A 110,560-nucleotide genomic window follows, 5' to 3' on the forward strand; every position below is an offset into this window, starting at 1 on the left:
GGCATGGTCGAGGAGCGCATCGCCCGCGCCGCGAAGGGGATGGAGAACTACCGCCCCCGCGACTGATATTGCGGTCACAGAATGTGACCGCAAACCCGCGTGGCCCCTCTGTCACGGGGGGGCCGCGTCATGAACCGGTCCCTCCATAAACTGATCTTCGCCGCCTGCCGCCAGCTTGGCCTCGACGATGACGCCCGGCGGGATTTGCAGGTGAGCGTCACCGGCAAGGCGAGTTTGCGCGACATGAGCGATGGCGAGTTGAAGCTGGTGGTTAACCGGCTGAAGGAGGCCGGGTTCGAGGACAAACCCCGCAATCCGCGCCACAAGCCCGCGCCGCGTGCCGATCTGCGGATGATCCATGTGCTGTGGCGCAAGCTCGGGCAATCCGGCGCGCTGCGCGACCCCAGCCGGGCGGGGTTGAACAGGTTCATCCGCGCGCGGTTCGGCAAGGTCTGGGGCTCGGTGCCTGCCGATGTGGACATGCTGCGCGAGTGGAAGCTCATAGACGATGTCATCCAGGCGCTGAAATCGTGGGGCCAGCGCGCCGAAATCGATTTCGACTGGGAGGATCACGCGCGATGACCGAGATACGGAGCAAGACCGAAACGATGCTCATCGCGGCGCTGGTGGAAATCTGCCGCGCGGCACCCGCCCTATCCGAGGAGGCGGAGGAGATCAACGTCGCGGATCCGCATGGCGCGCGCTGCGTATGGCTCATGAAATACCGTGATTTGCAGCGCATCGCCCGCCGCTCCCTGCTAGATCTGGGGATCGAGGAATGAAAAAGCCCCGCCATCCTGTGACCGATCACGCCGTCCTGCGCTATCTGGAGCGGGTGGAGGGCGTCGATATCGAGGCGATCCGCTGCCGCATCGGCCACCTGGCGGATCGTGCCATCGAGATGGGTGCCAATGGCGTGGTGAGCGGGGGGTTCGTCTACCGGATCGACGGGGGTCATGTGGTCACGGTGCTGCGCCAAAGCCGGGCCGAGCGCGGCAAGGGCAAGGGGCGTCGCCGTGGAGCGTGAGCCGTCCTGGGTGGAGGAATTGCGCGCCGAGGTCGAGGCGGCCCCGGTCGAGCGGTTCCTTTTGCGCGCGGGCGGCATGCGGCTTTACGTGCCCCATGCGCCGCGCCCCGGCAGCCCGCTGATGGTGCTCGGGGGGCGGGATATTGCCAGATGGATATCGGCCCGCTACGCTGGCGAATATCTCGACGTGCCGTCGTGCCGGGCGCAGGCGCGCGACGGGCTGCGGCAGGCCCTGAGCGAGGCCTCCGAGACGCCGGTCAACGTGCTGGCCAACCGGTTCGGGGTATCCTGGCGCCGTGTCTTGCAGGTCAAGGCGGAGCTCGTGGCGGAAGAAGAGCCACCGCTTCTGCCCCTCATGCGAAGGGCTTCATCTGAATAAGCCGGGCCGCTCCCTCTATCCTGACCGGGAAAGGGGCCGCCCATGCAATCCGTCACGCAAATCGCCGAAGAGATCGTCGCCCGCGAGGGCGGTTTCGTCGATCACCCGAACGATCCCGGCGGGGCCACGAATTTCGGGGTCACCATCGGGACCATGCGCCGCCTTGGCATCGACCTCGATGGCAATGGCGTGGTGGATGTCCGCGACGTGAAGCGGCTCACGCGCGCGCAGGCGGTGGATATCTTCATCCGTTTCTACTGGGAATTGCCGGGGATCAACCGCCTGCCCGAGGCATTGCAGCCGAGCGTGTTCGACATGCAGGTCAATGCCGGGGCCAATGCCGTGAAAATCCTGCAAAGGCTGGTGACCGAGATGGGCTTTGCCGCGACGGCCGACGGGGCGATCGGCCCCAGCACGCTGCGGGCGGTGCAGGCGGCGCATGACGCGGCCCCCGATCACATCGCCGATGCCTATGCCATCGCGCGGCGCAATTACTACTTCCGGCTGGCCGACCGCAACCCGCGTCTGCGGGTGTTCGCCCGCGCGCGTTCCGGCGGCAAGGGCGGCTGGATCCGGCGCGCCGAGGAGTTCATGAGCCCGCGCTTCCGGATGACCGACGCGCAGTTCAGGGAGAGGGTGGCATCATGGGGTGGCTGAGCACGATTTTCGGGGCGGTCTTCGGCGGCGGGCGCAATGTCATCGCCGAAACGGCTGAAGTGTTTCGCCCCAATGCCGAGGCCGCCGACCGGCGCGGGGCCGAGGCGCAGGCGGCGGCGCTCGCGCAGATGGCCGCCGAGTTCGGCGGGGTGCAGGGGCCTTGGGGGCGGTTCGTCGATGGGCTCAACCGGCTGCCGCGCCCGATGATGGCCTTTGGCTGCATCTTCCTCTTTGCCTCGGCGATGCACGACCCGATCTGGTTCGCCGAGCGGATGCAGGGGCTGGTTTTGGTGCCCGAGCCGCTCTGGGCGCTGATGGGGGCGATTGTCGCCTTCTATTTCGGCGCGCGCGAATTTCACAAGTTTCGCGGGGTGTCGATGAAGAAGGAGGCCGCACGGATCATCGCGCAGGCCCCGGATGTGGCGCGCAATATCGAGACGCTGCGCGCGCTGCGGGCCGACAGCCCCGGTGCGGCCGATCCCGGCCCGGATGCCGAGACCACGCTGGCCGCTCTGGCCCCGACGGATAACCCGGCGATCGAGGACTGGAGGGCACGGGCATGAGGTGGCTAATCCTTTTGGCGGCGCTGAGTGCGCCCGCCCCGGCGCTGGCGCAGGCCTGCCTGCCCCGCGATGATCTGATCGAGATGCTGGAGGAAAGATATGCCGAGCACCTTCGAATGCAGGCACTGACCACGGGCGGGAGGCTCATCGAGATGTATCTGGCACAGTCGGGCAGCTGGACCATCGTGCTGGTGCGGCCCGACGGCATGGCTTGTCCGGTCTTGTCGGGCCAAGGCGTCGAGATGGTGCCGCTGGTCGAGGGTGATCCGGCGTGATCGACTGGGATCTCGTGATAAAGGCCCTGGGCCTGATCCTTCCTGTCGTCGCGGGCATCTACACCTATGTGGCGACCCGCCGAAAGGACGTTGATGCGGCGTTTCTGGCAACCAATGCCCGGATCGACCGGCAGGATGCGCGCATCATGCGGGTCGAGGACACAATTGGCGGGATGCCCGGCAAGGACGACATGCATTCGCTGCAACTGGAGCTGGTCAAGCAGACCGGCGCGATGAACGAAATGCGCGCGGTGATGTCGGGCAATGCCAAGATCATGGAGCGGCTGGAAATCATCGTCAGCCGCCACGAGGCGCATCTTCTGGACGGGAGCAAGAAATGAGCGATTACAAGGAGGCCCGCATCGCGCCGCTGATCCGCGCGCATGTGCTGCGGTTCCTGGAAGGCCGCAAGGATCATGAGAGCACGGCGGATATCCTCGTGACGGTGATCAATGGCACGCGTGACGGGCTCAGCGTCTATTACAGCGATGTGGTGGAGGAGCTGCGCTGGCTGGAGCGCAACGGCCATCTCACGTTGCAGGGGGGCGATTTCCTGATCGTGACGGCGACCGATCGCGGGCTGCGCATCGCGCGTGACGAGGATCGCGATGCAGGGATCGCCTATCCCAGTATGATCAAGGGGGCCTGAGCATGCCCCCGCGCCGCAAGGTCGATCTGCTGCCCGAGGAGCTGCGCGCGCGCATCAAGCAGGCGCTGCGCGAGCGGGGATTTGCAGGCTACGAGGAGCTGACCGCCGAGATCAACGACTGGCTGGAGGCGGCGGGGCTGGAAATCACCCTCGGCAAATCGGCGGTGCATTCCTTCGGGCAGGAATACCAGGAGTCCGTAAAGCTGCAGGACGAGGCCGGGAACTGGGCGCGCGACTGGATGTCCGAGAATGATATCTCGGAAGAGGCCGAGCGCCACCGTGTCCTGTTCAAGATGATGACGTCGGTCGCGTTCAAGGTGCTCAAGTCGCAGGTAATGAAAGACGGCGATAAGATCGACCCGCGCGAGCTGCATTTTCTGGGCCGGATGATGAAGGACGTGATGCAGAGCTCAGGGATCCGCGAGCAGCTCATGGTCAAGGAGCGCGAGCGCATCGCGGCGGAAGAGCGCGTGGCGGCCGTCAATGCGCTTGAGGCGCGGAGTGAAGAGTTGGGCCTGAGCCGCGGTGTTATCGACAAGCTCAGACGCGAATTTCTCGGTGTGCGAAAATGATCCGCGCCATACAGTTCACGGACCCGGAGGCGTTCCGGCGCGCGAGGCTGCCGGGCAGCTTTCATATCGACCTGACGCAGGGCGGGCCAAAATGCGCGACGTTCTGGTTTTTCTGCCCTTGCGGCTGCGCGGGGCCCAACCGGATTTCGGTCGGATTTTGTCACAAGCCCGCGCAGGAACCGTCGTGGTGCTGGAACGGTAAACTGAGCGAGCCGACGCTGACGCCTTCGGTCAATCAGGCCGTCTGCGGCTGGCACGGCTGGCTGCGCGACGGCTATTGGGAGGCCGCGTGATGGCCACCCCGGCTCAGATCGCCAACGACATGGCCGCACATGCCGCATGCTGGGCGAAGCGCGATCGTAACATCGGGCACCTGTGCCGGGATCTGGCGCGGGTGATCCGTGCCTATCTTGCGGGAGAGGCCGTGGATGGCCGGACATATTATGGCATCCAGAGAAGGTGCCTTGCTTATGAAGGACAAGAGAAGGACTTTCTTGTCAAAGGCTATCCCGACATCATCCGCGCGCGATGTGTGATGGAGCGCCTGCGCGCCGAGGCTGGTGTGTGATGGGCGACCGGGTTCCTTGCCTCTGCCCAGGTTGCCGCCGAAAAATCTCGGGCCGGGAGCTTTCAGGCCGTGGGCACAACGAATTCATCTGTGCGCGACACTGGTCGGTAGTGCCGCGCGATTTGAGGAGCAAACTCTCAAAGGTGCGGCGACTGATAAGGCGCGCCGAACGTAAAGGCAAAAACGATCACGTCATATCTGTCCTGCGGCGAGTTGAAGAACGCCGGTGGCAAGTATGCCGCGCCCGCGCCGTCGAAGAAGTCTTTTTCGGTTTGGGTGTGTGATGACCGACAGCACCGCCATTCTTACCCGTGACCCCGACGCCCCTCCCGAAGAGCTACCCCGCGGCTCGGAGATCCCCGAGAGCCTCGATCCGCTGGCCGATGGCATCCTTATGGCGCATCAGCGGTCGTGGCTCGAGGACGAGAGCGACCTGAAGCTTTGCGAGAAGGGCCGACGCACGGGCATCACGTTCGCGGAGATGCTGGACTGTGCGCTTATCGCCGCCGCTGCGCGTGGGGCGGGCGGTCAGAATTGTTTCTACATCGGCGACACAAAGGACAAGGGCCGTGAGGCCATCGGTTATGTGGCGCATTTCGCGCGCGTGATCGCCGGGGCGGCGCATCCCATCGAAGAGTTCCTTTTCGAGGATCAGCAGCCCGACGGCACCACCAAGTTCATCTCGGCCTACCGCGTGCGGTTCGCATCGGGCTTCCGGGTGGAGGCGCTGAGTTCTAACCCCGCCAACATCCGTGGTCTTCAAGGCACTGTGGTGATTGACGAAGCCGCGTTCCACAAGGATGTGCGCGAGGTGATAGACGCCGTCAACGCAATGCTGATCTGGGGAGGCAAGGTGCGGATCATCTCGACCCATAATGGTTATCTCAACCCATTTAATGAGCTCGTCCGCGAGGCGCGGGCGGGCAAGAATGGCTTTAAAGTGCACCGCTACACCTTCGGGGATGCCGTGAAAAATGGCTTGTATGAAAGGGTGTGTTTCATCAGGGGCTGGTCGTTCAGCGAGGAGGGGCAATCAGCGTGGGAAGATCGCATTCGTCTTTCCTATGGCGCGCGCGAGGCCAAGATGCGCCAGGAGCTAGATGCGGAGGCCGCCGAGATGGAGGGCGCGGCGCTGACGCGGGTGCAGATAGAAGCGTGTCAGGCACAGGGCATTCCTTTCCTGCGCTGGACACAGCCCGACAGCTTCAAGAACGCCGAGGAGGTTGTGCGCAAGGCCGCCGCCGTCACCTGGTGTGAAACCCACATTAAACCGGTCATTGAAAAGCTCGATCCCGACCGCATGCATTTCATGGGCGAGGACTTCGCGCGCTCAGGCGATGCCACCGATATAGTGATCATCGAACAGGGCGTCGATCTCGTTCGACGGACAAAGTTCATCGTGGAGTTGCGCAACATCCCGTTCGATCAGCAGCGTGACGTGCTATTTTGGCTGCTCGACAGGATCCCGCGCTTCATGAAGGGAGCGATGGACCGGACCGGCAATGGTGCCTACCTCGCAGAGGTCGCAACGCAGCGCTACGGTGAGCGGATCTGCGAGGTGGCTTTCTCGCGGCAATGGTATGAGATGGAAATGCCTCCGTATATCGAGGCGTTCTCTGATCGCACCATCTTGCTTCCTGCCCACGAAGATGTGCTTCGCGATCACCAGGCGCTGCAATACACCAATGGTGTTATCCGTGTTCCGGAGAACTTCCGCTTCAAGGGTTCAGATGGCCTGGACAGGCATGGAGACAGCGCCATCGCGGGCGCGCTTGCGTATTTTGCCAGCCGACAGGATTTCGGCGTGATCGAGCACCGCGCCACCGGCCCGCGTCCGGGCTTGACGATCGGGGATTTCACGGGCCCGATGGGCGGGCGGCGGATGGGCTTTGGCCGGGGCGGCGGCGGCATGGATTTCGGAGGGTTCGGAGATGGCTAACAAGACATCGACCATGCGGCTCAGATCGGTGCGGCTGCGCAACCCGATGGAGCTTGCCGGGATCGGAGGCGGGCGCGATATTACCCGGCCATGGATTGGCCCGCTACTGGAACCCACGGACCCGATCCTGCGCAGCCGTGGCGGCGGCAGCTTCGACATTTACAAGCCGATCCTGACCGATCCGCAGGTCAAATCGGTGATGACGCAGCGGATATCGGCGGTCACCAGCCGCGAGTGGGAGGTGGTGGCGGGTGATGAGAGCCGGTCGGCGCGGCGCGCGGCTGACTGGCTGCGCGACGAACTGAGTGCCATGAAATTCGACCGGCTGACCGAGAAGATGCTCTGGGGGCTTTTCTACGGCTATTCGGTTGCCGAGCAGATGTTTCGCCGGGACGGGCAGCTCTGGGGCTGGGAGGACATCCGCGTGCGCGACCGTGTTCGGTTCCGATTCGACGAGGAGTGTGGCCTGCGGCTCCTGACCATGTCCAACATGCTGGTGGGCGAGGAAATGCCGGGCGAGAAGTTCTGGGTGTTTTCGACCGGCGCGGATCACGATGACGAGCCTTACGGGCTTGGCCTTGCGCATTGGCTCTACTGGCCGGTTTGGTTCAAGCGCAACGGGTTGAAGCTCTGGCTCATAGCACTCGACAAGTTCGGGATGCCGACGGCGCGGGGCAAGTATCATTCGGGCGCGACCGAAGAGGATCAGAAGAAGCTTCTTGAGGCGGTCGTGGCGATCCGCTCGGAGGCCGGGATCATCATCCCCGAGGGCATGGATATCGAGCTTCTCTCGGCACCCTCGGGGGCCAGCACGCTCGATTACAAGGCGCTGCACGACACGATGGATGCCGCGATCTCCAAGATCGTGCTGTCGCAGACGATGACCACCGATGACGGGTCGAGCCGAAGCCAGGCCGAGGTGCATCAGGACGTGGCCGACGCGGTCAAGAAATCCGATGCCGATCTCGTGTGCCAGAGCTTCAACGAGGGGCCGGTGGCGCGTCTGTCGGAATTCAATTTCCCCGGCGTTGCCCCGCCGATGGTCTGGCGCAAGATGGACGATCCCGAGGACACCTCGGCGGCGGTGGACCGCGACAGCAAGCTGCACGCGATCGGCTGGCAGATGACAGAGGAGCGGGTGAAGGAAACGTATGGCGATGGCTATGAGCGCGTGGCCGCGCCGGTCACCGGGCCGGAGGGCGCGCCGAGCGCGTTTGCCGAGCACCGCCATGACAGCGCGCTCGATGACCTGGTCGATACCATCATCGAGGAAGGACACGCGGAAGAGGCGGCCGCGCCGCTCTTCGCCGATATCGCCGCCCTGCTGGCGGGGCTTGGCCCTGATGACACGCTTGCAGACCTGCGCGCGCGGCTCGATGCGTTGCGCGATCAGCCCGGCGACCCCAAGGCCATGACCGATCTCTTGACCGAGGCGAGCTTTGCCGCGCGGCTGGCAGGCGAGCTGGGCGCGGTGGTCGATGACGAGGAGGTGCCGGACGGACAGGACAGCCTGCCCGGTGCGGTGGCCCCGTGATCGACGCGCTTAAACGCCTGCGCCCCGAGGAGGCGCTCGCCTTTTTCCGCTCCAAGGGGCTCGCACCGCCAGATGCCCGGTTCGATTTCCGCGATATCTGGCGCAACGAACACGCCAGCAACTTCGTCGTGGCCAAGGCGATGCGCGACGAGGTGCTGGAGACGATCCGGGGTGCGCTCGATCGCGCGCTGGAGGGCGGCGGCACGCTGACCACGTTCATGGACGAGCTGGAGCCGGAGCTGAAGCGCCTCGGCTGGTGGGGCCGGGGCATGGAGCGCGATCCTCTGACCGGCGCGCTCAAGAATGTCCAGCTTGGCTCGCCGCGCCGCTTGCGGATCATCTTCGATGCCAACATGCGCGCCGCCCACGCCGCCGGGAAATGGGCACGGATCGAGCGGGTCAAGGATGCCTTCCCGTTCCTGCGCTATGTCCAGGTCCAGCGCGACACCAAGCGGCCCGAGCACGCGCGCTATCACGAGCTGATCCGCCCGGTCGATGATCCGGTGTGGGAGCGCATCTATCCGCCCAATGGCTGGCGTTGTGGATGCACGGTCCAGCAGCTCAGTCAGGCGATGATGGACCGCCGCGGGATGAGCGTGACCGAGGATTTCACACTGGAGGAGCGCGGCGTGCTCAACCGGCGCACCGGGCAGATCGAGCCGACGGCATTGGGTGTCGATCCCGCCTGGGACGGGAATCCCGGCAAGGCCTGGCTCGATCTGAGCGGGCGGCACGCCGATCTAAGCGGGGATGTGCCCGCGCCCCAGGCCGCTGCCGAATTAGGCTTTGCCAACCGCGCGCGGCTGATGGGGCTGGGCGACGGGCGCGCCCATATGGGCATCCTGCTGAGCGGCACAGCGCAGGAGGTTGACTGGCGCATCGCCGATGGCGTGCGCGCCAGCCCCGGCCCCGGCATCCGCCGCGCCGTCGCCTCGGGCGGGCCCGTCGCCATCGTCCAGAACCATCCCGGATCGCGGCCCTTCAGCGGCGGCGATCTGGAACTGGCACTGGCACCGGGCGTGGCGTCGATCCTGGGCGTGGGTCATGACGGATCACTCTTCCGGGTGCGGGCACGGCGCGCGGGCATCTCCGTCGCCGATCTGACGGCTGCGGCCGCCACGGCGCTGGAGCAGATCGGCACGGGCGACATCGCGGCCGGGGATCGCGAGGAGGTTCTGCGCTTGTCGGTTCTGCGCGCGCTCAATGAGGCGGGCGATATCGACTATCGCGAAAGCCTGAACTTGCAGGCACGCCTGCGCCGCGCGCGGCTGGGTGGCCTGCTCGGCGCGGTCACGGCTCGTCTGCGTGATCGTTTTTAGGGTAGTGTCAGGGGCGGTTTTCCAGCGAACAGGCCCGCCGGACGGGCATGCGCCCCACCCCCTGCCACGCAATGCGCCCGGAGAGCGCCATTAAATACCCATTTAATACCCCCCTCGGGTGTTTCGCGACCCTGAGGCCGCGCGAGGCGAGATCTCACTCCACGGGCCGCTCAGCGCCTCTGGGCGATGAAGGCTTGCCCGAGACCGGTGGGCGGGGATAGAGTGGCGGCACCGCACACAGCCCCGCGCCCGCATATCATGTGAAGTCCTTCATCTGACATGGCCCCGGTTCAGGCCCTAATGTCGGGCCATGACACAGCCGCTTCACATCTTCCGCGCCGGTCGCCACACCGCCATGTCGGGCCAGAGCCTTGAGTTCTCCGAGGCGCAGGTGTCGGCCATCGCCGCCGCCTATGACCCGAGCCTGCACGAGGCCCCGATCGTCATCGGCCACCCGAGGGCCGACGCCCCGGCCTATGGCTGGGTCAGGAGCCTGCGCGCCGAGGGGGCCGAACTTTTTGCCGAGCCCGCCCAGGTCGAGCCCGCCTTCGCCGAGATGGTGAGCGCGGGCCGCTTCAAGAAGATCAGCGCCAGCTTCTATCCCCCGAAGGCGGCGTCGAACCCGGCACCCGGCAGCTACTACCTCAAGCATGTCGGCTTCCTCGGTGCGCAGCCCCCGGCGATCAAGGGGCTGAAGGCCGCCGAGTTCGCCGATGACGGCGAGGCCGTGACCCTCGAGCTGGATTTCTCGGAGGCGGAAATCGCCGGAATTGCGTCAGCCGGGTTCGGCGGGCTGCGCAGGGTTGTCGCTGGCCTGCGCGACTGGCTGCTCGCCTCGCAAGGGCAGGAGGTGGCCGACCGGATCGTGCCCGCTCACGAGCTGGAGCACATCCGCACCACCGAAGAGTTCATGCGCAACCAGATCGAGCGGGCTGGCGGAGAGACTTCGGTGCCCGGCTTCGCCGAGACCGACCTCTCGCGCCGCCTCAATGCGCGTCTCGACGCGCGGGCAGAGGATGCCGCCGCGCGCGCGGCCCTGATCGACCGAATGGCCGTGGAGGCCGGGATCGCGCGCGGCACGGTCCTGCAAATCCTGCGCGGCGAGATCGCCACGCCCCCCGAAGAGCGGCTGCGCGGCTTCGCGCGGGTGCTTGGCCTCAACGCAGATGATCTGATCGGCCTCGTCGATCTGGCGGAACCCAAAGAAGGAGAGAGCGACATGTCCGGCACGGACAAACAGACCCTGGAGGAACGGCAGGCCGCGCTGGAGGCGCGCGAGGCCGAGATGGCGGCGAAAGAGGCGGCCTTCGCCGAGACCCGCGCCGCCGCCCGCCGCGCCGAGGATGCGGCGCTGCTCGACGCGCTGGCCAAGGATGGCCGGATCGCGCCGGGCCTCAAGCCCGAGATGGCGGCGTTCATGGAGGCGCTCGATGCCGAGGGCGAGGTGTCCTTCGCCGAAGGCAAGGCCGCAAGCCCGCGCGCCTGGTTCCGCGATCTGCTGTCCCGGCAGACCAAGCCGCTGATCGAGTTCAGCGAGCGCGCGGGCGGCGATACCGTCCCGCAGATCAAGACCCACAGCGACGTGACCGCCGCCGCGAACCTGCTCGTGAAACAGGCCGAGGCCGAGGGCCGCGCGCTCAGCTTCGCGGAAGCGGTGCGCGAGGTCGCAGACACGATGGAGAGCGACAATGCCTAACCCCGGACCTTTCATCAAATCCTACCGCGCCGAGGTGGCCATCACGGGCCGCAGCGTGGTCAAGTTCGGCGCGTCGGGCGGCGTCGTGCCCTCTGTGGCGGCCACCGACCGCGCCATCGGCATCACCGATCAGCTCGACGCGGCCCCCGGCGACATGGTCGACGTGATCATGTCCGGCTCGGCCGAGCTCAAGCTCGGTGGTGCTGTCGCGGCGGGCCAGTCGGTGCGCGGAGGCACGGGCGGCGAGGGCGTCGCGGCCGCCAGCGGCGCGGGCAACGTGGCCGTGGGTTTCGCACTCGCGGGCGGCGTGGCCGGTGACATCATCGACGTGGCCATCGCCCGTCACTCCGTGACCTGATCCTGAAGGAGCCCTTCCATGAGCACCCCCACCCCCTTTGTCGTCGATCCGGTCCTGACCGCGATTGCCGTCAACTACCGCAACCCGGATGTTGCCTTCATCGCCGATCAGGTGATGCCGCGCGTGCCGGTCATGTCGCCTGAGTTCAAGTGGACGTATTTCCCGCCCGATCAGATGTTCACGGTGCCCGACACCGAGGTGGGCCGCAAGGGTGTGGTCCAACAGGTCGAGTTCACCGGCGAGGAGCGGACATCCTCGGTCAAGGATTACGGCCTCGACGATGTTATCCCCCAGCGCGATATCGACACCGCGCGCACCCTTCGCGCCGCGGGCAACTCTGCCTTCGATCCTGAGGCCCGCGCGGTCGAGGGGCTGGCGCATCTCTTGCTGCTCGACCGTGAAAAGCGCGTCGCGGCGATGGCACAGGACGCGGCCAATTACGACGCCGACAAGAGGGTTGTCCTGTCGGGGGTGGGCAAGTTCACCGATCCCGCCTCCGACCCGATCGGCGTGATCTCGGCGGCGCTCGATGCGACCTTCATCATGCGGCCCAACGTGGCGGCGATGGGGCGCACGGCCTGGACGGCGCTCTCGACGCATCCCGATATCATCAAGGCGATCAACCGCACCTCGGGCGACAAGGGCCGCGCCAGCCGCGAGGCGGTGGCGGAGCTCTTCGAGCTGAACGAAATCCTCGTCGGCGACAGCTATGTCAACGCCGCGCGCAAGGGTCAGACGGCCTCGTTCGAGCGGGTCTGGGGCGGCAATATCGCGCTCATCCACCGCAATACGCAGGCCGGGCCGGATGGGGCCTCGCCCGCCTGGGGCTGGACCGCGCAGTTCGACGGCCGCGTCTCGGGGCGGTTCTTCGATCCCAAGGTAGGCCTGAAGGGCGCGACCACGCTGCGCGTCGGCGAGCAGGTCCGCGAGGTCATCGCGGCCCCGGCCACCGGCTATCTGATCGAGGGGGCGGTGTGATGAGCTATCGCATCTTGCGCACGGTGATTGCCGCCGCCCGGCTGGAGGCCGGGACCGAGGCCGGGGCCGAGGAGATCGGCACCCCCGAGGATATCGCCCGGTTGACCGAATTGGGCGCGATCGAGGAGGTGGGCGACGATGCGCCCGCGCCCTCCGATCTGCCCGAACTCGACGACGCTCTGCGCGTGGCGCTGATCGGGGCGATCAATGCCCTGCCCAAAGATGCCTTCGACCAGGGCGGCAAGCCCAAGGTCAAGGCGCTGGAGGCGGCGCTGCCCGAGCACAAGGACCGGATCACCGCCGCTCTGCGCGATCTGATCTGGGACGAGATGAAGGCCGCCGCCGACGCGGCCTCCTGAGAACAACCCTCCGTGCAGGGAGAGCCGCCGCCTATCAGGCGTGACAGCCGGGAGAGACCGGCACCGATTTGCAAGGAGGCCAGACAACATGCCCGACACGATCCCGAGCACCGATGACGCCCGCGTGGCCAACAGCCCCGTCCGCCACGCTTACCGCGTGCTGAGCGAGGCCGAAAAGGCACAGATGGCGGCGATCAAGGATCTGGGAGAAGCCTTTCTCGACGCGCTTGCCCCGCATCAGGGCCGCGAGTTCGCCATCGCGCGCACCAAGATCGAAGAGGCGGTGATGTGGGCGGTCAAGGGGATCACGGCCTGATGCCCTATCTCGTGGCCCAGGACATGATCGACCGGTTTGGCGAGGCGCGGCTGGCCGAGCTGACCACGCGTGACGGCCCTGTCACCGGCATCGACGGCGCGGCGCTGCAAACCGCCATCGACGATGCGATCTCAGAAGTCGAAAGCTACGTCTCGGGGCTCTACGATGTCACGAACCCGCCGCGCGTGCTGACCGTCCATGCCGCCGCCATCGCCTGGTATCGCCTGCTGGGCGACCGCGCGCCAGTGGTCGAGGGGGCCAAGGCCAGCCACGATCACGCGCTCGCCTTTCTGCGCCGCGCCCGTGCGGGCGAGGTGTCGCTGGGCGACGAGACCCCCGCAGATACCGCGCCGGGCCAATCGGTCGCACCACGCGTCGCGGGGCCGGAGGCCACGTTCACGCGCGACAGCCTGAAGGGCTTCTGAGATGGTCACGATGACCCTCTCGCTCGACGATGCGCGCCTGGACGCGGCACTCGGCGAGGCGCTGCGCCTGGCGGGTGACATGACGCCGCTGATGGACCAGATCGGCACGGTGATCGAAACTTCCGTCAACGCGCGGTTCGAGACTTCCACCGGCCCCGGTGGCGAGGCATGGCCCGTTTCGCATCGCGCGCGGGAAAACGGCGGCAGGACACTGGTGGACAGCACCCGGCTGCGAGACAGTATCACGCGCGAGGCCGGGCCGCGCTCGGTCGAGGTGGGCACCAACGTGCCCTATGCCGCCACCCACCAGTTCGGCGCGTTCATCGAGCCGCTGGACAAGAGCGACGCGGCGGCCAAGCTCGCGTTCTTCCTGCCCAACGGCCAGTTCATCATGGTCGATCAGGTCGAGATCCCGGCGCGGCCCTTTCTGGGCTTCGACGCGGGCGACGAGGCCGATATCGCGGCTACGGTCGAGGCCTATTTCGGCGAGGCGTTCCAATGAGCGCGCCGGTCATGCAGCTCGCCCCGATCATCGCCCGGATCGAGGCGGCGGGGCTTTATCGCTCGGTCGCGGGGGCGCGGGACATGGCGCGCGCGGCGCGCGAGGGCGCTGTGGGCAGCCCCATCGCCTTTGTCATGCCCGGATCGGAGGAGCCGCGCCCATCGGGCGTGGCAGGCGGCGTGCAGCACAGCGCGGTCACGGCGCGGTTCATGGTCATCACGCTGGCCGAGGACCTGCGCCGCGATGCGGGCGGGCGGGCGCTGAGCCAGCTCGAGGAGGTCCGCGCGCAGCTTCTGCCGCTGCTGGAAGGCTGGGGGCCGGACTATGCCAGCGGCCCGGTCGCGCATCAGCGCGGCCAGCTTGTCACCGGCCCGCTGCGCGGCGGGTTGATCGGCTGGCAGGACGATTTCACGCTCCGCTTCCGGCGGCGCATCACCACAGGAGCCTGACATGGGTATCGATTTCGACACGCGGTTTCTGATCGCCAAACTGCAAGCCTCGGCGGGCGTCGCCGCCGATTATGCCGGGTCCGACCTGATCCCGGCGCTGGAGCTGACGCATCGCCCGCTGGAGGCGGACCGCCAGAGCCGGGACCTCGTCGACGGCAATCCCGGAGCGACCGGCGCGGATTTCCTTGCGCGCCCGCGCGTCCGGGTGACCGCCGCACTCGAGGCGTCCGCCGCGACCGCCCTTGGTTCTGCGCCGTTCTGGGGTGGCATGGCGCAGGCCTGCGGGCTGGCCCAGACGCTGAGTGCCGGGGCCTCGGCGGCCTACACGCCGCGCCAAGACGACGCCGCCCTCTGGGCCACGCTGGTGGGCGGCTTTGGCGGCAGCCAGGGCGCGCCGGGCTCGGCGCGTGATTTCCTGCAAGAGGCCGTGGACGCCACCGGCACGATCGGCTTTCAGGCCAGCGACGGGGACATTCCGCGCCTCAATTTCGAGATGACCGCGCTTTACGGCGCGCCGGTGGCGCGCGATGCCATCGCCGCCGCCTCGCCGCTCGATATCGGCCCGCTCGGGCAGGCGGGCTATCGCGAGGCCGATCACGTCAGCCACGCCAACACCACCTTCACCTTTGCCGGTCAGCCTCTGGTGCTGCGCGAGATGACGATGCAGGACGAGACGCCGGTCATTCACAACGACCGGCCCAATGACCTGAGCACCCGGCGCGGGCGCAGACGTTATACCGGGCGGATGGTGGTGACCGCGCCCCCGCTTGGATCGCTCGACTATTTCGCGCGCTCCATCGACGGGACCGAGCAGGCGCTGCTCTTCCGCAACGGCCCGGCGGGCAACCGGTTCGAGTTCCGCGCCGACCGGGTGCAGGCCTTCCTCACTGACCTGGGCGAGCAGGATAACGAGGTCACCGCGACCTTCGACCTGCTCTACCTTCGTGATGCCGCCACCAACGAGTTCAGGATGACCGCGCAATGACCACGTTCCGCTTCAACCCCCGACCAACTACCTGGGTGAATGTCAGCCTCAGAGTGCCCACCGAACGCGGTATCGAGGTTCAGAACTTCCGCGCGAAGTTCCTCATCCCGCCCCTGAAGGAACGCGAGGAGATTTTCGCCCTCGGCGATGCGGCGTGGATCGGCAAGGTCTGGCTGGACTGGGAGGGCATTGCGGATGTGGACGGCAAGCCGATCCCGTTCAGCGAGGCGCTGCGCACTGAGCTGGTCGAATTCGAATACATCCTCTTTGCCATCTCGGAGGCATTCTCGAAAGCCATGATCGGGATCGAGGCAAAAAACTGATCAGGGCGGCGCGCGCGATCCTGCAAAGGCCCGCGCGCGCCGCCGGACAGGACAGGTTCCGCGCCGAACTGGACGCGTTCGGTCTGACCAAGTCACAGATCGAGGCGATGCTGGTGCAGGCGGGCAAGGATGACCGGGAGAGGGGTATCGAGGTGTTTGCATGGCTCGCCACGCCGGTTCAATGGTTTCTCGCCATGGGCACGCAGTGGCGTCGCGATGGTGACGGCCGCGTGGCGGGGCTCGATTACGGCGCGGGCAAGGTGACGGCCGAGCTTGCGGGGCTGGATGTCGGCCCCGATGATTTCGCGCATCTCCAGATCATCGAACAGGCGGTGCTCGAAGATCTGCGCAATCGCCGAACGCGTCGACCGGTGGGCTTGCGGGGAATGCGGCCATGATGCAGGTCTCGGCAAAGCTGACCGCCGACGAAAAGGAAATGGTCGCCGCGCTGCGCCGCGCGCGCGACGAGATGGAAAAGGTGCGTGGCAGCACGCGCGCCACCGGGCAGAGCGCGCGCGACGCGGCCACCGGCACGGGTCAGCTGACCCGCGCGCAACAGACCGGCGCAGCGGCCACCGCGCGGGCGCGGATCGAAGCCGAGCGCAGCACCCGCGCGCAGGCAGCATCGACGCAGGCGAGCGACCGGCTGCGCCTGGCGAAGTCGCGGACCCGGACCGAGACGGTCCGCGCCACGGCTGCGACACAGGCGTTTTCAGGCGCCATGTCCAATGCCGCCGCCAGCGCGGCACTGATCAACGGGCCGCTGGGCGGGGTTGCCTCGCGTTTCTCGACCGTCGCCAGCCTGTCGGGGCGCATGAACCTGGCACTTGTCGGATCCGTCGTGGGCGTGAGCGCGCTCAGCCTTGCTGCCACCCGCGCCATTCGCAGCTTTGCCGATTACGAGCGCCAGCAGCTCACGCTCCAGGGGGCGCTGAACGCCACCGGATTTGCCGCCGGCCGCACCGCCGATCAGATCAATGCCACCGCGCGCCGCATCGCGGTGGATACGCTCGCCTCCTCGCGCGAAGTGCGCGCGGCCGCCACCGCCCTGCTGACCTTCCGCTCGGTCGCGGGAGAGACGTTCGACCGAACGCTGGAATTGAGCCAGGACCTTGCCGCAAGCGGTTTCGGCACGCTCGAGGGCAACGCGGTCCAGCTTGGCAAGGCGCTCGAGGATCCGCTGACAGGGCTCACCGCGCTGACGCGCGTCGGCGTCAGTTTCTCGCCGGTGCAGAAGGAGCTGATCCGTAACTTCGCCGAGACCGGGCGGCTGGCGGAAGCGCAGAAAGTCATCCTCGAAGGTGTGGCAGCGCAGGTGGCGGGCACCGGTGCCGCCGCGGGCGGGGGCCTCGCCGGGGGGTTCGACCTGCTCAGCGAGAACATGACCCGCTTCTTCGAGATCATCGGCGAAAATCTGAACAACGGCTCGCGCTTTTCCGAAGTTCTCGCTCTGGTCGGGCAGGGTGTGGGGCAGATCAACGATCTGCTGGATGCCGCGGTCACCGATACCGACCGCAGCCGCGAGATTGTGGGCGAGAATGAGCGGCTCCTTGAATTGCTCAATGAGCGCCAGCGGGTTCTCGACCAGCTTGAGCAGGCGCGGGGCCAGGGGGATGCGGGGCTTGAGCTCAGCCTGTCGAACATCTTGCGCTTTGTCGATCAGCGGGTGGCAACGAGCGAGGCCGCGCTGGAGCGGCTGACAGGTGTCGCGCGCGCCTCTGCCGACGAACAGGCGGATGTCGCGCGCAAATCGGCCGAGGCACAGGCACAGATTGCCAAAGAGCGGGTGGACAGCGTTTTCTCGGAGCTGGACCGCGAGATCGAAGAGGTCAGGCGCAGCGAACTGGCGAACGCGCAGCGCGCGGCGCAGCTCAAGGCGGGTGTTGCCGCCGACAGCGAGGCGGGCGCGGCCATCGCGGCGCGGGTGGCCGAACTGTTCGCCGAAAGGGAGGCATCCGAAGCGGCAGCGCGCGCCACAGACGAGCGCAGACAGGCCGGGGCGCGGGCGCGCGAGGCGGTCGAGGACCTGCTGGGCAGCCTGCGCGGCGAGATCGAGGTGATGCGCTCCGCCGACCCGGTGATGCGCGAGATGATCCGCCTGCGCGGCGAGCTTGCCGGGGCCACCGATGACGAGCGCGCGGCAATCGAGGGCCTGATCGCGGTCAAGCGGGTCGAGGCGGCACTGGGCGACAGCCGCACCGAGATCGACCGGCTGCGCGACCGTGTGGCCGGCGCGCGCGACCGCGCCACCGCCGAGGCGCGGTTTGGCAATGGGCCAGCGCGCGGGGCGGAGCGCGAGGCGTTCCTGCTCGCCGCCTCCGAGGAGCGCCGCCTGCGCGCGGCGGGGCTGGAGGGCGCGGAGCTGCAGGCGGCCGTCTCGCGCATCCGGGCCGAGGCCGAGGCGGCGCTTGCCAGCGCGCCGGATGCGTTTTTCGGCACAGGCGAGCGCGAGCGCGGCGGCGCGGCGGCGGGACGGGTCAGGGAAGAGGTCGATATCGTTTCGAAGGTGTTCGAGGAGTTCGGTCAGCGGTTCGGCGGCACGATGGAATTCCAGCAGCGCCAGATCGAGGACTGGCGCGCCACAACCATCGCGCAGCTTCGGGCGGCCGGTTTCGGGCACGAGCGCTATGCCGAGATGGTCAACGATATCGCGCGCGACAGGCTCAAGGAGGCCTACGAGCAGGATCTGCAAAACCGCGATGACTGGCAGGCCGGGATCGAGCGAGGTCTGAACGATGTCTTCGGCGCGCAGATCACCATGGCCGAGGTCGCCGAGGAAACCGTCAAGGCGACGTTTTCCGGGATGGAGGATGCCTTTGTCAGCCTCGCCAAAACCGGCAAGCTCGAGACCGCCGACATGGTGGATTTTGTTCTGCGCCAGCTCTTCCGGCTCGGGGCCGCCGCCGCGGCGGGGAACCTGTCATCGGCAGGTGGTGGGATATTCGGAAACATTTTCGGCGGGCTGTTCAACGGTCTTTTTTCCGGCCCCGCCCCTGGTTCCACGGCGAGCATTCTGCACGAGGGGGGGATAGCCGGTGTGGATGGGTCAACCCGCCTTGTCAGCCCGACAGTCTTCGCGGGCGCACGGCGGCTGCATATCGGCGGGCTGGCGGGCAATGAGGTGCCCGCCATTCTCGAGGATGACGAGCGGGTGATGACGCTGGCCCAGCAACAGGCAACCGCCGCCACGATCCGGGGTCTGGCGCGGCTTTCCACGGCACCGCGCGGACCGTCGGCGGGTGGCACCGGCCAGGTCGCGCTCAATCTCAGCGTCAACGTGGTCGGGGCGGAGGGCGAGCCGCGCGTCGAGAGCCGTCAGAATGGCGATCAGATTGAGCTCGATATCATCTTCAACGAGGTCGAGGGGCGGCTCGGCCGCAATATCGCGCAGGGTCGCGGCCTGGCCCCCGTGATCGGCCAGCGGTTCAACATCAGAGGGGGACTATAATGGCCCTTCAATGGCCCTTGCCGGACCGGTTCAAACCGCAATTCGACAGCTGGCAGTTCCAGATGCCGTCGGTCACGCGGCGCATCGAGTTCGAGGATGGCGAGGACCGCGTCCGGCGCACGGCGCATTTCCGCCCCATCCGGCAGCGCTTCAATCTTGATATCCACCGTTCTGACCTCGCGGTGCTGCGGCGGTGGTTCTACGAGGATATCGACGGCGGGCGGCTGTGGTTCGAGATGCAGGCCCTGATTGATGATCACTACCAGACTGTCGAGGCGCGCATCATCGATCAGGGCGAGGATGCCTGGACCGGTCGACTGATCGGAGATTTCGAATATCGCATCTCTCTCGACATCGAAATCCGCCGCCTGCCGCGCCTCGATGACGCGCGGTATTTCGCGCGACAGGGAGAGCGCTGATGCCGCATCCGTCGATCATTGCCAGCTATGCCTATGCCACCGACGATATCGAAATCGCGACGGTCGAGGTGCGCCACCCCGAGATCATCGATCCCGGCACCGGACTGGAAGGGGCCATCCGGCTGGCGAGCGTCTTCGCCCCGCCTTCCGCCATCGAGGAGGAGCCGTTTTTCGAGGCACGGCTGGAGGCCGACGCCCCCCTGAACCCCGGCGCGATCGTGTCCTTCAACCGCGCGCCCATCGAGATCGTGCGGCCCGAGAAGACCTCGCTCGGGGTGCCTCTGGCGCGGTTCCGCTTCTCGAATGTCGATGCGCGGATCACGCGCGCCCTCATCACGGCGTCCAAGGGCACGGTCCCGGTGCAGATTACCCTGCGCGCCTTCACCATGGCCACGCGGCTGGCCGGTCAGCCGGAGGTGCTGACGGGTCTCGAATTGGTCGATCCCCGGATAACCGGCTCAGGCGTCGAGGTCACGGCCCGCGCTCCGGATGTGATCAACACGCCCTTTCACATGGAATTCTACGATGCCCGCTTCCCGCTACTCGGTCTCTGATATTGCCGCTCTGATCGGCACGCCCTGGCGGGCGGGAGCGGTCGGCCCCGATGCCTATGACTGCTGGTCAGGCGCGGGCATGGTGCAGGAGCGCTTCTTTGGCCGCTCGCTGCCCGGTCTCGGGCCGGACCGGCGCAAATCCATCACTGGTGCGCGCATGGCATGGCGGCGCGCCGAGCGGCCACGTGACGGCGATCTTATCGAGATGCGGCGGATGGGGCGCGCCAACCATGTCGGCGTCTGGATCGGGGGGTGCGTGCTGCATTGCCAGCGCGGCGCGGGGTTTGTCTATGACCGCCCCGACGCGATCCGGCTGATGGGCTGGCAGATGCGCGTCTGGACGCCGGGTCCCGCCGTGCGGGCCAAGCGCCGCCGCACGGCCGAGTGCGCGCTTTACGTGCCGGGGATCGATCTCTGGATGAGCGACGATGCCAGCCCCGAGGCATTGATTGCCGCACATCGCGCCGTGTCGATCGAGGCGCGAACCGGCGAGACCCTGGCGGATGTGATCGCGCGGGCCGGGCTGTCCGGGGAGTGCATCGCGGTTTTCCTGCGCGATGCGAATGATGCCAGTGCCATCGATTGGCCCGATGGCGATGATCCCGATGAGTTGGATGACGCCCTGCGCGCGCTCGGCGCGGTCCGGCCAGAACACTGGGCCCAGACCAGGATAGGGCGCGGTCAGCGGTTGGTGATCACGCAGGTGCCGCAGGGTGGCGGCGGGTCGAACCCGCTGCGTTTGGTGCTCCAGATCGCGATCCTCGCGGCGGCGGCGTTCGCCGCGCCCCTTCTTGCGCCGGGTCTGGTGTCGGCTTTCGGTCTCACACAGGCAGCGGCGGGCGGTCTCGCGTTCGGTGCTCTCAACTTCGCAGGGAACCTTATCCTCAACACGATCCTGCCGCCGCCCAGCCCGCGCGGCCTGAGCGGCTTTGCCGAGGATGTCTCGCCCACCTTCTCGGCCCGCGCCCAATCCTCGATCGCGCGCCCCGGCGCGCCGATCCCGATCCAGTTCGGACGCCACATTCACCAGCTTGACGATGTCAGCCCACCTTTTGTGCGCTTCGAGAACAATACGCAGATCGTCTATCAGCTTCTGGCGCTTGGTATCGGGCAGCACCTCCTGGAAGAAGTGCGCCTGGGCGAGACCACGGTCTGGCGTGACGGGGCCCTGACCGGCAACCTGCCCGGCGTCTCGGTCGAGCACATCCTTGCCGGTCAGCCGGTCACGCTCATGGACGAGGCCGTGTTCACCCAAGGCGACGTGAGCGGGCTCACGCTTGCGCCCGACGAGGTGCTGGGATGGCACAGCGCCGTGCCCCCCGGCAAGAAGGCGGTGGCGGTCGAGATCGATATCGCCTTCCAGCAGCTTGTGACCATCGACAATCAGGGTAACAACCAGAGCCGCACCGTCGAGCTTCTGGTCGAGGCGCAGATGATCGACGATGACGACACGCCCCTGGGCGGCGAGATCGTGCTCGACACGCTGTCCTTCACCGGGGCCACGCGCTCGGCGCTGAGATCCTCGCATCGGTGGTTCGTGACCGACGGGCGCTGGCGCGTGCGGATCAAGCGCCTGACACCGGCGGGGGATGATCAGACCTTCGACGATGCAATCTGGGCGGGTCTCAAAGGGATCCTGCCCGGCGGGCGGACCTGGGCGGGGCTCGAGCTTCTGGCCGTGCGGGTCGAGGTGGGCGAGGCCTTTGCCGCGCAATCGGCGCGGCAGGTGAGCGCGGTCAAGACACGGATGTTGCCGGTCTGGGATGGCACCGGGTGGAGTGCGCCGCAGCCCACGCGCGAGATTGCCTGGGCGGTGGCCGATATGGCGCGCATGCATGGCCGTCTTGATGATCTGGACATGGACGATCTCCTGGCGCTTCACGCGACATGGGGTGCGCGCGGCGACCGGTTCGATACCGTCATGGATCAGCGCCTGTCCCTCTGGGAGGCGCTTCAGGGCGCGCTGCGTGCCGGGCGCGCCCAACCCGATCAGCTTGGCCGCAGCATCCGCATCTGGCGCGACGCGCCGCAGCCCATTCCCCGTCAGCTCTTCAGCGAACACAATATCCGGCGCGGCAGCCTGACGATCCGGCCGCGCCTGCCGGTGAGCGAACGCCCCGAGCGCCTCGTCGCCGAGTTCATGGACGAGCGCACATGGCGTCCGGCCGAGATCGCGGTCGGTGCCATCTCGGGGCGCGAGCGGCGGGAGCGGTATTTCGGGATGACGAACCGCGACCATATCCTGCGCGAGGTCGGGCATGATTTCCGCGCCTCGCGCTATCGATCCGTCGAGGTCAGTTTCGAGGTCGAGCTGGAAAACCGCCTCCTGCGACGCGGAGATCCGATCGCCCTCTCGCACCGGGAACTGACGGGGGGCGTGTCGGTGCAGATCGAGGAGTGGAACGGGCTTACCCTCCGGCTGGGCCGCGCGGTGGGGCCGTTCGAGGCAGGCGTCCCCTTGCTCATGAGCCTTGCGGCCCCCGATGGCGGCGTTCTGGGGCCATTCGGGATCAACCCGGCCGTTCCGGATGCGCCTTTTGAGGCGGTCAGCGTTACCCAGGCCGAAATGGACCGGCTGATTTCCGATCACGGCGCGGACCCGCGCGACTGGATCGCGCGCTCGCCCGCGCGGGACGAGGCAATCCGCGCGATCATCGGCCCCGGCGCGGAGTTGCAGATGCGGCTGATCGTGCAGGAAGTGGCCGAAGAGCGCGGCGGATTTGCCGCAATCACGGGCGTCGATGACGACTCGCGCGCGCATGACGTGGCCGTTGATCCGACCGGATCGCTGGAAGGGCTGATATCGGTTCTGGCATTCAAGACAGAGGGAGCGCAAGGCGATGCGCTGTTGGTGAAAGTGCGGGGCGATTTGACCTCAGTCTCGGGCGATCCGGAAAATCCCGTTTCCTTTATATACGAGACGAGCACCGATGGCGGGTTGTTGTGGCAGACACAGTCGCAGACTGGCCCGAACCTCTTCGTGCCTTGGCCGAGTGGCCTGACCGATATCCGCGTGGCCATCCGCGTGGGCGACGTGCGCGGTCCCTGGGTGGTGGTTCAGGCCCCCGGCACCGGGACATTGCCTGCCCCGACGGGGTTTGCGGAAGTTGTGCCCGGAACCTTTGCACTGGGGCGGATCCATGTTGAGGCGAATCCGGTTGCGGATGCCTCCAGCTATCGTTTTGAGCTGTTGGATGGCAGCGGCGATCTCATGGCCGTGCTTTTCCGTGCTTCTCCGGAACTCGATCTTGATGCCACAGCCCTCGCCTCTCTCGGGGCGCTCTCGCGTGAGACCGAGATTGCCCTGATGGCGGTGGGCGGCGACGGGAGCAATGGTGCCGCCGCAACGCTTTCGCTGCCGGTCCCGCCGCCACCCGGGGTGGCCACCAATGTGGTCCTTAACGCCGGGCGCTTCATGACATGGCAGGCAACAGCACCCATTCCAACCCGGTGGCGGATCGAGTGGCCAAATGGCAGCCACGAGACCGAGGCGGCCGAGTTTGACCGGGCACTCTCGGCCTTCTCGAACACGCTGGAAATTTTCGGCCTGGATGCGTTCGGTCCGGGCGCCCCTCTCGCCCTTGACTTCACGCCACCGGGCGGAGGTGGCGATAAATGACTGCCCTGCTTCACCTGATTTCACCGCCCCGCAAGGGCTAGACTGTCACCAGAACGCGAGGAGCGCAGATGATCCAGACGGCCACAATAACAGGGGTGTTCTTCGCGCCCGGCGGTGCCCCGGTCACAAACGCGGATGTGTTCATCATCCCCAAGCAGAAGTTCATCACCTCGACCGCGGGCGCACCCTTGGTGCCGCGCCCGTTGGTGGGGTTGGCCACGGATGCAACAGGACAGATCGGTTGGCTGGATGGCACCACCTTCACCCCCGGTGTTGCCCTCTCAATCGGTCAATACTCCCTTTCCGTCCGCAAGGCCGACATCACGCATAACGGGGTGCTGACGATCGACGCTGATATGGTTGCGGCGGGCACGGTTTCTCTCTCCGACGCGCTACAGCCCGCTCCCGAGCCCGAGCTTGTCTCGACGGCGACCCGCGCCCGTGAAGAGGCTGTAGCGGCACTCGCCGCCGTGACGGATGTCGCGGATCAGATCGCCGCCGATGTGCAGACGATAAGCGACTTCCAACCAACCATGGTGGTCATCGTAGACGAAACCCCGACCACCGTGACTTTCGAATTCCAATCGTCGCCGTGACGAGCAAGAGGACGCGACCATGATATCGACCACCCAAATGAGCCTCGGCCCGGCCTGGACCATTCCCAACTCGATCGTTGGCGCGGCGGGCGGGACTGCGGTTCTTGTCACAAATACCGGCTCGGGCCTTGTGTTCTATGTCCTCACTTCGGGCACGGCGCTGCCGGTGGTGCCGGTCGATGCCGGGCACCGCCTGTTCCCGTTCGGGCGCGTCGCGGATCCGACGTTCTCGCTGGAGATCCGCGAGGGCGAGCGCCTGTTTCTCGCCGCAGCCGAAGCCGGGGCGACCGTCACTGTCACGGTCGGGGAGTCGTGATGGCCCTGCACTCCAGCCGCCTCAGCCGAATCAGACTTTCGCGCGCCCTTGTTCCTCGCCGCGCGCCGCTGCCGATGCGCCTGACTATCGATCCGGGGACAGGCGACGTGATCCTGGACTATGGGGCCGATCTGCCACTGACGGTGGATATGTTCGTCACACAGGGTGCCAGCACCGTAACCCTTTCGCTCGAACCGCCGACATTCGTCGGTGACGTTTCCTCTCCCTATCCCTCGACCATCGTGGAGGTGGCATAATGCCCCAAGTCACTCTTTTGAAAGCCGAAGCGGTACCGCAGATCATCGCGGACACCCTTGCTTCCGACGAACTCTCCCGGCGGGTGCTCAGCAGCACTGCCCTTGCCCTCGTCCTCGCCAGCCAGCCCTCCGAGCCGTCCCTTGTGCTGGACTTCGCGCGCGGCGGATATGGCACCGGCTACCGGGCCGGGATCAACGCTGTGGAGACGTTCACCAGTTCCATGACCTTCACCCGTGCCAGCACGGCGACCTATTGGGGCGCGGATGGCCTCCTGAAAACCGCCGCGATTGATGCGCCGCGTCTGGATCACGACCCGGTCACGGGCGCGGCGCGGGGGCTGCTGATCGAGGGGGTGAGCACGAACGAGCTTGCCCGAAGCGCGGATTTTGCGGATTCCGTGTGGTCGAAAACCGGGAGTGGAACCGGCCTGATACCGGTGGTGACTGCGGATCAGGGCATCGCGCCGGATGGGACGATGACGGCAGACCGGGTGCAACTTGCCCTCGCGGGTGGTGTCAGCACGGCTGACAGATCGCAACTGTCACAAACCGCAAGTCCGGCGACGGGGGACACCACGTATACCGCGTCGGTATGGGTCAAAAGTTTCGATGGCGGAACATATGCCGTCTCCCTGACCATAAATGGCGTCGGGGCCGCTGTCACCGGTATCGGCCCGGACTGGACGCGTGTCTGGACCTCGCTTCTTGTTCCGGACGGCACCGCGCCTCAGATGCGACTTACCCTGCGCGGCAATCTGGGCGTCAGCGACAGCGCGGACCTCCTTGTGTGGGGCGCGCAGTTGGAGAAGGGCGCGGTTGCCACCAGTTACATCCCGACCGGGGCCTCCCCTGTCACGCGCGCAGCGGATATTGCGCGGGCGAACAACACATCATGGCTCAACCCGGCGGGCGGCACGATCCTGATCGAGGCGGAAACGCCCGTCATCTCTGCCCTCACCGCCTTTTTCGAACTTCATGATGGGGGCACCACAAACCGTGTGCTGATGCGGAGCGGCGGCGTCGCGACTGCGCAAGTGTTCGCGGGCGGCACCACTTCGGCAAGCCTCGCTGTGCCAAGCGCCACGCCCAATGTGGTCACGAGGCGCGCGATTGCGTGGGCAGAGAATGACTTTGCCGCCACCGCCGATGGTGGGACCGCTTTGACCGACAGCGTCGGGGCCTTGCCGACCGGAATGAACCAGTTGTGGATCGGTATGCGCAACGATGTCGGTCAGTATCCGCTTGGTGGCCACATCCGGCGGCTGATCCATTATCCCGCCCGCCTCACCAACGCCCAGCTACAGGAGATCACGGCATGAGACAGATGATCGACGGCATCATCCATATCGCGGACGTGCCCGCGCTGGTAGCCTTCTTCGCGCAGCACGCGCCCGAGAAGCTCGACGAGGATGGGCAAAGCATCACCGGCTTCACGCGCACGCCCACGGTCGTCAATGGCACGGCGGCGCTCACCTATGTGCGGGTCACGCCCGAGGAGGAAGCGGCATTCCCGGCCATGCCCGGTGTCACGGTGCTGGCGCGGGCGAACTATGCCGGGGCGGGCACGGCGGATGCGGTCTACGGCGCGCTCTCCGCCGACCCGGACGCGCTGGCGCTCTACGATGCGGTCTATGACCGCGCGCCGGTCACGCTGCCGGATGGCGAAACCTACACCCCGCCCGAGCGGTTCGGGTCGATGGCATGAGCGCGGTCGAGATCGCGGTCTGGATCGCCTTTGCCCTCGCGCAGCTTGGCGACGTGCTGAGCACGCGGGCGTTTCTCAAGCGCGGGATCGCCGAGGCGCACCCGCTCTGGCGCTGGATGCAGGAGAGGCTTGGCAGATGGTGGTGGGTGCCACGCATCCTCGCCGCTGTCGGCATCGCGGCATGCCTGCATTGGTGGTCAGGTTCGATCCTGCCCGTTGCCGTTATCGCGGCGGGCATCTGGGGCGTGGTGGGTTGGAACCTGTGGCAGATCAAGAGGGCATTATAGGCGTGTTTAACGCCCCGTTTTGCGAAAATTGGATGCTACAATATAGACTGTAATTTACTTCGGAATAGATCGTCACGCTACAGCCATCCTCGTGTCGGCGTGGTATCGGCAGGTGGATATCAAGCACCTGCGCCGCGCCATGCTCGACGGCGGCATGCAGACCGCCGTGGTCATGCTATTGGTCGCGGCCTCGGTGCTTATGGGCGGGTTTCTGACCCGTGCGCAGATCCCGCAGCAACTGGCCCAAGGCATCCTCAGCATCACAGATCAGCAATGGGCGATCCTGCTGATCCTCAACTTCTTTTTCCTCGTCATCGGCTTTTTCCTGCATTCGGCGGCGGCGATCATCCTCGTGATCCCGATCGTCATGCCGCTGATCACGGCGGCGGGCATCGACCCGGTGCATTTCGGCCTTGTCGTCACGCTGAACCTTGCGATTGGGCAACAGACACCGCCGGTCGCCTCGGTGCTGATCACCGCCTGCGCGGTGGCGCGGGCCAATATCTGGGAAGTGTCCAAGGTCAATATCTGGTTCATCATGGTGCTTCTCGCGGTGCTCATGCTCTGCACCTATGTTCCTGCCGTGCCGCTGTTCCTTGTCGAATATTTCTACCGCTGAAAGGGTGCCGATGACCGAAATCCTGTCGCAGGTCCGGGGCACAACCCTCTGGATCACCTTCAACCGGCCTCAGGCGCGCAATGCGCTGACGTTTGAGATGTATGAGGGGCTGGCGCGTCTGTGTCGTGAGGTGCCCACTGATGGCAGTATCCGCGCGGTGGTTCTCCATGGCGCCGGCGGCAAGGCGTTTGCGGCGGGCACCGACATGACCCAATTCCGCGCCTTTGACAAACCGCAGGACGCACTCGATTACGAGGCGCGGATCGAGCGCGTTCTGGAGGCGGTCGAGCGGTGCCCGCTGCCCACCGTGGCGGCGATAAACGGTGCCTGCACTGGCGGAGGGGCGGCGATTGCCGGGGTCTGCGACATCCGCATTGCCGCCGCCAACCTCAAGTTCGGATTTCCCATTGCCCGCACGCTCGGCAATTGCCTGTCTGCGGCCAATCTGGCGCGGCTCGCGTCGTTGATGGGTGCGGGCCGCGTGCGCGAGATGATCTTTACCGCCCGCCTGATCGGTGCCGACGAGGCGCAGGGCTGCGGCCTTGTCTCCGAGGTGCTGGAGGATGAGACCGCCCTGATGACCCGCGCCGGGGACTTGGCCGAGACGCTGGGCCAGATGGCCCCCCTGACCCTGCGCGCCACCAAGGAGGCGCTGCGCCGCGTCGGTGCCGCCACCCGTGTCGCGGATGCCGACCTGATCGAGATGTGTTACATGAGCCGCGATTTCCGCCACGGGATGGAGGCGTTTCTGGCCAAGCGGAAACCCGAGTGGAGCGGCACATGAGCGGCACCGGCCCCCTTGCCGGACTGAAGGTGATCGAGCTTGCGCATATCATGGCCGGGCCTGTCTGTGGCCTGATGCTGGCCGATATGGGGGCGGATGTGATCAAGGTGGAAAAGCCCGATGGCGATGACAGCCGCCGCTTTGTGCCCCCCGCGATCAAGGGCGAATCCGCCGCCTACATGATGATGAACCGCAACAAGCGGGGCCTCGCGCTCGACCTCAAGAAACCGGAGGCCGTCAAGGCGCTCCATCACCTTCTGGCGACCGCCGATGTCGTGATCGAGAATTACCGCATGGGCACGATGGAGCGGCTCGGCCTGGGCTACGAGACGCTGCGCGCGCTCAATCCCCGCCTGATCTATTGCGAGATATCGGGCTTTGGCCGCACGGGCCCCTATGCCGAACGGGGCGGGTTCGATCTCATCGCGCAGGGCATGTCGGGCCTCATGTCGATCACCGGCGAGGGGCCGGGACGGCCCCCGGTCAAGACCGGCGCGCCGGTCTCGGACATCACTGCCGGGATTCTAGCGGCTATGGGCGTGTCGGCGGCCTATGCGCGGGTGTTGCAGACCGGGGAAGGGCAGAAGGTCGATACCTCGCTTTTCGAGGCGGCGATCACGCAGACCTATTGGCAATCGGCGATTGCCTTCGCCACCGGCGTGGCCCCCGGCCCGATGGGTTCGGCGCATCCCCTCAATGGCCCCTATCAGGCGTTTCAGACGGCGGATGGCTGGATCAATGTGGGGGCTGCCAACCAACGCAACTGGCTGCGCTTCCTCGACGTGATCGGTGCGCCGGACCTGAACGACGACCCGCGCTTTGCCACCAACCACGACCGGATGCTGCACCTGAACGAGCTTGAAGCGATTCTCAACACCTATCTGCGCCAGCAACCCTCGGCGGTCTGGCTGGCGCGGATGGAGGCGGCGAGGCTGCCCGCCGGGCCGGTGCTGGATATATTGGAGATGCAGGCCGACCCGCAGGCCCATGCCCGCGACATGATCCTTGACGTGGATCACCCCGTGGCGGGCCGGGTCCAGACGCTGGGCCATCCGGTCAAGTTCAGCGAAACGCCCGCCCATATCCACCGCCCCGCGCCGATTCTGGGGCAACACAGCCGCGAGGTGCTTCAAGAGGCGGGCTATGCGGCGGCGGAGGTCGAGGCGATGATCGCCTCCGGCGCGGTGATCGCGTCATGATCGATCCGCTCGCCGAGGCGCTGATCACGGCGTGGGGGGGTGGCCCGAAACTGCCGGAAACGGCAGGAGAGGGGCTGACACGGGCGCGCATCCTCGCGGTGCAGGAAGAGGTTGCCGCGCGCCTTGGCCCGGTGGGTGGCTTCAAGGTGGCCTGCCCGCCCGGTGCGCCCATCGTCATCGCCCCGATCATGGTCCGCGACATTCACCAGAGCCCCGCCGTGATCGCCTGTGCGGCGGCCGAGGAGGTCGGCATCGAGCTTGAATACGCCTTCCGCCTGATCGCCGCGCCGCCCGCACCCGACGCCCCGGATTTCGAATCCCGCCTGAAGGACGCGGTCGAGCTTCTGCCCGTGTTCGAACTGGTTCAAAGCCGCCTGGCTGATCCGAAGGGGGCAAGTGCGGGGCTCAGGATGCTTGACAATCAACTCAATGGCGCTGTCGTGCTCGGTGCGCCGCTGCGCGCGTGGCACAGCGTCGATGTCACCCGCGCTGACGCCTGGCTGCGCCTCGGCTCCGAGACGCTGCTTGACGGCGCGGCGCAGGTGCCGGGCGGCGACGCCTTCGCCACGCTCTGCGCGCTTGCGCGCGCGCTGGGCGGGCATTGCGGCGGGCTTCGGGAAGGCCATGTCGTCATCACCGGCTCGCTCAACGGGCTGCCATGGCGGTATCCACCGATGTCGGCCCAAGGCCGCATAGCCGGGCTTGGCGATGTGGCGCTGCGGATCGAGACCTGAGCGAAGCCTTGCACGGGGCTCACTCGCCCGTGCGGAACACCATTTCGCGGCCCGTTTCCGTGGACAGGATCATCACCGGGCCGATCACCTCCACAAGGGTCATGTCGTCAAGCGCGCCGAGGAACAGCGCTTCGGCCTCCAGTTGCGGGCAGGCGCTGTCGCCGACGGTGATCGCTTCGGCATGAAACCACGGATAAGGGGCGGTCTGGCGGGCGGTGAAGCGGTTGCAGGGGGTTTCGCCCGCAATGGTGCCTTCTTCGGGAAACCACAGGCGAACACCCGCGTTGAATGGCACGTCGTCGATCGTGGCGAGGTGCCAGATACCCTCCGCCCCGCCGTGCCCTGTCACGGTTTCGTCCTTGCAATACCCCAGGATCGCCAGAGCCGGGATGAGCAGGAGCACACGCATCCGGCTACCTGAGTGCCAGCACAAGATCGACAAGCGATCCGATGGCGTCGTCGTCGTTGGGGGTCGGCAGGCTCCGAATGCCGATGACGGCGGCGTAGAGAATGCGGGCCATCTCGGGATTGCCGATGCCGCACTCGGCCAGACGGTTCGCCAGATGGGCGAGACGCGCGGCATCCACCGTGCGGATGGTGCTGGCCGCCTGCGCATCGGTCGCGGCCCAGGCGCGGATATGGCGTTCGGGCGGGAGCGGGTTCGCGAAATGCTGGGCGGCGGCCCGTAAACGGGCAGCAGGTGCGCCATCGGCCTCTGCGGTATCGAGATCGGCCAGCGCCAGCGCTTGCCAGCGCGCAAGCAGCGCGGCGGCAAAGGCCGGCACATCTTCGAAATGCCAGTAGAACGAGCCTTTGGTCGTGCCGATGCGCCGTGCGAGCGGTTCGGCCCCGAGCGCGGCGGGCCCCGCCTCGGCAAGCGCCTCCAGTCCGGCGGCAAGCCAGTCATCGGGGGTAAGGCGTGGGCGCGGCACGGGCGGCATGCCGATCACCTAAGCTGCGGGGGACCGGGACGCAAGAGAAGGTGCGGGCGCGGGCGGGGCGACACCGATGTCACAAAAGTTTTGCGATTCTGTCGCATGTCCTTCGCTCTACTCGCCTACGGAACGCGCAAACCATGGGGGTTCTCACGTGCTGAAGATCGAAGCGTTGACCAAGTCATTTGGTCAAAACATCGCGGTGGACAAGGTAACCGTCGCGGTGGAGCGGCCCGCCATGATCGGGATCATCGGGCGGTCGGGCGCGGGCAAATCCACGCTGTTGCGGATGCTGAACCGGCTGACCGATGCGACCTCGGGACAGATCATCTTTGAAGGGCAGGACGTGACCGCGCTCAAGGGCGGTGAGAAGCGCGCCTGGCAGTCGCAATGCGCGATGATCTTTCAGCAGTTCAACCTCGTGCCGCGGATGGATGTGGTCTCGAACGTGCTGCATGGCACGCTCAACCGCCGCTCGACGCTTGCGACGATGTTCAACCTCTATCCCGAAGCGGATATTCACCGCGCCATCGAGATTCTCGACCGTCTGGGCATTGCCGATCATGCGCCGAAACGCGCTGAGGCGCTCAGTGGCGGCCAGCAACAGCGCGTGGCCATCGCCCGCGCACTGATGCAGGACCCGAAGATCATTCTGGCCGACGAGCCGATTGCCAGTCTTGACCCGATGAACGCGCAGATCGTCATGGATACGCTGCGGCGCATCCACGAGGAGGACGGGCGCATGGTGATCGCCAACCTGCACACGCTGGATACCGCGCGGCGCTATTGTGACCGGGTGATCGGGATGCTGGCGGGCCGCGTGGTCTTTGACGGAAGCCCCGAGCAACTGACCACCGGCGTGGCGCGCGATATTTACGGGGCCGATGCGAGCTTTTCCGAAGACGCCACATCGACCGCCATCGAAACGCTGGATCGTGGCAACCAGCGCGCGCTGCGCGAGGCCGAGGCCGCGATCTGACGACCCTGCCCGCCGGGGGATGGCGGGCCATGACCCCAACCGGAGAGAGATCCATGAAGAAACTGATTGCTGCCATCGTGGCGACCACGGCCCTTGTCAGCCCCGTGCTGGCGCAGGAGAAGATCGAAGAATTCCGTATCGGTATCCTGGGTGGAGAGAATGCGCAGGACCGGATGACCTCGAACGAGTGCTACCGCGCCAAGATCGAGACCCTGCTGGGTGTGCCGGTCAAGCTGTTCACCCCAGCCGATTATGATGGCGTGATCCAGGGCCTGCTGGGTGGCACGCTCGACATGGCTTGGTTGGGCGCGTCGGCCTATGCCAAGATCTATCTGACCGACCCCGAAGCAGTTGAGCCGATCATGGTCAAGACCAACATGGATGGCTCTTACGGCTATTATTCCATCGGGTTCGCCCGCAAGGACAGTGGCATTGCCGCGCTTGAGGATGTCAAGGGCAAGTCCTTCGGGTTCGGCGATCCCAACTCGACCTCGGGCTACCTGATCCCGGCGATCGAGATTCCGGCCCTGACCGGTGCCAGCATGGAATCCGGCGATTATTTCGGCGAGGTGAAGTTCACCGGCGGGCACGAGCAGACCATCGTTGCTGTGGCCAATGGCGATGTCGATGCCGGTGTGACCTGGGCCGATGGCATGGGCGCGTGGGAAGATGGCTACAACTCGGGTGCGCTGCGCAAGGCCGCCGATGCGGGCCTTGTGGACATGAACCAGCTTGTCGAGATCTGGCGCTCCAAGCCTATCCCCGAAGGTCCCGTCGTGCTGCGCAAGGCGCTACCCGAGCGCGTCAAGCTGGATGTTACCACGCTCACGGCCTCGCTGCCCTATATGGATGCCGAGTGTGCCTACAACGTCATGGCCGGTGAAGCGCTCGGCTTTCAGCCGATCAACCACGACGCCTACCTCTCGATCATCGAGGCGCGCAAGTCGCAGATGTGATCATGTGACATGATCTTGGGCCGGGCCTTCCGCAGTGGGGGTCCGGCCTTGACGTATCGGGGGACAGGATGAGCGATCTGAGTGCAACGACCCGTATCGGCCAGGTGCAAGCCGCCTATATGGAGATGACCCGGCGCAAGCGCATCTATGGCGGCGTGATGCTGATCGTGTTCATTGCGCTCATGGTGTCGGGGTTTCGCCTGGCCGATGGGCGCAATGCCGGGGGCTTCTGGAACGGGATTGGCAATATATTCCAGTTTCCCGGCGAGGTGCTGGCCGAGGCGGGCGAGAAGGTCGCCAACTTGCCGGGCCTGATGTGGAAATTCCTGCCCTCGCTGATCGAGACGATCAACATCGCCGCCGCCTCGACGCTTTTGGGGGCGATGATTGCCATTGTGCTGTCGCTTCTGTCGACGCGCGGGTTGGCGAAATGGCCGCGTCTGGTAGGGCTCTTCCGGCGCGTCATGGATATCCTGCGCGCCTTCCCCGAGATCGTGATCGCGCTGGTGCTGATCTTTATCCTCGGCGGCGGGCCGGTGCCCGCGATGATCGCCATCGCGCTGCACACGGCCGGGGCGCTGGGCAAGCTCTTCTCGGAGGTGAACGAGAATGCCAGCCTGAAACCGGTCGAGGGGCTGCAATCGGTCGGTGCCACATGGGGCCAGCGGATGTGGCTGGGGGTGATGCCGCAGGTCGCGCCCAATTACCTCAGCTATGCGCTGCTGCGCTTCGAGATCAATATCCGCGCCTCGGCGATCCTCGGTTTCGTCGGATCGGGCGGGATCGGGTATGATCTGAAGAACGCCTTTAGCTGGGGTCAGGGGCGCTATGACGAGGTGGCAGCGATCTTTCTGCTGCTTTTCGGCGCGATTGTGTTCTTCGACCAGATATCGAGCCGCTACCGCAACAAGCTTATCGGGGAGGGCATGGCATGAGCCTGGCCGAGACGACGACCGGCAGCGCGTTCGACGCGATTGGCCATTTGCGGCGCAAGCGGCTCTTCGCGCTGGCGGTGCCGGTGGTGATCATTGCCTATTTCACGTATATCTTTTTCGCTTTCGATATTCCGGGGCTGGCGGATCGGGCACGGATGGACAATGCGCGCATCCTCATCGCCGACAGCTACAGCTACAAGACCCATGTCACGCGCGACAACCGCAATGGTGGCTTTACCGTTGCCGTGGAGGGCGAAGCCAAGGGCACCTGGCCAGCGGGCCAAGGCCCCGATTGGGTGCGCTTCGAGGGCGCGGATGCGGTGCGCGTGGCACTGCGCAACGGGCATGACTTGGTGATCGACGGTCCCAGCCTGCGCTACGACGTGCCGGGTTATGGCCTCATCACGGCAGATGTGTCGCCGCGCGAGGGCGTGGTGCTCGACCTGCCCACCGAGACGGTGCCCGACTGGATCAGCGTCAGTAATGCGCGCGTCGACATCACCACCGAGGGCGGGCGGGTGACGATCACCAAGGCGCGCATCGAGGTCATGCGCTATCAATTCGGCTGGGAGCTGTTCTGGTTCACGCTCGACAGCCCGTTCCACGGCAAGAGCTTTGGCGAGCTTGTGGGCCTCGCGCTCTCGGGCGAGCAGGTGGTGCCGGGGAAAAGCAACCTCGCGGCCATGGTCCACGATGTCTGGACGAACAGCATGTGGCGGCATGGCGATGTGCTCTGGGCGATCTTCGAGACCATCCTGATGGCCTTTCTCGGCACGATGGGCGCGGCCATGGTGGCGCTGACCTTGGCGTTTGCCGCCGCGCGCAATTTCTCGCCGCTGATGGTGGTGCGCGGCGCGGTGCGGCGGGTGTTCGATTTCCTGCGCGGGGTCGATGCGCTGATCTGGACGATCATCCTGTCGCGCGCCTTTGGTCCCGGCCCGCTGACCGGGGCGCTGGCGATCCTGATCACCGATACCGGCACGTTCGGCAAGCTCTTCTCGGAGGCGCTGGAAAACGTCGACGAAAAGCAGATCGAAGGCATCGCCTCGACCGGGGCGAAGCCCCTGCAGCGTTACCGTTTCGGGGTGATACCGCAGATCATGCCGGTGCTGTTGAGCCAGGTGCTCTATTATCTCGAATCCAACACCCGTAGCGCCACGGTGATCGGGGCGATCACCGGTGGGGGCATCGGGCTTCTGCTGACACAGGCGATCATCACCCAGAAGGACTGGGAAGAGGTGAGCTATTACATCGTTCTCATCCTGCTCATGGTGATGATCATGGATACCGTCTCCGGCTGGCTGCGGCGGCGGCTCATCGCCTCGGACGACAGCGGACGCTGAGGCCGCGCGATCTGAGTATTTGAGGAACAGTGAAGCGGGGCGGAGGGGCCCCGCGCCCGGGACCGCAGGCCGATTGCGCCCCGGGCCTTCAGACCTTATAGCCGATTTGAACCCGCAGGCGCGGGGCACGCATGGCGTTGTCGGCGGGATCTGGACCCGGGGGCCGGGCAGAGACATCTTCGGCCGATACCGGGTTGGGCCAGGACGAACAAGGACGATCGGCAAAATGCCGACACTGGGGGAAGACGGGACATGGCGCATATCATCGTGGTGGGCAACGAAAAGGGCGGTGCCGGGAAATCAACGGTGTCGATGCATCTGGCGACCGCGCTGGCACGGCTTGGTCACCGGGTGAGCGCGCTCGATCTTGACCTGCGGCAGCGCAGCTTTGGCCGCTATGCGGACAATCGCGCACGCTTCCTCGCCAAGGAGGGGCTGGATCTGCCCGGTCCGCGGCTTGTAGACCTGCCCGAGGTCGCCGCCGAGGCGCTCAAGCCAGGGGAAAACCTCTATGATCGCCGCCTTGCCATGGCCGTGGCCGGGGCCGAACCCGAGAGCGATTTCATCGTCATCGACTGCCCCGGCTCTCACACAAGGCTGAGCCAGGTGGCGCACAGCCTGGCCGATACGCTGGTGACGCCGCTCAACGACAGTTTCATCGATTTCGACCTTCTGGCGCATACCGATACGGACGGGCTCAAGGTGCTCGGCCCGTCGGTCTATTCCGAGATGGTCTGGAGCGCGCGGCAGTTGCGCGCTCAGGCGGGGCTGCGGCCCATCGACTGGGTGGTGTTGCGCAACCGCGTGGGCGCGCAGGCGATGGTCAACAAGGAAAAGATGGGCCGCGCGCTCGATGCGCTTGCCAAGCGGATCGGGTTTCGCGTGGCACCGGGGTTCAACGAGCGGGTGATCTTTCGGGAGTTGTTTCCGCGCGGTCTCACGCTGCTCGACCTCAAGGATGTGGGCGTGAAGCAGCTCAATATCTCGAATATCGCCGCGCGACAGGAATTGCGCGACCTGATCAAGGCGCTCAACCTGCCGGGTGTTACGGCGAATTTCTGACGCCGTCGCCCAACAGGATCACCTCCATCGGGATATCCCAGGGCTGCGGAAAGATCGTGGGCAGGGCGCAAAATCCATGCCCGACGCCGATGATGCGCGGGCGCGGGTCAAGGGCTGCGAGCGTCATGTCGTAATAGCCCCCGCCATTGCCGAGCCGGTAGCCAGCCGCATCCACCCCCAGAAGCGGCACGATCACGGTGTCGGGCTGCACCGGTTCGGGGTCTGCGGGCACGGGGATATTCCAGACGCCGCGCACCATCGCGGCCCCCGGCTGCCATCGGTGAAACGCGACCGGCGCGCCCTTTGCGATGACCACCGGCAGGGCGATCTGCGCGCCGCGCGCCGCCATATCCGAGAGCCACGGGCGCAGATCCATCTCGCCCCGGATCGGCCAGTATCCGGCGATGGTGCGGCCTTCGGGCGGGCCGATCTCTTTGGTGAGCATGGCCATGACACGCGCCGCCTGCGCGCGCTGTTCGGCCTGCGAGAGGGCGCGGCGGGCGGCGTAGAGGCGCGTGCGCTCGGCCTTGCGAAAGCGCGACACGTCGCGCCATGTGGCGGCATCGACAACATGCCCGCCGACGATGTGTTGGGCAAAACAGGGCGCGTCGCCGGGGGGGTCGTCCTCGGTCATGATGTTTCCTCTCAGACGGGCGGGCCGGTGCGGGGATGGGGGCGCACGCGCATCCGGCGACTCATCCGCAGCGCCCAGAGGTTCGAGATGAGCAGCACCGTGATCACCACCGCCCCGCCAATGAGCGCCCAGCGCCCCGGATCCTCGCCGAGGATCGCCCAGACCAGGAGCGGTGCCAGCACCGATTCGAGCAGGATCAGCAGCGCCACCTCCGGCGCGGTGATGTAGCGCGGCCCCAGCGTCATGAGCGAGGTCGCCACGCTGATGAACGCGCCATGCGCCAGCAGCAGCGGCCAGTTCGCGGCCCAGACCGAGAGCGGCTGCGCGAGCGGCCACAGGAAGAGCGACGCGCCCAGCATCGCCACCGGGATCGTCGGCACGAGCGACACGTCCCGCAGCCGCCGCGCCGTGGTGATCGCGCCCGCGAAACTGGCCGAGACGGCAAGCGCCACCAGATCGCCGCTCCAATGCGCGCCATGCGTCTCGCCCGAGCCGCGCAGGATGAGGCCCAGACCGGCAAAGACGCCGATCATGGTCACCACCATCCGCGTGCTGATCCCCTCGCCAAGGAAAATCCGGCTCAGGATCGCGGCAAAGACCGGCATGGAGGCGAGAATAAAGACCACGTTGGCCACGCTTGTCCAACTCACTGCCAGCACGAAGCCCGGTGCCGCGACGCCCAGAAGCAGGGTATAGAGCCAGCCCCGTGCCCCCGTCGCCGCCACCGCGCGAAACCCGCGCGTGCCCTGCGTGGCGAGCACCCCCATCAGGATCACGCTGCCCGCCGTGATCCCGCGCCAGAAGGCGATGGAGGCCGGATCGCCGTCGATCAGCCGCACGAAAAGCGAGTCGGGCACCACGAAAAGCACGCCGGTCGCGGTGATCAGGAGGCCCTTGAGGTGATCGCTCACGGGGCGGCATCCTCTTTCTGGTGCACCTCGATCACGTTGCCGTCGGGGTCGTAGAAAAAGATCTGGTGCCAACCCGCCACAGCACGGTTGCCCCAGTCCGAATAGGGCACGCCCGCCGCGTCGAGATGGGCCATGAAACCGGCGATATCGTCGGTGCGATAGGCGATATGGCCGCGCGCCACCGGGTTGACGATCTGCCCGGTGCGAAACCCTGCAAGCATGTCGCGCCGCGCCAGATGGGTCTGGATGCGTCCATCGCTGACAAAGGCCACATCGCCGGAATAGCCCTTGTCCTTTTCCAGCACGGGAATGTCCGTCTGCGGCACCTCCAGCCCCAGAACCTCGCGGTAAAAGGCGTCCATCTCGGCCACTTTCTCGGTGGCGAGGTTGATATGATGCAGCGTGAGTTTCATGGTCCGGCCTCCCTCGGGCAGGAGCGAACCACGCAGGCGCGCGATTGTCCACCACCCCCCCTCGCCAAGCGCGCCCTGCCCGGTCTAGGCTGCGCCCGACACAGCACAGGAGAAAGCCCATGCCCGCCCCCGCAAACTCCTTCAAGGCTGCGCTTGCGCGCGGTGACAGGCTTTATGGCTGCTGGGCGGGCTTTGCCGACGCCTATGCAACAGAGGTTCTGGCCGAGGCCGGGTTCGACTGGCTGGTGATCGACGGCGAGCATGCGCCCAATGATCTGCGCTCGATCTCGGCGCAACTGGCGGTGCTGCGCGGCGCGGATTCGCATCCGGTGGTGCGCCTGCCCATGGGTGAGGTCTGGGCGATCAAGCAGGCGCTTGACGTGGGCGCGCAGACGCTGCTCATCCCGATGGTGGAAAGCGCGGCACAGGCGCAGGACCTCGTGCGCGCGATGCGCTATCCGCCCGCAGGCGTGCGCGGTTCGGGCGCGGCGCTGGCGCGCGCCTCGCGGTTTTCCGGCATCAGGGATTACATCGCCACGGCGGATGCGCAGATGTGCCTTCTGGTGCAGGTGGAATCGGTGGCGGGGCTTGCGGCGCTGGATGAAATCCTGGCGGTCGAGGGGGTGGACGGGGTGTTCATCGGCCCCTCGGATCTCGCCGCCGACATGGGATATATGGGCGACCCGAGCGGGCCCGAGGTGCAGGCCGCGATCCGTGACGCGCTGACGCGCATCGCCGCCTCTGACAAGGCGGCCTGCATCCTTGCGCTCGATCATGACACGGCGGCGCGCTATCGCGACTGGGGCGCGCAGGTCATCGCCGTGGGGATCGACGTGCTGCTCTTGGCCCATGCCGCGCGGGCGCTGGCGGCGCGCTGGCGTGATGGTTGAGTGGCTGCTGGCCGATGTCGGCGCAAGCCACACGCGGCTGGCGCTGGCCACGCCCGAGGGGCTGTGCGCGGGCACGGCGGCGCGCTTCAGCAATGCGGCCCATGACGGGTTTGGCGCGCTTGTGGCCGGGTATCTGGACGGGCGACAGGTGGTGGCGGTCTCTGCCGGGGTGGCGGGGCCGGTGCGCGGCGGCGCGGCGCGGCTGACCAATCTCGATTGGGTGATCGAGGGCGCGGCGGTGGCGCGCGCAAGCGGGGCCGCGCATGTGCATCTGATGAACGATTTGCAGGCGCAGGCGATGGCTCTGGACGATCTGGCCCCGTCCGCCCTTGTCCCGATCCTGCCCGGCACGCCCGACCCGGACGGCCCGCGCATGGTCATGGGGCTGGGCACCGGCTCCAATATCGCGGTGGCGCATCGGGTGGCGGGGCGTCTCTTCGTGCCGCCTGCCGAGGCGGGGCATTCGAGCCTGCCGCATATGGACGAGGAAACCAACCGCCTGATCGCGGCTCTGGCGCATGAGGTGGCGCACAAACCCTATGAGGCGCTCGTGTCGGGGCGCGGCCTTGCGCGGCTGCACCGTCTGCGCACCGGCACCGGGATGACCGCGCCCGAAATCGTCGCGGCGTTCGAGGCGGGCGACAGCGCGGCGCGCGCCACGCTCATGCTCTTTACCCGGCTTCTCGGCACGGTCATGGGCAATCTGGCGCTGAACCATATGGCGACGGGGGGTGTTTTTCTCATCGGGGGTGTCGCGCGCGCGCTGGCCCCGCATCTGGCGGGGCTGGGACTTGCAGAGGCACTGACCGCCAAGGGGCCCTATGCCGAGATCATGCGCGCCATGCCGGTCACGCTGATCACCGACGATGATGCCGCTCTTGTCGGGTGCTGGCGCGCGCTGCACCAGACATGAAAACAGCGCCGGGTCGCCCCGGCGCTGTCATCCGTCGTGGTGCCGCGATCACGCCAGATCGTAGCGGTCGGCGGTCATCACCTTGGTCCATGCGGCCACGAAATCGCGCACGAATTTCTCGCCTGCGTCGTCCTGTGCATAGACCTCGGCATAGGCGCGCAGGATCGAGTTGGAGCCGAACACCAGATCGACGCGGGTGGCGGTGTGTTTCACCGCGCCCGACTTGCGGTCGGTGATGTTGTAGGTGTTCTTGCCCGTGGGCTCCCACTTGTAGCGCATGTCGGTGAGCGTGGTGAAGAAATCGGTCGTCAGCGCGCCGACCCGGTCGGTAAAGACGCCATGCGCCGTGCCGCCATGGTTGGTGCCCAGCACGCGCATCCCGCCCAGAAGGCAGGTCATCTCCGGCCCGGTCAGCCCCATGAGCTGTGCGCGATCCAGAAGCATCTCCTCCGGCTCGACCACGTAATCAGTCTTGAGCCAGTTGCGGAAACCATCGGCGAGCGGCTCCAGAACCGAGAACGAGTCCGCGTCGGTCATTTCGTCACTGGCGTCACCGCGACCGGGGGCAAAAGGCACCTCGATGTCGAAACCGGCCGCCTTGGCCGCCTGCTCGACGCCCAGATTGCCCGCCAGAACGATCACATCCGCCACACTCGCGCCGGTCTCGGCGGCGATCGGCTCCAGCGCCGCCAGAACGCGCGCCAGACGGGCAGGCTCGTTGCCTTCCCAGTCCTTTTGCGGGGCAAGGCGGATGCGCGCGCCATTGGCCCCGCCGCGATAATCCGAGGCCCGGAAGGTCCGCGCCGAATCCCACGCCGTGGCGACCATATCGGCTATCGACAGCCCCGCCGCCGCGATTTTCGCCTTGACCGCCGCGACATCGTAATCGGCCTTGCCCACCGGGATCGGGTCTTGCCAGACCAGATCTTCTTGCGGCGCGTCGGGGCCGATATAGCGCGTGCGCGGGCCGAGATCGCGATGGGTCAGCTTGAACCATGCACGCGCGAAGCAATCGTCGAAATAGGCCGGGTCGGCCATGAACTTCTCGCAGATGGCGCGATAGGCCGGGTCCACCTTCATCGCCATGTCGGCATCGGTCATCATCGGCATGACGCGCTTGGAGGCGTCGGTCGGATCGACCGGCATATCCTCTTCCTTGATGTCGATGGGGCGCCACTGCCACGCGCCTGCGGGGGATTTGGTCAGCTCCCACTCATAGCCGAAGAGAAGCTTGAAATAGCCCATGTCCCATTTCGTGGGCTCGGTCGTCCACGCGCCCTCCAGCCCCGAGGTCACGGCATTGGTGGCCTTGCCATCCAGATGCGGATTGACCCAGCCAAAGCCCTGCATCTCCAGATCCGCGCCCTCGGGTTCGGCCCCGAGCGCCTCTGCATCGCCATTGCCATGCGCCTTGCCGACGGTGTGCCCACCACAGGTCAGCGCGGCGGTCTCCTCGTCATCCATCGCCATGCGCGCGAAGGTCTCGCGCACCTGCCCTGCGGTCTTGAGCGGATCGGGCTGGGCGTTCACGCCCTGCGGATTGACATAGATGAGGCCCATCTGCACGGCGGCAAGCGGGTTTTCCATCGTGTCGGGCTTGCTCACATCCTCGTAGCGGCTGTCCGAGGGGGCCAGCCATTCACGCTCGGCCCCCCAATAGGTGTCTTTCTCGGGGTGCCAGATATCTTCGCGCCCGAAGGAGAATCCATAGGTCTTGAGGCCCATATCCTCATAGGCGATGGTGCCCGACAGAAGGATCAAGTCGGCCCAGCTCAGCTTGTTGCCGTATTTCTTCTTGACCGGCCACAGGATGCGGCGCGCCTTGTCGAGGTTGCCGTTATCGGGCCACGAGTTGAGTGGGGCAAAGCGGATGTTGCCGGTGCCGCCGCCGCCGCGCCCGTCGGCCAGGCGATAGGTGCCCGCCGCGTGCCAGGCGAGCCGGATCATGAGGCCGCCGTAATGGCCGTAATCGGCAGGCCACCAGTCCTGGCTCTCGGTCATCAGCGCCTTCACGTCGGCCTTGACCGCCTCGAAATCGAGCGCCTTGACCTCTTCACGGTAATCGAAATCCGCGCCCAGAGGGTTGGTCTTGCGGTCGTGCTGGTGCAGGATGTCGAGATTGAGGCTCTTGGGCCACCACTCGGTGACGCTCTTGCCGCTCTCGGTCAGCCCGCCATGCATGACGGGGCATTTGCCCATGTCGTTGCCGTCCATCTTGTCCTCCAATTCGGGTTGCGTGTGGATTGGGGCGGCGGCGCGACGATGCCCGCACGCCTCTGCCACCCAGATATGCGCTGTTGGTAACAGAACAAAGAGATTAGGTAAAATTCTCTTTTGCGATTAAAATGATAGTTTTAAATTATGATTTTCGCTCAGATCCAGCCCGGCGCGCGCCGCAAAAGCGCCTCGGCATCGGACACGATCCGGTCCATGATCTCTGCCACCGGCGGGCGGTCATGGATCAGGCCCGCCGCCTCGCCGACAAAGGTATTGGCGCGCTCCGGGTCACCCTCGGCCCAGCCCTCGGCCCAATCCGCCTGCGCGGCGGCATCCGCGCGCAGCGCGTCCGGGTCATCGTGCCAGCGTTCGGTGACGGGATTTCTGAGCACCCGCGCCGTATAGCGGTCGGGCCATCGCAGCCCGCGCGCGGCATCCATCACGGTGGAGCGAATCGTCGCGTCGCCGGTGGCGGCAATCGCGGCATCGGTCATGGCATGGCTCACCTGCGCCTCTGCCGACGCCCAGAGCCGCGAGCCCATCAGCACGCCATCCGCCCCCAGCATCAGCGCCGCCGCCAAGCCCCGCCCGTCGGCAATTCCGCCCGCCGCAAGCAGAAGCGTGTCGGGGCTGTGCGCGGCCAGCCAATCCGCCACTTCGGGCACCAGCGTGATCGTGCCGCGCCGCTCGCCATGGCCGCCTGCCTCCGATCCCTGCGCCACGATCACCCGCGCGCCACAGTCGGCGGCGCGCTGCGCGTCGCGCAAGGTCTGCACCTGACAGATCAGCGGCACGCCCGCGTCACGGATGCGCGGCGCGAACGGCGCGGGATCGCCGAAGGACAGGCAGAGCGCCGCCGGGGCATGGGCCAGAACCTGATCCAGAACCTGCGGATTTTCCGCCATCTTCCAGGTGATGAAACCGCAGCCGACCCGTGCATTTCCCGCCGAAGCAAGCTCCTGCTCCAGCCATCCGGCATCGCCGTAACCGCCACCGATGAGACCAAGCCCGCCCGCATGGCTCACCGCCGCCGCAAGGGCACCCCCGGCGGCAAAGGCCATGGGGGCCGACAGGATCGGATGGGTGAGGTCGAAGGACTCGGTCAGGCGCGTTTTCATTGCGCGATCATGCGCCACGCGGCTTGCTCAGGACAAGAGGTCAGCCACGATTCCCGGCAATTCGGCGAAATCGGCGAAGGCGCGGTCATGGGCGATCCGCTCCACCGGGCCCTTGCGGTAGCCTTCGGTGTAAAGCGCAAAGGGCAGGCCCGCGCGCGCCGCCGTCTCGGCATCAACCTCGCTGTCGCCGACATAGACCACGTCGCGCGCGCCAAGCCCAGCCACAGCCGCGCGCAGGGGGGCGGGGTCGGGTTTGCGCACACTCAGGCTGTCGCCGCCGATGACCACCGGGAAATGCACGTCGAGCCCGAGATGCGCCAACACCGCACGGGCCGGTCCCACCGGTTTGTTGGTGCAAAGGCCAAGCGCGTAGGGTTCGCTGGAGAGCGTCGTCAGGGCTTCCGGGACGCCCGGATAAACCTGCGTCAGGGTCACCGCCGTCTCGTAAAGCGCGATGAACTCCTCGATCAGGCGGGCGCGCAGCGCCACGTCCCCTGCTCGCCCGCGCGCGGTCAGACAACAGGTGATGAAATGCGGCACGCCGCTGCCGATGAAGCCGCGCGTCTCGGCGGCGGAAAAGGGCGCAAGCCTGTGCCGGTCCATCAGGGTATTGGCGGCGGCGTGGATATCCGGCGCACTGTCGATCAATGTGCCGTCCAGATCGAAGATGACGGCGCGGCTCATGCCATGACGCCGGTCGCGGCCTCCGCCGCCCGGCGGATCGCGCGGATATTCTCGCCGTAAACGCCGGGATTGGCGACGCTGCCTCCCTTGAACACTGCCGATCCGGCGACCAGCACATCGGCCCCGGCGGCGGCCATCAGCGGGGCTGTCTCGGGGGTGATGCCGCCGTCGATCTCGATATGGATGGGCCGGTCGCCGATCAGCGCGCGCAGGCGCTTCACCTTGTCGATCTGGCTATGGATGAATTTCTGCCCGCCGAAGCCGGGATTGACCGTCATCACGCAAACGAGGTCGATCATGTCGAGCAGGTTCTCCACCCCGTCGAGCCCGGTGCCGGGGTTGAGCGCCAGCCCCGCCTTGCACCCTGCGCCGCGAATGGCCTGCAGCGTGCGGTGGACATGCGGCCCGGCCTCGAGATGCGCGGTGAGCACATCCGCCCCGGCCTGCGCGAAGGCGTCGATATAGGGATCGACCGGCGCAATCATCAGGTGCACGTCCATCACCGTCTTGATATGCGGGCGGATGGCGGCGCAGAGCGGTGGGCCGAAAGTGAGGTTGGGCACGAAATGCCCGTCCATCACATCGACATGGACCCAATCGGCACCCTGCGCCTCGATGGCCTCTATCTCGCGCCCGAAATCGGCAAAATCCGCCGACAGGATGGAGGGGGCGATCTTTATGGAACGGTCGGGGCGCATGGCGGCTCTCCTCGCGGATGGGATGGCATGGAAATGCGCGCTCGGGCCGCGAAGGTCAAGGGTTGCCGCCCTTGCGCCGTCATCCCCTAACAGTTCCCGTCATCCTCCGGCTTGACCGGAGGATCTCCCAGCCTCCGGAGATCCTCGGGTCAGGCCGGAGGATGACGGTGCACGCGATTGATCCCTCCCGCCTTTCGTGCAACCGTCCGTGAAAGCCGAAAACAGGGAGGAGCGCGATGCAAGGCCAGATGATGCACCGCAACCTGGCGATCATCGACATCCTGCGCCACGCGGCGGAGGCCCATCCCGCAGCGGGCATCGTCTCGGCGCGGGTCGAGGGCGATCTGCACCGCCAAAGCTATGGCGAAACGCTGGCGCGCGCAGCCCAGCTTGCTCATGCGCTGGCCGGTCTCGGGATCAGGACCGGCGACCGGGTGGGCACGCTGGCGTGGAACGGCCACCGGCATGTGGAGCTTTACTATGCCGTCTCGGGCATGGGCGCGGTCTGTCATACGATCAATCCGCGCCTCTCGCGTGAGCAACTGCTCTACATCATCGCCCATGCGGGTGACCGGCTGCTCTGTGTCGATGCCGATCTCTTGCCGCTGGTCGAGGGACTTTGGCCCGACCTGCCCGAGGGCCTGCGCCTCGTGATCCTCACCGACCGGGCGCATATGCCCGAGACGGCGCTTGACGCGCTCTGCTACGAGGAGATGCTGGCGGCGCAGCCCGGTGATTTTCCCTGGCCCGACCTGCCCGAGGACACCGCCTCGGGCCTGTGCTACACGTCCGGCACCACGGGCAATCCCAAGGGCGCGCTCTATTCGCATCGCTCCACCGTGCTGCACGCGCTTCAGGTGCCGATCTGCCAGACCAGCAGTTTTCGCGCGGGTCGGCGGGTGCTGCCCGTGGTGCCGATGTTCCACGTCAACGCCTGGGGTCTGCCTTATACCGCGCCGCTTGCCGGTATGACACTGGTCATGCCGGGGCCGAATCTGGATGGGCCGAGCCTCTTTCGCCTGATGGAGCGCGAGAGCGTCTATTCCGCTTGGGGCGTGCCGACGGTCTGGGCCGGACTTCTGGCCGAGATCGAGGCGCAGGGGCGCATCCCCCAAGGTTTCGGCGATATCGTGGTGGGCGGGTCCGCCGCGCCGCGCGTGATGATCGAGGCCTATGAGGCGCGCGGCGTCAACGTGGCCCAGGCCTGGGGCATGACCGAGATGAGCCCCATCGGCACGCATGGCGTGCTGCCGCCGCGCTACGACGATGCGCCCGAGCCTGAGCGCATTGCCGCCAAATGCTGCGCCGGGCGGCGTCTCTTCGGGCTGGAGTTCAAGATCGTGGATGACGATGGCCGCCGCCAACCCCATGACGGCGCGGCGGTGGGGGAGCTTTACGTGCGCGGCAATACCGTGATTTCCGGCTATTTCGACAACCCCGAGGCGACGCGCGCGGCGATGGATGAAGAGGGCTGGTTCGGCACCGGCGATGTCGCCTCGGTCGATCCCGAGGGGCGGCTGGTGATCCGCGACCGCGCCAAGGACCTGGTGAAATCCGGGGGCGAGTGGATCAGCTCGATTGATCTGGAAAACGCCGCGCTGTCGCATCCCGCGATTGCCGCCTGCGCCGTGGTGGCGATGCCGCACCCGAAATGGGATGAGCGCCCGGTGCTGGTGGCGGTGCCCGCAGGCGCGGCGCGGCCCGCGCTGGAGGAGCTGCGCGCGCACATGGCCCCGCATTTCGCCGTGTGGCAATTGCCGGATGACCTCATTTGGGTCGAGGAATTGCCGCTGACCGCGACGGGCAAGGTCTCCAAGCTGACCATAAGAGAGCGCATGGCGGAGTACGTCCTGCCCGACTTGCGCGGCGGTGCCGCATGAGCGGGCTTGACCTGCCCGCGCTGGAGGCGTGGCTGGCACAGCATTTGCCGGGGGTCACCGGGCCCCTTGAGGCCGAGAAATTCAGCGGCGGGCAGTCGAACCCCACCTATCGGCTGACCACGCCCGCCGGACGCTATGTGCTGCGCCGCAAACCGCCCGGCACGCTGCTCAAGTCCGCCCATGCGGTCGAGCGCGAATTTCGTGTGCAGCGCGCGCTTGCAGGCTCTGGCGTGCCGGTGGCGAAGATGCATGCGCTTTGCGAGGACGCGCGCGTGATCGGCTCGGCCTTCTACATCATGGAGGAGGTGGCGGGCCGGATTTTCGACGCGCCCTCGATGCCCGGTCTGGCCCGAAACGAGCGCGGCGCCATCATCGACGCGATGAACCGGGTGCTGGCGGCGATCCATGATGTCGATCTTGGCGCGACGGGCCTGGATGATTACGGGCCATCGGGCAACTACTACCGCCGTCAGGCGGACCGCTGGGCGGCGCAATACCGCGCGACCGCGACCGAAGACCTGCCCGAGATGGAGGTGCTGATCGACTGGCTCGATGCGCATATGCCCGAGGAAGACGGGCAACGCTGCCTTGTTCATGGCGATTACCGGCTCGACAACCTCATCTTTGACCCCGAGGTGCCGGAGGTGCGCGCCGTGCTCGACTGGGAGCTGTCGACCACCGGCCATCCCTATGCCGATCTGGCCGCTGTGCTCATGCAATGGTCGATGCCCGCCACCGCCGAGGGCCGCGGTCTGGCGGGGGTGGACCGGGCCGCACTCGGGCTCTGGTCGGACGAGGCGTTCGTCGCACGATATTGCGAGCGGCGGGGCATTGCGCCCATCGGCGATTTCCGCTTTTACCTTGCCTTCGCCTATTTCCGCATGGCCGCGATCCTGCAAGGCGTGAAGAAGCGCGCGCTGAGCGGCAACGCGGCCGATCCGGAGCGGGGTTTGCGTCTTGGGGAATACGTGCCGCAATTCGTGCGCGCGGGTCTGGATGTGGCGGAGGGTGGGGCATGACCGATCTCGACCGGCTCTTGCAGGGCGAGCCGCCCTCGGGCCTGCAAAATCATCTCGGCTATCGCCTTGTCGCATGGTCATCCGATTTCGCGCAGGTCGAGTTGCCGATGACGCCGCATATCGCCAACCGGCAGGGCCTGCCGCATGGCGGTATCCACGCCACGCTGCTCGATACGACAATGGGTTTTGCCGGGTGCTACACCGGCGATCCCGAACGGCGGCAGATGGCACTGACGCTGTCGCTCACGGTCAATTACCTCGGGCAGGCGCAGGGCGCGCGGCTTATTGCCGAGGCGCGCCGGACCGGAGGCGGCAAGAGCACGTTCTTTGCCGAGGGCACGGTGCGCGACGAGAGCGGGGCCATCGTCGCCACCGGAACCGGCGTTTTTCGCTATCGGCGCGGCGGCTGAGGGCAAAAAACCCTGCCCAAGCGGAACCCGAGCGTGCTAGAACGGAGGCAAGAAGCCGCAATGACCGGCCCCCGAACGCAGAGCAGCGCCATGACCGAGACCAAGACCCGCACCGTGATCGACGCAGCAGCAGCGGGCGTGATCGACGCCTTCATGACGCCGCAGGCAACCGATACGCCGCTCATCCGGCTGGGCGATTTCGGCGATGGCGGCTATCTGGTGCCCGATGATCTGCGCGGGATCGCGGCGTGTTACTCGCCCGGTGTGTCGGAACAGGCAAGCTTCGAGATGGACATGGCCAAGCGCGGGATCCCGTCCTTCATGGCCGATGCCTCGGTCGAGCGGCCGCCGCTGAACGTTCCGGGGGCAGAGTTCGTGCGCAAGTTTCTGGGTGATACGGACAAGGGCCAGTTCATGACGCTGGCAAGCTGGGTCGCGGCGACAGACCCCGACCCCGAGGCGGACCTCCTCTTGCAGATGGATATCGAGGGGGCGGAATATGCCACGCTGGCCGCCGCGCCGCGCGACCTCCTTCGCCGGTTCCGGATGATCGTGATCGAATGGCATCACCTGCCCTCGGTTCTGACCAAGCCGCGGTTTCTGGCCCCCGCACTGGCGGTGGCGGAAAAGCTGCGCGAGGATTTCGTGACGGTGCATCTGCATCCCAACAATGTCTCTGGCAGTGTCGAGATCGAGGGGCAGGCGATCCCGCGCGTGGTCGAGGCCACGCTCCTGCGTCGCGACCGCGCGCATGGCCTGCGCCCCGCACGCGACCTGCCGCACCCGCTCGACCGGCGGCACAACCCCAAACGCCCGGTGCTGGCGCTGCCGGAGCGGTGGACCGGATGAGGCGGGCCGTCACCCTTCGGAGAGCGGAGCGCTTGATCTAATGGCCTGATCGGGCGATGTTGCCCTCTGTCGGGCGGCCGGTTTGAATGTCGGGTAGAGTTTAGGAGTCTTGATATGGCGGTCGATAAGGGTCTTTCCATCGAGGAACGTCGGCGATCCGGTCGTTTCATGAAAGGCTACGCGTTCAGGGGCAGGGATGTCGCCGCCGATATTCGTCAGAAATACGGGTTCGAGGGCGACCTGCTCGAAATTTATGCCGCAGGGGCCGAGCAACTTGTCCACAAATGGCATCATTACCTGCCGCTTTATGACCGCTACTTCAAGGATTGGCGCGGCAAGGAGGTTCGCTTCCTCGAGATTGGCGTGTCAAAAGGCGGCTCGCTGTCTATGTGGCGTCGCTATTTCGGCCCAAAGGCCATTATTTTCGGCATAGATATCAACGAAGCCTGCCGCGCGTATGACGGCATTGACGGGCAAGTCCGGATCGGCTCTCAGGACGATCCGGACTTTCTTGAACAGGTCATCTCCGAGATGGGCGGCGTTGATATTGTCCTCGATGATGGCAGCCACATGATGCGGCATGTGCGCGAAACGCTGGAGATCGTGTTCCCGGAGGTGAGCCTTGGCGGAGTCTACATGATCGAGGACCTCCATACCGCCTATTGGCCCGGCTTTGGCGGGGGGCTGGGCGAGGAGGCCAATTTCTTCAACTACGTGCGCGAACTCATTGATGACATGCACGGATGGTATCATGACGGCAGGGCGCGCCATCCCGTCATTTCGAACGCGTGCACCGGGGTTCATCTGCACGACTCCATTTGCGTGATTGAAAAGGGTCAGGTGCATCAGCCGGTCCATTCCAAGATCCAGCGCATTTCGGGCGACGGCCTCAGCTTTGTCATCCAGACCGCCGCACCCAATGCACGCGCCATGAAGAACTGGGGCGACTATTTCTTTGCCCTTGGTCTGGCCGAGGCGCTGGAACGGCTGGGGCACAAGGCGCGCATCCAGTCCCGCGCCGACTGGCCGAAGCGGCGCGATGCGGAGGAGATCGACATCGTGCTGCGCGGGCGCGCGGAATACGAGCGACGAGGCAGCAACCTGACGCTCTACTGGGTGATTTCGGGCGGCGAGCATGTGCCGCGCCCCGAACTCGTCGCCGCCGATCACATCTTTGTCGCCGGTATGCCATTGGCACGCCGCTGGTCCCGTCAGATCGGGGCGGACAAGGTCTCGCTCATGCCGCAGGCGTTTGACGCCACGCGGATGCCGCTGCCGTCCGGGACCGCCAGACGCAACGGGATCGTCTTTGTCGGCATCGCCCGGAACATGCGGCCCATCGTGCAGATCGCTCTGGAGACCCGCTACAAGCTGCGGCTTTGGGGCGACGGGTGGCGCGAGACGGAGGCGGCGAAATTCCTCGTCGAGGACCGCATCGCCAATGACGATCTGGGTGCGCTTTATGCCGGGGCTGAAATCGTGCTCAACGATCAGACGCGGATCATGCGCCGCGCCGGGCTGATCTCGAACCGGATCATGGATGCGCTGGCCTGTGGGGCGGCGGTGATCACCACGCCCACGGGCGGGCTGCCCCCCGATCTGGCCGAGTTCGTCGAAGAGGTCTCGACGCCCGAGGAGTTTACCGAAGCCGTGCGCCTTATCCGCGCCGAGACCGCCGAAAAGAAGGCCGCGCGTGCCGACTTCGCCCGCCGGATGCGCGACACCCACAGCTTCGATGCCCGCGCCGCCCAGATCCTGACCAGCGTCGCGCAGCTCCGCGAGGCCCGTCTCGCGGCGGAATAACGCCGCGCGCCTGACGCTAGCCCGTCAGGCTATCGAACAGCATCCGCGAGTCCGGTTGTGCCCGCAGCGCGGTGATGGCCTCGCGGTGGCGCGCGCAACACGCCTCGTGCAGGCGGCGCAGCTCTGGATCGGAGAGCAACTCTTCGTAAATCGCCAGTTTCGCAGGGCGGATGGCGTCGATGCTGCGGTCCTCGATCCGGTTGTGGTTCATCTTCTGCCAATACTCGAGGCCAAGCGCCTCTCCGCCGTGATGCGCCCGCCCGCGCGCCTTTTTCACCAGATAGGATTCGCAGGATTTGAGCGCGTAGTGATTGAGCTGCACCAGATCATAGCCAAGCGAATCCGGCCCCGACCGCCACGCCCCGCGCATGTAGCGTTCGGGCATCGGCTGGCCCGAGCCGTTATACCAGTGCAGATCGGCGAAGCTCTCGACCGTGGGGCGCTTGGGCCGGTGCACGCCGATATGCTCCCAGAGCCCGCGCTGGAACATGGTCTTGAGGCCCCAGGCCTGCGGCGGGCGGCGGGTGATGTCGGCGGCGGCGCGGGTGAACTGATCGGTGAGGAACCCCTCGCGATAGTCCACCACGCCGCCATTGCCGAAAAGCCGCCATGTCATCGAGAGGGTGCGCGCCTGCGGCACGGCAGAGGTCAGCGCCCGCAAGGTATGATCGCCGCAATGCACGTTGATATATTCGTCGGCGTCGATGGGGATCACCCAATCCTCGGGCCCGGTGAGGTCCATCTTGAGAAACCGGCGGTAGGCGCGGCGCTGCGGCGCGGGCTGTTTCGACGTGTTGTCGAAATGCCGGAGCTTTCCCATCGCATCGAGCCGGTCAAGCAGCGCGTCCGAGCCGTCGGAGCAATCATTGGAAAAGACCGCGATCACATCCGCCCCGATGGCAAGGTTATGCGCCACCCATTCAAGGATGAAGGGGCCCTCGTTCTTCATCGGGGTGACAATGACGAAACGGCTCATGCGCTATTCCCTTCCCGCTTCAGACGGCCACCCCGTGCCGCTCGGCCAGTTCTGCAAGGATCGACCCCTCGGGCGGGATCCCGTCATGCACGGCCCGTAACCGTGCCCGGCAGCGCCGCCCGTAGAAGTGGATCGAAACGGTATCCTCCTTCACATGTCGCCACGTCCGCGACGCGGGTCGGAAATAGAGCCGCCGCTCGGCAAAGGAAACCGGGTAAAGCACATGGGGCGGCAGGGCACGGCGAAACTCTTCATGTTCCTTGAGGAAATACGAGAGTGCCCTTGGCCCCCAGACGCCCCAGGGCATTTCCGAAATATGCATCGGATCGCCCGCCGCCGCGCGGCGCTCGATCTCGGCCTGATGGACCGGGCGCATCCAGCGGGGCCGTGCGTATTCATCCGCGCAAAACGCAATGAGCGAGGCCAGCGTTGGCGAGGTGGCAGGCAGGGCAAGCACACCGCTGGCCACGACATTGTCATTCTCGCGTCCGAAGAAATAGCCCTCCCGCGGCTCGAACGGGCGCAGGCAATAGGCATCGGTATCGGCCCAGACAATGCCATCATGGCGTGCCAGCAGATGATAGCGGAACTTGTCCGAATAGGGCGCGGGGCTGCCCGAACGCTCGTGGCGGATCATGGTCGCGGGATTTGGCAGGATGTCCGAGGCAGGCGCCGCCTCGACCCCCTCGGGCAGGCCCTCGACCCCGCCATAGGAGAACATCACCACCGGATGCCCCGCATCGACAAAGGATTGAACGCAGAGCCGTTCGATAAAGCCGAGCGGCGGACCGTCCCAGAACATCGCTATCGTGGCAAGGCTCATTCGGGCTGTCCTTTCATCGGCTGCTCTTGTCCCGAGGGTGCCGACAGACAGTCCCGGCGGAAACGATCGGAGATAAAGACCGCATCGCCAAAGCGAAGCTGCCCGTTCTTCAGGCGCTTGGAGGGGAAGATGTCATAGAGCCAATACCCATGACCGCGCATCAGGCTGAGGATCTCGTCAAGCAGCGGTACGCCGTCATAATGCGGCAGGGCGAACCATTCGAGCATGATCATGTCGATGGCCTGTTGCGACAAGAGCCGGTTCGCCCCTTGCAGGATGCTGAACTCGCTGCCTTGCGCGTCGATCTTCATGCAGGCGATATGGCTGATCCCCTGTGCCGCGCTCCAGTCGTCGAGCCTTGCAAGATCGACCGGGATGGTCTCGGTCGTGGCATGGGTGGAGTGGCGCGCGGCCTCGTCGCCGGAATTGGTGAAGAGCGAGGAACTGCCGGTGTGATCGGCGATGTGAAAATCGGCGGTTCCGCTTCGATCCGACAGCGCGAGCTGATGCACCCTGAGGTTGGCAAATCGCGCGAACCGCTCTTCAAGAAAGCGGCATTGCGCGGGGATCGGCTCGATCAGGTGGATGGGCAGATCGGGATAGAGCCGCGCCAGCAGGAGTGCGACAGTGCCGCGATTGACCCCCACATCGAGCACCACGCCGCGCCGTTCGGAAAATTGCGACAGTCGCGCCAGCGCGGCCACAGGCCCGCCCCGCTCGATCATCTGCTTGCGATGCCTGAGTTGCGGCTTGAGGAATGCTTCGGGGTTCATGGTCGGTCCTTGAACGGGTCGCCGTCAGTAGTCTTTTTGCGTGATTGTCGCGGTGGTCTCGATCGCGTTGGCCCGAAGCCAGTCGCGGAACTCGTCCCAGCCGGGGCGGGCGCGCAATTCGGCGATCTTGGCACGGTGCCAGTCGACCGCGCGCGCGTGCAGCATCCCCAGCACCGGATCGGCCCGGAGCGCCTCGTATACGGGCCGCATCCGCGCGGCATGGGGCAGGATCGAGCGATCCTCGACCCGGTTCACGTTCATGTCGGACCAGTAATGCTCGGTCTGTTCGCGGGCGATATGGTTGGTGCGGCCCCGGTCGCGCTTGACCAGAAAACTGTCGATGGAGCGCACCGAATAGTGATGCAACCGCGCATAGCGATGGCTGAACCCCGGCCAGCCGCGCCATGTCACCTGATCCATGGGGTGCAGGTTGCCGCCGCAATCGGACCAGCGCACCTCGGCCTCGCGCCCCTCGGGCGTGCCCTTGGGGCGGTGCGGGTTGAACTTGCGGAAGAGACCGTTGTTGCGGAACATCGTCTTGAACCCGGTGGCGCGCCCGTTGGCGGGATCGTCCTCGGCATCGGCAAGAAAGAACTGCTCGGTCACGGGCCTGTCCTCGTAGCCCTCGACTGCGCCGCAGCCAAAGAGCTTCCACACGAACGACACCGCGTCGCAATCGCCCATTTCGGCGATCATCCCGGGCAGGGTCTGCACCCCGTCGCGCAGGTTGATGAACTCGTCCACATCAAGGCACATGAGCCATTCGGCATCCTTGATCCACGGATGCGCGGTGGCGCGGCGCAGCGCCTTGTGCTGCGGTGGCGATCCATCCGAGACATCGTTGGGCCGGTGGCTGGCATAGCCCAACTCGGTCAGCCGGTCGGCGATCAGATCGGTGCCATCCTCGCAATTATTGGTGAAAATCACGAAACCGGTAAAGCCGATGGCAAGGTTGTAGGCCACCCATTCAAGCATGAACGGCCCCTCGTTCTTCATCGTCGTCATGATGACATGAGAGCCGCCAAGCGCGGGCACCGGCAGGGCGCCGGCAAACTGCTGTGCTGCGGTCATTCGGCGGCCTCGCGTCTGAGCCTGCGAAAGGCGGGGCTGACGACGCGGGACAGTTTTTCATGCCCGCGCTCTTGCAGGTTGGTTTGCAATGCGCGGCGATACCACGGCAGCATCCGCCGCTCACGGTAGAGCCGGTAGAAAACTTCGGCCGTGAGCGTGCCGTCCAGCGCGTGTTGCATGATCGGTTTCAGCAGGTTCGCACGGCGCAGGAACACCGGCGAGAAATGCCCCGAACACCAGGTCTTGAGGCGGATCACATTGTCCCCCTCGAGCCGGTCCACATGGCGGCGGTCGGGCGTGAAGAAGGGATCGTAAAACACGAACGCCTTTTCGACCTCGTCGATCTCATAGGCGCAATCGGAATGCGGCAGCGACCAGTCGCGCGCCTTTCCCATGCCGAACCGTTCCTCCCACGGCACCAGCGTGGTGTCGAGTGTGGTTTGCGGGTTGAAGCTGATGACCGTGGCACCGGGGGCCAGCGAGGCAAAGGCCAGCGCCGCGAAACCGCCCATCGAGGTGCCGGTGAAGAACACCCTTTCATAGCCTGTGAACACGCCATCCGCCGACAGCTTTTGCAGATGGGCGATCAGTTGCGGGCAGCGATACCAGTCCTTGCGCCGCGCCATGACCGCAAGGTGCGAACAGCCATTGTCGCGCAGGAACTTATAGGCCCAGGGCTCGCGCCCCGGTGAGGTATCGTTGACGTTGGAGAGGTTGTCGAAACTCACCACAAGCCGCGCGGCATCCCGGTAGATACCCATCACCGCATGATTTTCGAGCCGCGTGTAAAAACCCTGCCGCGCGCCGCCGGTATGGATTTCGGCGAACCAGTCGGGCAGGGCGGCGGCGGGGGGCGGCGTGTCGTCCTCCAGACCGTCCGTTTCGCGCGCGTCCTCTGCCATCTCGACCGAGGTGTCGTTTGTGACGGCGGCGACGGGGTCGACGGCGGCGACGGACGCGCGGGCGGTCTGCGGAAAGAGCCGCGCCAGCGTTTCGTGTTCCTCCGCGCAAAGCGCCTTCTGGGCCTCGGCCACGCCGGGCAGGGCCATCAGCGCGGCGATCCCGTCTGCGAGCGGCCCGGCCCTGTCGCCGATCCCCTGCCCTGCGCCGGTGATCGCAGCCAGATCGGTCAGCCGTTCGGCAATGCGCTCGGGCGGGGGATGCTGCTTGGCGGGCAGCGCCTGAAGCCGCAGCAGATAGGTCTCGGCGGCGGGGGCCGGGATGCGCAGGACCGATGCGTGCGCTGCGCCGAACGCACGGCCCTCGATACCCCAGCCCACACGGCTATGCGGCGCGGGCAGCTCTGCGCCGTCGCCATCGACCCATTTCACCTCCTTGCCGCCCGCCACCGGGCCGATCGGCACCTCGGGCGTGCGCGCCGCAAAAAGGCCAAGCCGCACCACGCTGCGAAGTTCGGGCGTATCGGGCGGGGCCACCGGGCGCGGGCGGTGCAGCACCGGACCGGGCACATGCGCCTCATGCCCGCCGGTCCCCGCCTCGCAGAGCGGCACCGAGAGCACATCCGCCCCGCGCATCAGGGTCTGGAGGCTTTGGGTCGTGCCGTGGATACGGAAATATTCGTCCGGGCCGAGGAAGAGACCATAGCCGCCGCTCTGCGTGGCCTCGAGCGCACCCGCGCGCAGTGCTGCATTTTGCGCCTCTTCCTTCATGTCGGGATCGACGCCTATGGGCATCAGCCGCAGCACATCCGCCTCGGCCAGGGCCGTCAGAAGCGGATGCGCACCCGCCTCGCGCCGGTCTATGAAAACCGCAAAATCCGTCGCCCCGAGCAGACGGTGCCAGGCCAGCCATTCCAAGAATGCAGAGTCGGGCCGCACCAGATGGGTGCTCACCAGAAGCCTGGAACCTGCCGTCATTTGCCTCGTTACCCCTTCGCCACTGCCCGGCAGCGGGAGCGCTTGCGACTGTTTCCATTGAGTGTATAGACTTTCCCGGAACGGGAAAAGGTTTCTTTATGTCGAATGCCCCCGATCCGGCGCGCGGTTTCTTCATCGGGTTGAGGAAGGATCAACTTGGCGCGCGGCTCTTGATGATGCTCAACAGCATCCGTCTGGCCGAGGATTACGGCAGCGATTTCCGCATCAACTGGTTTCCGCGCGGGGCCATGGCACCCAAGCTCGATACGCCGTCGGACCTGTTCGACGAGGCGTTCATCGCGCGGCATTTCATCGACAATGCCGATTTCGAGGCGCTCGATGCGCGGACCAGACCGCTCTGGTCCTTTCTCAGGGACAAGACGCCCGAGCGTCTTGAGGCGCATCTTGCGCAGGGCGGTCATGTGCTGCTCGACGAGGGGTTCGAGATCGTGGAATTCCCCTGGGAGGATGCCGAGGCGCTGCGCGGCCGGTTTCGCGGGTTCATCCGCCGGATCGGGTTCAATCCCGTCATCGCCCGCCATATCGGCGAGATCGAGACGGCGATGGCGGGGCAAGGGCGCACCATCGCCTATCACATCCGGCGCGGCGACATCCTCAACGAGGAGCCGTGGAAACACAAGGAATGGCCCGCCAAGATCGAGCCGGACGAGCTTTATTCGGCCTATCTGGAGAAAAACGCGGATGCGGGGGCGCTGGTGTTTTCCGATCAGCCCGAGAGCATCGCGCGGTTCACGGCGGCGCACAGCCGGGTTCGTGCCATCGACGATCTTGTGGACCTGAGCGATTGCAAGCCCGTGCAGCGCGACTTTCTGGAACTGTTCGCCATGTCGCGCGCGACCGAGATCGTCGCCCCCCCGATCAGCGCCTTCAGCCGCGCCGCCGCCCGCCTCAGCGGGCAAGAGCGCAAGTGCTTTCACGAAGTCATGACGGTGCCGGAGCGCGAGGCGGCCTATGACCGGGTGCTCGATCGGTTCCGGCAGGGGGTGGACCGCTTCATCACCCCGAGCGAGGCCGCGCATATCTATGTCAAGCTGGCCCGCCGCCTTCAGGAGAGCGCGCGCGAAGAGGCCGCGTGGGAGATCGGCGAGGCGATCCTTGCCGCCGGGGCCGACAATGCCTTTCTGCCGCTGATGCACGCGATCGACGGCATGTATCTGCACAAATGGCAGGAGGCGCTGACCCATGTCGAGACGGCGCTTGCCCATCCTCACCAATGGCAGGAAAACTATATCACCGCGCTTGCCGTCGAGGCGCATATCCGCGGCGCGCTCGGCCAGCGGCACCGGGCGCGCCGCGCCTTTCTGCGCGCCTTCTGGCAGAAACCGATGCTGCCCGACGTGACCGTGATCGGCACCTTCATGATCAAGCGGCAACGGTTGCGCCCCGGCACCAGCCTGCCGTTTGACCGCGACACGATCCTGATGCTGCCGATCCCCTATCAGCAGACCAACATCCTCGTGCAGCAGGCGCGCATCCTGCGGCGTCGCGCGGCGGATCTCTCGACCATCGCGATCGAGTGGCCGTGGTTCTCGATGGAGGGCAAGGTGGCGCGGCTTCTGGCGTCAAAGCCCGATCTCGACGCGCTGCGCACACGGATCGAGGGCGATGCGCGCTTTGCCCCCGGCACCCTGCCCGACAGTTTCTGCGCGCTGCTCGAGGCGCGGGCGGGGCGGCTTGACGCGGCGCTGGCGCGCAACAGCGCGGCGCTCGAGGTCAGCCCCGACGCGCCGCTGATACACAAGCGGCAGGCCGAAATACTTGCGTTGCAGGGCGATTTCGACGCGGCTTTACGGCAGATGGAGGCGTGCCGCGCACAGGCCCCCGACCATGCCTTCTGGCACTTCCTCACCGGGCATTTCCACCGCGAGGCGGGCAATCTGATCGCCGCCCGCGCGGCGATGGAACGGGCCTCTGCCATGGATGACAGCACCGCCGAGTTGCACGCTGTCCTCGCCGATCTCTGCCGTGACATGGGCGACGAGGCGGCGACCATCGCCGCGCTCGACCGCGCTGCCGAGATTGCGCCCAACCAGCAACGCTTTGCCAATCGGCGCGCGCGGCTGAGGCGCGCCTGAGCGCGCTCAATCCCGTCGCGCCAGCCGCAGGATCGCGCGCACTGCGTGGTGAAAATCCTCCAATTCGCCGGGATAGGCGCGCACGCGCTCCGCGCTTGGGACACTGGCGGGAAAGAGCCGGTCGCGCCCCGCAAAGAACGCCTTGCGCATCACCGCGTTGCGCGTCTCGAGCGTGTCGTTGATCCGCGCGCGCTCCTCGGGCAAAAGCACATCGTCGCTGGCGTAAAGCCGCGCATCGCCGCTTGCCTGCAAGGCGCGGCCAAGGCGGCGGCGGGCCTTCTTGTCATAGCCCGCGCCCTCGTCGAACAGGCCGAGCGCTTCGCTGGCCACGCGCGAGAGCGAGCGGTTGGCGGCCACCTTCGGCAGGGGCACCGTGTCGGGGTTCACCCCAAGGACCGACAGGAAATCGGGGATCACGTTACCGCCGGCCATCTCGTCGCGCAGGTAGAGGCGCGGCACGATCTCGGCCCCCGGAAGCTGTGCGCTGATCCGGTCGAATACGGTGGTGAAATTCATGTAATCCGGGTCGCTCTCGATCCGCGCCAGCCGCTCGGCGACAAAGCGTTCCGCGCCGCCCGTGGGCAGGCCGTTCTTGGCGCGTTGCTTGTAATCGGCCTCGATGAAATCGTCGAAACGGCGCAGATAGACAAAGACCCGCACCGGCGCGCTGATCCGCGACAGGTAGCGCTGGCGCAGTGGGGTCAGATCGCGGCCAAAGAACATCTCGGACGACAGGATGCAGTGCGCGCCGTCCTGCGCGGCGACCTCCGCCGCCATTTTCCCGGCATCGTCCTCGGGCTGGCCGTGCCAGCCCCGGCTCATCGCCACCGCGAGCGCGTTATGGCATATGAGCCGCCCCGTGCCGGTGCCCCGGTCGCGCCCGGTGGCAAGGTAGCGAATGCCGTTGTCGCGCAGGAAATCGGGCTGAGAGTGCAGCCAGCCCTGCAAGGCCGTCGTGCCCGTCTTGGGCATCCCGATATGAAGCCACAGCATCGCCCGCCCCCGTTTCCGACAGATCTAGGCCAAGCGGGGCATGGCCGCAATCGCTCAGGCGCGGCGCGTCATGCGGCTGGACAGCAGGTCACCGGTCTCGGTCAGGATGGGATAGGCCACCATGGTGAAGGCGGTGTTGACCTGCTTGAGTGCGCGCAGCGTCTCCTGATGGATGTTGCTGGTCTCGATGCTCTCGGCCAGCCCCTCGCGCAACCGTCCCAGATGCGCGCGTTGCAGGCGCTGCTCGATGTCGCGGATGATGTCCTTTTCGGCGACAAGTTCGCGCGCCTCATCCGGGTGCTGGGTCATCATCACGCCGAGCGCCCGTTGCGCATTGGCAAGCACGCGGTCGTGGAAATCGCAAATCTCCTCCCAGCCAGGGCGCGAGAACTGCACCCCTTCGGTGCTGAGCCGTCGCGCCAGACCGACCATGGTGGTGGTGATCGTGTCGCTTGCCGCCTCGAAATTGGCGGCGATGGTCGACAGGTCCATCGCGCGCTGGCTGCGCTCTTCGTCAACGCCCGCGCGGTTGAGCTGCGCCAGATAGAGCTTGGTGTCGAAATGGCGCTTGCGCACGGTCTTGTCGCTGGCCAGAAGCGCTTCCGCCGCCGCCTCGTCCCACTGCGCATAGAGCGTGGGCATGGGGCGCAGCATCGCCTCGACCGTCTCGCCGATGCGGATCACCTCGCGCGTGGCACAGGACAGCGCGCGGTCGGGATTGCTCAGCGCCGCCGGGTCGAGCGCGGTGAGATGCGCCAGCGGCGAGGGTGCGCCTTCGGACCCCATCGCCTGTGCCACCAGCCGGTCCACCAGCCCCACCAGCGGCAGGGTCAGCAGCGCGAGGCCGAGGTTGAACAGGATATGCAGGTGGATCGCCTGCGCCGCCGGGCTTGTCCCCAGCCAGCCGAGCGGCGGCTGAAAGGCCGTCAGCGCCGCCAGCACCAGCGCCGCACCGCCCCCGCGCAAGAGGACGTTGGCCAGCACCACGCGCCGCGCCGCCGCAGGGGCAGCAAGGGTCAGGATCAGCGCGATCACCGCCCCGCCCAGATTGGCCCCGAGGATAAGCGCCACCGCCGCCGCAAGCGGCATCACCCCCTGCGCCACAAGCGTGACGAAGAGCAGCACGGCGGCCACCGAGGAATGCACGATCCACGCGAATACCGCGCCGATGACGAAGGCCGTCAGCGTGTCGCGGGCGAGATAGGCCATTGCCGTGCCCGCGCCGGGGCTGTCCAGAAGCGGCGCGGTCGCCGCGCGCAACAGATCGAGCGACACAAAGACAAGCGCCAGCCCGATCAGGATGCGCCCGCCCTGCCGCACCCGCCTTTGATGGCCGCGCAGGAACATCACCACCCCGACGAGCAACAGGGCCGAGATCAGCCAGGACTGGCGCACCAGCAGGAGCTTGGCCACCAGCGCCGAGCCGAGATCGGCCCCGAGCAGCATGGCCAGCCCGGCCGCTGCCGGGATCGACCCTGCGGCCACGAAATTCGTCACCATCACCGCCACCGCCGTGGAACTTTGCAACGCCATGGCGCTGCCGGTGCCGGTCGCCGCAGCGAGCATCCGGCTTTGCCCCGAGCGGCGCAGCCAGAGCCGCAACGGTGCCGAGAACGCCCGTTCCACCCCGGTGCGCACCAGCCGCACCGACCAGATCAGAAGCGCCGCCGCGCCGCCGATCTGGAGAAAGAAAATCGTAAGGTTCGGGCTGTCCAATCGTGCCTCCGTGCGGGATGATCGTGCGGGATGATGGATCGCAGGGGACGAGCCTTGCGCCGCGCACCGGGAAGCGCAAGCGGATGTCGACGTATTGTACCTTTTGTAACAGTTATGTGACAGATTTATGACAATTGCCCACCGTGGCCGGACCATGGCGCGGCGCGCAGACGCGCGCTATGCTGCGGCGATCCGGTCACAGGAGCCTGCCCATGACCCAGCTCAACCTTGCGCATCTGGAGACGTTCCTGGCGGTGGTGCGCACCGGCGGCGTGCGCCGCGCGGCCACCAGCCTCAACCTCACGCAGCCTGCCGTCACCGCGCGCATCCGCAATCTGGAGGAGATGCTGCATTGCACGCTTTTCGCGCGCGGGCCGCAGGGCATGACGCTCACGCGCGAGGGAGAGCGCCTTTTGCGCCATGCCGAAAGTTTTGCGCTTCTCGCCGAACGGCTGACGCAAGACCTGATCGCGCCCGGCGCGCTGGAGCGGCATCTGCGCATCGGCGTGTCCGAGACCATCGCGCAATGCTGGTTGCCCGATCTGGTTGCGCGGCTTCATGCCACCTATCCGCAGGTCGAGATCGAGCTGACCGTGGATGTCTCGCGCGATCTGCGCGACCGGCTTCTGGCGCGCGAGATCGACCTGGCGATCCTGCTCGGCCCGGTTTCGGAATACAGCGTCGATAATCTCGACCTGCCGGGGTTCGACCTTGCCTGGTATGTCGCGGACGACGACGGTGCGGACCCCGCAAACTGCCTGCGCCGCCCGGTGCTGAGCTATGCGCGCACCACCCGGCCCTACCGCGAGTTGAAGGCGCTGCTGATGGAGCATGTCGGGCCGGAGGCGCGGATTTTCCCCTCGTCCTCGCTGTCTGCGGCGTTTCGCCTGGTGGAGGCGCGGCTTGGCGTGGCGGCGCTGCCGCGGGCGCTGGGGGCGGTCTATGTGGCATCGGGGCGGCTGCGCGAATTCGATCCCGGCTGGGTGCCCGAGCCTTTGCGCTTTACCGCCTCATGGCTGGGTGAGCCGGGCAACACGCTTGCCGCCCATGCCGCGCGCATGGCGCAGGAGGTGGCGGAGGCGTGGCAGGGCGATAACAATTCTCGATAGCGTGTGACAAAAAACTTCGATTTGATTTTATCATCGAAGGCTGCGAGCGTGACCGTCGGAGGAGAGACCATCATGAGCGCCCAATTCGATACCCTGCGCCGCACCCCCGTGCCAGACCTGCGCGCCGAGATCCGCACCGGACGCTACCATGGCCATACGGCGGGGCTGGGCGCGGGCTATCTTCAGGCCAATATCGTCATTCTGCCGGGGGCGGCGGCGCTTGATTTCATGCGCTTTTGCCAGCGCAACCCCAAGCCCTGCCCGCTGGTCGGCGTCTCGGATACCGGCAACCCGATGATGCACACGCTGGGCCGCGATATCGACATTCGCAGCGACGTGCCCGCCTATAATATCTATCGCCACGGGCGGCTTGACGGCACGGCGACCGATATCCGCGATCTGTGGACCGGGGACATGGTCGCCTTTGCGCTGGGCTGTTCCTTCACCTTCGAGCACGCGCTGATGCAGGCGGGCATTCCGCTCTGGCATATCGCGAATGACACCACGGTGCCGATGTTCCGCACCGTCCTCCCTTGCGTGCCCGCCGGGCCGTTCCGCTCCAACATGGTGGTCAGTATGCGCGCGATTGCGCCGGACCGCGTGGACGAGGCCGTCGCGCTCTCGCGCCGTTATCCGCTGGCGCATGGCGCGCCGGTGCATATGGGCGACCCCGCCGCAATCGGCATTGCCGATCTCAACCGCCCCGATTGGGGCGATTCCGCGCCCGTGACGGAGGGTCAGGTGCCGGTCTTCTGGGCCTGCGGCGTGACCCCGCAAGCCGCCATCGAGGCCGCCGCGCCCGCGCTTTGCATCACCCACCGCCCCGGCCATATGCTCATCACCGATATTCCCGAGGACGCGGAAACCCCGGTGCTGTCCCCGGTCAATTAACCAGGAAACCAACACGGAGATACCCATGAAAACCCTTACCGCCCTGCTTGCCACAACCACCATCCTCGCCACCCCGCTCGCCGCACAAGAGCTTTCGGTGGTGGGCAGCTGGTCCAGCCTGCCCCTGCACAAGCAATACGAGGCCCCGTTCTGGACCGAGACCCTGCCCGCCGCCTCGGGTGGCAAGATCAGCGTGGCGCTGACCACGCATAACCAGATGAACCTGGGCGTGGGCGACGTTTACCGCCTGCTGGGCGACGGGGTCTATGACGTGGGCATGACCGTGGCCGATTATGCCGTGGCCGACGCGCCCGAGCTTGAAGGGCTCGACGTGCCGCTTCTGGCGCTGACGGCGGATGAGGCGCGCGCGATGGTCGAGGCCGCCCGCCCGATGGTGCAGGATATCTTCCGCGACCGCTTCAACAGCCATGTCCTCGCCATCGCCCCCTATCCGCCGCAGGTGGTGTTCTGCAACGCGCCGGTCACGCAACTGTCGGATCTGGAGGGGCTGAAGGTCCGCGCCTCGGGCCGCATGACCGCGCAATTCCTTGAGGCTCTGGGCGCGGAGGGCATCAACGTGAGCTTTGGCGAGGTGCCCGGCGCGCTGCAAAACGGCGTGGTGGATTGCGCCGTGACCGGGGCCGGCTCGGGCTATAGCGCCGGCTGGTGGGAGGTCTCGACCCACCTGCTGCCCATTCCGCTGGGCGGCTGGGACAGCGTGGTGACGGCGATGAACCTTGACCGCTGGAACAGCCTTGACGCGGCCACGCAGGAATTGATCGCCACCGAGATCAAGGCCAATTTCGAGGACAAGGCCTGGGCCACCGCTCAGGATGCGCTTGTCAATGACATTGCCTGCCTCACCGGCAATGGCGACTGCCCCTCGGGCGAGGCGCGCGGCATGACATTGGTCGAGGTGTCGGAGGCCGATTTCGACCGGGCGCGCGAGGTGCTGGTGACGAAAGTGCTGCCCGACTGGGCGGCGCGCGCGGGCGATGATTGGGCCAAGCGCTGGAACGAGAGCGTCGGCGCGACCGTCGGCGTCACCATCGGCGCGGTGAACTGAGCATGACCGGCGCGGCGACACAGGCCGAGGCGTTGCTGTTGGTGCTGCGCCGGATCAACCGCGTGGTGGCGGTGCTGGTGGGCGCGGGCCTTCTGGCCTGCGCCGCGCTGGTGCTTTTGGATGTTGCGCTGCGCCGGGTTCATGCCTCGTTCGGCGGCACCGACGAGATCAGCGGCTATGTCATGGCCATCGCCACCGCCTGGGGCATGGGCTACGCGCTGATGGAGCTGGGCCATGTGCGCATCGACATCCTGCGCACGCGCGGCGGCGCGGCGGTGCGCGCCGTGTTCGATCTGTTCGCGCTTCTGGTGCTTACAGGCACGGTCAGCCTCGTGGCGATCCGGGCCTGGCCGGTGGTCGAGCGTTCGCTGGCCAACTCGTCCCGCGCCAACACGCCGCTGGAGACGCCGCTCGCGCTGGTGCAATTGCCGTGGTTCGCGGGCTGGGTCTGGTTCGCGCTGATGGCCTGGCTCACCTTTCTTGCCGCGCTCGTGCTGGTGGTGCAGGGCCGTTTCGACGCCGCCGACCGCGCTATCGGCGTGGTGGGTGAAGGGGAGGCCGTGCAATGATCTCTTACGCGGTTTTCGGCCTTCTGGGCCTCTTGAGCCTGTCCATCCCGGTGGGGATCGTGCTGTTCCTGCTGGGCTTTGGCCTCGACATCTTCTTCACGCCTTTCCCGCTGATGCGGGGGCTTGGCAATCTCGTCTGGTCCACGTCAAACAACCCCACGCTCATTGCCATTCCGTTTTTCGTTCTGCTGGGCGAAATCCTCGTGCGGTCGGGCATCGCCACGCGCACCTATGCCGCGCTCGATCATTGGGTAAGCTGGCTGCCCGGTGGCCTTGTCCATGCCAACGTCGCCACGGCGACGATGTTCTCCGCCACCTCGGGCAGTTCCGTGGCCACTGCCGCCACCGTGGCCACCGTCGCCATGCCGCAGGCGGAAAAGCTGGGCTATGACCCGCGCCTCTTCTCCGGGGCCATCGCGGCGGGCGGCACGCTCGGCATCATGATCCCGCCCTCGATCAACCTTATCGTTTACGGTTTCCTCACCCAAAGCTCGATCCCCAAGCTGTTTCTGGCGGGGCTCATTCCCGGTATCGGGCTGGCGCTCGCGTTCATGCTGGTGACCGTGCTCATCTGCCTCGTGCGCCCCGATCTGGGCGGCACAAGGCGGGTGTTCCCCATGGTGCAGATGATGCGGGCCTTGGTGCAGCTTATCCCCATCCTGCTCCTCTTCGCCGCGATCATCGGCTCGATCTACAAGGGCTGGGCCACGCCCACGGAGGCCGCATCCGTGGGCGTCGCGGGCGCGCTTATCATCGCCGCGCTTTTCGGCACGGTGAACGGCAGCGTGCTGGGCCAGAGCCTCTTGGGCACGGTCAAGATCACGGCGATGATCATGCTGGTGGTGATCGGCGCATCGTTCCTGAACTTCACCCTCGCCGCCGCCGGTCTGGGGCGCGAGTTGCAGACGATGCTGGGCGGTCTTGGCCTGTCGCCCCTGGGCACGATCCTTGTCATCGTTCTCATCTATATCGTGCTGGGGTTTTTCATCGAGACGCTGTCGCTGATGGTGGTGACCATCCCCATCGTGGTGCCGCTGGTGGTGGCGCAGGGGTTTGACCCGATCTGGTTCGGCATCCTGATGATCGTGCTGATCGAGATGGCGCTGATCACGCCGCCCGTGGGCCTCAACCTCTATGTGGTGCAGGGCGCGCGGCAGGGCGGGCGCATGTCCGAGGTGATGGTGGGCGCGGCCCCCTATGCCGCGACCATGCTGGCGATGGCGGGGCTGCTCATCGCCTTTCCGCAGATCGCGCTGTTTTTGCCGAACGCGGTGCAGTAGACCGGACTGCGGCAGGACCAAGGACGCAAACGACGTGACCGATACCGTTACCCAAGGCACATTCCCCCGCATCGGGCGGGTCGGCCTCGACGGGCTGCTGGTGTCGTTTGGCGACCGGCTGTCGGAGGCAGGCAACCGCGCGGCGCTCGCGTTTCGCGCGGCGGTGGAGCGGGCAAGCCCCGAGGGGGTGGAGGAAACCGCCACCTCGCTGGTTTCGGTGTTTTTGCGGCTCGATGCGCTCCATACCGACCCCGCCACCGTGGCGCGCGAGATGCAAACCCTGCTCGACAGCCGCGACTGGTATGCCGAGGCCTTGCCCGAGGGCCGCCGCCTGTGGCGCATCCCGACCGTTTACGGCACCGATCTTGCCCCGCAACTCTCTGAGGCCGCAGGCGAGGCGGGGCTTTCGCCCGAGGCCGCCGCAACCGAGATCGCCACCACCCGCGTGCGCGTGCAGACCATCGGTTTCGCCCCCGGCCAGCCATACTTGGGCGAGTTGCCCGCGCATTGGAACATCCCCCGTCAACAAGCGCTCACCGACCGTGTTCCGGTCGGCGCGCTGGTGGTGGCGATCCGGCAACTGGTGCTCTTTTCGGTCTCGACGCCGACCGGCTGGCGGCATATCGGGCAGACCGCGTTTCGCCTGTTTCGCCCCGAGGCCGAGGCACCCTTCGTGCTGCGCCCCGGTGACGAGGCGATTTTTGAGGCCGTGGCGCGCGAGCAATTCGAGCATCTGCGCGCCGCGGGCCCCGACGGCGGTGCGACATGCGAGGCGATCCGATGAGCCGCGCCCTGCACATCCATCAGGCCGGACCGGGGCTGACCGTGCAGGATCTGGGTCGCCCCGGCTACCTCGCCTACGGGCTGTCGCGCGGGGGCGCGTCGGACCGTCTGGCGCTTTATGAGGGTGCGGCGCTGCTGGGCCAAGACCCGGCGCTGGCGGCGCTGGAAATGGCAGGGATGGGCGGCACGTTCACGGCGACCGAGGCGCTGCGCATCGCGCTGACCGGCGCGCCCATGCGGGCAAGCATCGACGGCGCGGCGCTGGCGTGGAACGCCTCGCACCTTCTGCCCGTAGGCGCGCGGCTCACCATCGGCCCGGCCACCGCTGGGGTCTATGGCTACCTGCATCTGGGCGGCGGCATCGCCACGCCGGACATCCTCGGCGCGCGCTCCGCCCATCTTGCCGCCGGGATAGGCCGCGCGCTCAAGGCGGGTGATAGCCTTCCCATCGGCCCGGACCGGGGCCATGAGACTGGCCTGCTCCTCGACCCCGAGGACCGCTTTGCGGGTGGCGAGGTTCGGGTGGTGGCGGGGTATCAGACCCCCATGTTCCCCGACGAGGAGGTGACGCGCTTCGAGTGCACCCGCTTTACCCGCGACGCGCGCGGCAACCGCATGGGCGTGCGCCTCGCTCCCGATGGCGCGGGTTTTGCCGCCCGCGCGGGCCTCACCGTGCTGTCCGAGGCGATCGTGCCGGGCGATATCCAGATCACCGGCGACGGCGCGCCTTTCGTGCTGATGGCCGAATGCCAGACCACGGGCGGCTATCCCCGCATCGGCGCGGTGCTTCCCTGCGATGTGCGGCGCGTGGCGCAGGCCGCGCCGGGCACCGCGCTGCGCCTGCGCTTCGTTGCGCCCGAGGAAGCCTTGGCAGCCGAACGCCGTGCCGCCGAGGCCCGCGCCACCCTGCGCCGCCGCTTGACCCACCTGACACGCGACCCCCACGACATCCGCGATCTTCTGTCCTATCAACTCATCAGCGGCGCGATTGCCGGGAACGAGGAGGAATGAGCCATGCAAACCACCGTCGATCTCAACGCCGATATGGGCGAGAGCTTTGGCCCCTGGACAATGGGCGATGACGCGGCGCTACTCGATACCATCAGCTCCGCCAACATCGCCTGCGGCTTTCACGCGGGCGACCCGGATGTGATGGCGGCGACGATGGCGCGCGCGGTGGCGAATGGCACCGGCATCGGCGCGCATCCCGGTCTGGCCGACCTTCAGGGGTTCGGGCGCAACCGCATGGACGTGCCCCATGCGACGCTGGCCAATCAGGTCCGCTATCAGTTGGGCGCGGCGCAGGCGATGGCGCGCGCGGCGGGGGGCGCTGTGCGGCACCTGAAGCTGCACGGTGCCTTGGCCAATATGGCCTCCGAGGATGAGGCGCTTGCCCGCGCCTGCTACGACGCGGCGCTGTCGGTTGACCCGGAAATCATCATCATGGTGCTTGCGGGCACGGCGCAGGAGGCTGCGGCGCGCAGCCTCAATGCCCGCATCGCCTGCGAAATCTTCGCCGACCGCGCTTATAACGCCGATTGCACGCTGGTGGACCGGCGCCTGCCCGGCGCGGTGATCCATGACGCGGATCACGCGGCGGAGCGTATCCTCGCCATGCTGCGCGCGGGCGCGATCATCGCCGAGGACGGCACGCATATCCCCACCCGGATCGACACGATCTGCCTGCACGGCGACACGCCCGAGGCGGTGGACATCGCGCGCGCGCTTCGTGCGGGGCTGGAGGCGGCGGGCCTTCGCGTGGCGCAGTTCGACGGCGCGCGGGGATAGCGGCTCAGGCCGCGACCAGCCGCCGTTCCTTGATCGGCAGGTGGATGATGGCCGAGAAGGCCCCCACACCAACCCCGATCCACCAGACCAGCGTGTAGTCACCCGTCACATCATAAAGCCGCCCGCCCAGCCACACGCCCATGAAACTGCCCAACTGGTGCGAGAAGAACACGATCCCGTAAAGCGTGCCCATGTAGCGCAGCCCGTAAAGATGCGCGACAAGCCCGGAGGTCAGTGGCACCGTCGCCAGCCAGAGCGAGCCCATGGCCACCGAGAAGAGGAGCACTGTGCCCGGTGTGATCGGCGTCAGCATGAAGGCGGCGGCAACGAATGTGCGCGCGGTATAGATCCCCGCCAGCAGGTATTTCTTGGAATACCGGTTGCCCAGCCACCCGGCCATCAGCGTGCCGCCGATATTGGCCAGACCGATGAGCGAGATCGCCACCGCGCCAAGCGCCGAGGTGGTGGTGATGCCCATGCCGTGCAGCACGCCGCCGGGCATGATCGGGCCGCACATCTCTGTCACCAGCGCGGGGAAATGCGCGGTGATGAAGGCAAGCTGATAGCCGCAACTGAAAAACCCGAGGAAAATCAGCGTATAGGACGGGTCTCGAAACGCTTTCCTGAGGATCGTGCCCATGGACTCTTCAAGTTCCCCGCGGCTCACCGGCGCGGGCGTGCGCATCAGCGGCAGCATCACCAGAACCGCAAGGATGGTGGCGGCAAAGACCAGAAACACGCTCTGCCAGCTCAGGAATCCCAGCATCCATTCGGCCAGGGGCGCGCCGAACACCTGACCCGCCGAACCGGCTGCGGTGGCGATGGCAAGGCTCATCGAGCGGTTTTCGTCCGAGCTGGCCCGCCCGACCACGGCAAGGATCACGCCAAAGCCGGTGCCCGCGATGCCGAACCCCACCAGCACCTCGTAAAGCTGGTGCGCCTCTGGCGAGACGGCAAAGGACGACAGCACAAGCCCCGCGGCATAGACGATCGCGCCGAGGATGATCGCACGCCGGTCGCCCACCTTCTCGGCCATGGCACCAAAGATCGGCTGGCCGATGCCCCAGGCAAGGTTCTGGATGGCGATGGCCAGCGAGAATTCCGCGCGCGGCCAGTTGAATTCCTCGGCAATCGGGATCTGGAACACGCCAAAGGAGGCGCGGATCGCGAAGGAGACAAGAACGATGATGCAGCCTGCAATCAGAACAGGTGTGATCAGGGGGGCGGATTTCTGCATTGGGTCCTCGCGCGTCAGACGGCGCACCCTACGCCATGGCGCGGCGGCGTCAATTGAGCCAATGTGTTGTCGGCTATGACGTGGGTGCAAGCCTGCGGATCACCGGGGCCATGATGAGCGGCGTAAGATACATCGGCACCTGATAAAGCCCGATGAACAGCAGGAGCGCGGCGGCGGTCTCGGGGGGCAGGGCACCCAGAAAGAGCGCCAGGTTGCGATTGCCCGCGATGATGGTCAGTGCCGGCGCGTCGTGCGGCACGCGGCGGCGCGTGAGCAGAAGGGCCGCCCCCTGTGCCCCGAAACTGAGCGCGAAGACCATGCCGAGCGTGACCCAGAACGTGGGTGTTACGGTCAGGAGCGCAGGCCCCACCGCCGACATCAGCCCTACCACCACCGCCGCCATGGCAAGCGTGGTAAGCCCGTCCACCGCGCCCTGTCCCTCTGACCCGCGCAGCCACGGCAGGCGCGCGCGCAAGAGCACCCCCGCCCCGCCCGCCAGCACGATCACGACCAGCAGGCGCAAGGCGGCCTCGACCACCACCAGAGGTGCGCCAAAGACCGGCAGGAGCCAGAACACCGGCAGCACCGTCAGCGGCAAGAGCGCCGTGCCAAGCACCAGTTGCCGCAGCGCCGGGGTCGGGTCTCCGCCCGCGAGGATGGTGAGGCCCGGACTGCCGGTCAGCGGTGGCGCGGCCAGCACCAGCACAAGACCGATGCCTAGCACCGTGCCAGAGGCCCCGAGCGCCCAGAGCAAAAGGATCGCCACAACCGGCAGGGCAAGCTGCATCAGAAGCGTGATCGCCAGATAGCGCGGCAGGCTGTGGCGTCCCGGAAAGGCCGCGCGCAGATCGACCCGCAGCGCGGCGAGAAAGAGAAGCAATGCAATCATCGGAAAGATGAACGGGGCAAGCGCCTCGGCCAGGGGCGGGGCGAGAACGCCAAGCCCCAGCCCCAGCACCAGCATCAGCCTCCCGTGACGCGCCAGCGCCGCAAGACCACCGATCATAGCGCCGCCGCGCCGCGCGCCGCCTGATCGTAGCTGCCCGAAAGCGTGCGCAGCAGGGCGGCAAGGCGCGACATCTCGGCCCGGTCAAGGCCAAGCTGCTCGACCGAGCGCACCAGAAGCCGCTCGCGCACCTGCCCGTAACGGGTGCAGTAATCCGCCCCGGCAGGCGTCACCGTCACGGTCTTTTCCTTGCCCTTGCGCCCGGTCTCGACCAGCCCGTGCGCCGCCAGCTTCTTGACCGCGTAGCTGACGATATGGGTGTCCTCGATGTTGAGCACGAGGCAGATATCGGCAAGGCTCTTGGGCCGCGCGCGATGATGCACGAGATGCACCACCAGCACCTCGAGCGGCGCAAGCCCCGGCATCCCGGCGGCGGTCATGCAGCGCGACATCCAGCGTTGAAAGGCGTTGTTCGCCATGGTCAGGGCAAACTCCATCTCCGATAGTTCCGGCAGACCGGACTTCGCCAGATGCGCCGAAGAGACGACCGGGCCGCCTATCGCGCGAGCATCGTTTGCGGGATCCATAGCGCGATCTCCGGGAAGAGGGTGAGAATGGCGGTGGCCAGCACCAAGAGGAGGAAGAACGGAAAGGCATAGCGCGCGATCTCGAATATCCCGCGCCCGGTGATGGATTGCAGCACGAAAAGGTTGAAGCCCACGGGCGGCGTGATCTGGCTCATCTCCACCACAAGAACAAGGAAGATGCCGAACCAGATCGGGTCAATCCCGGCGGCCAGCACCATGGGCAGAATGACCGAGGTTGTCAGCACCACAATGGAAATCCCGTCAAGGAACATGCCCAGCACGATGAAGAACACCACCAATGCGGCCAGCAGCGCATTGGCCGAATAGCCCTGCTCGCCGATCCACGCCGCGAGCGCGCGGGGGATGCCGGTATAGCCCATGGCCACCGTCAGGAAGGCCGCGCCGACAAGGATAAAGGCGATCATGCAGGTGGTGATCGTGGCCCCGCGCAGCGCGCCCCATGTCGCGGCCCAGTCAAGCGAGCCGCCAAGACCTGACAGGATCAGCGCGCCCAGAACGCCCACCACCGCCGCCTCGGTCGGCGAGGCGAGACCCGCATAGATCGAGCCGATCACCGCAACGATCAGCAGGATCGTCGGCCCCAGAAGCATCACCGCGCGCAGCTTTTCCGCCCATGTCGTCACCGGTTCCGCCGCAGGCATCCGGCTCCGGTTCATCAGCGCCCAGATCATCGTATAGCCCGAAAAGAGCGCCGCCAGCAGAATTCCCGGCCCGATCCCGGCCAGAAACAGCCGCGCGATGCTCTGCTCGGTCGCAGCCCCGTAGACGATGAGGATGATCGAGGGCGGGATGAGAAAGCCGAAGGTGCCTGATCCCGCCAGTGTGCCGATGATCATGCGCTGATCATAGCCGCGCCGGGTGAGTTCGGGCACCGACATGCGCCCCACCGTCGCCGTGGTGGCCGCCGACGAGCCGGAAACGGCGGCAAACAGCGCACAGCCGAAGATGTTGGCATGAAGCAGCCGCCCCGGCAGGCGCGTCGTCAGCGGCGCCAGCCCCGAGAACATGTCCGACGACAGCCGCGAGCGGAACAGGATCTCGCCCATCCAGATGAACATCGGCAGCGCGGTCAGGTCCCAGATGTTGAGCGCGCCCCAGACCTTGGTGGCAAAGACCAGTTCCACCGGGGCCGAGGAGGCGATGAGCATCGCCGCCAGCCCCACCGCAATCAGCGCGAAGCCCACCCAGAGGCCAAGCGCGAGGCAGCCAAAGAGGATTGCCACAAGGATGAGCGAGAGCGTTTCAATGCCCATCGGTGCCGCCCTTCGCGTCTTCCGCGCGCTGATAGGCCGGGGCCTCGCCGAGCAGAAGCGTCACCAACTCGTCAAGGAGCGCCAGTGCCAGCAGGGCCAGCCCCGCCACCAGCACCGTCTGCGGCACCCAGAGCGGAAATTTGGCCATGCCGAAAGAGACCGCGTTGAAGGACCACGAATCCCAAGCCTGAAGCGCCGCGCTATAAAGCGCGAAGCCGCACAGCCCGAGCGCCGCCAGAAGCGCCAGCGCCGCCACGCCGCGCGCCAGCGGCGCGGGCAGCGCGCCCACCAGCATGGTGACCCGGACATGGCCGCCCGTGCGCAAGGTGCCCGCCAGCGCCAGAAAGGCCGCGCCGACGAAAAGAAACCCGCCAAGTTCCGACAGCGACGTGATGGCGATGCCCGCCGGTTCATGCCCCATCGCGATCAGGCTGCGATCAATCACGCGGCCCGCGACCTGCACCATCACCAACACGGCAATCGCCACCAGCGCCAGCGCCGCCAGCACCAGACCCCCGCTGTAAAGGCGGTCGAGCGTCCTGCGCAGCATGGCAAGGCTCCTTTGTTGGGAAATCCGGGCGGGCGGGGTTCATCCCCGCCCGCGATGCGCCGCTCAGTTGCGGGCGTAGGAGTCCAGGATCAGCGCACCCTCGGGGCCTGCCGATTTTTTCCATTCCTCGGTCATGGTCGCGCCGATCTCGCGCAGTTGCGCAGCCAGTTGGCCGGAGGGCTGATGCACCTGCATCCCGTTCTCCTTGAGCGTGGCGATCTTGGTCTCGGTCTCGGCCACGGACATTTCCCAGCCGCGCAATTCCGCCTCGGCTGCCGCCTCGAAAACCGCGTCCTGCTGATCTTCGGGCAGCGCCTCGAAGGCGCGGGTGTTGACGAACACCATGTTCTTGGGCAGCCAGGCCTGCGTGTCGATGTAATGGCCGACGAAATCCCAGGCCTGCGACGACACGCCGGTCGAGGGCGAAGTGATCATCGCCGCGATCCGCGAGGTGGAAAAGGCGGTCGGGATATCGCCCGCCTCGACCGTGGTCGGCACCGCGCCCATGAGCTGTGCCAGCCGCTCGGTGGCGGTGTTGTAGGCGCGGAAATTGACGCCCTGAAGCTGCGCGGTCGAGGTCACTTCCTCGGTGACATAAAGGCTCTGACCCGGCCACGGCACGGCAAAGAGCAGCGTCAGCCCCTGCTCGGCCAGCTTGGCGGCGATCTGGTTGCGTGACGCCTCCCAGAGCCGTGCCGCGTCGGCATAGCTCGCGGCGAGGAAGGGCACCGAATCGACGCCGAAAATGGCGTCCTCATTGGCCAGTTGCGACATCAGGATCTCGCCGATGGGCGCAAGGCCGCGCCGCACCGAATCGCGGATCTCGGGATGCGCAAAAAGCGATCCCGCCGAATGGACGGTGATGGTCAATGCGCCCTCGGTGGCGCTGGCCACATCCTCGGCGAATTGGGCTATGTTCTGGGTGTGAAAGACCGAATCGCCATAGGGCGTGGGCATGTCCCAATTGGTCTGGGCGCTTGCCGCGCCCGCGCCAAGGGCGATGGCCCCGCTGAGGGCCAAGGTGAAAAGATGTTTCATTCTATCGTCTCCCAAGTGGATAAACCGGCCGGTTGTTGCCCCGGTTGACGAAAGCCTGACGCCTCACTGACAATTTGTCAACAAATTGTCCATGTCGGCCTGTGTCGGTCGGCTCAGGCGGCTTGCCAGACCTGAAAGAGCACGCCCGAAGCAAAGGCCCCGACGAGCGACAGCACCAGATAAAGCACAAACACCCGCGGTTTCACCAGCGCCCAGACCGCGATAGCCGCAGGCAGCGAGGTCACACCACCCGCCACCAGAAAGGCCAGACCGGCACCGGGGGCCATGCCCTGCGCCACCAGCCCGCCCACCAGCGGCAGCGCGGCATAGCCGTTGAGATAGGCAGGCACCCCGATCAGCGTGCCAAGCGCGATGGGGCCAAGCCCGGTGCCGCCCAGCACGCCGGTGATCGTCTCGGCGGGGACAAAGGCCAGCATCAGGCTTTCAAGGACAAAGGCCAACGTCAGCCATTTGAGCAGGAACAGGGTCACATTGAGCGCCTCGCGCCCGAATTTTGCGCGCCGTTCCGGCTCGGCCCAGAAGCGCCAGACCACAGGCTTGGGCGCGCGCAGCTTGGCACCGCCGCAACCGCCATTGCCGATCCCCTCGCGCAGCGGATCCGACAGGCCCCCGGCACGCGCTAGCAGATGCACGACCCAGCCCCCCAGCAGGCCAAGCCCGATCGCCGCCAGCATCTTGGCCACGGCGAATTCCAGCCCCAGCACGCCCGTGGTCAGCACGAACATCGACGGATCCATCACCGGCGACGCGAGCCAAAAGGCCATCACCGCCGAGAGCGGCACGCCCATGGCCAGAAGCGCCGCGATGAGCGGGATCACCCCGCAGGAGCAGAAGGGCGAGAGCGCACCGGCAAGCGCCGCGAGCGTGATCATCACCACCGGCGCGCCGGTAAAGGCGCGCGCGATCAGGTTGTCGGCTCCGGTGGCCGTGGCCCAGGCGGCAATCGCGATGGAGAGGATCAGGAACGGCCCGGTGCTGCTCAGCGCATCGAGGGTAAAGCGCAGCGTCGCCCCGGCCTGCGCCCGGTCGGTGACGGCCAGGACCGCAAGGATCAGCAGGGTCACAAGCCAGACACGTTCCTTGTGCCACAGGCGGCGCAAAACTGCGGGCAGGCGCGATTGCGGAAGGCTGGCCTCTGTCATATCCATATCCCTAGTGTTTTCGTCGTTTATGGTAAAAAAACTCAGGCTGCGTCGTCATTCCTCGCCAGCGTCACGCCCACGCAGCATTCGGCGGTAAGAAAATCGAGCATCCTGCGCATGGCCGCGAAATCCACACGGTTCAGCACCGCGCGGCCCTGCCGTTCCTGCACCACCAGCCCGGCATCGACCAGCGTCGAGAGGTGATGCGCCAGCGTCGAGGGGGCCTGATCCAGATGCTGCCCGATCTCGCCCACAATCAACCCCTCCTCGCCCGCGCGCACCAGAAGGCGAAAGATCGCAAGGCGTGTGTCATGGCCAAGGGCAGCAAGGGCGCGGGCGGTGGGGCTAGTAAGGCTCATGATTCGAAAATAACCACATCTCTAGTTATATCAATCCATTTCCGCCTGCGCGGCCATGGTCGCCACCCCGTCCGTCCCCCGTCGCACGCGCAGATCCAGACCGCCCTTGCTCTCACGCGCCTCGATCACCACCGCCGCGCCGCAGATCAGCGGGCTGAGGCCGCGATAGGTGAAGCGCGCGGGCAGGCGACCCGCGCAATGGGTGGCGAGATTCATCATCCATACCGCCTGCAACGGCCCGTGAACCACAAGGCCTTCATAGCCCTCCACCTGCGTGGCATAGGGATGGTCATAATGGATACGGTGGCCGTTGAAGGTGAGCGCGGAGAAGCGGAAGAGCAGCGCGGGATCGGGGGTGATCTGCCACGCGGTCGCACCGGGCCAGTCCTCGGCGCGCGGGGGCGTCACGACCGCGCCGGGCTTGGGATCCTCGCGGTAGACGATGTCCTGCCGCTCGTCCAGGCGCAGCGTCCCTGCGACACGATAGGCATGGCGCAGCGAGACAAAGCCGAGCGGCCCGCTGCGCCCCTCCTTGAACGTGACATCCTCGATGGTGGTCTCGCGTGTGACCACGTCGCCGGGGGCGAAGGGGGCGTGAAACACCACCTCGCCCCCCGCCCACATCCGGCGCGGCAGCGGCAGGGCGGGCAGGAACAGCCCCGGCTTGGGGTGGCAATCGCGGCCCAGAAGGTCAGGCGTCACCGCGTCGGGCGAAAGGCACCAGTGCAGGCCCGCGGGCACAGGGGCCTCGGCGGCCTCTGCCAGCGTGCCCGCCAGCGTCACGCGGAAATGGTCGATCAGCCGGTCGGTGATCGGCTCTTGCCGGGTGAAGCCATGCCCGATCCAGCCCGTATAGTCGTCCATGCCCCCTCCTATCCGGTCCGTCCCGCCCCGTAGGATTTGGGCAGGCCCAGCACCTGTTCGGCTATGTAGCAGAGAATGAGATTGGTAGAGATCGGCGCAATCTGGTAAAGCCGCGCCTCGCGCCATTTGCGCTCCACATCATATTCCTCGGCAAAGGCAAAGCCGCCATGGGTCTGCATACAGGCCTCGCCCGCCTCCCAGCTTGCCTCGGATGCGAGCAACTTGGCGGTATTGGCCTCGACTCCGGGGTTTTCGCCTGCGTCATACATCGCCGCCGCGCGGTAGACGATGGCCTCGGCGGCCATCAGATGCGCCTGCGCGCGTGCCAGCGGGAACTGAACGCCCTGATTGGCGCCGATGGGCTCGCCGAACACCACCCGCTCGCGGGCATAGCCAGCACCTTTTTCCAGGAACCACTTGGCGTCGCCGATGCATTCGGCCGCAATCAGGATACGCTCGGCATTCATGCCCGACAGGATATAGCGAAAGCCGCGCCCCGCCTCGCCGATGAGGCTGTCGGCGGGGATGCGCAGGTTGTCGAAAAAGACCTCGGTCGTGGCGTGGTTGATCATCGTGCGGATCGGGCGGATGTCGATGCCGTTGCCGAGCCTGCCGCGCAGATCGACCAGAAAGACCGACAGGCCGTCGGTGCGCGATTGCGCCTCTTCGCGCGGCGTGGTGCGGGCCAGAAGGATCATCAGGTCGGACTGTTCCGCGCGCGAGGTCCAGATCTTCTGGCCGTTGATGACATAGTCATCGCCGTCGCGCCGCGCCGTTGTCTTCAGCGCCAGCGTATCGGTGCCGCTGGTCGGTTCGGTCACGCCGAAGGCTTGCAGGCGCAGGGAACCATCCGCGATGCCCGGCAGATACGCCGCCTTCTGCGCTTGCGACCCGTGCCGCAAGAGCGTGCCCATCGTATACATCTGCGCGTGACAGGCGGCGGCGTTGCAGCCAGAGCGGTGGATTTCCTCGAGGATCACGGCGGCGGCGGTCAGGGGCAGGCCAGAGCCGCCGTAGTCCTCCGGGATCATCGCCGCCAGATAGCCCTCGGCGATGAGCGCGCCCACGAATTCGCCCGGATAGGCGCGGCGCGCATCCAGATCGCGCCAATATGCACCGGGGAAGCGCGCGCAAACCTTGGCCACGCCCTCACGGATATCGGCAAACTCGGAGGTCGGATCGAAAACGGTCATGGTGTGCCCCCTGTCCTTGCCACCGGATACCTTGCAGGTTTTGCGCCCAAGGGAAATACGCGTCGCGCGAAACCGGGCTTTCCCCCGCCATGCGGAACAGGCATGTTCGGCTGCGACACCCAAGGAGCCTGCCCATGCCCGATGATCTGTCCGGTCTGCTTGTCGTCTCGGTCGAACAGGCGGTGGCCGCGCCCTATTGCTCGGGGCGTCTGGCCGAGGCGGGCGCGCGCGTGATCAAGGTGGAGCGCCCGGAGGGCGATTTCGCGCGCGGCTATGATAGTCTTGTCCATGGCGAGAGTGCCTATTTCGTCTGGCTGAACCGGGGCAAGGAATCGATCTGTCTTGACCTGCGGAACCTGACCGACCGCGCGTTGATGGAGCGGATGCTGGCCCGCGCGGATATCTTCATCCAGAACCTGGCACCGGGGGCCATTGACCGGCTGGGATTTGCGCCTGACCGGCTGCGCGCCGACTATCTGCGCCTTATTACCGTGTCGATCTCGGGCTACGGTGAGGAGGGGCCGCTCGCGGAGTTGAAGGCCTATGATCTGCTGGTGCAGGCCGAGACGGGCCTCTCGTCCATCACCGGAAATGAGCATGGCCCCGCCCGCACCGGCGTGTCGGTCTGCGATATCGCGGCGGGGATGACGGCCTATCAGGCGGTGCTGGAGGCATTGATCGGACGTGCCACGACCGGCGAGGGGCGGCATATCGCGGTGTCGCTCTTTCACGCGCTCGCCGACTGGATGAACGTGCCCTATCTGCAATATGCCTATGGCGGCAAGGTGCCGCCGCGCGCGGGCCTCAATCATCCCACCATCGCGCCCTATGGCGTCTATGACGGAAGCGATGGCAAATCCGTGCTGATCTCGATCCAGAACGAGCGGGAGTGGGCCACCTTCTGCGAGGTGATCCTGGACGATGCCGCCCTTGCCCGCGATCCACGCTTTGACAGCAACTCGAACCGGGTCGCCAATCGCACCGCGCTCGATGCGATCCTGCGCCCGGTCTTTGGCGCCCTGCCGCGCGACGCCATGGCCGAGCGGTTGCGCGCGGCCCGCATCGCCTATGGTCGCGTGAGCGATCTGGCGGATTTGCACACCCATCCTCAGGCCAGCCATGTCACGGTCGAGACGCCTGGCGGCCTGGTGCGGATGCTGGCACCCGGCGCGCTCATCGACAACAGGCCCGCCACGTCTGGTCCGGTGCCGGAACTGGGCGCGCATTCAGATGCCTTGCGCGCGGAGTTCGGGGCCTGACCCGTCAATCGCCGCGTGATCAACCAGCCATCGGGCCACGGCGACGGAACAGGTGGCGGCCTTGGCCAGATTGGGCTTATATCTGGCGGTATATGACAAGTCCGACGCCGCGCTCAGGGTAAAGTCGGGCACAGAACCCGCGAGAGTTGCCCCGGAAGGAGACGCCATGCCCCTGACCATGACCAGAGAGGTTTTCATCACCTGCGCCGTCACCGGTTCGGGTGCCACGCAGGACCGCAGCCCGCATGTGCCGCGCAGTCCGCAAGAGATTGCCGAGAGTGCCATCGACGCGGCGAAGGCAGGCGCGGCCATCGTGCATTGCCATGTGCGCGACCCCGAGAGCGGCGCGCCGTCGCGCAGGCTCGAGTTTTACCGCGAGGTGACGGATCGCATCCGCGCCGCAGAGGTGGACGTGATCCTGAACCTCACGGCCGGGATGGGGGGCGATCTGGTCTTTGGTCCGCCCGATGCACCGCTGCCGCTGCGCGAAACGGGCACCGACATGATCGGGGCCGAGGCGCGCGTCGCCCATATCGCCGCCTGCCTGCCCGAGATCTGCACGCTCGATTGCGGCACGATGAATTTCGCCGAGGCCGACTATGTGATGACCAACACGCCCGGCATGTTGCGCGCCATGGGACGGATGATGACCGAACTGGGCGTGAAGCCCGAGATCGAGGCGTTTGACACCGGGCATCTGTGGTTTTCCAAGGAGCTGGTGCGCGAGGGCGTGCTGGAGGCCCCCGCGCTGGTGCAACTTTGCATGGGCGTGCCCTGGGGCGCGCCGGATGACCTCAATACCTTCCTGGCGATGGTCAATAATGTGCCCGACGCTTGGACCTTTTCGGCCTTCTCATTGGGCCGCAACCAGATGGCCTATGCTGCCGCCGCCGTTCTCGCGGGTGGCCATGTGCGGGTGGGGCTGGAGGACAACCTCTGGCTCGAAAAGGGCGTGCTTGCGACCAACGCGCAACTGGTCGAACGCGCGGTGGGCATCGTCGAGCGGATGGGCGCGCGGGTGATGGGGCCGCAAGAGGTGCGCGCGAAGCTGGGCCTTGTGAAGCGGGCCCCGAAATGAGCCGCGCCGCGATCATCGGCGGCGGCGTGATCGGCGGCGGCTGGGCCGCACGGTTCCTGCTGAATGGCTGGGATGTGGCGGTGTTCGACCCCGACCCGGAGGCCACGCGCAAGATCGGCGCGGTGCTCGACAATGCCCGCCGGGCGCTGCCGACCCTTTATGACCGGGCGCTGCCGTCCGAGGGGCGCCTGAGCTATTGCACCGATCTGGCCGAGGCGGTGGCCGGCGCGGACTGGGTGCAGGAGAGCGTGCCCGAGCGGCTCGACCTCAAGCACCGCGTGCTGGCGCAGATCATGGCCGAGGCACCCGAGCGGGCGATCATCGGCTCCTCCACCTCGGGCTTCAAACCCTCGCAACTGAACGCCGACGGCGCGCGCGCCATCGTCGCGCATCCCTTCAACCCGGTTTACCTTCTGCCTCTGGTGGAGCTTGTCGGCGCGCCCGAGACCTGCGCCCGCGCCGCCGATACGCTGCGGGCGCTGGGCATGTTCCCTCTCACGCTGCGCAAGGAGATCGACGCCCACATCGCCGACCGCTTTCTCGAGGCGGTCTGGCGCGAGGCGCTCTGGCTGGTCAAGGACGGCATCGCCACGACCGAAGAGATCGACGAGGCGATCCGCATGGGCTTTGGCCTGCGCTGGGCGCAAATGGGCCTGTTCGAGACCTACCGCATCGCCGGGGGCGAGGCCGGGATGAGGCATTTCCTGGATCAGTTCGGCCCGGCGCTGCAATGGCCCTGGACGCGGCTGATGGATGTGCCCGAGTATGACGATGCGCTGGTGGATCTCATCGCCGGACAGTCGGACGCGCAATCGGGCCATATGGGCATCCGCGATCTGGAGCGGCTGCGCGATGACAACCTTGTTGCGATGATGCGCGCCCTCAAGCAGACCGGCAGCGGCGCGGGCGGTGTGATCCTCGGGCATGAGGCCACTCTGCCGCAGTCTTTGGACGAGGGTTGAGCGCGGCCAACCGCCTCCGTTGATCCCGCTGAGGCCGGTGCCGTCCGCCATGCGGCGGCGCGGCCAAATACTTTGCGTGTGCAGAAAACCGGCACGACGCGCGCGCCGCGATGAAATTCGCGGCACCTGCACCCGGATGACCACGGAATCTCGCGCACACCGTGGCAGGACCGGCAGACGCGCGCTTTTGTGACAACGCTCGCCACCTCGCGCGCCTCGCCTTCGGTGGGAACCGATAGCGGAGCGTTGCCGACGAACGACACAACCGTGATGCTGCCAGGCACGCCAGACATGGTCACCCGGTCCGGATGACGCCTGCGCAGCCCTGACAAGGGAGTCGCAAGACCATGAAAAAGACCCTGCTGGCCGGATTGGCCACCTCTACCGCGCTCTTCGCCGCTCCGGCGCTGGCGCAGGATTGTCCCATCAAGGTGGGCGTGCTGCACTCGCTGTCGGGGACGATGGCGATCTCGGAGACCACGCTCAAGGATACCGTCCTGATGCTTGTCGATCAGCAGAACGCCAAGGGCGGGCTTCTGGGCTGTGAGATCGAGGCGGTGGTGGTCGATCCCGCCTCCGATTGGCCGCTCTTTGCCGAGAAGGCGCGCGAATTGCTGACCGTGAGCAATGTTGACGTGATCTTCGGGTCCTGGACCTCTGTCAGCCGCAAGTCGGCGCTTCCGGTGCTGGAGGAATTGAACGGGCTGATGTTCTACCCCGTGCAATACGAGGGCGAGGAATCGTCCAAGAACGTGTTCTACACCGGTGCCGCGCCGAACCAGCAGGCGATCCCGGCGGTGGACTATTTCCTCGAGGAGCTGGGCGTCGAGAGCTTCGCGCTTCTGGGCACCGACTATGTCTATCCCCGCACCACCAACAACATTCTCGATTCCTACCTGAAATCCAAGGGCATCGCCGCCGAGGACATTTTCGTAAATTACACCCCCTTCGGCCATTCCGACTGGGCGACCATCGTGGGCGACGTCGTGGCGCTCGGCGCGGGCGGCAAGAAGGTGGGCGTGATCTCGACCATCAACGGCGACGCCAATATCGGCTTTTACAAGGAACTGGCCGCCGCCGGTGTCAGCGCCGACGATATCCCCGTCGTCGCCTTTTCCGTGGGCGAGGAGGAGCTGTCGGGCCTCGACACGACCGAACTGGTCGGTCATCTCGCGGCGTGGAATTATTTCATGTCCGCGGACACGCCTGAAAATGCCGCCTTCATCGAGGCGTGGCATGCCTTCATCGGCGATACGAACCGCGTCACCAACGACCCGATGGAGGCGCATTACATCGGTTTCAACATGTGGGTGAATGCCGTGACCGAGGCGGGCACGACAGATGTCGACGCCGTGCGCGCGGCGATGTGGGGGCAGGAATTCCCCAACCTGACCGGCGGCATGTCGGTGATGAATGCCAACCATCATCTCTCGAAGCCGGTGCTGATCGGCGAGATCCGCGCCGATGGGCAATTCGACATCATCAGCCAGACCGAAGAGGTGCCGGGCGACGCCTGGACCGATTTCCTGCCCGAAAGCGCGGTGCTGAAAAGCGACTGGCAAAATCTGAACTGCGGCATGTTCAACACAGAGACGAGCACCTGCATTCAGGTGACCTCGAACTACTGACCCGCTGCGGCCCGGGCGGCTCCGGCCGCCCGGCCCTCCCCTTTCTCTGACATGACCGGATCGCCCCATGCGCCCTGATCCCTTGCGCGCCTTTGTCCATGCGCTCGCCTTGCTGCTGGTCCTGCTGATACCGGGCACGGGCCATGCCCAGACGCTTTTGCAACCGCTCCTGCAAGAGCATCGCGCGGCGATCGCCACCCCCTCGCGCGGCACGGCTGGCGCGATGGTGGCGGCGCTCCTGACCTCCGGCCATCCCGAGGCACCGGCGTTTCTGCGCCGCTGGCAGGATCGTGGTGTCGTGGAGCGGCGCGCGGACGGGATCTTTCTCTACAGCGACGATGCGGGCGGGCTGACAGAGATCGACGGGGGCATGACGGTAACGGGCCTGACAAGCCGGGATGTGTCACCGATCCGGCCCAATGCGGGTGTGCGTGCCGTCGTTGCCGCTGCACTGGTGCCGTTCGAATTGTCAGACGCCGACCCCGACCGCCGCCGCGCGGCACTCGATGCCATTGCCCGCAGCCCCGAGGCGGGGCAGATCGCGCCGCTTGCAGCGTCGCTCGACGGCGAGGCGGATGCAGGCCTGCGCGCGCGCAAGGCGCGGCTTCTCACGCTGCTCACCGCGCAGTTCGGCCCGGATCGCGCAGACCGGCTTGCGGCGATAGAGAGCCTTGCAGGCGACACCGCCATAGAGGCGCGCGCCGTTCTCAACCAGATCGCCGCCCGGGTGCCCGGCGTGGCGGCAGTGCTGCCCGAGGGGGTCAATATCGCGCGGGTGCTCGAGGTGGGCGCGGACCTGACCGAGATCGAGGCGCATGACCGGCTTGTGGCCGCGCGCCTGGCACCCCCCCGCCCCACCGCGAAGGACCTGCGCGACGCGCTCGGCGCGCATATCGAGGGCGGTAGCGTGGGCGGCATTCCCCTGCACCGGCTCGACACACAGGCAATGCGCCTGCGCGCCTACGAGACGCTGGAGGCAGCGGGCCGCGTGCCGCCCCGCGCAGGGCCGGCGGAGGTAACGCAGGCGGTGGCGGCACATGTGTTCTTCGAGGCCTATTCCGAACCCGATCCCGGCATGACCGCCGCCGCCGAGGATGCTCTTTCGGTCACCACCCGTCAGATCGCGCTCTATCAGGGGGTCGACCTGATCCTTGACGGTCTGTCGCTGGCGTCGATCTTCTTTCTGGCCGCCATCGGGCTGGCCATCACATTCGGCGTCATGGGCGTGATCAACATGGCCCATGGCGAATTCATCATGATGGGGGCCTATACCGGCTATGTGGTGCAGCTTTTCATCCCCGACTACACGCTGAGCCTCCTTGTCGCCCTGCCGCTGGCCTTCGCCGTGACCTTTGGTGCGGGGGTGGCGATGGAGCGGCTGGTGATCCGCCACCTTTACACCCGCCCGCTGGAAACGCTGCTGGCGACCTTCGGCATCTCCATTGCCCTGCAACAACTGGCCAAGAACATCTTTGGCACACAGGCCCGGCCGCTGACCGCGCCCGACTGGCTGAGCGGGGCGCTCAGCTACAACGACATCGTCGGCATTTCCTCGATCCGGGTGGCGATCTTCGTGCTGGCGCTCCTGTTCCTCGCGCTGCTTCTCTACCTTCTCAAGCGCACGCGGCTGGGGCTCGAGGTGCGCGCCGTCACGCAAAACCCCGGCATGGCGGCCTCGATGGGGATCAACCCCGACCGCATCAACATGCTGACCTTCGGCCTTGGCTCGGGCATCGCGGGCATCGCGGGCGTGGCCATCGGGCTTTATGCGCAGGTCACATCCGAGATGGGCGCGAATTACATCGTGCAAAGCTTCATGACCGTGGTGGTGGGCGGTGTCGGCAATGTCTGGGGCACGCTGGCCGGGGCGTCGATGATCGGCTTCCTGCAAAAGGGGATCGAATGGGTCTACCCGTCGAACACGCTGGCCGCGCAGACCTACATGATCCTCTTCATCATCCTTTTCATCCAGTTCCGGCCCAAGGGCATCGTCGCCCTCAAGGGTCGGGCCGCGGGGGACTGATCCATGACCGTTGTTTCTTCTGGCTCCAAATATCCTGGGGGAGCGCGAGGGGGTGACACCCCCTCGCACGGGGGGGGCGCGCCGCGCGCGGGCGGCTTTCTGACGACCCAGCCCGCCACCCTCTGGTTCCTCGGATGCCTCGGTCTCTTCACCCTTGGCGTGACCGTGCTGGCCGAGGGGTTCGGGATCGGCACGCTCTCCACCTCGATGGTCAAGATCCTCGGCATGACACTTTGCCTGTGTCTGATCGCGGTGGCGATGGACGTGGTCTGGGGCTATTGCGGCATCCTCAGCCTTGGGCATTTCGCCTTTTTCGGGATCGGCGGCTATGCCATCGGCATGTGGCTGATGTATGCCCGCACCGAAGGCATCGTGACCGAGGCGCTTCTGTCGGCCCCGATTCCGCCCACCGAATCCGAGATCAGCGACGCCATCGCCACGCAGATCTTCGGCGTGGTGGGCAGCAGCGAGTTGCCGGCACTCTGGGGCTTTGCCCATTCGCTGCCCTTGCAACTGGCGATGGTGGTGCTGGTGCCCGGTCTTCTGGCGCTGGTTTTCGGTTGGCTGGCCTTCCGAAGCCGCGTCACCGGCGTTTACCTCTCGATCCTCACGCAGGCGATGACGCTGGCCCTGTCGCTCTACCTTTTCCAGAACGACAGCGGGCTGCGCGGCAATAACGGTCTCTCGGGGCTGCAAAACATCCCCGGTCTGGATCACCTGCCGCAGGCGACCCTCTCGCTGTGGTTCTTCTGGGCCTCGGCGGCGGCGCTCGGGCTTGGCTACCTGTTCTTCGCCTGGCTGGTTTCGGGCAAGTTCGGCTCGGTTATCCGCGCGATTCGCGACAACGAGGCGCGGGTGCGGTTTCTCGGCTACGAGGTGGAGCATTACAAGCTGGTGGTCTTCACGCTCACCGCCGTGGTCGCGGGGCTCGCCGGGGCGCTCTACTATCCGCAGGCGGGTATCGTGAACCCGGCGGAGATTGCCCCCATCGCGTCCATTTACCTCGCCGTCTGGGTCGCCATTGGCGGGCGAGGGCGGCTTTATGGCGCGGTGATCGGCGCGGCGGTGGTCAGCCTCGCCTCAAGCTGGTTCACCGGCGGCGGCGCGCCCGCGATCGACCTTGGCTTCTACACCATCAACTGGACCGACTGGTGGCTGGTGCTTTTGGGCTTCGGCTTTGTCGCGGTCACGCTCTTCCTGCCGCGTGGCATCGGCGGGCTGTTCGACCGGCTGGTGAGGAAATCATGAGCGCGCTGCTCGAAGTCTCGGGCGTGTCGGTCACCTTCGACGGGTTCCGCGCCATCAACAACCTCTCCATTTCCATCCCCGAAACCGGGCTGCGCGCGATCATCGGACCCAACGGCGCGGGCAAGACGACCTTCATGGATATCGTCACAGGCAAGACAAGGCCTGACGAGGGCCGGGTGATCTGGGGCGAGAAATCCATCTCGCTTCTGGGGATGAGCGAGAGCGCCATCGCGCAGGCGGGCATCGGGCGCAAATTCCAGAAGCCCACGGTGTTCGAGGCGCAAAGCGTGCGCGACAACCTTGCCATGGCCCTGCGCGCCCCGCGCGGGCCGTTCGAGGTGTTGCGTGCCCGCCGCTCGCGCGCCGCCGATGACCGCATCCACGATCTGGCCGAGGAAATCGGTCTTGCCGATGCTCTGCCCCGCCCTGCCGGAGAGTTGAGCCACGGGCAGAAGCAATGGCTGGAAATCGGCATGTTGCTGGCGCAGGACCCGGCGCTTTTGCTGGTGGACGAACCCGCCGCCGGGATGACCCCCGCCGAGCGCGAGCACACCACCGATATCCTGAAACGCGCGGCTGAAACCCGCGCCGTTGTGGTGATCGAACATGACATGGAATTCGTGCGCCGCCTCGATTGCCGGGTGACGGTGCTGCACGAGGGCGCGGTTCTGGCCGAGGGCAGTCTGGATCACGTCACCCGCAATCAAGAGGTGATCGATGTCTATCTGGGGAGATGAGCCATGCTGAGTGTCGAGAACCTGACATTGCATTACGGCGCGTCGCAGATCCTGCACGGCGTCAGCCTGAGCGCGCGGCCCGGCGCGGTGACGGCGGTGATGGGCACCAACGGGGTGGGCAAGACCAGCCTCCTCAAGGCCATCGCCGGGCGGCACCCCTGGTCGGGCGGGCGCATCACGCTCGACGGGCGCGAGTTGCCCCACCTCTCCGCCGCGCAGGCTGCGCAATCGGGCATTGCCTATGTGCCGCAGGGGCGCGAGGTGTTTCCACTTCTGACCGTGACCGAGAACCTGCAAACCGGCTTTGCCTGCCTGCCGAAATCAGAGCATCGGATTCCGCCGCGCATCCATGATCTGTTTCCGGTGCTGGCGCAGATGAAGGACCGGCGCGGTGGCGATCTGTCGGGCGGCCAGCAACAGCAACTGGCCATCGCGCGGGCCCTGATCGCGCGGCCCCGCGTGCTTTTGCTCGATGAGCCGACCGAGGGGATCCAGCCCAATATCATCCAGCAGATCGGCGACGTGATCCGGCTTTTGCGCGACGAGGGCGAGATCGCCATTGTTCTGGTCGAGCAATATTTCGATTTCGCCTACGGGCTTGCGGACGAGATCGTGGTGCTCAATCGCGGCGAGGTGCGCCTGTCAGAACCCGCGGCGACGGTGGATCGTGCGCGGCTCTTGCGCGAAGTGTCCATTTGATGGGCGTCACGCCTCAAATTTGGGCACTTGGGCGCGAGGTCATTCGCCGGTTTGGTGCATCGACGGCCCGCCGCTGGCAGTCCGGCGCAGGGGCGATAGGCTCTCGATCAAATCTGAAACGAGACCCCGCATGACTGCCTGTTCCGCCCCAATCGTGACCCATGAGCGCAGCAATGGCGCCGCGCATGTCACGCTGTTGCCGGGGCCGAACGGTGGGCGGCTTGATCGGCGGCATCAGCAAGGATCGGCCAAGGCGTTCCTGCACCCCGGCCCGTCTGGCCCCGAAATCGTGCTTTTGAACACCTCGGGCGGGCTGACCGGGGGCGACCTTCTGTCCTACCGGATTGATCTGGCGGCAGGGTGCCGCGCCACCGGCACCACGCAAACCGCCGAGCGCGCCTATCGCAGCGCGGACGGGGCGGCGCATGTCTCGGTGCATCACTGCGTCGGGCACGGCGCGCATCTTGACTGGCTACCGCAGGAAACGATCCTGTTCGACCAAAGCGATCTTGCGCGTGAGACAGTGATCGACCTTGCGCCGGATGCCTCCTGCCTGATGCTGGAAACGGTGGTCCTTGGCCGCGCCGCCATGGGCGAGACGGTCACGCGCACCACCCTGCGCGACACCCGCCGCATCACCCGCGCGGGCAAGCCGGTCCTGATCGAGCCGCTGCACCTGACCACTGAAGCCCTGACCGCCGGCCCCGCGATCCTGAACGGCGCGCGCGCCTTTGCCACGCTGGCGCTGGTGGGGCAGGGGGCCGAGGATGCCGTGGGTTGCGCCCGCGCGGCGCTGACCGAAGAGGGCGTGACCGGCGGTGCCTCGGGCTTTGACGGCAAGCTGGTGATCCGGCTCATGGCGGGCGACGGCTGGCCCCTGCGCCGTCAGGTGATGCGGCTTTTGCGCGCCTTGCGCCCCGGCCCCTTGCCCCGCGTCTGGCAGATTTAGGAGAGATACGCGATGAACCTCACCCCCCGCGAAAAGGACAAGCTGCTGATCAGCCTCGCCGCCATGGTGGCGCGGGCGCGGCGCGCGCGCGGCGTGCGGCTCAATCACCCCGAGGCGGTGGCGTTGATCACCGATTTCGTGGTCGAGGGCGCGCGCGAGGGCCGCACGGTGGCCGATCTGATGGAGGCGGGCGCGCATGTCGTCACCGCCGATCAGTGCATGGCGGGCATCGCGCAGATGATCCATTCCGTGCAGGTCGAGGCGACCTTTCCCGACGGCACCAAGCTTGTCACCGTCCACGATCCCATCCGCTGAAAGGACAAACCCATGCGCTACCTTCTTCCCATTCTGTTCCTGCCGACGCTCGCCCATGCCCATGCAGGGCCGCATCTGCACCCGCATGGCATAGATGCGATGTGGCTGATCCCCGTCGCCGCGCTGGCGCTGGCCGGGGGCTATGCACTGGCCCGGTGGCGCAAATGATCCCCGGCGAACTGTTTCCCGCCGAGGGCGAGATCACGCTGAACGCAGGCGCGCCCGTGACCGTGCTGATGGTCGCCAATACCGGCGACCGGCCCGTGCAGGTGGGCAGCCATTACCATTTCGCCGAGGCCAATCCGGGGCTGTCCTTTGATCGCGTGGCGGCGCGCGGCCAACGCCTCGACATCCCCGCAGGCTCCGCCGTGCGGTTCGAGCCGGGACAGCGGCGCGAGGTGCGTCTTGTGCCCTATGGCGGATCGCGTAATGTCTACGGGTTCAATGGAGAGGTTATGGGGCCTTTGTGAAAATGGAAAGCAACGCACAGTTAATCAGTTTTCTTGCTCCACTATTAGGTGTGGTGATTGGTGGTTTAATCACAATTACCGCAACGTTTGTGCCTCTGTGGTGGAAAAGACGTGAAGATAAAAGAACAATGGCTCAATCCTTGTCTTTCGATTTAGATGTTTTTGCTGTCGCCTGCGCAGAGATAGTCGAAGACAATGAGGACAAGACTCAGAAATATCCTTCATCGACCGTTGTTCCAGAAGTTCCTCAACTTAGAAACGACTTGAACAGCTCAACTTTAAGACGCGATTTATACACGCGACACAACGAAATCAGACTTCTTGAGAAGCTATCCGCTTCGCACATCAGATTCTACGAGACTGACTTAGGTGAACGAGAATGGGCTGCGGATCAAACAGCAGATTACTGCGCCAAACTGGGATTTGATGCTTTGATACTTGCCAGAGACATCCGAGAATACGTGGGCATTTCGGAACCAAATTACAGCCACTTATCTTGGGATTTTGAAAAAGTTTTACGAGAGCGAAGTAATCGAGTGGAAGCGAAAAAAATCGAATCCAAAGGATGAAGTGATGCCATACGCAATCCCCCGCGCCGCCTATGCCGCCATGTATGGCCCGACCACCGGCGACCGGCTGCGGCTTGGCGATACCGATCTGATCATCGAGGTGGAGCATGATCTGACCACCTATGGCGAAGAGGTGAAATTCGGCGGCGGCAAGGTGATCCGCGACGGAATGGGCCAGAGCCAGACCACCCGCGCCGAAGGGGCGGTGGATACCGTCATCACCAACGCGCTGATCGTCGATCATCAGGGGATCACCAAGGCCGATGTCGGGCTACGCGACGGCCTCATCGCCGGGATCGGCAAGGCCGGGAACCCCGACACGCAACCCGGCGTCGATATCATCATCGGGCCGGGAACCGAGATCATTGCCGGAGAGGGGCGCATCCTCACCCCCGGCGGTTTCGACGCGCATATCCATTTCATCTGCCCGCAGCAGATCGACGATGCGCTGCATTCCGGCATCACCACCATGCTGGGCGGCGGCACCGGCCCGGCGCATGGCACGCTCGCCACCACCTGCACCCCCGGCGCGTTCCATATCGGGCGGATGTTGCAGGCGGCGGATGCCTTTCCGATGAACCTCGGCTTTGCGGGCAAGGGCAATGCCAGCCTGCCGGGTACCCTGATCGAGCAGGTCCACGCCGGGGCCTGCGCGCTGAAATTGCACGAGGATTGGGGCACGACACCGGCCGCCATCGACAATTGCCTGAGTGTCGCCGACGATATGGATGTGCAGGTGATGATCCACACCGATACGCTGAATGAAAGCGGTTTCGTGGAAAACACCCTTGCCGCTTTCAAGGGCCGCACCATCCACGCCTATCACACCGAGGGTGCGGGCGGCGGCCATGCGCCCGACATCATGAAGGTGGTGGGGTCGCAAAACGTGATCCCGTCCTCGACCAACCCGACCATGCCCTATACCGTCAACACGATCGAGGAGCACCTCGACATGCTGATGGTCTGTCATCATCTTGACCGGGCGATCCCCGAGGATGTGGCCTTTGCCGAGAGCCGCATCCGCCGCGAGACCATCGCCGCCGAGGATATCCTGCACGACATGGGCGCGTTTTCGGTCATGGCGTCGGACAGTCAGGCGATGGGGCGCGTGGGTGAGGTGATCATCCGCACCTGGCAGACGGCATCGAAAATGCGCCAGCAGCGCGGGCGGCTGGCCGAAGAGACGGGCGATAATGACAATATGCGGGTGAAACGCTATATCGCCAAATACACCATCAACCCCGCCATCGCCCACGGGATCAGCGCCCATATCGGCAGCATCGCCCCCGGCAAGCGCGCCGATCTGGTGCTGTGGGACCCGGCCTTTTTCGGCGCGAAACCGGAAATGGTGCTGATGGGCGGCACCATCGTTCTGGCGCAGATGGGCGACCCCAACGGCTCCATCCCCGCGCAGCCGGTGCATTCGCGGCCGATGTTCGGGGCGTTCGGGCGGTCGGTCGAACGGTCCTCGGTCTTGTTCGTCAGTGCGGCGGCGCAGGCGGATGGGATTGGCGCGGCGCTGGGGCTCGCCAAGGACACCGTGGCGGTCGGCAATACCCGCAAGATCACCAAGCGCGACATGATCCACAACAGCCTGACCCCCGAGATCGAGGTTGACCCCGAGACCTACGAGGTGCGCGCCAATGGCGAGGTGCTGACCTGCGCCCCGGCCAGCGAATTGCCGCTGGCGCAGCGATATTTCCTGTTCTGAGAGGGACCCATGACCGACCTGCCAACGGCCCGCCACCTCCTGCCCCATGCCCCCGAGAGCGTGGCCGATACGGTCGTGCTCGACTATGACGCACGGCTGATGCGGCGCAAGCGGTTGGTGGGGCGGGGCGGCCTTGCCTTTCTGGTCGATCTGGCGGAGGTGACGAACCTTGACGATCACTGGGGCTTTGCGCTCGACGATGGCCGCGCGGTGGCGGTGGAACCGGCCCCCGAGGCGCTGGTAGAGGTGCGCGGTGATCTGGCGCGGCTGGCCTGGCATATCGGCAACCGGCACACGCCCTGCCAGATCGGCGCGGATCACCTGACGATCCGCCGTGATCATGTGATCGAGGCGATGCTGGCGCGGCTTGGCGCGACCCTGACCCCCGTCACCGGCCCATTCCGCCCCGAAGGCGGGGCCTATGGCAAGGGCCGCACGATGGGCCACGATCATGGGGGCCACGATCACGGTGGCCACGATCACGGCCACGCCCACCACAGCCACGCCTGATGCTCACGCCCGCGCATCTCACGCTCATTCAATGGCTTTCCCCGGCCTTCCCGACCGGGGCCTTCGCCTATTCCCACGGGCTTGAGACCGAGATCGCCATGGGCACGGTGCCGGATGCGGCAAGCCTCGCGGCATGGCTGGGCAATATCCTGCGGTTCGGCGCGGGCTGGCAGGATGCGGTGCTGTTGGCCCATGCGCTGGACGGCGATTGCGACAATATCGACGATCTGGCGCGCGCGCTGCAACCCTGTTCGGAGCGGCTGCGCGAGAGCCGCGAGCAGGGCGCGGCGCTGGCGCGTTGCGTGGCGGGGATCAGCGGGCGCGACATGCCTGCGCGCCTGCTGCCGGTGGCAGTGGCAGAGGCCGCGCGCGCGCTCGATCTGCCCGCGCGGGACGTGATCGCGCTTTATCTGCACGGCTTTGCCGGAAACCTTGTGACCATCGCCATCCGCCACGTGCCGCTGGGGCAGACCGAAGGGCAGGCGGTGCTGGCGCGGCTTTTGCCGGAGATTCACGCGCTCGCGGATCGCGCCACCCGCGCCGCGCTGGACGATATCGGCACCTGTGCGCTGGCGGGGGATCTGGCGGCGCTGCGCCACGAAACCATGGAGGTGAGGATATTCCGCACATGACAAGCAAGAAGATGAACGGCCCGCTGCGTGTGGGCATCGGCGGGCCGGTGGGCGCGGGCAAGACCACGCTGACGGCGGCGCTCGCCCGCGCGCTGGCCCCGCGCCTGTCGATGGCGGTGATCACCAATGACATCTACACCCGCGAGGATGCGGAGTTCCTGATGCGCGCGCAGGTGCTGCCCGCCGAGCGCATCCGGGGCGTGGAAACCGGCGGCTGCCCGCATACCGCGATCCGCGAGGATGCGAGCATCAATCTGGCGGCGGTGGATGACCTCAACGCAGCCTTCCCCGATCTCGACCTGATCCTGATCGAATCGGGCGGCGACAATCTGGCGGCCACCTTCAGCCCCGAACTGGCGGACCTGACGATCTATGTCATCGACACCGCCGCAGGTCAGGACATCCCGCGCAAACGCGGGCCGGGGCTGACGAAATCCGACCTTCTGGTGGTCAACAAGACCGATCTGGCCCCCCATGTCGGCGTCGATCTGGCGCAGCTTGAGGCCGATACGGCCCGTGCGCGCGGCACGCGGCCCTATGTGATGGCCGGGTTGCGCGACGGGCTCGGGGTGTCGGCAATTTCGGCGTTTCTCCTGCGCGAGGGCGGGCTTGTGCTCCGGTCGGGCAGTGCGACCGGGACAGATGCGCGCGCGCCCGCCATGCCCCGTGTCTCAGTCGAGTAGCCTCCTCAGATACGCGCCATAGGCGTTCTTGGCAAAGACATCGGCGCGCCGGGCCACGGCCTCGGCGTCGATCCAACCCTGTTGATAGGCGATCTCCTCGAGGCAGCCGGTCTGCAAGCCCTGGCGCTCCTGAAGTGTGCGCACGAAATTGCCGGCATCGAGCAAGCTGCCATGGGTGCCGGTGTCGAGCCAGGCATAGCCGCGCCCCATCTTCTCCACATGCAGCTTGCCCGCGTTGAGATAGAGTTCCAGAAGCGACGTGATTTCCAGCTCTCCCCGTGCCGAGGGGCGCACCTCGCGCGCAAGGCGTGGCGCGTCGCCGTCGAGAAAATAAAGCCCGGTGACCGCATAGCGCGAGGGCGGATCGGCGGGTTTCTCGATGATTTCGCGGGCGCGGCCATCGGCGTCAAAACCCACCACACCATACCGTTCAGGATCGGAGACGTGATAGCCAAAGACCGTGCCGCCATCGCGCCGCGCATCCGCCTCGGCCAGAAGCGGCGGCAGACCGTGCCCGAAAAAGATGTTGTCGCCCAGCACCATCGCCGAGGGCGCGCCGCCCAGAAAATCCTCGGTCAGCGTATAGGCCTGCGCCAGCCCTTCGGGGCTGGGTTGCGTGACATAGTCGAGCGAGATGCCCCATTGGCCCCCATCGCCCAGCGCGGTCCGGAATTGTGCCTGGTCCTGCGGCGTGGTGATCACGGCGATATCGCGGATACCCGCAAGCATCAGCACCGAGAGCGGGTAATAGATCATCGGCTTGTCGTAGATCGGCAGAAGCTGTTTCGACAGGCCCATGGTGATCGGGTAGAGCCGCGTGCCGGAGCCGCCAGCGAGGATGATGCCTTTGCGGTCGCTCATGTCTGGATCACTCCGATTTCCTTGAGAATCGCTGGCAGGGCCGCGCGCCAGTCCGGCCGCGAGACGCCAAAGGCCGCCTCGGTCGTCCGGCAATCGAGACGCGAGTTGAGCGGGCGGGCGGCAGGGGTGGGATAGTCTGCGGTCGGGATGCCGGTCACGGCCACGTCGCGCCCGGCGGCGGCCAGGATCGTCTCGGCAAAGCCCTGCCATGAAACGTCTGGCGCGCCCGAGAAATGGTAGGTGCCGCTGAGGGCGGGATCTGTGCAGAGGCGATCGGCAATGGTCAGGCAGGCATGGGCGATGGCACCTGCCGGGGTCGGCCCGCCGATCTGGTCGTTGACGATGGCAAGCGCGGTGCGCGTGTCGGACAGCCGCAGCATGGTCTTGAGAAAGTTGGTGCCATGGGCCGAGAACACCCAGGAGGTGCGCAGGATGACATGCGCCGCGCCGGTGTCTTGAATGCCGATCTCGCCCCTGAGCTTGCTGCGGCCATAGGCATTGAGCGGGGCGGTGGGGGCCTGCGCCGCGCGGGGCGCATCGCCGCTGCCGTCGAAGACATAATCGGTCGAGATATGCACCAGCGGGATACCGAGTGTCGCGCAGGCACGCGCCATGGCCGCCGGGGCCTCGGCATTGATGCGCGTGGCAAGCGGTTCTTCCGATTCGGCCCGATCAACCTGGGTGAAGGCGGCGGCATTGATGACCGCATGCGGTGCGTTCCGGGCGATGGCGGCGGCGCAGCTTTCGGGATCGGCAAGATCAGCCTGCGTGCGCCCCAGGCAGAGTGCACCGGGCGCACGCCGCGCGATTTCGCAGGCGACCTGCCCGGTGCGGCCAAAAACCAGAAGGCTCATGCGTGCGTCCCCACCCGGCTGCCCACACCATCGACCGCAAGGAGCGGCTGCCACCAGTCCGGGTTGTCGAGATACCAGCGCACCGTGCGCCGCAACCCGTCCTCGACCGTGACCGAAGGCCGCCAGCCCAGGTCGCGGGTGATGCGTGCCGGGTCGATCGCATAGCGCGCGTCATGGCCGGGCCGGTCAGTGACGAATTCCACGAGGTCACGGTACGGGCTGTCGCGGCGCGGAGCCATCTCGTCCATGATATCGCAGATCGTGTGAACGAGGTCGATATTGCGCCGCTCGTTATGTCCGCCGATATTGTAGCTGCGCCCCGGTTCGCCCTTCGCCACCGCAAGCAGCAGCGCGTCGGCGTGATCCTCCACGTAAAGCCAGTCGCGCACATTCTCGCCCCGTCCATAAACCGGGATCACGCGCCCGTGAAGGGCGTTGAGGATCACCTTTGGGATGAGTTTTTCCGGAAAATGGTAGGGGCCGTAATTGTTCGAGCAGTTGGTCACGATCACCGGCAGGCCATAGGTATGATACCACGCCCGCACCAGATGATCCGAGGCCGCCTTGGACGCCGAATAGGGGCTGCGCGGATCGTAGGGCGTGGTTTCGGTGAAGAGGCCCGTTGGGCCAAGGCTGCCATAGACTTCATCGGTCGAGATGTGGTGAAACCGGAAGGTTTCGGGCCGTCCGGCGCGCTGCCAATGGCCGCGCGCGGCCTCGAGCAGGGTATAGGTGCCTGTGATATTGGTCTCGATGAAGTCCCCCGGCCCGTCGATGGAGCGGTCCACATGGCTCTCGGCGGCAAGGTGCATGACCGCATCCGGCGCGGCCTCGGCCATGATCCGCTCGACGGCCGTGCGGTCGCGGATATCGGCATGGACAAATCGGTAGAGCGGGCTTCGGGCCACCTCCGCCACGTTTTCGGGGCGACCCGCATAGGTGAGCGCGTCGAGATTGGTCACAGGGTGGCCGCGCGCCACCGCAAGGCGCACCACCGCCGAGCCGATGAAGCCGCAACCGCCCGTGACAAGCAGTTTCATGACCTCAGCCCTCCCACGTGAAATATGCGGGCAAATCGCGCAGGCGTGGGGCGGCGGCGTCCTTGTCAGACAGGATCGGTGGAGCCTCGAGCCCCCAGTCGATGCCAAGATCGGGATCGTCGAAGCGCACCGCTGCGTCGCATTGGGGCGCGTAGTAATCCGAGCATTTGTAGATGATTTCCGTCTCGGGTTGACGCGTGACGAAACCGTGCAGGAAACCCGCCGGAATAAGCAACTGCCGCCCGTTCTCGAAGCTCAGATCGACGCCCACCCAGTGCCCGTAGGTCGGGCTGCCATGGCGAATATCGACCGCGATATCGTAAAGCGCCCCCCGCCCGCAGCGCACCAGCTTGGCCTGTGCATGGGGCGGGGTCTGGAAATGCAGGCCGCGCAACGTGCCCGGCGCAGTCGAGAGCGAGTGATTGTCCTGCACGAAATCAATCTCGATGCCCTGTTCCGCCAGGCTGCGGCGGTTCCAGCTTTCGCTGAAAAAGCCGCGATCGTCCCCGAAACGGGGCGGCGTCAGAATCAGCACGCCCGGCAGCAATGTCGTTTGAACGATCATGACGATCCCTGTTTCTTTTCCCAGCCGTGCAAACGACGGGACAGGCGGCTCTTCAGGCCGGTCTCGCCGTGATGTTACGTGCGTTCATACTGAACCTTTCCTTGTATTGGAATGCCGGAATGGGACAGCGTCCATGCTGCATGGAGTCGTGACATGCGGCGCATCTGGCGGCGCGGCCTCAGCGCGGGTCTTTCCGTCAATCGCGGCAAGGCCCGCGGCATCGGCCCGCATCGTCACGGCCGCCTTTCGGGTCTGTAGGCGGGCCTGGAGCCGTCCTGAAACGGTGCCGTGTTGCGCGACACCGCTGCCATGCCCTCTGCCTCGGCGATCAACCGCGCGATACGCTGGCCGATGGCGCGGCTGCCCTTCATCGACGGATGGATCCGGTCCACCGCGTGATAGGAAAGGTCGCCGAACGGCACGAGATCGGCCAGAGGCACGAAGTGCACGCCGATGTCCAACGCCGCGAGACGCGCCACGCGGGTATCCATCTCGTGGCCTTCGTCCACGCAATGCTCGATCGGCGAATTGACCCCCGGTGTGCGCAGGTAGCCCACGAAAATCACCTGAGCGCCCGATTGCCTAAGCCGCGAGACAAGGCCGGGTATCGCGCCGCGCCGCCCGTCGCGCGAAATCAGCCGGTCCATTCGCCGCTCGCAGCGCGAGCAGCCGCAACCAAGCCAGAGATCGTTGCCGCCGCCGTTGAGCACGACCCAATCCCAGCTGCCGCCGCGATGCTGTTTGGGAATGCTGAGGCCGATGGCCCCCGTGATCGGCAGCTTGTAGAAAAACCGCGCCCCGGCGATGGAATTGTCAACAACCGGCTCGCCCAGGGCCTGTCGCAGCGCGGTGCCGACGGAATGGCCCGTCAGCTTGTGCATGGCGAAAAGCGAATCACCCATCATCAGGATGCGCGCCCGCCCCTCGGCAAGGGAGGGGCCCGCAGGCAGCGCAGCGAACAGAATCAGAGCGGTCAGGACCCGTGCGAACATCTCGCCTCCCCAGAGCAAATCCGTCCCACCCGTCTGGGACCATATCAGACTCTCGCAAAAAGATGAACAAAAGGTGGACAACACACTGTTTCCGGACCGGCGCTGTCCATGCTGGCCTGGTTTGTCCGGGTCCGGGGAAATCGGGGCACCTGCGATCAAGCAGATCAGGGGCGCGGCACCGCGCGCCGCGTGAAGCGCTCCACAAACCGCGCCCGCGCATCGGGCAGGGACCGGTTTCCAAGGTGCGGTGCCAGATGGTGACGCAGGAAATGCCCCGTTACATCAAGCCCCTGCGCTATTTCGGCGTCGGGAGCCGGCCCTTGCCCCAATAGGCAGGGCGGCAGCGGCAAAAGCCGGTCGGCCCAGTCTCCCGCCCCCGCGCGCGACACCGCGCGCCCGGTTTTCGGGGATATGTAACTCAGATCATTGGCCTCTTTCCCCATCACCGCGCAGGCCCGCAGATCAAGGCCAAAGCCCATCTCCTCCAGCAGCAATAGTTCCCACTGCAAATAGGCCAGCGGCCAGATCCCGGGCTGATCGAGAAGATCGAGCAATATCAGGCTATGGCGATAAAGCACCGGATGAGCCTCGCGCTCGGGCAGCGCGAACAGCAACAGCGCACAGACCGCATTCAGCCCCGCCAGGGCCAGCCGCTCGCCCATGGTCCAGGCCCGCGATCTGACCGGCTCGACCCGGAATGTGCCCAGGTGATCCTCAAGCCGCGCCCGCCACTCCAGATCGACCTGCGCACCGGGTTGCAGCACCGGCGTCATCCGCCGCGACGCGCCGCCCCTTACCAGGCCCGCGTGCCGTCCGTGCGTCTCGGTAAAGACCTCAACGATGACAGAGCCTTCGCCGTGGCGCCGGAGGCCCAGAAGGATGCCCTGGTCGCGCCACTCCATCGCTCAGCCCGCCAGCCCCGGTTCATCGAGCATGTGCCGTCCGGCACGGTCCTCCACCTCGATCACCCAGAGGTCGGGATCATAGCCCCGCTGCCGGCCGATCGTCGCATCCACCTCGGTCTCGGCCCCCTCGGCCAGCACGAGCCAGCGCCGCTCCCCGCTCATCAGATCGACCGACCGGTGATAGACCGCCGCCTTGCCGTCCAGCGTGTTGATCTTCACGAGAACCGCGCCCGCGCCGTCATCCCCATGGGCAACGACGAACCCCGGTATCTCCGCCAGCCGCAACCGCGCGAGATAGGCATCGACCCAGAAGCGCGCCGTCAGCCGTGGTACCATCCCCGCCCCTTCATCGTTCTGCAAATACTCCCGCCGGAGGCGTCCGACCGTGCCATCAGGCCGATCCGTCGCGGAAATCGAGCCCCATTTCATTGTAGCGCTCGGCCTCGTCCATCCAGTTTTCGCGCACCTTGACCTGAAGGAAAAGATGCACGGGTCGCCCGAGGAATTCGGCAATCTCGGCTCGCGCGGCCTGTGATACGGCCTTGATCGTCTCGCCCTTGTGGCCCAGCACGATCCCCTTGTGCCCGTCGCGCAGCACATAGATGATCTGGTCGATCCGGGCCGAGCCGTCCTTGCGATCTTCCCATCGCTCGGTCTCGACGGTGAGCTGATAGGGCAATTCCTGATGCAGCCGCAGCGTGAGCTTTTCGCGGGTCATCTCGGCGGCGATCATCCGCATCGGCAGATCTGCGATCTGGTCCTCGGGGTAAAGCCACGGCCCCTCGGGCACCGCCTCCGCCAGCCAGCGGCGCAGATCCTCGACCCCGTGGCCGCGCTCGGCCGAGATCAGGAATGTCTGCTCGAAGGCCCGCCGCTCGTTCATGTCCTTGGTCAGCGCCAGCAGCCGCGGTGCCTCGACGCGGTCGATCTTGTTGATGGCAAGCACGATCCTGCGGCCCTGCGGCAGATCGGCCAGCCCCTCAAGGATGCGCTCCACCCCCTCGGTCACGCCGCGATGCGCCTCGATCAGCAACACCACGATATCGGCATCCGCCGCGCCCCCCCAGGCCGCCTTGACCATCGCCCGGTCAAGCCGCCGGCGCGGCTGAAACAGGCCCGGCGTATCGACGAAAACAAGCTGGCTCTGTCCCTCCATCGCCACGCCCCGGATGCGCGCGCGGGTGGTCTGCACCTTGTGCGTGACAATGCTGACCTTGGCCCCCACCATGCGGTTGAGAAGCGTGGACTTGCCCGCATTGGGCTCTCCGATCAGGGCGACGAATCCGGCTCGGGTGGTCATGGGCATCCTTGGTCCAGTGTTGTCGGAATGCCCATCCATCAAGGTCCAGGGCGCGGCTGATACTCTTGGACCAGACCCTGCCTTTCCGCAAGCGGACAATCGAACAGGACGGGGCAATGTCTCGCCTGCGCGCGTGCCGCCGGGCGTTGAGCGGCCCTTGTCACAAGAGCATGTTGTGTGCTCCGGCAGGTTCCATCTTGTGAAAGCCTGCGGACAAGCCCTCAGAGCGCGGGGCGCAAGACGTGACCGGCATAGGCCAGCGCCAGCCGCTCCACCGCCTGTTCGGGCGGCAGTTCCTCGCTTTCGCCGGTGCGCCGCGAGGTGAGTTCCACCACCCCGTTCCTGAGGCCGCGCGGCCCCACGGTGATCCTCCAGGGCAGGCCAATGAGGTCCATCGTCGCAAATTTGCCGCCCGCCCGCTCGTCGCGGTCGTCGTAAAGCGGCTCCAGCCCCAGCGCCTCGAGGGACGCGTAAATCGCCTCGCAGGCGGCATCGGCCTCTGCGTCGCCCTGCTTGAGGTTGACGATCCCGGCATGGAAAGGCGTCACGCCCTCGGGCCAGATGATACCCCGCTCGTCATGGCTTGCCTCGATGATCGCGCCGACAAGGCGGCTCACGCCGATCCCGTGGCTGCCCATGTGGACCGGAACGGCCTTGCCATCCGGGCCTTGGACGTTGGCGCCCATCGGATCGGAATACTTGGTGCCGAAATAGAAGATCTGCCCCACCTCGATGCCGCGCGCCACGCGGCGACGCTCTTCGGGGATGGCGTTGAACAGCGCCTCGTCATGGGTCTCGTCGGTGCGGGCGTAGCGCGAGGTGAATTCCTCGAGCACGGCGCGGCACTGCGCCGGATCGGCATAGTCGATCACCCGCTCGCCGAACCGCAGATCGGTGATGGCACTGTCATAGAACACCTCGGATTCACCGGTCTCGGCGAGGACAAGGAATTCATGCGTGTCGTCGCCGCCGATGGGGCCGCTGTCGGCGCGCATCGGAATCGCCTGGAGCCCCATCCGCTCATAGGTGCGCAGGTAGCTGACAAGGTGGCGGTTATAGCTGTGCAGCGCGTCCTCTTTCGTGAGGTCGAAATTGTAGCCGTCCTTCATCAGGAATTCGCGGCCGCGCATCACGCCGAAGCGCGGGCGCACCTCGTCGCGGAATTTCCACTGGATATGGTAGAGCGTCAGCGGCAGGTCGCGGTAGCTGCCGACATGAGCACGGAAAATGTCGGTGATCAGCTCCTCGTTGGTGGGACCATAGAGCATGTCGCGCTCGTGCCGGTCACGGATGCGCAGCATCTCGGGACCGTAAGCGTCATAGCGCCCGCTCTCGCGCCAGAGATCGGCCGATTGCAGCGTCGGCATCAGCATCGGGATATGACCCGCGCGCACTTGTTCCTCGTGGACGATGTTTTCCAGCTTGCGCAGAACCTTGAAGCCCAGGGGCAACCAGGAATAGATGCCTGCGCTGGCCTGCTTGATCATGCCGGCGCGCAGCATCAGGCGATGGCTGGCGATCTGCGCCTCGGCGGGGGTCTCCTTGAGGACGGGCAGGAAATAGCGGCTCAGTCGCATGGGTGGGCCTTTTGGCTGGGGGCGGAAACTCGCCGCGACTTCTAGACGGGAACAGCCGGGGGGGCAAGGCGGCGCGCACCCGGCCCCGGCCCGCGCGCTCAGACGAAATCGATCACCAGGTCCAGCCCCGCCGTGCTTGTGACCCCGACCAGTTCGAATGAATCCGCCCCGAAATCAAACGCCACGTTCCCCGACACGCCGAGCGCGGCGAAGGTCGTCACGACCTGCGCCGCGGTCAGGCTGCCCGCCCACAGGTCGCTGTCGAGTGCCAGCCGGTCGCCCTGTCCGGCGCTGAAGCCCTGGAAAAGATCCACGCCGCCGCCGGTGTTGAAGACGAACGTATCCGCCCCCGTCCCGCCCCAGAGCGTATCGGCCCCGGCCCCGCCATCCAGCCGGTCATCGCCCCCCGCGCCGAAGAGCAGGTCATTGCCCGCGCCACCAAAGAGCGTGTCATTGCCCAGCCCGCCCGAGACGGTGTCATTATCCGCGCCGCCATCGAGCAGGTCATCGCCGATGCCGCCGCCAAGCTGGTCCTGCCCGGTGCCGCCGAGGAGCGTGTCGTTCCCGGTGCCCCCCCAAAGCGTGTCGAGACCTGCGCCGCCGTCGAGCAGATCATCGTCGTCACCGCCGCCCAACAGGTCGTTGCCGCCGTCGCCGCGCAACGTATCACTGCCGCGCCCGCCCCAGATCTCGTCGGCCCCGAGGCCGCCTTCGGCAGAGTCATGGCCGTCGAAAAGGCCGATCGTGTCATTGCCCGCGCCGCCGAGGGCCGTGTCATTGCCGAGACCGCTCCAGAGTTCGTCGGCCCCGTCGCCCCCGTCGAGCAAATCGTCATTGGCCCCCCCGCCGAGCGTGTCGTTGCCGGCCCCTCCTTGGAGCGTGTCGTTCCCGCCACCACCCCAAAGCTCGTCCCGACCAAGGCCGCCGTCAAGCAGGTCCGCCCCGCCGCCGCCGCCCAGAAGATCGTTGCCGTCGCCGCCTCGAAGCGTATCATTTCCCGCCGCGCCAAAGAGATCGTCATCGCCCTCGCCGCCGATCAGGCTGTCGTTGCCCGTGCCGCCGCCAAGCTGATCCGCGCCGGCACCGCCATCGAGCGTGTCATTGCCATCGTTGCCAAAGAGCGTGTCATTGCCGCGCATCCCGAGCAGGTGGTTGGCACCGGCATTGCCCGCCAGCAGGTCCGCGCCGTCGCCAGAGACGATATTCTCGATCTGTGCAACATCGAAGCTGAACCAGTCCACGCCGCCAACCTGCGCCGCACCGCCCGTGATCGCAACATTGCCGCTGACCGCCGCGAGGTTGAGCCAGTCGGTTCCGCCATTGGTATCGGAGATCACGCGCCGCCCTGCGTCATGGGCGGCAAGCGTCAGGAACTCGTCGGTGAAGTGATAGGTGTCGTTGGCATCGACGGCGGCCCCGTAGGCGTCGATGCGGATCGAGTTGATGAAGGACAGATCGACTTCGAAATTGTCGGCAAGCTGCACTGTCCAGGTGCCCGCCGACACCTCGCCGAGCAGGTGGTCGATGCCGAACACCCAGCCAGGGAAGACCGGTTCGGCGGAAAACGGTCTGTCCAGCACCTGAAGCACGGTGCCTTCGGGCGAGACAAGAGTGACGGACAGATCGCCGATGAACTCGACATCCATGAAGATGGTCAGCGCCACATGCTCGATCTCGACATTGCCGCTGACCGTGATGTCAAAGCTGCGCCCTGCCGGATCGCCGTCGGGCAAGAACGTGTTCACGGTGCGGCTACCCGAGGCGACTGCCTCGTTGGTGGAGGTGCGGGCCTCCTCGAACAGGTGCCAGACCTCGGCCATGCGCACCGAATTGAAGGCGTTGACCATGCCGAAACCGTAATCGATCGAGACGTGATTGCCGCCACCGTTGAAATTGCCCGCCCCGTTGACCTGCCATGGCCCCACCTCGAAGCCCGACCGTCCCTGTCCGAGATCGGAGCCGGTCAGCGTCGCGGAGTGCGCGAGGATGTTCTGCACGTCGCGCCAGCCCAGCCCCGGATTGGCCTCGAGCATGAGCGCGATCACACCGGAGGTGACCGGGGCCGAAGCCGAGGTGCCGCCGAAGATATCGGTGAAATCGCCCGGAACGTCGCCTGCCGGGCCGGTCACATCGGTGGACACCGAGGCGGCGGGGGCGGTCACGAGAATGTTCGTTCCGAAGTTCGTGAAATCGCTCGTGTCGCCGGCGCTGTCGGTCGCGGCCACGCTGATCGTGAAGCGCGAGGAATGGATGCCGTCCCCGGCAGTATTGAGGCCATCATTGCCGGCCGACTGCACGATGATCGTGCCGAGCCCGCCGCGCCCATTCTCCACGGTATCGGCGTGAACATCGTTCAGAAGCTGGCTGAAGCTGATCACGAAGGGGTTGTCGTTGATCAGGTTCTGGCCCGGAAAGAAGTCAGGCGTACTTGCCCAGCTGTGATTGACGATGTCGAAATTCGTCTGTTGTCCGGCCACGTGCAGGAACGCGTCCGGATCGCCGTTGATGAAGCCGAACACCGTCGGGTCGAAGATGTCCACCCCGGTGATGGAGGCCCCGTGCGCCACGCCCACGCCGCCCACGCCGTTCCATTCCGCCGCGATCAGCCCGGCAACAGCGGTGCCATGGAAGTCGGGGGTGCCGGGCACCACGGTGACGTTGAAGAAATCCGTGACCTGACGTGTGCCGTCGTAATTGCCATCGAGATCGACATGCGTCGCCTCGACCGCGCCGTCATAGACTCCGACCGAGACACCCGCGCCGGTATACTCGTTCCAGATGGTCTCGATATCGCCGAGGAGCGGGAAATGCCACTGGTCTGCGAAAAGCGGGTCGGTCGGGGTGGCCATTTCGGGGAAATCCTTCTGATCTGAAAAGGTTTGCTATTTCGTGCCCTGGTCGGGCAAGGGCGTGTGGGTGTGAACCGCAAAGACCCGGCCCTGCATGCAGCGCGAGCGCGCCGCCCAATCGCCGGTGAGACGAAAGCGCAGACCGTCACGGAATATCCCGCGCGGCGCGTTTTCAAGCGTGACAGGACCAATCCCGTCGGCATGAAACAGAACACAGACCGCGCCGCGCCCGGTCACGACACCCTCTATCGCCTCTTGGGAATGCGTCGTTTGCGCCACGGCGGCAACCGCGGGCGAGAGCGTGAGGGCCATGATGGCGATGAAATGACAATGGCGCAGCACGGAACTTGCGTATCCAGAATTCAATTTCTGAACGGATAAACCCGGAGACTGCGGAAAGCAAAGCCAAAAATGACATGGACCACGAGTGAGGGTCCGTGCACGGTTTGACCGGCGCGCAGGCTTTGGTCTTGATCCGTGACGCCAGGCACGCGAGATAGGAGGGGAACGCCAAGAAGGGAATGCCGATGGCCCTGCCGGTCCGCGAACAGCTAACTTACTGGAGCATCGCGGCAGCGGTGGGGCTGGCCGTGCTCTGGGCCCTGGGCGATGTGATCCTGCCGTTCGTGCTTGGCGCGGCGGTGGCCTATTTCCTCGATCCGATCGCCGATCGGCTGGAGCGGATGGGTCTGGGGCGCGCGGCGGCGGTTGCGGTGATCACGCTGGTGGCGATGCTTGTCTTCGTCATCGCCGTGCTCATGATCATCCCGACAATCGTCAATCAGGCGGTGGCGCTTTTCGATATCGCGCCGCAGCTTGCCCGCGATCTTCAGAGCTTTCTGAGCCAGCACTTTCCCTCGCTCTATGAGCCGGGATCGGCGCTCAACCAGTCGCTGCAATCCCTTGGCGAGACGATCCGCGAGCGCGGCGGGCAGTTGCTCGAGACCGCGCTCAGTTCTGCCGCGTCGCTGCTCAATATCGTGGTGCTGCTGGTGGTGGCACCGGTGGTCGCGGTCTATCTGCTCTACGACTGGGACCACATGATCGCGCGCATCGACCATCTTTTGCCGCGCGACCATGCGCCAACCGTCCGGCGGCTGGCGGGCGAGATTGACGCGACGCTGGCCAGCTTCATTCGCGGTATGGGCACGGTCTGCCTGATCCTCGGCACGTATTACGCCGTGGCCTTGATGCTGGTGGGGCTGCAATTCGGCCTCGTGGTGGGGGCGGTGGCGGGGCTGGTCACGTTCATTCCTTATGTTGGCGCATTGCTGGGCGGCGCGCTGGCGCTTGGCCTGGCGCTGTTTCAGTTCTGGGGCGACTGGTTCAGCATCGCGCTGGTGGCGGGCATTTTCGCCTCGGGTCAGGTGATCGAGGGCAATTTCCTCACGCCGCGCCTTGTCGGCTCGTCGGTCGGGCTGCACCCGGTCTGGCTCATCTTCGCGCTCTCGGCCTTTGGCACGCTTTTCGGCTTTGTCGGGATGCTGGTGGCCGTGCCTGTGGCCGCAGCGCTTGGCGTCATCGCGCGCTTTGCCATCGCCGAATATCAGAGCGGGCGGCTCTATCGCGGGCTGGATGCACAGTCCGGCGACCGGGGCGACGGATGAACACGCGACAACTCAGCTTCGATCTGCCCGCACGAACGGCCCTGGGGCGCGAGGATTTCTTCGTCTCGCCCGCCAATGCGCAGGCGGTGGCCCTTATCGAGGGCTGGCACGACTGGCCCTCGCGCAAGCTGTTTCTGGCGGGGCCAAGCGGCGCGGGCAAGACCCATCTGGCGCATGTCTGGGCGGGGCTGTCGGGCGCGCGGATCGTTTCCGCCGGGGCGTTGCCCGGGGCCGATATTCCGGCGCTCGCCACCGGCCCGGTGGCGGTCGAGGATGCCCATGCCATCGCCCGCGACCGCGCCGCCGAGGAGGCGCTTTTCCACCTGCACAATCTTGTGCTGGCCGAGGGTCATGCCCTGCTGATCACCGCGCGCGAGGCCCCCGCGCTCTGGGGCCTTGGCTTGCCCGATCTGGCCAGCCGGATGGCGGGCACGCTGATGGAGCGGCTTGGCCCGCCCGATGATGCGCTGCTGGCGGCGCTCCTCTCCAAGCTCTTTGCCGACAGGCAGTTGTCGCCCACGCCCGACACCGTGCCCTATCTCGCGCGGCGGATCGAACGCAGCTTTGACGCGGCGCATGAGGTGGTGGCGGCACTCGACGCGCGCGCGCTCGACAAGGGGCGCGCGATCACCCGTGCGCTGGCCGCCGAGGTGCTGGACAAAGCCGCGCGCTAGCGCCACTTTGGCTGTCATTCAACCGTTACACGCCGTCGCCATAAGGCCGTCATGACCCAATCCGATTTCCTCAAATCTCCCGTCCCCGCCCCGGTCGATCTGCCCGATCTCGACATCACCGGGCCGGGCCGGTTCTTCAACCGCGAGCTGAGCTGGCTTGGCTTCAACTGGCGGGTGCTGGAAGAGGCGCAAAACCCGCGCGTGCCGCTTCTGGAACGGCTGCGCTTCCTGTCGATCTCGGCCACCAATCTGGACGAGTTCTACAACGTGCGCGTGGCGGGCCTGCGCGAACTGGCCAAGGCGGGCAACACAACGCCCGCCGCCGACGGGCTCAGCCCGGCCGAACAGCTTGTGCTGATCAACGAGAACGCCCGCAAGCTGCTCGAGTCGCAACAGGAGACGTTCGAGACCCTGCGTGCGGAGATGGAGCAGGAGCGGATTTCCATTCTCGCGCATGAGGCGCTCGACGAGGCCGACCGCGCCTATCTCGACGAATACTTTCTTCATGACGTCTTTCCGGTGCTGTCCCCGCTGGCCATCGACCCGGCGCATCCCTTTCCCTTCATTCCCAATCTCGGCTTCGTTCTGGCCCTGCAACTGGAACGCAAGGCAGACCGCCGCCCGCTTCAGGCGCTCTTGCCGATCCCGCAGCAGATCGACCGCTTCGTGAGCCTGCCCGCCGCCGAGGGCGCGCATCGCGCGCTGCCGCTGGAGGAATTGCTGCTTTTGCATCTGCACAGCATCTTTCCCGGTTATCGCTATGTCGGCCACTGTGCCTTTCGCGTGCTGCGCGACAGCGATCTCGAGGTCGAGGAAGAGGCCGAAGACCTTGTGCGCGAATTCGAGGTGGCGCTGAAGCGCCGCCGCCGCGGCGAGGTGGTGCGCATGAAGATCACCGCAGGTGCCCCCGAGACGCTGCGCGAGGTGATCATGGAGGAACTCCACGTCCGCCCCGACGAGGTGGTGGAGGTGGAAGGCATGATCGGGCTGGCCGATCTCAAGGAACTTGTGCTCGACGCGCGTCCCGACCTGCTCTGGCCGCCCTTCACCCCGCGTGTGCCCGAGCGGGTGCAGGACCATGGCGGCGACATGTTCGCCGCGATCCAGCAAAAGGACATGTTGCTGCACCACCCCTACGAGACCTTCGACATGGTGGTGCGGTTCCTGCAACAGGCGGCGCGTGATCCGAATGTGCTGGCGATCAAGCAGACGCTCTATCGCACCTCGCGCAACTCGCCCATCGTCGAGGCGCTGTGCGAGGCCGCCGAGGACGGCAAATCCGTCACCGCGCTGGTGGAGTTGAAGGCCCGTTTCGACGAGGCTGCCAATATCCGGCAGTCGCGGCGGCTGGAGCGCGCGGGCGCGCATGTGGTCTACGGCTTTATCGACCTCAAGACCCATGCCAAGATTTCCACCGTTGTCCGGCGCGAGGGCGACAAGCTTGTGACCTATACCCATTACGGCACCGGCAACTATCACCCGATCACCGCGCGCATCTATACCGACCTGAGCTTTTTCACCTGCGATCCCGCCCTGGGCCGCGACGCCACCAAGGTGTTCAACTATCTCTCGGGCTATGCCGAGCCGGAAGGGCTGGAAAATCTCTCGATCTCGCCCAAATCGCTGAAACCCCGCCTGCTCGAGCTGATCGCCCGCGAGGCCGATCTTGCCCGCGCGGGCAAGCCCGCCGCAATCTGGGCCAAGATGAATTCGCTGGTCGAGCCGGATGTGATCGACGCGCTCTATGCTGCCTCCGAAGCGGGGGTCAGGATCGACCTCGTGGTGCGCGGCATTTGCGGGCTGCGCCCCGGCATCAAGGGGCTGTCGTCCAATATCCGCGTCAAATCCATCATCGGGCGGTTTCTGGAACATTCGCGCATCGTCTGTTTCGGCAATGGCGCGGGGCTGCCGTCGAAAAAGGCGCGGGTGTTCATCTCTTCGGCTGACTGGATGGGGCGTAACCTCAACCGCCGTGTGGAAACGCTGGTCGAGACGACCAATCCCACGGTCAAGGCGCAGATCGTCTCTCAGGTCATGGCCGCGAACATGGCCGACGAGGCGCAAAGCTGGATCATGTCGCCGGATGGCAGCTTTGTTCGTATCCCCGTGCCCGAGGGTGAATTCGCCTTCAACTGCCACCGCTTTTTCATGGAAAACCCCTCGCTCTCGGGGCGTGGCTCGGCCGGTGCGGCGGATGTGCCCAAACTCACCCATACCGACGATTGACCCGGGTGCGTGCCTGTCGCATAGACGGGATGCAAACCGGCAAGGCAGGCGATGGACGGCGTGAACGATCCCGCAGAGCAACCTGACGGCCCCTTTGGCCGCCCGCTCTTCGACAGCCCAGAGGCGCGCGCTCTCTCTCGCGTGGGGGTGGTCGATGTCGGCTCGAACTCGGTGCGCCTCGTGGTGTTCGACGGCGCGGCGCGCAGCCCGGCCTATTTCTACAACGAAAAGATCATGTGCGGGCTGGGCGCGGGCCTGTCGGTCACCGGGCGGCTCAATCCCGAGGGGCGCACGCGCGCGCTCGATGCGTTGCGGCGCTTTGCGCTTCTGGCCGAGGGCATGGAGACCGGCCCGCTGAGCGCCGTGGCCACGGCGGCGGTGCGTGAGGCCGAGGATGGCGAGGCATTCCGCGCCGAGGTTCTGCGCGAGACGGGCATACGGCTCTTTGTGATCGACGGACCCGAAGAGGCGCGCCTCTCGGCGCAGGGCGTGCTGCTGGGCTGGCCGGGGGCTTACGGCCTTGTCTGCGACATGGGCGGTGCCTCTATGGAACTGGCCGAGATCAATGGCGGGCGCGTCGGGCGCTGCGTCACCTCCGCGCTCGGGCCGCTCAAGCTGCGCGACATCAAGGGCGGCCAGAAGGCGCGCCGCGCGCATATCCGCGCCACGCTCGACCGACTGCGGGCCGATCTCGGCGAGCAGAAGAACCGGCTCTTTCTTGTCGGTGGCTCGTGGCGCGCTTTCGCCCGCATCGACATGGCGCGTCGCGGTTATCCGCTGCATGTGCTGCACGAATACCGGATGAGTGCTGCGGATGTGCGCGCCACCATCAAGCATATCGAAAAGACGCCCCCCGAGGCCTTGCGCGCGCAATCGGGCGTGTCGTCGGCGCGCATCGCACTGGTGCCCTTTGCCGCCGAGGTGCTGCGCGAGGTGGTGAAGACCTTTCGCCCGCATGACATCGCCATTTCCAGCTACGGGATCCGCGAGGGTCTGCTTTACGAGCAGATGCCGCAGGCCCTGCGCGACCGTGACCCGCTGATCGAGGCCTGCCGCTTTGCCGAGGCCAAGGATGCGCGCCTTCCGGGGTTTGGCCGGGTGCTCTACGATTTCATCCTGCCGATCTTCAAATCCGTGGGAGAGGAGCGTCTGCGCATCGTCAAGGCCGCCTGCCTGCTGCATGACGTGAGCTGGCGCGCTCATCCCGATTACCGCGCCGAGGATTGTTTCGACAACGCCACCCGCGCCAATCTGGGCGGGCTCAAACATGCCGAGCGGGTGGTGCTGGGCCTTGCCCTGCTCTACCGCTATTCCAACAAGCGCGAGGGAACACGCTTTGACACGCTCGCCGGGCTGATCACCGAGCGCGAGCGCCACGAGGCTGAGGTTCTCGGCCGCGCGCTGCGCTTTGCTGCGATGCTGTGGCTCAAGGACAATGCCCATCTGGGCGAAATGCGCTGGTTCCCCAAGCGCAAGGTTCTGGAACTGCGCCTCTCGCCCGAGGCCGCCCCGCTCTTTGGCGAGGTGGCGCGGGCACGCTTTGGCGCGCTCTGCTC

The 110,560-nt window shown here is 66.2% G+C and carries 118 protein-coding genes and 1 pseudogene (1 of these 119 cut by a window edge); 82 read left to right on the forward strand and 37 right to left on the reverse strand.

Going from position 1 to position 110,560, the window contains the following annotated elements; all coding sequences use genetic code 11:
• Positions 1-129: 129 nt before the first annotated feature.
• From ABIE57_RS07975 to ABIE57_RS08170, 40 genes are all read left to right on the forward strand, one after another.
• Positions 130-582 (forward strand): gp16 family protein, encoded by a 453-nt coding sequence (locus tag ABIE57_RS07975; protein ID WP_354538481.1) that lies wholly within the window; start codon positions 130-132, stop codon positions 580-582.
• Positions 579-782: a hypothetical protein gene (locus ABIE57_RS07980; RefSeq protein ID WP_354538482.1), complete on the forward strand. Its 204-nt coding sequence runs from the start codon at positions 579-581 to the stop codon at positions 780-782. The genes ABIE57_RS07975 and ABIE57_RS07980 overlap by 4 nt, the downstream gene beginning before the upstream one ends.
• Positions 779-1,027, forward strand: a complete 249-nt coding sequence (locus tag ABIE57_RS07985) for a hypothetical protein (protein ID WP_354538483.1) — start codon at positions 779-781, stop codon at positions 1,025-1,027. The genes ABIE57_RS07980 and ABIE57_RS07985 overlap by 4 nt, the downstream gene beginning before the upstream one ends.
• Complete coding sequence (locus tag ABIE57_RS07990) at positions 1,017-1,406, forward strand: hypothetical protein (protein WP_354538484.1); 390 nt, start codon at positions 1,017-1,019, stop codon at positions 1,404-1,406. The genes ABIE57_RS07985 and ABIE57_RS07990 overlap by 11 nt, the downstream gene beginning before the upstream one ends.
• A gap of 42 nt (positions 1,407-1,448) precedes the next feature.
• A complete protein-coding gene (locus ABIE57_RS07995; RefSeq protein WP_354538485.1) occupies positions 1,449-2,063 on the forward strand; it encodes a holin-associated N-acetylmuramidase in 615 nt (204 codons plus the stop codon).
• On the forward strand, positions 2,051-2,626 hold the full coding sequence (locus ABIE57_RS08000; RefSeq protein WP_354538486.1) for a holin family protein: 576 nt from the start codon (positions 2,051-2,053) through the stop codon (positions 2,624-2,626). Before ABIE57_RS07995 ends, ABIE57_RS08000 begins: the two co-directional genes overlap by 13 nt.
• Positions 2,623-2,901 carry a hypothetical protein gene (locus ABIE57_RS08005; protein WP_354538487.1) on the forward strand — a complete coding sequence of 93 codons (279 nt, stop codon included), beginning with the start codon at positions 2,623-2,625 and terminating at the stop codon, positions 2,899-2,901. Before ABIE57_RS08000 ends, ABIE57_RS08005 begins: the two co-directional genes overlap by 4 nt.
• Complete coding sequence (locus ABIE57_RS08010) at positions 2,898-3,242, forward strand: DUF2730 family protein (RefSeq protein ID WP_354538488.1); 345 nt, start codon at positions 2,898-2,900, stop codon at positions 3,240-3,242. The genes ABIE57_RS08005 and ABIE57_RS08010 overlap by 4 nt, the downstream gene beginning before the upstream one ends.
• The gene (locus tag ABIE57_RS08015) at positions 3,239-3,550 is read left to right on the forward strand and encodes a hypothetical protein (RefSeq protein WP_354538489.1); all 312 of its coding nucleotides are present in this window, start codon (positions 3,239-3,241) and stop codon (positions 3,548-3,550) included. Before ABIE57_RS08010 ends, ABIE57_RS08015 begins: the two co-directional genes overlap by 4 nt.
• Before the next feature lie 2 nt (positions 3,551-3,552).
• Positions 3,553-4,122, forward strand: a complete 570-nt coding sequence (locus ABIE57_RS08020; RefSeq protein ID WP_354538490.1) for a phage protein Gp27 family protein — start codon at positions 3,553-3,555, stop codon at positions 4,120-4,122.
• Positions 4,119-4,415, forward strand: a complete 297-nt coding sequence (locus ABIE57_RS08025; protein WP_354538491.1) for a ubiquitination-like system serine protease family protein — start codon at positions 4,119-4,121, stop codon at positions 4,413-4,415. The genes ABIE57_RS08020 and ABIE57_RS08025 overlap by 4 nt, the downstream gene beginning before the upstream one ends.
• Positions 4,415-4,690 carry a hypothetical protein gene (locus tag ABIE57_RS08030; protein ID WP_354538492.1) on the forward strand — a complete coding sequence of 92 codons (276 nt, stop codon included), beginning with the start codon at positions 4,415-4,417 and terminating at the stop codon, positions 4,688-4,690. Before ABIE57_RS08025 ends, ABIE57_RS08030 begins: the two co-directional genes overlap by 1 nt.
• A gap of 283 nt (positions 4,691-4,973) precedes the next feature.
• Entirely contained in the window at positions 4,974-6,629 is a 1,656-nt protein-coding gene (locus tag ABIE57_RS08035) for a hypothetical protein (protein ID WP_354538493.1), read from the forward strand.
• A complete protein-coding gene (locus ABIE57_RS08040) occupies positions 6,622-8,163 on the forward strand; it encodes a DUF935 domain-containing protein (RefSeq protein ID WP_354538494.1) in 1,542 nt (513 codons plus the stop codon). Before ABIE57_RS08035 ends, ABIE57_RS08040 begins: the two co-directional genes overlap by 8 nt.
• On the forward strand, positions 8,160-9,482 hold the full coding sequence (locus ABIE57_RS08045) for a phage head morphogenesis protein (protein ID WP_354538495.1): 1,323 nt from the start codon (positions 8,160-8,162) through the stop codon (positions 9,480-9,482). The genes ABIE57_RS08040 and ABIE57_RS08045 overlap by 4 nt, the downstream gene beginning before the upstream one ends.
• A 310-nt stretch (positions 9,483-9,792) precedes the next feature.
• On the forward strand, positions 9,793-11,178 hold the full coding sequence (locus ABIE57_RS08050) for a hypothetical protein (RefSeq protein WP_354538496.1): 1,386 nt from the start codon (positions 9,793-9,795) through the stop codon (positions 11,176-11,178).
• The gene (locus ABIE57_RS08055; protein WP_354538497.1) at positions 11,171-11,536 is read left to right on the forward strand and encodes a hypothetical protein; all 366 of its coding nucleotides are present in this window, start codon (positions 11,171-11,173) and stop codon (positions 11,534-11,536) included. The genes ABIE57_RS08050 and ABIE57_RS08055 overlap by 8 nt, the downstream gene beginning before the upstream one ends.
• 18 nt (positions 11,537-11,554) lie before the next feature.
• On the forward strand, positions 11,555-12,514 hold the full coding sequence (locus tag ABIE57_RS08060) for a hypothetical protein (RefSeq protein ID WP_354538498.1): 960 nt from the start codon (positions 11,555-11,557) through the stop codon (positions 12,512-12,514).
• Complete coding sequence (locus tag ABIE57_RS08065; RefSeq protein WP_354538499.1) at positions 12,514-12,873, forward strand: hypothetical protein; 360 nt, start codon at positions 12,514-12,516, stop codon at positions 12,871-12,873. Before ABIE57_RS08060 ends, ABIE57_RS08065 begins: the two co-directional genes overlap by 1 nt.
• Before the next feature lie 88 nt (positions 12,874-12,961).
• Complete coding sequence (locus tag ABIE57_RS08070; protein ID WP_354538500.1) at positions 12,962-13,189, forward strand: Acb2/Tad1 domain-containing protein; 228 nt, start codon at positions 12,962-12,964, stop codon at positions 13,187-13,189.
• Positions 13,189-13,614 (forward strand): gp436 family protein, encoded by a 426-nt coding sequence (locus ABIE57_RS08075; protein ID WP_354538501.1) that lies wholly within the window; start codon positions 13,189-13,191, stop codon positions 13,612-13,614. The genes ABIE57_RS08070 and ABIE57_RS08075 overlap by 1 nt, the downstream gene beginning before the upstream one ends.
• 1 nt (position 13,615) lies before the next feature.
• Positions 13,616-14,116, forward strand: a complete 501-nt coding sequence (locus tag ABIE57_RS08080) for a phage virion morphogenesis protein (RefSeq protein WP_354538502.1) — start codon at positions 13,616-13,618, stop codon at positions 14,114-14,116.
• Positions 14,113-14,565: a phage tail terminator protein gene (locus ABIE57_RS08085; RefSeq protein ID WP_354538503.1), complete on the forward strand. Its 453-nt coding sequence runs from the start codon at positions 14,113-14,115 to the stop codon at positions 14,563-14,565. The genes ABIE57_RS08080 and ABIE57_RS08085 overlap by 4 nt, the downstream gene beginning before the upstream one ends.
• A gap of 1 nt (position 14,566) precedes the next feature.
• Positions 14,567-15,550 carry a hypothetical protein gene (locus ABIE57_RS08090; RefSeq protein WP_354538504.1) on the forward strand — a complete coding sequence of 328 codons (984 nt, stop codon included), beginning with the start codon at positions 14,567-14,569 and terminating at the stop codon, positions 15,548-15,550.
• Positions 15,547-15,873 carry a hypothetical protein gene (locus ABIE57_RS08095; protein ID WP_354538505.1) on the forward strand — a complete coding sequence of 109 codons (327 nt, stop codon included), beginning with the start codon at positions 15,547-15,549 and terminating at the stop codon, positions 15,871-15,873. Before ABIE57_RS08090 ends, ABIE57_RS08095 begins: the two co-directional genes overlap by 4 nt.
• A 107-nt stretch (positions 15,874-15,980) precedes the next feature.
• Positions 15,981-16,271, forward strand: coding sequence for a DUF1799 domain-containing protein (locus ABIE57_RS08100; RefSeq protein ID WP_354538506.1), 291 nt, complete (start codon positions 15,981-15,983; stop codon positions 16,269-16,271).
• Positions 16,268-19,321, forward strand: a complete 3,054-nt coding sequence (locus ABIE57_RS08105) for a phage tail tape measure C-terminal domain-containing protein (RefSeq protein WP_354538507.1) — start codon at positions 16,268-16,270, stop codon at positions 19,319-19,321. The genes ABIE57_RS08100 and ABIE57_RS08105 overlap by 4 nt, the downstream gene beginning before the upstream one ends.
• Positions 19,321-19,740 (forward strand): hypothetical protein, encoded by a 420-nt coding sequence (locus tag ABIE57_RS08110; protein ID WP_354538508.1) that lies wholly within the window; start codon positions 19,321-19,323, stop codon positions 19,738-19,740. Before ABIE57_RS08105 ends, ABIE57_RS08110 begins: the two co-directional genes overlap by 1 nt.
• Positions 19,740-20,294 (forward strand): DUF1833 family protein, encoded by a 555-nt coding sequence (locus ABIE57_RS08115; RefSeq protein WP_354538509.1) that lies wholly within the window; start codon positions 19,740-19,742, stop codon positions 20,292-20,294. The genes ABIE57_RS08110 and ABIE57_RS08115 overlap by 1 nt, the downstream gene beginning before the upstream one ends.
• Positions 20,266-23,913, forward strand: coding sequence for a host specificity factor TipJ family phage tail protein (locus ABIE57_RS08120; RefSeq protein ID WP_354538510.1), 3,648 nt, complete (start codon positions 20,266-20,268; stop codon positions 23,911-23,913). The genes ABIE57_RS08115 and ABIE57_RS08120 overlap by 29 nt, the downstream gene beginning before the upstream one ends.
• Positions 23,914-23,981: 68 nt before the next feature.
• Positions 23,982-24,509, forward strand: coding sequence for a hypothetical protein (locus ABIE57_RS08125; protein WP_354538511.1), 528 nt, complete (start codon positions 23,982-23,984; stop codon positions 24,507-24,509).
• Between the two features lie 19 nt (positions 24,510-24,528).
• Positions 24,529-24,825 (forward strand): hypothetical protein, encoded by a 297-nt coding sequence (locus tag ABIE57_RS08130; RefSeq protein WP_354538512.1) that lies wholly within the window; start codon positions 24,529-24,531, stop codon positions 24,823-24,825.
• Between the two features lie 74 nt (positions 24,826-24,899).
• Positions 24,900-25,082, forward strand: coding sequence for a hypothetical protein (locus ABIE57_RS08135; RefSeq protein ID WP_354538513.1), 183 nt, complete (start codon positions 24,900-24,902; stop codon positions 25,080-25,082).
• Positions 25,082-26,401 carry a phage head spike fiber domain-containing protein gene (locus ABIE57_RS08140; RefSeq protein WP_354538514.1) on the forward strand — a complete coding sequence of 440 codons (1,320 nt, stop codon included), beginning with the start codon at positions 25,082-25,084 and terminating at the stop codon, positions 26,399-26,401. Before ABIE57_RS08135 ends, ABIE57_RS08140 begins: the two co-directional genes overlap by 1 nt.
• The gene (locus ABIE57_RS08145; RefSeq protein ID WP_354538515.1) at positions 26,398-26,787 is read left to right on the forward strand and encodes a hypothetical protein; all 390 of its coding nucleotides are present in this window, start codon (positions 26,398-26,400) and stop codon (positions 26,785-26,787) included. Before ABIE57_RS08140 ends, ABIE57_RS08145 begins: the two co-directional genes overlap by 4 nt.
• The gene (locus ABIE57_RS08150; RefSeq protein WP_354538516.1) at positions 26,784-27,074 is read left to right on the forward strand and encodes a hypothetical protein; all 291 of its coding nucleotides are present in this window, start codon (positions 26,784-26,786) and stop codon (positions 27,072-27,074) included. The genes ABIE57_RS08145 and ABIE57_RS08150 overlap by 4 nt, the downstream gene beginning before the upstream one ends.
• A gap of 91 nt (positions 27,075-27,165) precedes the next feature.
• A complete protein-coding gene (locus tag ABIE57_RS08155) occupies positions 27,166-27,693 on the forward strand; it encodes a TRAP transporter large permease subunit (RefSeq protein ID WP_354538517.1) in 528 nt (175 codons plus the stop codon).
• 10 nt (positions 27,694-27,703) lie between these two features.
• Positions 27,704-28,477 (forward strand): enoyl-CoA hydratase/isomerase family protein, encoded by a 774-nt coding sequence (locus tag ABIE57_RS08160; protein WP_354538518.1) that lies wholly within the window; start codon positions 27,704-27,706, stop codon positions 28,475-28,477.
• A complete protein-coding gene (locus ABIE57_RS08165; protein ID WP_354538519.1) occupies positions 28,474-29,676 on the forward strand; it encodes a CaiB/BaiF CoA transferase family protein in 1,203 nt (400 codons plus the stop codon). Before ABIE57_RS08160 ends, ABIE57_RS08165 begins: the two co-directional genes overlap by 4 nt.
• Complete coding sequence (locus tag ABIE57_RS08170; RefSeq protein ID WP_354538520.1) at positions 29,673-30,410, forward strand: 2-keto-4-pentenoate hydratase; 738 nt, start codon at positions 29,673-29,675, stop codon at positions 30,408-30,410. The genes ABIE57_RS08165 and ABIE57_RS08170 overlap by 4 nt, the downstream gene beginning before the upstream one ends.
• Before the next feature lie 19 nt (positions 30,411-30,429).
• Here the strand turns inward: ABIE57_RS08170 and ABIE57_RS08175 are convergent, their stop codons facing one another.
• On the reverse strand, positions 30,430-30,819 hold the full coding sequence (locus tag ABIE57_RS08175; protein WP_354538521.1) for an META domain-containing protein: 390 nt from the start codon (positions 30,817-30,819) through the stop codon (positions 30,430-30,432).
• A gap of 4 nt (positions 30,820-30,823) precedes the next feature.
• Positions 30,824-31,351, reverse strand: a complete 528-nt coding sequence (locus ABIE57_RS08180) for a TetR family transcriptional regulator (protein WP_354538522.1) — start codon at positions 31,349-31,351, stop codon at positions 30,824-30,826.
• 148 nt (positions 31,352-31,499) lie between these two features.
• Here ABIE57_RS08180 and phnC point away from each other — a divergent pair, with 148 nt between their 5' ends.
• From phnC to ABIE57_RS08205, 5 genes are all read left to right on the forward strand, one after another.
• Positions 31,500-32,324, forward strand: coding sequence for a phosphonate ABC transporter ATP-binding protein (gene phnC / locus ABIE57_RS08185; RefSeq protein ID WP_354538523.1), 825 nt, complete (start codon positions 31,500-31,502; stop codon positions 32,322-32,324).
• 53 nt (positions 32,325-32,377) lie between these two features.
• On the forward strand, positions 32,378-33,280 hold the full coding sequence (phnD, locus tag ABIE57_RS08190) for a phosphonate ABC transporter substrate-binding protein (protein ID WP_354538524.1): 903 nt from the start codon (positions 32,378-32,380) through the stop codon (positions 33,278-33,280).
• Between the two features lie 68 nt (positions 33,281-33,348).
• Positions 33,349-34,215 carry a phosphonate ABC transporter, permease protein PhnE gene (phnE, locus tag ABIE57_RS08195; protein ID WP_354538525.1) on the forward strand — a complete coding sequence of 289 codons (867 nt, stop codon included), beginning with the start codon at positions 33,349-33,351 and terminating at the stop codon, positions 34,213-34,215.
• The gene (phnE, locus tag ABIE57_RS08200) at positions 34,212-35,558 is read left to right on the forward strand and encodes a phosphonate ABC transporter, permease protein PhnE (protein WP_354538526.1); all 1,347 of its coding nucleotides are present in this window, start codon (positions 34,212-34,214) and stop codon (positions 35,556-35,558) included. The genes phnE (ABIE57_RS08195) and phnE (ABIE57_RS08200) overlap by 4 nt, the downstream gene beginning before the upstream one ends.
• Positions 35,559-35,810: 252 nt before the next feature.
• The gene (locus tag ABIE57_RS08205; protein WP_354538527.1) at positions 35,811-36,620 is read left to right on the forward strand and encodes a division plane positioning ATPase MipZ; all 810 of its coding nucleotides are present in this window, start codon (positions 35,811-35,813) and stop codon (positions 36,618-36,620) included.
• On the opposite strand, the gene ABIE57_RS08210 is transcribed toward ABIE57_RS08205, so the two are convergent.
• The 3 genes from ABIE57_RS08210 to ABIE57_RS08220 are packed head-to-tail and all read right to left on the reverse strand — an operon-like array spanning position 36,604 to position 38,578.
• A complete protein-coding gene (locus tag ABIE57_RS08210; RefSeq protein WP_354538528.1) occupies positions 36,604-37,254 on the reverse strand; it encodes a 5-formyltetrahydrofolate cyclo-ligase in 651 nt (216 codons plus the stop codon). The two genes, ABIE57_RS08205 and ABIE57_RS08210, sit on opposite strands and share 17 nt — an antisense overlap.
• Positions 37,255-37,265: 11 nt before the next feature.
• On the reverse strand, positions 37,266-38,165 hold the full coding sequence (locus tag ABIE57_RS08215) for a DMT family transporter (RefSeq protein ID WP_354538529.1): 900 nt from the start codon (positions 38,163-38,165) through the stop codon (positions 37,266-37,268).
• Positions 38,162-38,578 (reverse strand): VOC family protein, encoded by a 417-nt coding sequence (locus ABIE57_RS08220; protein ID WP_354538530.1) that lies wholly within the window; start codon positions 38,576-38,578, stop codon positions 38,162-38,164. Before ABIE57_RS08220 ends, ABIE57_RS08215 begins: the two co-directional genes overlap by 4 nt.
• Positions 38,579-38,697: 119 nt before the next feature.
• Here ABIE57_RS08220 and ABIE57_RS08225 point away from each other — a divergent pair, with 119 nt between their 5' ends.
• Positions 38,698-39,468: an HpcH/HpaI aldolase family protein gene (locus ABIE57_RS08225; RefSeq protein WP_354538531.1), complete on the forward strand. Its 771-nt coding sequence runs from the start codon at positions 38,698-38,700 to the stop codon at positions 39,466-39,468.
• Positions 39,461-40,381 (forward strand): glucokinase, encoded by a 921-nt coding sequence (locus ABIE57_RS08230; RefSeq protein ID WP_354538532.1) that lies wholly within the window; start codon positions 39,461-39,463, stop codon positions 40,379-40,381. Before ABIE57_RS08225 ends, ABIE57_RS08230 begins: the two co-directional genes overlap by 8 nt.
• 48 nt (positions 40,382-40,429) lie before the next feature.
• Here ABIE57_RS08230 and katG read toward each other — a convergent pair whose 3' ends face one another.
• The 4 genes from katG to rpe all read right to left on the reverse strand — a co-directional run bounded on the left by katG (position 40,430) and on the right by rpe (position 45,098).
• Positions 40,430-42,595, reverse strand: a complete 2,166-nt coding sequence (gene katG / locus ABIE57_RS08235) for a catalase/peroxidase HPI (protein WP_354538533.1) — start codon at positions 42,593-42,595, stop codon at positions 40,430-40,432.
• Positions 42,596-42,753: 158 nt separating this feature from the next.
• On the reverse strand, positions 42,754-43,716 hold the full coding sequence (locus ABIE57_RS08240; RefSeq protein ID WP_354538534.1) for an NAD(P)H-dependent flavin oxidoreductase: 963 nt from the start codon (positions 43,714-43,716) through the stop codon (positions 42,754-42,756).
• A gap of 27 nt (positions 43,717-43,743) precedes the next feature.
• On the reverse strand, positions 43,744-44,400 hold the full coding sequence (gene gph / locus ABIE57_RS08245; RefSeq protein WP_354538535.1) for a phosphoglycolate phosphatase: 657 nt from the start codon (positions 44,398-44,400) through the stop codon (positions 43,744-43,746).
• Positions 44,397-45,098: a ribulose-phosphate 3-epimerase gene (gene rpe / locus ABIE57_RS08250; RefSeq protein ID WP_354538536.1), complete on the reverse strand. Its 702-nt coding sequence runs from the start codon at positions 45,096-45,098 to the stop codon at positions 44,397-44,399. Before rpe ends, gph begins: the two co-directional genes overlap by 4 nt.
• A gap of 236 nt (positions 45,099-45,334) precedes the next feature.
• On the opposite strand from rpe, the gene ABIE57_RS08255 reads away from it, so the two are divergent.
• The 5 genes from ABIE57_RS08255 to ABIE57_RS08275 all read left to right on the forward strand — a co-directional run bounded on the left by ABIE57_RS08255 (position 45,335) and on the right by ABIE57_RS08275 (position 51,059).
• Positions 45,335-46,978: a long-chain fatty acid--CoA ligase gene (locus ABIE57_RS08255; protein WP_354538537.1), complete on the forward strand. Its 1,644-nt coding sequence runs from the start codon at positions 45,335-45,337 to the stop codon at positions 46,976-46,978.
• Complete coding sequence (locus tag ABIE57_RS08260) at positions 46,975-47,997, forward strand: phosphotransferase family protein (protein ID WP_354538538.1); 1,023 nt, start codon at positions 46,975-46,977, stop codon at positions 47,995-47,997. Before ABIE57_RS08255 ends, ABIE57_RS08260 begins: the two co-directional genes overlap by 4 nt.
• On the forward strand, positions 47,994-48,407 hold the full coding sequence (locus ABIE57_RS08265) for a PaaI family thioesterase (RefSeq protein WP_354538539.1): 414 nt from the start codon (positions 47,994-47,996) through the stop codon (positions 48,405-48,407). The genes ABIE57_RS08260 and ABIE57_RS08265 overlap by 4 nt, the downstream gene beginning before the upstream one ends.
• Positions 48,408-48,497: 90 nt before the next feature.
• On the forward strand, positions 48,498-49,256 hold the full coding sequence (locus ABIE57_RS08270) for an FkbM family methyltransferase (RefSeq protein WP_354538540.1): 759 nt from the start codon (positions 48,498-48,500) through the stop codon (positions 49,254-49,256).
• A gap of 168 nt (positions 49,257-49,424) precedes the next feature.
• Positions 49,425-51,059 carry a glycosyltransferase family protein gene (locus ABIE57_RS08275; protein ID WP_354538541.1) on the forward strand — a complete coding sequence of 545 codons (1,635 nt, stop codon included), beginning with the start codon at positions 49,425-49,427 and terminating at the stop codon, positions 51,057-51,059.
• Positions 51,060-51,075: 16 nt separating this feature from the next.
• Here ABIE57_RS08275 and ABIE57_RS08280 read toward each other — a convergent pair whose 3' ends face one another.
• The 5 genes from ABIE57_RS08280 to ABIE57_RS08300 are packed head-to-tail and all read right to left on the reverse strand — an operon-like array spanning position 51,076 to position 56,579.
• Complete coding sequence (locus ABIE57_RS08280; protein WP_354538542.1) at positions 51,076-52,035, reverse strand: glycosyltransferase family 2 protein; 960 nt, start codon at positions 52,033-52,035, stop codon at positions 51,076-51,078.
• Between the two features lie 19 nt (positions 52,036-52,054).
• A complete protein-coding gene (locus tag ABIE57_RS08285; protein ID WP_354538543.1) occupies positions 52,055-52,858 on the reverse strand; it encodes a hypothetical protein in 804 nt (267 codons plus the stop codon).
• Positions 52,855-53,631 carry an FkbM family methyltransferase gene (locus ABIE57_RS08290; protein ID WP_354538544.1) on the reverse strand — a complete coding sequence of 259 codons (777 nt, stop codon included), beginning with the start codon at positions 53,629-53,631 and terminating at the stop codon, positions 52,855-52,857. Before ABIE57_RS08290 ends, ABIE57_RS08285 begins: the two co-directional genes overlap by 4 nt.
• 24 nt (positions 53,632-53,655) lie before the next feature.
• On the reverse strand, positions 53,656-54,702 hold the full coding sequence (locus ABIE57_RS08295; protein ID WP_354538545.1) for a glycosyltransferase family 2 protein: 1,047 nt from the start codon (positions 54,700-54,702) through the stop codon (positions 53,656-53,658).
• Entirely contained in the window at positions 54,699-56,579 is a 1,881-nt protein-coding gene (locus ABIE57_RS08300) for a hypothetical protein (RefSeq protein WP_354538546.1), read from the reverse strand. Before ABIE57_RS08300 ends, ABIE57_RS08295 begins: the two co-directional genes overlap by 4 nt.
• 98 nt (positions 56,580-56,677) lie before the next feature.
• Between ABIE57_RS08300 and ABIE57_RS08305 the strand changes: the two genes are divergently transcribed.
• Positions 56,678-58,675 carry a tetratricopeptide repeat protein gene (locus ABIE57_RS08305; RefSeq protein ID WP_354538547.1) on the forward strand — a complete coding sequence of 666 codons (1,998 nt, stop codon included), beginning with the start codon at positions 56,678-56,680 and terminating at the stop codon, positions 58,673-58,675.
• A 6-nt stretch (positions 58,676-58,681) separates the two neighbouring features.
• Here the strand turns inward: ABIE57_RS08305 and ABIE57_RS08310 are convergent, their stop codons facing one another.
• The gene (locus tag ABIE57_RS08310; protein WP_354538548.1) at positions 58,682-59,668 is read right to left on the reverse strand and encodes a hypothetical protein; all 987 of its coding nucleotides are present in this window, start codon (positions 59,666-59,668) and stop codon (positions 58,682-58,684) included.
• A gap of 54 nt (positions 59,669-59,722) precedes the next feature.
• Complete coding sequence (locus tag ABIE57_RS08315) at positions 59,723-61,384, reverse strand: Na/Pi cotransporter family protein (protein WP_354538549.1); 1,662 nt, start codon at positions 61,382-61,384, stop codon at positions 59,723-59,725.
• Between the two features lie 212 nt (positions 61,385-61,596).
• On the opposite strand from ABIE57_RS08315, the gene ABIE57_RS08320 reads away from it, so the two are divergent.
• From ABIE57_RS08320 to ABIE57_RS08355, 8 genes are all read left to right on the forward strand, one after another.
• Positions 61,597-62,493, forward strand: coding sequence for a LysR family transcriptional regulator (locus ABIE57_RS08320; RefSeq protein ID WP_354538550.1), 897 nt, complete (start codon positions 61,597-61,599; stop codon positions 62,491-62,493).
• 72 nt (positions 62,494-62,565) lie between these two features.
• Positions 62,566-63,384, forward strand: coding sequence for a putative hydro-lyase (locus ABIE57_RS08325; RefSeq protein ID WP_354538551.1), 819 nt, complete (start codon positions 62,566-62,568; stop codon positions 63,382-63,384).
• A gap of 25 nt (positions 63,385-63,409) precedes the next feature.
• On the forward strand, positions 63,410-64,450 hold the full coding sequence (locus tag ABIE57_RS08330; protein WP_354538552.1) for a TRAP transporter substrate-binding protein: 1,041 nt from the start codon (positions 63,410-63,412) through the stop codon (positions 64,448-64,450).
• 2 nt (positions 64,451-64,452) lie between these two features.
• Positions 64,453-65,019: a TRAP transporter small permease subunit gene (locus ABIE57_RS08335; protein WP_354538553.1), complete on the forward strand. Its 567-nt coding sequence runs from the start codon at positions 64,453-64,455 to the stop codon at positions 65,017-65,019.
• Positions 65,016-66,299, forward strand: coding sequence for a TRAP transporter large permease (locus tag ABIE57_RS08340; RefSeq protein WP_354538554.1), 1,284 nt, complete (start codon positions 65,016-65,018; stop codon positions 66,297-66,299). The genes ABIE57_RS08335 and ABIE57_RS08340 overlap by 4 nt, the downstream gene beginning before the upstream one ends.
• 34 nt (positions 66,300-66,333) lie before the next feature.
• Positions 66,334-67,083, forward strand: coding sequence for a 5-oxoprolinase subunit B family protein (locus ABIE57_RS08345; RefSeq protein WP_354538555.1), 750 nt, complete (start codon positions 66,334-66,336; stop codon positions 67,081-67,083).
• The gene (locus tag ABIE57_RS08350) at positions 67,080-68,093 is read left to right on the forward strand and encodes a 5-oxoprolinase subunit C family protein (protein ID WP_354538556.1); all 1,014 of its coding nucleotides are present in this window, start codon (positions 67,080-67,082) and stop codon (positions 68,091-68,093) included. Before ABIE57_RS08345 ends, ABIE57_RS08350 begins: the two co-directional genes overlap by 4 nt.
• A gap of 3 nt (positions 68,094-68,096) precedes the next feature.
• Positions 68,097-68,870 (forward strand): LamB/YcsF family protein, encoded by a 774-nt coding sequence (locus ABIE57_RS08355; RefSeq protein WP_354538557.1) that lies wholly within the window; start codon positions 68,097-68,099, stop codon positions 68,868-68,870.
• Positions 68,871-68,874: 4 nt separating this feature from the next.
• On the opposite strand, the gene ABIE57_RS08360 is transcribed toward ABIE57_RS08355, so the two are convergent.
• The 10 genes from ABIE57_RS08360 to ABIE57_RS08405 form a co-directional block, all read right to left on the reverse strand.
• On the reverse strand, positions 68,875-70,107 hold the full coding sequence (locus tag ABIE57_RS08360) for an MFS transporter (protein ID WP_354538558.1): 1,233 nt from the start codon (positions 70,105-70,107) through the stop codon (positions 68,875-68,877).
• 73 nt (positions 70,108-70,180) lie between these two features.
• Complete coding sequence (locus ABIE57_RS08365; RefSeq protein WP_354538559.1) at positions 70,181-71,113, reverse strand: hypothetical protein; 933 nt, start codon at positions 71,111-71,113, stop codon at positions 70,181-70,183.
• Positions 71,110-71,550: a winged helix DNA-binding protein gene (locus ABIE57_RS08370; RefSeq protein ID WP_354538745.1), complete on the reverse strand. Its 441-nt coding sequence runs from the start codon at positions 71,548-71,550 to the stop codon at positions 71,110-71,112. The genes ABIE57_RS08365 and ABIE57_RS08370 overlap by 4 nt, the downstream gene beginning before the upstream one ends.
• Before the next feature lie 59 nt (positions 71,551-71,609).
• Complete coding sequence (locus ABIE57_RS08375) at positions 71,610-72,914, reverse strand: TRAP transporter large permease (RefSeq protein WP_354538560.1); 1,305 nt, start codon at positions 72,912-72,914, stop codon at positions 71,610-71,612.
• Positions 72,904-73,464: a TRAP transporter small permease gene (locus ABIE57_RS08380; protein ID WP_354538561.1), complete on the reverse strand. Its 561-nt coding sequence runs from the start codon at positions 73,462-73,464 to the stop codon at positions 72,904-72,906. The genes ABIE57_RS08375 and ABIE57_RS08380 overlap by 11 nt, the downstream gene beginning before the upstream one ends.
• A 63-nt stretch (positions 73,465-73,527) precedes the next feature.
• Positions 73,528-74,502, reverse strand: coding sequence for a TRAP transporter substrate-binding protein (locus ABIE57_RS08385; RefSeq protein ID WP_354538562.1), 975 nt, complete (start codon positions 74,500-74,502; stop codon positions 73,528-73,530).
• Between the two features lie 113 nt (positions 74,503-74,615).
• The gene (locus ABIE57_RS08390) at positions 74,616-75,665 is read right to left on the reverse strand and encodes a permease (RefSeq protein ID WP_354538746.1); all 1,050 of its coding nucleotides are present in this window, start codon (positions 75,663-75,665) and stop codon (positions 74,616-74,618) included.
• Between the two features lie 41 nt (positions 75,666-75,706).
• Entirely contained in the window at positions 75,707-76,024 is a 318-nt protein-coding gene (locus ABIE57_RS08395) for an ArsR/SmtB family transcription factor (RefSeq protein WP_354538563.1), read from the reverse strand.
• Positions 76,025-76,054: 30 nt separating this feature from the next.
• Entirely contained in the window at positions 76,055-76,888 is an 834-nt protein-coding gene (locus ABIE57_RS08400; RefSeq protein WP_354538564.1) for an HTD2 family dehydratase, read from the reverse strand.
• Positions 76,889-76,896: 8 nt separating this feature from the next.
• Entirely contained in the window at positions 76,897-78,081 is a 1,185-nt protein-coding gene (locus tag ABIE57_RS08405; protein WP_354538565.1) for an acyl-CoA dehydrogenase family protein, read from the reverse strand.
• Positions 78,082-78,215: 134 nt separating this feature from the next.
• Here ABIE57_RS08405 and ABIE57_RS08410 point away from each other — a divergent pair, with 134 nt between their 5' ends.
• The 17 genes and pseudogenes from ABIE57_RS08410 (at position 78,216) to ureG (ending at position 93,554) form a co-directional block, all read left to right on the forward strand.
• Entirely contained in the window at positions 78,216-79,340 is a 1,125-nt protein-coding gene (locus ABIE57_RS08410) for a CaiB/BaiF CoA transferase family protein (protein WP_354538566.1), read from the forward strand.
• A 166-nt stretch (positions 79,341-79,506) separates the two neighbouring features.
• Positions 79,507-80,418, forward strand: coding sequence for a 3-dehydrocarnitine:acetyl-CoA trimethylamine transferase BcoG (gene bcoG, locus ABIE57_RS08415; protein ID WP_354538567.1), 912 nt, complete (start codon positions 79,507-79,509; stop codon positions 80,416-80,418).
• A pseudogene (locus tag ABIE57_RS08420) lies at positions 80,415-81,356 on the forward strand (3-hydroxyacyl-CoA dehydrogenase NAD-binding domain-containing protein); the annotation flags it as partial. The gene bcoG and the pseudogene ABIE57_RS08420, both read left to right, overlap by 4 nt.
• Positions 81,357-81,727: 371 nt before the next feature.
• The gene (gene urtA, locus ABIE57_RS08425) at positions 81,728-83,008 is read left to right on the forward strand and encodes an urea ABC transporter substrate-binding protein (RefSeq protein WP_354538568.1); all 1,281 of its coding nucleotides are present in this window, start codon (positions 81,728-81,730) and stop codon (positions 83,006-83,008) included.
• 67 nt (positions 83,009-83,075) lie between these two features.
• Entirely contained in the window at positions 83,076-85,031 is a 1,956-nt protein-coding gene (gene urtB, locus ABIE57_RS08430; protein ID WP_354538569.1) for an urea ABC transporter permease subunit UrtB, read from the forward strand.
• Between the two features lie 3 nt (positions 85,032-85,034).
• On the forward strand, positions 85,035-86,279 hold the full coding sequence (gene urtC, locus ABIE57_RS08435) for an urea ABC transporter permease subunit UrtC (RefSeq protein ID WP_354538570.1): 1,245 nt from the start codon (positions 85,035-85,037) through the stop codon (positions 86,277-86,279).
• Positions 86,276-87,016, forward strand: a complete 741-nt coding sequence (gene urtD / locus ABIE57_RS08440; protein WP_354538571.1) for an urea ABC transporter ATP-binding protein UrtD — start codon at positions 86,276-86,278, stop codon at positions 87,014-87,016. The genes urtC and urtD overlap by 4 nt, the downstream gene beginning before the upstream one ends.
• Positions 87,017-87,019: 3 nt before the next feature.
• On the forward strand, positions 87,020-87,715 hold the full coding sequence (gene urtE, locus ABIE57_RS08445) for an urea ABC transporter ATP-binding subunit UrtE (RefSeq protein ID WP_354538572.1): 696 nt from the start codon (positions 87,020-87,022) through the stop codon (positions 87,713-87,715).
• Between the two features lie 130 nt (positions 87,716-87,845).
• On the forward strand, positions 87,846-88,664 hold the full coding sequence (locus tag ABIE57_RS08450) for an urease accessory protein UreD (protein ID WP_354538573.1): 819 nt from the start codon (positions 87,846-87,848) through the stop codon (positions 88,662-88,664).
• 12 nt (positions 88,665-88,676) lie between these two features.
• A complete protein-coding gene (locus ABIE57_RS08455) occupies positions 88,677-88,979 on the forward strand; it encodes an urease subunit gamma (RefSeq protein WP_354538574.1) in 303 nt (100 codons plus the stop codon).
• A gap of 12 nt (positions 88,980-88,991) precedes the next feature.
• Complete coding sequence (locus tag ABIE57_RS08460) at positions 88,992-89,147, forward strand: hypothetical protein (RefSeq protein WP_354538575.1); 156 nt, start codon at positions 88,992-88,994, stop codon at positions 89,145-89,147.
• Entirely contained in the window at positions 89,144-89,449 is a 306-nt protein-coding gene (locus ABIE57_RS08465; protein WP_354538576.1) for an urease subunit beta, read from the forward strand. Before ABIE57_RS08460 ends, ABIE57_RS08465 begins: the two co-directional genes overlap by 4 nt.
• A 2-nt stretch (positions 89,450-89,451) precedes the next feature.
• Positions 89,452-90,018 carry a hypothetical protein gene (locus tag ABIE57_RS08470; protein ID WP_354538577.1) on the forward strand — a complete coding sequence of 189 codons (567 nt, stop codon included), beginning with the start codon at positions 89,452-89,454 and terminating at the stop codon, positions 90,016-90,018.
• A gap of 4 nt (positions 90,019-90,022) precedes the next feature.
• The gene (gene ureC / locus ABIE57_RS08475) at positions 90,023-91,729 is read left to right on the forward strand and encodes an urease subunit alpha (protein WP_354538578.1); all 1,707 of its coding nucleotides are present in this window, start codon (positions 90,023-90,025) and stop codon (positions 91,727-91,729) included.
• A 9-nt stretch (positions 91,730-91,738) separates the two neighbouring features.
• Positions 91,739-92,239, forward strand: coding sequence for an urease accessory protein UreE (locus tag ABIE57_RS08480; RefSeq protein WP_354538579.1), 501 nt, complete (start codon positions 91,739-91,741; stop codon positions 92,237-92,239).
• On the forward strand, positions 92,239-92,871 hold the full coding sequence (locus tag ABIE57_RS08485) for an urease accessory protein UreF (protein WP_354538580.1): 633 nt from the start codon (positions 92,239-92,241) through the stop codon (positions 92,869-92,871). Before ABIE57_RS08480 ends, ABIE57_RS08485 begins: the two co-directional genes overlap by 1 nt.
• Entirely contained in the window at positions 92,868-93,554 is a 687-nt protein-coding gene (gene ureG, locus ABIE57_RS08490; RefSeq protein ID WP_354538581.1) for an urease accessory protein UreG, read from the forward strand. Before ABIE57_RS08485 ends, ureG begins: the two co-directional genes overlap by 4 nt.
• Here the strand turns inward: ureG and rfbA are convergent.
• From rfbA to ABIE57_RS08545, 11 genes are all read right to left on the reverse strand, one after another.
• Positions 93,543-94,415 carry a glucose-1-phosphate thymidylyltransferase RfbA gene (rfbA, locus tag ABIE57_RS08495; RefSeq protein ID WP_354538582.1) on the reverse strand — a complete coding sequence of 291 codons (873 nt, stop codon included), beginning with the start codon at positions 94,413-94,415 and terminating at the stop codon, positions 93,543-93,545. The two genes, ureG and rfbA, sit on opposite strands and share 12 nt — an antisense overlap.
• Positions 94,412-95,269 carry a dTDP-4-dehydrorhamnose reductase gene (gene rfbD / locus ABIE57_RS08500; protein WP_354538583.1) on the reverse strand — a complete coding sequence of 286 codons (858 nt, stop codon included), beginning with the start codon at positions 95,267-95,269 and terminating at the stop codon, positions 94,412-94,414. Before rfbD ends, rfbA begins: the two co-directional genes overlap by 4 nt.
• Positions 95,266-96,309 carry a dTDP-glucose 4,6-dehydratase gene (gene rfbB, locus ABIE57_RS08505; RefSeq protein ID WP_354538584.1) on the reverse strand — a complete coding sequence of 348 codons (1,044 nt, stop codon included), beginning with the start codon at positions 96,307-96,309 and terminating at the stop codon, positions 95,266-95,268. The genes rfbD and rfbB overlap by 4 nt, the downstream gene beginning before the upstream one ends.
• A 4-nt stretch (positions 96,310-96,313) precedes the next feature.
• Positions 96,314-96,874: a dTDP-4-dehydrorhamnose 3,5-epimerase gene (gene rfbC / locus ABIE57_RS08510; protein WP_354538585.1), complete on the reverse strand. Its 561-nt coding sequence runs from the start codon at positions 96,872-96,874 to the stop codon at positions 96,314-96,316.
• A gap of 233 nt (positions 96,875-97,107) precedes the next feature.
• Entirely contained in the window at positions 97,108-97,866 is a 759-nt protein-coding gene (locus ABIE57_RS08515; protein WP_354538586.1) for an SGNH/GDSL hydrolase family protein, read from the reverse strand.
• 164 nt (positions 97,867-98,030) lie between these two features.
• Positions 98,031-98,768 carry a DNA repair protein RecO gene (recO, locus tag ABIE57_RS08520; RefSeq protein ID WP_354538587.1) on the reverse strand — a complete coding sequence of 246 codons (738 nt, stop codon included), beginning with the start codon at positions 98,766-98,768 and terminating at the stop codon, positions 98,031-98,033.
• A 3-nt stretch (positions 98,769-98,771) separates the two neighbouring features.
• Positions 98,772-99,107 carry a DUF1491 family protein gene (locus ABIE57_RS08525; protein ID WP_354538588.1) on the reverse strand — a complete coding sequence of 112 codons (336 nt, stop codon included), beginning with the start codon at positions 99,105-99,107 and terminating at the stop codon, positions 98,772-98,774.
• Between the two features lie 55 nt (positions 99,108-99,162).
• Positions 99,163-100,071 carry a GTPase Era gene (gene era, locus ABIE57_RS08530; protein WP_354538589.1) on the reverse strand — a complete coding sequence of 303 codons (909 nt, stop codon included), beginning with the start codon at positions 100,069-100,071 and terminating at the stop codon, positions 99,163-99,165.
• 221 nt (positions 100,072-100,292) lie between these two features.
• On the reverse strand, positions 100,293-101,648 hold the full coding sequence (proS, locus tag ABIE57_RS08535; protein WP_354538590.1) for a proline--tRNA ligase: 1,356 nt from the start codon (positions 101,646-101,648) through the stop codon (positions 100,293-100,295).
• 98 nt (positions 101,649-101,746) lie between these two features.
• Positions 101,747-104,497 (reverse strand): S8 family serine peptidase, encoded by a 2,751-nt coding sequence (locus tag ABIE57_RS08540; RefSeq protein WP_354538591.1) that lies wholly within the window; start codon positions 104,495-104,497, stop codon positions 101,747-101,749.
• Positions 104,498-104,530: 33 nt separating this feature from the next.
• A complete protein-coding gene (locus ABIE57_RS08545) occupies positions 104,531-104,863 on the reverse strand; it encodes a hypothetical protein (protein ID WP_354538592.1) in 333 nt (110 codons plus the stop codon).
• Between the two features lie 161 nt (positions 104,864-105,024).
• On the opposite strand from ABIE57_RS08545, the gene ABIE57_RS08550 reads away from it, so the two are divergent.
• The 4 genes in view from ABIE57_RS08550 to ABIE57_RS08565 are tightly spaced (at most 51 nt apart) and all read left to right on the forward strand, a layout consistent with a single transcriptional unit that may run on beyond the window.
• A complete protein-coding gene (locus ABIE57_RS08550; RefSeq protein ID WP_354538593.1) occupies positions 105,025-106,104 on the forward strand; it encodes an AI-2E family transporter in 1,080 nt (359 codons plus the stop codon).
• The gene (locus ABIE57_RS08555; protein ID WP_354538594.1) at positions 106,101-106,778 is read left to right on the forward strand and encodes a P-loop NTPase family protein; all 678 of its coding nucleotides are present in this window, start codon (positions 106,101-106,103) and stop codon (positions 106,776-106,778) included. Before ABIE57_RS08550 ends, ABIE57_RS08555 begins: the two co-directional genes overlap by 4 nt.
• A 51-nt stretch (positions 106,779-106,829) precedes the next feature.
• Positions 106,830-109,004: an RNA degradosome polyphosphate kinase gene (locus tag ABIE57_RS08560; RefSeq protein ID WP_354538595.1), complete on the forward strand. Its 2,175-nt coding sequence runs from the start codon at positions 106,830-106,832 to the stop codon at positions 109,002-109,004.
• Positions 109,005-109,055: 51 nt separating this feature from the next.
• Positions 109,056-110,560, forward strand: the 5' portion of a protein-coding gene (locus tag ABIE57_RS08565; RefSeq protein ID WP_354538596.1) for a Ppx/GppA family phosphatase. Its footprint extends 49 nt past the window's final position; only the first 1,505 of its 1,554 coding nucleotides appear in the window; it begins with the start codon at positions 109,056-109,058; the stop codon falls past the right edge of the window.

Source organism: Roseovarius sp. MBR-6 (assembly GCF_040547525.1).
GTDB lineage: Bacteria > Pseudomonadota > Alphaproteobacteria > Rhodobacterales > Rhodobacteraceae > Roseovarius.

Bases quoted from the DNA above. Each gene is read 5' to 3' on its own strand.
- ABIE57_RS07975 (WP_354538481.1), top strand. From the start codon at position 130: ATGAACCGGTCCCTCCATAAACTGATCTTCGCCGCCTGCCGCCAGCTT.
- ABIE57_RS07980 (WP_354538482.1), top strand. From the start codon at position 579: ATGACCGAGATACGGAGCAAGACCGAAACGATGCTCATCGCGGCGCTG.
- ABIE57_RS07985 (WP_354538483.1), top strand. From the start codon at position 779: ATGAAAAAGCCCCGCCATCCTGTGACCGATCACGCCGTCCTGCGCTAT.
- ABIE57_RS07995 (WP_354538485.1), top strand. From the start codon at position 1,449: ATGCAATCCGTCACGCAAATCGCCGAAGAGATCGTCGCCCGCGAGGGC.
- ABIE57_RS08000 (WP_354538486.1), top strand. From the start codon at position 2,051: ATGGGGTGGCTGAGCACGATTTTCGGGGCGGTCTTCGGCGGCGGGCGC.
- ABIE57_RS08005 (WP_354538487.1), top strand. From the start codon at position 2,623: ATGAGGTGGCTAATCCTTTTGGCGGCGCTGAGTGCGCCCGCCCCGGCG.
- ABIE57_RS08015 (WP_354538489.1), top strand. From the start codon at position 3,239: ATGAGCGATTACAAGGAGGCCCGCATCGCGCCGCTGATCCGCGCGCAT.
- ABIE57_RS08020 (WP_354538490.1), top strand. From the start codon at position 3,553: ATGCCCCCGCGCCGCAAGGTCGATCTGCTGCCCGAGGAGCTGCGCGCG.
- ABIE57_RS08025 (WP_354538491.1), top strand. From the start codon at position 4,119: ATGATCCGCGCCATACAGTTCACGGACCCGGAGGCGTTCCGGCGCGCG.
- ABIE57_RS08030 (WP_354538492.1), top strand. From the start codon at position 4,415: ATGGCCACCCCGGCTCAGATCGCCAACGACATGGCCGCACATGCCGCA.
- ABIE57_RS08035 (WP_354538493.1), top strand. From the start codon at position 4,974: ATGACCGACAGCACCGCCATTCTTACCCGTGACCCCGACGCCCCTCCC.
- ABIE57_RS08040 (WP_354538494.1), top strand. From the start codon at position 6,622: ATGGCTAACAAGACATCGACCATGCGGCTCAGATCGGTGCGGCTGCGC.
- ABIE57_RS08050 (WP_354538496.1), top strand. From the start codon at position 9,793: ATGACACAGCCGCTTCACATCTTCCGCGCCGGTCGCCACACCGCCATG.
- ABIE57_RS08055 (WP_354538497.1), top strand. From the start codon at position 11,171: ATGCCTAACCCCGGACCTTTCATCAAATCCTACCGCGCCGAGGTGGCC.
- ABIE57_RS08060 (WP_354538498.1), top strand. From the start codon at position 11,555: ATGAGCACCCCCACCCCCTTTGTCGTCGATCCGGTCCTGACCGCGATT.
- ABIE57_RS08065 (WP_354538499.1), top strand. From the start codon at position 12,514: ATGAGCTATCGCATCTTGCGCACGGTGATTGCCGCCGCCCGGCTGGAG.
- ABIE57_RS08070 (WP_354538500.1), top strand. From the start codon at position 12,962: ATGCCCGACACGATCCCGAGCACCGATGACGCCCGCGTGGCCAACAGC.
- ABIE57_RS08075 (WP_354538501.1), top strand. From the start codon at position 13,189: ATGCCCTATCTCGTGGCCCAGGACATGATCGACCGGTTTGGCGAGGCG.
- ABIE57_RS08080 (WP_354538502.1), top strand. From the start codon at position 13,616: ATGGTCACGATGACCCTCTCGCTCGACGATGCGCGCCTGGACGCGGCA.
- ABIE57_RS08085 (WP_354538503.1), top strand. From the start codon at position 14,113: ATGAGCGCGCCGGTCATGCAGCTCGCCCCGATCATCGCCCGGATCGAG.
- ABIE57_RS08090 (WP_354538504.1), top strand. From the start codon at position 14,567: ATGGGTATCGATTTCGACACGCGGTTTCTGATCGCCAAACTGCAAGCC.
- ABIE57_RS08095 (WP_354538505.1), top strand. From the start codon at position 15,547: ATGACCACGTTCCGCTTCAACCCCCGACCAACTACCTGGGTGAATGTC.
- ABIE57_RS08100 (WP_354538506.1), top strand. From the start codon at position 15,981: ATGCTGGTGCAGGCGGGCAAGGATGACCGGGAGAGGGGTATCGAGGTG.
- ABIE57_RS08105 (WP_354538507.1), top strand. From the start codon at position 16,268: ATGATGCAGGTCTCGGCAAAGCTGACCGCCGACGAAAAGGAAATGGTC.
- ABIE57_RS08110 (WP_354538508.1), top strand. From the start codon at position 19,321: ATGGCCCTTCAATGGCCCTTGCCGGACCGGTTCAAACCGCAATTCGAC.
- ABIE57_RS08115 (WP_354538509.1), top strand. From the start codon at position 19,740: ATGCCGCATCCGTCGATCATTGCCAGCTATGCCTATGCCACCGACGAT.
- ABIE57_RS08120 (WP_354538510.1), top strand. From the start codon at position 20,266: ATGCCCGCTTCCCGCTACTCGGTCTCTGATATTGCCGCTCTGATCGGC.
- ABIE57_RS08125 (WP_354538511.1), top strand. From the start codon at position 23,982: ATGATCCAGACGGCCACAATAACAGGGGTGTTCTTCGCGCCCGGCGGT.
- ABIE57_RS08130 (WP_354538512.1), top strand. From the start codon at position 24,529: ATGATATCGACCACCCAAATGAGCCTCGGCCCGGCCTGGACCATTCCC.
- ABIE57_RS08135 (WP_354538513.1), top strand. From the start codon at position 24,900: ATGCGCCTGACTATCGATCCGGGGACAGGCGACGTGATCCTGGACTAT.
- ABIE57_RS08140 (WP_354538514.1), top strand. From the start codon at position 25,082: ATGCCCCAAGTCACTCTTTTGAAAGCCGAAGCGGTACCGCAGATCATC.
- ABIE57_RS08145 (WP_354538515.1), top strand. From the start codon at position 26,398: ATGAGACAGATGATCGACGGCATCATCCATATCGCGGACGTGCCCGCG.
- ABIE57_RS08150 (WP_354538516.1), top strand. From the start codon at position 26,784: ATGAGCGCGGTCGAGATCGCGGTCTGGATCGCCTTTGCCCTCGCGCAG.
- ABIE57_RS08160 (WP_354538518.1), top strand. From the start codon at position 27,704: ATGACCGAAATCCTGTCGCAGGTCCGGGGCACAACCCTCTGGATCACC.
- ABIE57_RS08165 (WP_354538519.1), top strand. From the start codon at position 28,474: ATGAGCGGCACCGGCCCCCTTGCCGGACTGAAGGTGATCGAGCTTGCG.
- ABIE57_RS08170 (WP_354538520.1), top strand. From the start codon at position 29,673: ATGATCGATCCGCTCGCCGAGGCGCTGATCACGGCGTGGGGGGGTGGC.
- ABIE57_RS08175 (WP_354538521.1), bottom strand. From the start codon at position 30,819: ATGCGTGTGCTCCTGCTCATCCCGGCTCTGGCGATCCTGGGGTATTGC.
- ABIE57_RS08180 (WP_354538522.1), bottom strand. From the start codon at position 31,351: ATGCCGCCCGTGCCGCGCCCACGCCTTACCCCCGATGACTGGCTTGCC.
- phnD (WP_354538524.1), top strand. From the start codon at position 32,378: ATGAAGAAACTGATTGCTGCCATCGTGGCGACCACGGCCCTTGTCAGC.
- phnE (WP_354538525.1), top strand. From the start codon at position 33,349: ATGAGCGATCTGAGTGCAACGACCCGTATCGGCCAGGTGCAAGCCGCC.
- phnE (WP_354538526.1), top strand. From the start codon at position 34,212: ATGAGCCTGGCCGAGACGACGACCGGCAGCGCGTTCGACGCGATTGGC.
- ABIE57_RS08205 (WP_354538527.1), top strand. From the start codon at position 35,811: ATGGCGCATATCATCGTGGTGGGCAACGAAAAGGGCGGTGCCGGGAAA.
- ABIE57_RS08210 (WP_354538528.1), bottom strand. From the start codon at position 37,254: ATGACCGAGGACGACCCCCCCGGCGACGCGCCCTGTTTTGCCCAACAC.
- ABIE57_RS08220 (WP_354538530.1), bottom strand. From the start codon at position 38,578: ATGAAACTCACGCTGCATCATATCAACCTCGCCACCGAGAAAGTGGCC.
- ABIE57_RS08225 (WP_354538531.1), top strand. From the start codon at position 38,698: ATGCCCGCCCCCGCAAACTCCTTCAAGGCTGCGCTTGCGCGCGGTGAC.
- ABIE57_RS08230 (WP_354538532.1), top strand. From the start codon at position 39,461: ATGGTTGAGTGGCTGCTGGCCGATGTCGGCGCAAGCCACACGCGGCTG.
- katG (WP_354538533.1), bottom strand. From the start codon at position 42,595: ATGGACGGCAACGACATGGGCAAATGCCCCGTCATGCATGGCGGGCTG.
- ABIE57_RS08240 (WP_354538534.1), bottom strand. From the start codon at position 43,716: ATGAAAACGCGCCTGACCGAGTCCTTCGACCTCACCCATCCGATCCTG.
- gph (WP_354538535.1), bottom strand. From the start codon at position 44,400: ATGAGCCGCGCCGTCATCTTCGATCTGGACGGCACATTGATCGACAGT.
- rpe (WP_354538536.1), bottom strand. From the start codon at position 45,098: ATGCGCCCCGACCGTTCCATAAAGATCGCCCCCTCCATCCTGTCGGCG.
- ABIE57_RS08255 (WP_354538537.1), top strand. From the start codon at position 45,335: ATGCAAGGCCAGATGATGCACCGCAACCTGGCGATCATCGACATCCTG.
- ABIE57_RS08260 (WP_354538538.1), top strand. From the start codon at position 46,975: ATGAGCGGGCTTGACCTGCCCGCGCTGGAGGCGTGGCTGGCACAGCAT.
- ABIE57_RS08265 (WP_354538539.1), top strand. From the start codon at position 47,994: ATGACCGATCTCGACCGGCTCTTGCAGGGCGAGCCGCCCTCGGGCCTG.
- ABIE57_RS08270 (WP_354538540.1), top strand. From the start codon at position 48,498: ATGACCGAGACCAAGACCCGCACCGTGATCGACGCAGCAGCAGCGGGC.
- ABIE57_RS08275 (WP_354538541.1), top strand. From the start codon at position 49,425: ATGAAAGGCTACGCGTTCAGGGGCAGGGATGTCGCCGCCGATATTCGT.
- ABIE57_RS08280 (WP_354538542.1), bottom strand. From the start codon at position 52,035: ATGAGCCGTTTCGTCATTGTCACCCCGATGAAGAACGAGGGCCCCTTC.
- ABIE57_RS08285 (WP_354538543.1), bottom strand. From the start codon at position 52,858: ATGAGCCTTGCCACGATAGCGATGTTCTGGGACGGTCCGCCGCTCGGC.
- ABIE57_RS08290 (WP_354538544.1), bottom strand. From the start codon at position 53,631: ATGAACCCCGAAGCATTCCTCAAGCCGCAACTCAGGCATCGCAAGCAG.
- ABIE57_RS08295 (WP_354538545.1), bottom strand. From the start codon at position 54,702: ATGACCGCAGCACAGCAGTTTGCCGGCGCCCTGCCGGTGCCCGCGCTT.
- ABIE57_RS08300 (WP_354538546.1), bottom strand. From the start codon at position 56,579: ATGACGGCAGGTTCCAGGCTTCTGGTGAGCACCCATCTGGTGCGGCCC.
- ABIE57_RS08305 (WP_354538547.1), top strand. From the start codon at position 56,678: ATGTCGAATGCCCCCGATCCGGCGCGCGGTTTCTTCATCGGGTTGAGG.
- ABIE57_RS08310 (WP_354538548.1), bottom strand. From the start codon at position 59,668: ATGCTGTGGCTTCATATCGGGATGCCCAAGACGGGCACGACGGCCTTG.
- ABIE57_RS08320 (WP_354538550.1), top strand. From the start codon at position 61,597: ATGACCCAGCTCAACCTTGCGCATCTGGAGACGTTCCTGGCGGTGGTG.
- ABIE57_RS08325 (WP_354538551.1), top strand. From the start codon at position 62,566: ATGAGCGCCCAATTCGATACCCTGCGCCGCACCCCCGTGCCAGACCTG.
- ABIE57_RS08330 (WP_354538552.1), top strand. From the start codon at position 63,410: ATGAAAACCCTTACCGCCCTGCTTGCCACAACCACCATCCTCGCCACC.
- ABIE57_RS08335 (WP_354538553.1), top strand. From the start codon at position 64,453: ATGACCGGCGCGGCGACACAGGCCGAGGCGTTGCTGTTGGTGCTGCGC.
- ABIE57_RS08340 (WP_354538554.1), top strand. From the start codon at position 65,016: ATGATCTCTTACGCGGTTTTCGGCCTTCTGGGCCTCTTGAGCCTGTCC.
- ABIE57_RS08350 (WP_354538556.1), top strand. From the start codon at position 67,080: ATGAGCCGCGCCCTGCACATCCATCAGGCCGGACCGGGGCTGACCGTG.
- ABIE57_RS08355 (WP_354538557.1), top strand. From the start codon at position 68,097: ATGCAAACCACCGTCGATCTCAACGCCGATATGGGCGAGAGCTTTGGC.
- ABIE57_RS08360 (WP_354538558.1), bottom strand. From the start codon at position 70,107: ATGCAGAAATCCGCCCCCCTGATCACACCTGTTCTGATTGCAGGCTGC.
- ABIE57_RS08365 (WP_354538559.1), bottom strand. From the start codon at position 71,113: ATGATCGGTGGTCTTGCGGCGCTGGCGCGTCACGGGAGGCTGATGCTG.
- ABIE57_RS08370 (WP_354538745.1), bottom strand. From the start codon at position 71,550: ATGGAGTTTGCCCTGACCATGGCGAACAACGCCTTTCAACGCTGGATG.
- ABIE57_RS08375 (WP_354538560.1), bottom strand. From the start codon at position 72,914: ATGGGCATTGAAACGCTCTCGCTCATCCTTGTGGCAATCCTCTTTGGC.
- ABIE57_RS08380 (WP_354538561.1), bottom strand. From the start codon at position 73,464: ATGCTGCGCAGGACGCTCGACCGCCTTTACAGCGGGGGTCTGGTGCTG.
- ABIE57_RS08385 (WP_354538562.1), bottom strand. From the start codon at position 74,502: ATGAAACATCTTTTCACCTTGGCCCTCAGCGGGGCCATCGCCCTTGGC.
- ABIE57_RS08390 (WP_354538746.1), bottom strand. From the start codon at position 75,665: ATGACAGAGGCCAGCCTTCCGCAATCGCGCCTGCCCGCAGTTTTGCGC.
- ABIE57_RS08395 (WP_354538563.1), bottom strand. From the start codon at position 76,024: ATGAGCCTTACTAGCCCCACCGCCCGCGCCCTTGCTGCCCTTGGCCAT.
- ABIE57_RS08400 (WP_354538564.1), bottom strand. From the start codon at position 76,888: ATGGACGACTATACGGGCTGGATCGGGCATGGCTTCACCCGGCAAGAG.
- ABIE57_RS08405 (WP_354538565.1), bottom strand. From the start codon at position 78,081: ATGACCGTTTTCGATCCGACCTCCGAGTTTGCCGATATCCGTGAGGGC.
- ABIE57_RS08410 (WP_354538566.1), top strand. From the start codon at position 78,216: ATGCCCGATGATCTGTCCGGTCTGCTTGTCGTCTCGGTCGAACAGGCG.
- bcoG (WP_354538567.1), top strand. From the start codon at position 79,507: ATGCCCCTGACCATGACCAGAGAGGTTTTCATCACCTGCGCCGTCACC.
- urtA (WP_354538568.1), top strand. From the start codon at position 81,728: ATGAAAAAGACCCTGCTGGCCGGATTGGCCACCTCTACCGCGCTCTTC.
- urtB (WP_354538569.1), top strand. From the start codon at position 83,076: ATGCGCCCTGATCCCTTGCGCGCCTTTGTCCATGCGCTCGCCTTGCTG.
- urtC (WP_354538570.1), top strand. From the start codon at position 85,035: ATGACCGTTGTTTCTTCTGGCTCCAAATATCCTGGGGGAGCGCGAGGG.
- urtD (WP_354538571.1), top strand. From the start codon at position 86,276: ATGAGCGCGCTGCTCGAAGTCTCGGGCGTGTCGGTCACCTTCGACGGG.
- urtE (WP_354538572.1), top strand. From the start codon at position 87,020: ATGCTGAGTGTCGAGAACCTGACATTGCATTACGGCGCGTCGCAGATC.
- ABIE57_RS08450 (WP_354538573.1), top strand. From the start codon at position 87,846: ATGACTGCCTGTTCCGCCCCAATCGTGACCCATGAGCGCAGCAATGGC.
- ABIE57_RS08455 (WP_354538574.1), top strand. From the start codon at position 88,677: ATGAACCTCACCCCCCGCGAAAAGGACAAGCTGCTGATCAGCCTCGCC.
- ABIE57_RS08460 (WP_354538575.1), top strand. From the start codon at position 88,992: ATGCGCTACCTTCTTCCCATTCTGTTCCTGCCGACGCTCGCCCATGCC.
- ABIE57_RS08465 (WP_354538576.1), top strand. From the start codon at position 89,144: ATGATCCCCGGCGAACTGTTTCCCGCCGAGGGCGAGATCACGCTGAAC.
- ABIE57_RS08470 (WP_354538577.1), top strand. From the start codon at position 89,452: ATGGAAAGCAACGCACAGTTAATCAGTTTTCTTGCTCCACTATTAGGT.
- ureC (WP_354538578.1), top strand. From the start codon at position 90,023: ATGCCATACGCAATCCCCCGCGCCGCCTATGCCGCCATGTATGGCCCG.
- ABIE57_RS08480 (WP_354538579.1), top strand. From the start codon at position 91,739: ATGACCGACCTGCCAACGGCCCGCCACCTCCTGCCCCATGCCCCCGAG.
- ABIE57_RS08485 (WP_354538580.1), top strand. From the start codon at position 92,239: ATGCTCACGCCCGCGCATCTCACGCTCATTCAATGGCTTTCCCCGGCC.
- ureG (WP_354538581.1), top strand. From the start codon at position 92,868: ATGACAAGCAAGAAGATGAACGGCCCGCTGCGTGTGGGCATCGGCGGG.
- rfbA (WP_354538582.1), bottom strand. From the start codon at position 94,415: ATGAGCGACCGCAAAGGCATCATCCTCGCTGGCGGCTCCGGCACGCGG.
- rfbD (WP_354538583.1), bottom strand. From the start codon at position 95,269: ATGAGCCTTCTGGTTTTTGGCCGCACCGGGCAGGTCGCCTGCGAAATC.
- rfbB (WP_354538584.1), bottom strand. From the start codon at position 96,309: ATGAAACTGCTTGTCACGGGCGGTTGCGGCTTCATCGGCTCGGCGGTG.
- rfbC (WP_354538585.1), bottom strand. From the start codon at position 96,874: ATGATCGTTCAAACGACATTGCTGCCGGGCGTGCTGATTCTGACGCCG.
- ABIE57_RS08515 (WP_354538586.1), bottom strand. From the start codon at position 97,866: ATGTTCGCACGGGTCCTGACCGCTCTGATTCTGTTCGCTGCGCTGCCT.
- recO (WP_354538587.1), bottom strand. From the start codon at position 98,768: ATGGAGTGGCGCGACCAGGGCATCCTTCTGGGCCTCCGGCGCCACGGC.
- ABIE57_RS08525 (WP_354538588.1), bottom strand. From the start codon at position 99,107: ATGGTACCACGGCTGACGGCGCGCTTCTGGGTCGATGCCTATCTCGCG.
- era (WP_354538589.1), bottom strand. From the start codon at position 100,071: ATGACCACCCGAGCCGGATTCGTCGCCCTGATCGGAGAGCCCAATGCG.
- proS (WP_354538590.1), bottom strand. From the start codon at position 101,648: ATGCGACTGAGCCGCTATTTCCTGCCCGTCCTCAAGGAGACCCCCGCC.
- ABIE57_RS08540 (WP_354538591.1), bottom strand. From the start codon at position 104,497: ATGGCCACCCCGACCGACCCGCTTTTCGCAGACCAGTGGCATTTCCCG.
- ABIE57_RS08550 (WP_354538593.1), top strand. From the start codon at position 105,025: ATGGCCCTGCCGGTCCGCGAACAGCTAACTTACTGGAGCATCGCGGCA.
- ABIE57_RS08555 (WP_354538594.1), top strand. From the start codon at position 106,101: ATGAACACGCGACAACTCAGCTTCGATCTGCCCGCACGAACGGCCCTG.
- ABIE57_RS08560 (WP_354538595.1), top strand. From the start codon at position 106,830: ATGACCCAATCCGATTTCCTCAAATCTCCCGTCCCCGCCCCGGTCGAT.